The organism is Kineococcus sp. AC630 (assembly GCF_979255925.1).
The window spans coordinates 112,358-223,538 of the sequence record NZ_CEEDMJ010000003.1 but is presented as its reverse complement, the minus strand read 5'-3'; the positions used below and the strand labels follow the sequence as shown (position 1 = coordinate 223,538).

The 111,181-nt window shown below is 72.6% G+C and carries 117 protein-coding genes and 1 tRNA gene (2 of these 118 cut by a window edge); 58 read left to right on the top strand and 60 right to left on the bottom strand.

Annotation, left to right across the window (positions count from 1 at the left end; genetic code table 11):
• On the top strand, positions 1–4 hold the end of the coding sequence (locus AC0I8G_RS04785; protein ID WP_471728901.1) for a carbohydrate ABC transporter permease. The gene continues 953 nt to the left of window position 1, outside the view; only the last 4 of its 957 coding nucleotides appear in the window; the start codon falls outside the window, past its left edge; it ends in the stop codon at positions 2–4.
• Positions 1–906 (top strand): carbohydrate ABC transporter permease, encoded by a 906-nt coding sequence (locus tag AC0I8G_RS04780; RefSeq protein WP_471728900.1) that lies wholly within the window; start codon positions 1–3, stop codon positions 904–906. Before AC0I8G_RS04785 ends, AC0I8G_RS04780 begins: the two co-directional genes overlap by 4 nt.
• The gene (locus AC0I8G_RS04775; RefSeq protein WP_471728899.1) at positions 903–2,174 is read left to right on the top strand and encodes a 6-phospho-beta-glucosidase; all 1,272 of its coding nucleotides are present in this window, start codon (positions 903–905) and stop codon (positions 2,172–2,174) included. Before AC0I8G_RS04780 ends, AC0I8G_RS04775 begins: the two co-directional genes overlap by 4 nt.
• Positions 2,171–3,184, top strand: a complete 1,014-nt coding sequence (locus AC0I8G_RS04770; protein WP_471728898.1) for an N-acetylglucosamine kinase — start codon at positions 2,171–2,173, stop codon at positions 3,182–3,184. The genes AC0I8G_RS04775 and AC0I8G_RS04770 overlap by 4 nt, the downstream gene beginning before the upstream one ends.
• Positions 3,185–3,203: 19 nt before the next feature.
• On the opposite strand, the gene AC0I8G_RS04765 is transcribed toward AC0I8G_RS04770, so the two are convergent.
• The 3 genes from AC0I8G_RS04765 to AC0I8G_RS04755 form a co-directional block, all read right to left on the bottom strand.
• Entirely contained in the window at positions 3,204–4,244 is a 1,041-nt protein-coding gene (locus AC0I8G_RS04765; RefSeq protein ID WP_471728897.1) for a medium chain dehydrogenase/reductase family protein, read from the bottom strand.
• A gap of 71 nt (positions 4,245–4,315) precedes the next feature.
• A complete protein-coding gene (locus tag AC0I8G_RS04760; RefSeq protein WP_471728896.1) occupies positions 4,316–4,867 on the bottom strand; it encodes a TetR/AcrR family transcriptional regulator in 552 nt (183 codons plus the stop codon).
• A 47-nt stretch (positions 4,868–4,914) separates the two neighbouring features.
• Complete coding sequence (locus AC0I8G_RS04755; RefSeq protein WP_471728895.1) at positions 4,915–5,682, bottom strand: SDR family NAD(P)-dependent oxidoreductase; 768 nt, start codon at positions 5,680–5,682, stop codon at positions 4,915–4,917.
• A gap of 100 nt (positions 5,683–5,782) precedes the next feature.
• Here AC0I8G_RS04755 and AC0I8G_RS04750 point away from each other — a divergent pair, with 100 nt between their 5' ends.
• On the top strand, positions 5,783–6,628 hold the full coding sequence (locus AC0I8G_RS04750; RefSeq protein ID WP_471728894.1) for a helix-turn-helix transcriptional regulator: 846 nt from the start codon (positions 5,783–5,785) through the stop codon (positions 6,626–6,628).
• 34 nt (positions 6,629–6,662) lie between these two features.
• Here AC0I8G_RS04750 and AC0I8G_RS04745 read toward each other — a convergent pair whose 3' ends face one another.
• Both AC0I8G_RS04745 and AC0I8G_RS04740 read right to left on the bottom strand, forming a co-directional pair.
• Positions 6,663–7,223, bottom strand: coding sequence for a Clp protease N-terminal domain-containing protein (locus AC0I8G_RS04745; protein ID WP_471728893.1), 561 nt, complete (start codon positions 7,221–7,223; stop codon positions 6,663–6,665).
• Positions 7,224–7,239: 16 nt separating this feature from the next.
• Positions 7,240–7,461: a helix-turn-helix domain-containing protein gene (locus AC0I8G_RS04740; protein ID WP_471728892.1), complete on the bottom strand. Its 222-nt coding sequence runs from the start codon at positions 7,459–7,461 to the stop codon at positions 7,240–7,242.
• 207 nt (positions 7,462–7,668) lie between these two features.
• Here AC0I8G_RS04740 and AC0I8G_RS04735 point away from each other — a divergent pair, with 207 nt between their 5' ends.
• Complete coding sequence (locus tag AC0I8G_RS04735) at positions 7,669–7,836, top strand: hypothetical protein (RefSeq protein WP_471728891.1); 168 nt, start codon at positions 7,669–7,671, stop codon at positions 7,834–7,836.
• A 139-nt stretch (positions 7,837–7,975) separates the two neighbouring features.
• Positions 7,976–9,043 (top strand): undecaprenyl-diphosphate phosphatase, encoded by a 1,068-nt coding sequence (locus tag AC0I8G_RS04730; protein ID WP_471728890.1) that lies wholly within the window; start codon positions 7,976–7,978, stop codon positions 9,041–9,043.
• Between the two features lie 110 nt (positions 9,044–9,153).
• Here AC0I8G_RS04730 and AC0I8G_RS04725 read toward each other — a convergent pair whose 3' ends face one another.
• Both AC0I8G_RS04725 and AC0I8G_RS04720 read right to left on the bottom strand, forming a co-directional pair.
• On the bottom strand, positions 9,154–10,320 hold the full coding sequence (locus tag AC0I8G_RS04725) for a glycosyltransferase family 4 protein (protein ID WP_471728889.1): 1,167 nt from the start codon (positions 10,318–10,320) through the stop codon (positions 9,154–9,156).
• A complete protein-coding gene (locus AC0I8G_RS04720) occupies positions 10,317–11,426 on the bottom strand; it encodes a lysylphosphatidylglycerol synthase domain-containing protein (protein WP_471728971.1) in 1,110 nt (369 codons plus the stop codon). The genes AC0I8G_RS04725 and AC0I8G_RS04720 overlap by 4 nt, the downstream gene beginning before the upstream one ends.
• On the opposite strand from AC0I8G_RS04720, the gene AC0I8G_RS04715 reads away from it, so the two are divergent.
• Positions 11,376–11,609: a hypothetical protein gene (locus AC0I8G_RS04715; RefSeq protein ID WP_471728975.1), complete on the top strand. Its 234-nt coding sequence runs from the start codon at positions 11,376–11,378 to the stop codon at positions 11,607–11,609. The genes AC0I8G_RS04720 and AC0I8G_RS04715 overlap by 51 nt on opposite strands.
• A 229-nt stretch (positions 11,610–11,838) precedes the next feature.
• On the opposite strand, the gene AC0I8G_RS04710 is transcribed toward AC0I8G_RS04715, so the two are convergent.
• The gene (locus AC0I8G_RS04710; RefSeq protein ID WP_471728888.1) at positions 11,839–13,002 is read right to left on the bottom strand and encodes an epoxide hydrolase family protein; all 1,164 of its coding nucleotides are present in this window, start codon (positions 13,000–13,002) and stop codon (positions 11,839–11,841) included.
• Positions 13,003–13,093: 91 nt separating this feature from the next.
• On the opposite strand from AC0I8G_RS04710, the gene AC0I8G_RS04705 reads away from it, so the two are divergent.
• On the top strand, positions 13,094–13,690 hold the full coding sequence (locus tag AC0I8G_RS04705; RefSeq protein ID WP_471728887.1) for a TetR/AcrR family transcriptional regulator: 597 nt from the start codon (positions 13,094–13,096) through the stop codon (positions 13,688–13,690).
• A gap of 303 nt (positions 13,691–13,993) precedes the next feature.
• Here the strand turns inward: AC0I8G_RS04705 and AC0I8G_RS04700 are convergent, their stop codons facing one another.
• A complete protein-coding gene (locus tag AC0I8G_RS04700; protein WP_471728886.1) occupies positions 13,994–14,674 on the bottom strand; it encodes an NADPH-dependent F420 reductase in 681 nt (226 codons plus the stop codon).
• A 148-nt stretch (positions 14,675–14,822) separates the two neighbouring features.
• Between AC0I8G_RS04700 and AC0I8G_RS04695 the strand changes: the two genes are divergently transcribed.
• Entirely contained in the window at positions 14,823–16,469 is a 1,647-nt protein-coding gene (locus tag AC0I8G_RS04695; protein ID WP_471728885.1) for a methyl-accepting chemotaxis protein, read from the top strand.
• A gap of 61 nt (positions 16,470–16,530) precedes the next feature.
• On the top strand, positions 16,531–17,625 hold the full coding sequence (locus AC0I8G_RS04690) for a sugar ABC transporter substrate-binding protein (protein ID WP_471728884.1): 1,095 nt from the start codon (positions 16,531–16,533) through the stop codon (positions 17,623–17,625).
• A 36-nt stretch (positions 17,626–17,661) separates the two neighbouring features.
• Here the strand turns inward: AC0I8G_RS04690 and AC0I8G_RS04685 are convergent, their stop codons facing one another.
• Entirely contained in the window at positions 17,662–18,525 is an 864-nt protein-coding gene (locus AC0I8G_RS04685; protein ID WP_471728883.1) for a sugar phosphate isomerase/epimerase family protein, read from the bottom strand.
• 149 nt (positions 18,526–18,674) lie between these two features.
• Here AC0I8G_RS04685 and AC0I8G_RS04680 point away from each other — a divergent pair, with 149 nt between their 5' ends.
• From AC0I8G_RS04680 to AC0I8G_RS04665, 4 genes are all read left to right on the top strand, one after another.
• Positions 18,675–19,154: a Fur family transcriptional regulator gene (locus tag AC0I8G_RS04680; protein ID WP_471728882.1), complete on the top strand. Its 480-nt coding sequence runs from the start codon at positions 18,675–18,677 to the stop codon at positions 19,152–19,154.
• Positions 19,151–21,367 (top strand): catalase/peroxidase HPI, encoded by a 2,217-nt coding sequence (gene katG / locus AC0I8G_RS04675; protein ID WP_471728881.1) that lies wholly within the window; start codon positions 19,151–19,153, stop codon positions 21,365–21,367. The genes AC0I8G_RS04680 and katG overlap by 4 nt, the downstream gene beginning before the upstream one ends.
• A 146-nt stretch (positions 21,368–21,513) precedes the next feature.
• Positions 21,514–22,731: an NAD(P)/FAD-dependent oxidoreductase gene (locus AC0I8G_RS04670; RefSeq protein WP_471728880.1), complete on the top strand. Its 1,218-nt coding sequence runs from the start codon at positions 21,514–21,516 to the stop codon at positions 22,729–22,731.
• Between the two features lie 154 nt (positions 22,732–22,885).
• Positions 22,886–24,274, top strand: coding sequence for an NtaA/DmoA family FMN-dependent monooxygenase (locus AC0I8G_RS04665; RefSeq protein ID WP_471728970.1), 1,389 nt, complete (start codon positions 22,886–22,888; stop codon positions 24,272–24,274).
• Here AC0I8G_RS04665 and AC0I8G_RS04660 read toward each other — a convergent pair.
• Entirely contained in the window at positions 24,259–24,759 is a 501-nt protein-coding gene (locus AC0I8G_RS04660; protein WP_471728879.1) for a DUF4383 domain-containing protein, read from the bottom strand. The genes AC0I8G_RS04665 and AC0I8G_RS04660 overlap by 16 nt on opposite strands.
• Positions 24,760–24,904: 145 nt before the next feature.
• Here AC0I8G_RS04660 and AC0I8G_RS04655 point away from each other — a divergent pair, with 145 nt between their 5' ends.
• Positions 24,905–25,981: a hemerythrin domain-containing protein gene (locus tag AC0I8G_RS04655; RefSeq protein WP_471728878.1), complete on the top strand. Its 1,077-nt coding sequence runs from the start codon at positions 24,905–24,907 to the stop codon at positions 25,979–25,981.
• A gap of 177 nt (positions 25,982–26,158) precedes the next feature.
• The gene (locus AC0I8G_RS04650) at positions 26,159–27,205 is read left to right on the top strand and encodes an SDR family oxidoreductase (RefSeq protein WP_471728877.1); all 1,047 of its coding nucleotides are present in this window, start codon (positions 26,159–26,161) and stop codon (positions 27,203–27,205) included.
• A 52-nt stretch (positions 27,206–27,257) separates the two neighbouring features.
• Here the strand turns inward: AC0I8G_RS04650 and AC0I8G_RS04645 are convergent, their stop codons facing one another.
• The gene (locus AC0I8G_RS04645) at positions 27,258–27,944 is read right to left on the bottom strand and encodes a type 1 glutamine amidotransferase domain-containing protein (protein ID WP_471728876.1); all 687 of its coding nucleotides are present in this window, start codon (positions 27,942–27,944) and stop codon (positions 27,258–27,260) included.
• Between the two features lie 97 nt (positions 27,945–28,041).
• On the opposite strand from AC0I8G_RS04645, the gene AC0I8G_RS04640 reads away from it, so the two are divergent.
• From AC0I8G_RS04640 to AC0I8G_RS04615, 6 genes are read left to right on the top strand one after another with little or no spacing between them, the layout of a single operon-like run.
• The gene (locus AC0I8G_RS04640; RefSeq protein WP_471728875.1) at positions 28,042–29,253 is read left to right on the top strand and encodes an MFS transporter; all 1,212 of its coding nucleotides are present in this window, start codon (positions 28,042–28,044) and stop codon (positions 29,251–29,253) included.
• A 14-nt stretch (positions 29,254–29,267) separates the two neighbouring features.
• Positions 29,268–29,870, top strand: coding sequence for a class I SAM-dependent DNA methyltransferase (locus AC0I8G_RS04635; RefSeq protein WP_471728874.1), 603 nt, complete (start codon positions 29,268–29,270; stop codon positions 29,868–29,870).
• A 2-nt stretch (positions 29,871–29,872) separates the two neighbouring features.
• The gene (locus tag AC0I8G_RS04630; protein WP_471728873.1) at positions 29,873–30,787 is read left to right on the top strand and encodes an aminoglycoside phosphotransferase family protein; all 915 of its coding nucleotides are present in this window, start codon (positions 29,873–29,875) and stop codon (positions 30,785–30,787) included.
• A complete protein-coding gene (locus AC0I8G_RS04625; RefSeq protein ID WP_471728872.1) occupies positions 30,784–31,293 on the top strand; it encodes a YcxB family protein in 510 nt (169 codons plus the stop codon). The genes AC0I8G_RS04630 and AC0I8G_RS04625 overlap by 4 nt, the downstream gene beginning before the upstream one ends.
• A 32-nt stretch (positions 31,294–31,325) precedes the next feature.
• Positions 31,326–31,751, top strand: a complete 426-nt coding sequence (locus AC0I8G_RS04620; RefSeq protein WP_471728871.1) for a hypothetical protein — start codon at positions 31,326–31,328, stop codon at positions 31,749–31,751.
• Between the two features lie 19 nt (positions 31,752–31,770).
• Positions 31,771–32,130, top strand: a complete 360-nt coding sequence (locus AC0I8G_RS04615) for an HIT domain-containing protein (RefSeq protein WP_471728870.1) — start codon at positions 31,771–31,773, stop codon at positions 32,128–32,130.
• A gap of 3 nt (positions 32,131–32,133) precedes the next feature.
• On the opposite strand, the gene AC0I8G_RS04610 is transcribed toward AC0I8G_RS04615, so the two are convergent.
• The 4 genes from AC0I8G_RS04610 to AC0I8G_RS04595 all read right to left on the bottom strand — a co-directional run bounded on the left by AC0I8G_RS04610 (position 32,134) and on the right by AC0I8G_RS04595 (position 36,108).
• Positions 32,134–34,278 carry a RecQ family ATP-dependent DNA helicase gene (locus AC0I8G_RS04610; protein ID WP_471728869.1) on the bottom strand — a complete coding sequence of 715 codons (2,145 nt, stop codon included), beginning with the start codon at positions 34,276–34,278 and terminating at the stop codon, positions 32,134–32,136.
• Between the two features lie 71 nt (positions 34,279–34,349).
• Positions 34,350–34,955, bottom strand: coding sequence for a DJ-1/PfpI family protein (locus tag AC0I8G_RS04605; RefSeq protein ID WP_471728868.1), 606 nt, complete (start codon positions 34,953–34,955; stop codon positions 34,350–34,352).
• Entirely contained in the window at positions 34,952–35,434 is a 483-nt protein-coding gene (locus AC0I8G_RS04600) for an SRPBCC family protein (protein WP_471728867.1), read from the bottom strand. Before AC0I8G_RS04600 ends, AC0I8G_RS04605 begins: the two co-directional genes overlap by 4 nt.
• A gap of 14 nt (positions 35,435–35,448) precedes the next feature.
• Entirely contained in the window at positions 35,449–36,108 is a 660-nt protein-coding gene (locus tag AC0I8G_RS04595; RefSeq protein ID WP_471728866.1) for a class I SAM-dependent methyltransferase, read from the bottom strand.
• Positions 36,109–36,546: 438 nt separating this feature from the next.
• Here AC0I8G_RS04595 and AC0I8G_RS04590 point away from each other — a divergent pair, with 438 nt between their 5' ends.
• From AC0I8G_RS04590 to cls, 3 genes are read left to right on the top strand one after another with little or no spacing between them, the layout of a single operon-like run.
• Positions 36,547–37,578 carry a ketopantoate reductase family protein gene (locus AC0I8G_RS04590; protein ID WP_471728865.1) on the top strand — a complete coding sequence of 344 codons (1,032 nt, stop codon included), beginning with the start codon at positions 36,547–36,549 and terminating at the stop codon, positions 37,576–37,578.
• Positions 37,579–37,583: 5 nt separating this feature from the next.
• Positions 37,584–38,234, top strand: a complete 651-nt coding sequence (locus AC0I8G_RS04585) for a VOC family protein (RefSeq protein WP_328293387.1) — start codon at positions 37,584–37,586, stop codon at positions 38,232–38,234.
• Positions 38,234–39,709, top strand: coding sequence for a cardiolipin synthase (gene cls, locus AC0I8G_RS04580; protein WP_471728864.1), 1,476 nt, complete (start codon positions 38,234–38,236; stop codon positions 39,707–39,709). The genes AC0I8G_RS04585 and cls overlap by 1 nt, the downstream gene beginning before the upstream one ends.
• Here the strand turns inward: cls and AC0I8G_RS04575 are convergent.
• The 8 genes from AC0I8G_RS04575 to AC0I8G_RS04540 form a co-directional block, all read right to left on the bottom strand.
• Positions 39,669–40,307, bottom strand: coding sequence for a hypothetical protein (locus tag AC0I8G_RS04575; RefSeq protein WP_471728863.1), 639 nt, complete (start codon positions 40,305–40,307; stop codon positions 39,669–39,671). The two genes, cls and AC0I8G_RS04575, sit on opposite strands and share 41 nt — an antisense overlap.
• 88 nt (positions 40,308–40,395) lie before the next feature.
• Positions 40,396–40,602, bottom strand: coding sequence for a hypothetical protein (locus tag AC0I8G_RS04570; protein ID WP_471728862.1), 207 nt, complete (start codon positions 40,600–40,602; stop codon positions 40,396–40,398).
• A 215-nt stretch (positions 40,603–40,817) separates the two neighbouring features.
• A complete protein-coding gene (locus AC0I8G_RS04565) occupies positions 40,818–42,698 on the bottom strand; it encodes a cation:proton antiporter domain-containing protein (RefSeq protein ID WP_471728861.1) in 1,881 nt (626 codons plus the stop codon).
• A 45-nt stretch (positions 42,699–42,743) separates the two neighbouring features.
• Positions 42,744–43,769, bottom strand: coding sequence for a zinc-binding dehydrogenase (locus AC0I8G_RS04560; RefSeq protein WP_471728860.1), 1,026 nt, complete (start codon positions 43,767–43,769; stop codon positions 42,744–42,746).
• A gap of 1 nt (position 43,770) precedes the next feature.
• Complete coding sequence (gene purB / locus AC0I8G_RS04555; RefSeq protein WP_471728859.1) at positions 43,771–45,183, bottom strand: adenylosuccinate lyase; 1,413 nt, start codon at positions 45,181–45,183, stop codon at positions 43,771–43,773.
• Positions 45,184–45,213: 30 nt separating this feature from the next.
• On the bottom strand, positions 45,214–45,414 hold the full coding sequence (locus AC0I8G_RS04550) for a hypervirulence associated TUDOR domain-containing protein (protein WP_328293377.1): 201 nt from the start codon (positions 45,412–45,414) through the stop codon (positions 45,214–45,216).
• Positions 45,415–45,450: 36 nt separating this feature from the next.
• Complete coding sequence (locus AC0I8G_RS04545) at positions 45,451–46,017, bottom strand: molybdenum cofactor biosysynthesis protein (protein WP_471728858.1); 567 nt, start codon at positions 46,015–46,017, stop codon at positions 45,451–45,453.
• On the bottom strand, positions 46,014–46,814 hold the full coding sequence (locus AC0I8G_RS04540; protein WP_471728857.1) for a fructosamine kinase family protein: 801 nt from the start codon (positions 46,812–46,814) through the stop codon (positions 46,014–46,016). Before AC0I8G_RS04540 ends, AC0I8G_RS04545 begins: the two co-directional genes overlap by 4 nt.
• Before the next feature lie 134 nt (positions 46,815–46,948).
• Between AC0I8G_RS04540 and AC0I8G_RS04535 the strand changes: the two genes are divergently transcribed.
• Positions 46,949–47,188, top strand: a complete 240-nt coding sequence (locus AC0I8G_RS04535) for a hypothetical protein (protein WP_471728856.1) — start codon at positions 46,949–46,951, stop codon at positions 47,186–47,188.
• Positions 47,185–48,777 (top strand): hypothetical protein, encoded by a 1,593-nt coding sequence (locus tag AC0I8G_RS04530; RefSeq protein ID WP_471728855.1) that lies wholly within the window; start codon positions 47,185–47,187, stop codon positions 48,775–48,777. The genes AC0I8G_RS04535 and AC0I8G_RS04530 overlap by 4 nt, the downstream gene beginning before the upstream one ends.
• Here AC0I8G_RS04530 and AC0I8G_RS04525 read toward each other — a convergent pair.
• A complete protein-coding gene (locus AC0I8G_RS04525; RefSeq protein WP_471728854.1) occupies positions 48,711–49,238 on the bottom strand; it encodes an NADPH-dependent FMN reductase in 528 nt (175 codons plus the stop codon). The two genes, AC0I8G_RS04530 and AC0I8G_RS04525, sit on opposite strands and share 67 nt — an antisense overlap.
• Positions 49,238–49,738 carry a flavin reductase family protein gene (locus tag AC0I8G_RS04520; RefSeq protein ID WP_471728969.1) on the bottom strand — a complete coding sequence of 167 codons (501 nt, stop codon included), beginning with the start codon at positions 49,736–49,738 and terminating at the stop codon, positions 49,238–49,240. The genes AC0I8G_RS04525 and AC0I8G_RS04520 overlap by 1 nt, the downstream gene beginning before the upstream one ends.
• 220 nt (positions 49,739–49,958) lie before the next feature.
• On the opposite strand from AC0I8G_RS04520, the gene AC0I8G_RS04515 reads away from it, so the two are divergent.
• The 10 genes from AC0I8G_RS04515 (at position 49,959) to AC0I8G_RS04470 (ending at position 62,041) form a co-directional block, all read left to right on the top strand.
• Positions 49,959–51,017 carry a LacI family DNA-binding transcriptional regulator gene (locus tag AC0I8G_RS04515; RefSeq protein WP_471728853.1) on the top strand — a complete coding sequence of 353 codons (1,059 nt, stop codon included), beginning with the start codon at positions 49,959–49,961 and terminating at the stop codon, positions 51,015–51,017.
• A 131-nt stretch (positions 51,018–51,148) separates the two neighbouring features.
• The gene (gene rutA / locus AC0I8G_RS04510; RefSeq protein ID WP_471728852.1) at positions 51,149–52,237 is read left to right on the top strand and encodes a pyrimidine utilization protein A; all 1,089 of its coding nucleotides are present in this window, start codon (positions 51,149–51,151) and stop codon (positions 52,235–52,237) included.
• Between the two features lie 94 nt (positions 52,238–52,331).
• A complete protein-coding gene (locus tag AC0I8G_RS04505) occupies positions 52,332–53,936 on the top strand; it encodes an amidase (RefSeq protein ID WP_471728851.1) in 1,605 nt (534 codons plus the stop codon).
• The gene (locus tag AC0I8G_RS04500) at positions 53,933–55,393 is read left to right on the top strand and encodes an MFS transporter (protein WP_471728850.1); all 1,461 of its coding nucleotides are present in this window, start codon (positions 53,933–53,935) and stop codon (positions 55,391–55,393) included. The genes AC0I8G_RS04505 and AC0I8G_RS04500 overlap by 4 nt, the downstream gene beginning before the upstream one ends.
• A gap of 3 nt (positions 55,394–55,396) precedes the next feature.
• Positions 55,397–56,041: an isochorismatase family protein gene (locus AC0I8G_RS04495; RefSeq protein WP_471728849.1), complete on the top strand. Its 645-nt coding sequence runs from the start codon at positions 55,397–55,399 to the stop codon at positions 56,039–56,041.
• 5 nt (positions 56,042–56,046) lie between these two features.
• Complete coding sequence (gene hisC, locus AC0I8G_RS04490; RefSeq protein ID WP_471728848.1) at positions 56,047–57,144, top strand: histidinol-phosphate transaminase; 1,098 nt, start codon at positions 56,047–56,049, stop codon at positions 57,142–57,144.
• A 174-nt stretch (positions 57,145–57,318) separates the two neighbouring features.
• Positions 57,319–58,488, top strand: coding sequence for a pyruvate dehydrogenase (acetyl-transferring) E1 component subunit alpha (gene pdhA, locus AC0I8G_RS04485; RefSeq protein ID WP_471728847.1), 1,170 nt, complete (start codon positions 57,319–57,321; stop codon positions 58,486–58,488).
• Entirely contained in the window at positions 58,488–59,471 is a 984-nt protein-coding gene (locus tag AC0I8G_RS04480) for an alpha-ketoacid dehydrogenase subunit beta (protein WP_471728846.1), read from the top strand. The genes pdhA and AC0I8G_RS04480 overlap by 1 nt, the downstream gene beginning before the upstream one ends.
• 58 nt (positions 59,472–59,529) lie before the next feature.
• Positions 59,530–60,852: a dihydrolipoamide acetyltransferase family protein gene (locus AC0I8G_RS04475; RefSeq protein ID WP_471728845.1), complete on the top strand. Its 1,323-nt coding sequence runs from the start codon at positions 59,530–59,532 to the stop codon at positions 60,850–60,852.
• Positions 60,853–60,967: 115 nt separating this feature from the next.
• The gene (locus AC0I8G_RS04470; protein ID WP_471728844.1) at positions 60,968–62,041 is read left to right on the top strand and encodes a ScyD/ScyE family protein; all 1,074 of its coding nucleotides are present in this window, start codon (positions 60,968–60,970) and stop codon (positions 62,039–62,041) included.
• Positions 62,042–62,052: 11 nt separating this feature from the next.
• Here the strand turns inward: AC0I8G_RS04470 and AC0I8G_RS04465 are convergent, their stop codons facing one another.
• The 4 genes from AC0I8G_RS04465 to AC0I8G_RS04450 all read right to left on the bottom strand — a co-directional run bounded on the left by AC0I8G_RS04465 (position 62,053) and on the right by AC0I8G_RS04450 (position 65,772).
• Complete coding sequence (locus tag AC0I8G_RS04465) at positions 62,053–62,991, bottom strand: hypothetical protein (RefSeq protein WP_471728843.1); 939 nt, start codon at positions 62,989–62,991, stop codon at positions 62,053–62,055.
• 122 nt (positions 62,992–63,113) lie between these two features.
• Complete coding sequence (locus AC0I8G_RS04460; protein ID WP_471728842.1) at positions 63,114–64,187, bottom strand: hypothetical protein; 1,074 nt, start codon at positions 64,185–64,187, stop codon at positions 63,114–63,116.
• Between the two features lie 117 nt (positions 64,188–64,304).
• Complete coding sequence (locus AC0I8G_RS04455) at positions 64,305–65,147, bottom strand: HpcH/HpaI aldolase/citrate lyase family protein (RefSeq protein ID WP_380261690.1); 843 nt, start codon at positions 65,145–65,147, stop codon at positions 64,305–64,307.
• Between the two features lie 64 nt (positions 65,148–65,211).
• On the bottom strand, positions 65,212–65,772 hold the full coding sequence (locus tag AC0I8G_RS04450) for a TetR/AcrR family transcriptional regulator (RefSeq protein ID WP_471728841.1): 561 nt from the start codon (positions 65,770–65,772) through the stop codon (positions 65,212–65,214).
• Positions 65,773–65,855: 83 nt separating this feature from the next.
• Here AC0I8G_RS04450 and AC0I8G_RS04445 point away from each other — a divergent pair, with 83 nt between their 5' ends.
• A complete protein-coding gene (locus tag AC0I8G_RS04445) occupies positions 65,856–67,151 on the top strand; it encodes an MFS transporter (protein ID WP_471728840.1) in 1,296 nt (431 codons plus the stop codon).
• Here the strand turns inward: AC0I8G_RS04445 and AC0I8G_RS04440 are convergent.
• The 5 genes from AC0I8G_RS04440 to AC0I8G_RS04420 form a co-directional block, all read right to left on the bottom strand.
• Positions 67,138–68,493, bottom strand: a complete 1,356-nt coding sequence (locus tag AC0I8G_RS04440; protein ID WP_471728839.1) for an 8-oxoguanine deaminase — start codon at positions 68,491–68,493, stop codon at positions 67,138–67,140. The two genes, AC0I8G_RS04445 and AC0I8G_RS04440, sit on opposite strands and share 14 nt — an antisense overlap.
• Before the next feature lie 66 nt (positions 68,494–68,559).
• Positions 68,560–69,075: a Dps family protein gene (locus tag AC0I8G_RS04435; protein ID WP_471728838.1), complete on the bottom strand. Its 516-nt coding sequence runs from the start codon at positions 69,073–69,075 to the stop codon at positions 68,560–68,562.
• 25 nt (positions 69,076–69,100) lie between these two features.
• The gene (locus AC0I8G_RS04430; RefSeq protein ID WP_471728837.1) at positions 69,101–69,553 is read right to left on the bottom strand and encodes a Fur family transcriptional regulator; all 453 of its coding nucleotides are present in this window, start codon (positions 69,551–69,553) and stop codon (positions 69,101–69,103) included.
• Positions 69,554–69,715: 162 nt separating this feature from the next.
• The gene (locus tag AC0I8G_RS04425) at positions 69,716–71,758 is read right to left on the bottom strand and encodes an MDR family MFS transporter (RefSeq protein WP_471728836.1); all 2,043 of its coding nucleotides are present in this window, start codon (positions 71,756–71,758) and stop codon (positions 69,716–69,718) included.
• Entirely contained in the window at positions 71,755–72,303 is a 549-nt protein-coding gene (locus AC0I8G_RS04420) for a MarR family winged helix-turn-helix transcriptional regulator (RefSeq protein WP_471728835.1), read from the bottom strand. Before AC0I8G_RS04420 ends, AC0I8G_RS04425 begins: the two co-directional genes overlap by 4 nt.
• 371 nt (positions 72,304–72,674) lie before the next feature.
• On the opposite strand from AC0I8G_RS04420, the gene AC0I8G_RS04415 reads away from it, so the two are divergent.
• The 3 genes from AC0I8G_RS04415 (at position 72,675) to AC0I8G_RS04405 (ending at position 76,667) form a co-directional block, all read left to right on the top strand.
• Positions 72,675–73,085, top strand: a complete 411-nt coding sequence (locus tag AC0I8G_RS04415) for an ATP-binding protein (RefSeq protein ID WP_380261676.1) — start codon at positions 72,675–72,677, stop codon at positions 73,083–73,085.
• Between the two features lie 98 nt (positions 73,086–73,183).
• Positions 73,184–75,199, top strand: a complete 2,016-nt coding sequence (locus tag AC0I8G_RS04410) for a bifunctional copper resistance protein CopD/cytochrome c oxidase assembly protein (protein ID WP_471728834.1) — start codon at positions 73,184–73,186, stop codon at positions 75,197–75,199.
• An 82-nt stretch (positions 75,200–75,281) separates the two neighbouring features.
• Positions 75,282–76,667 (top strand): ATP-dependent 6-phosphofructokinase, encoded by a 1,386-nt coding sequence (locus AC0I8G_RS04405; protein ID WP_328293348.1) that lies wholly within the window; start codon positions 75,282–75,284, stop codon positions 76,665–76,667.
• Between the two features lie 33 nt (positions 76,668–76,700).
• Here AC0I8G_RS04405 and AC0I8G_RS04400 read toward each other — a convergent pair whose 3' ends face one another.
• Positions 76,701–78,440, bottom strand: a complete 1,740-nt coding sequence (locus AC0I8G_RS04400; RefSeq protein WP_471728833.1) for a DNA polymerase — start codon at positions 78,438–78,440, stop codon at positions 76,701–76,703.
• Between the two features lie 47 nt (positions 78,441–78,487).
• Entirely contained in the window at positions 78,488–78,910 is a 423-nt protein-coding gene (locus AC0I8G_RS04395) for a VOC family protein (RefSeq protein ID WP_471728832.1), read from the bottom strand.
• Positions 78,911–78,976: 66 nt separating this feature from the next.
• Here AC0I8G_RS04395 and AC0I8G_RS04390 point away from each other — a divergent pair, with 66 nt between their 5' ends.
• The gene (locus AC0I8G_RS04390; protein ID WP_471728831.1) at positions 78,977–81,058 is read left to right on the top strand and encodes a S9 family peptidase; all 2,082 of its coding nucleotides are present in this window, start codon (positions 78,977–78,979) and stop codon (positions 81,056–81,058) included.
• Between the two features lie 144 nt (positions 81,059–81,202).
• The gene (locus tag AC0I8G_RS04385) at positions 81,203–82,066 is read left to right on the top strand and encodes an aldo/keto reductase (RefSeq protein ID WP_328293340.1); all 864 of its coding nucleotides are present in this window, start codon (positions 81,203–81,205) and stop codon (positions 82,064–82,066) included.
• Between the two features lie 47 nt (positions 82,067–82,113).
• Here AC0I8G_RS04385 and AC0I8G_RS04380 read toward each other — a convergent pair whose 3' ends face one another.
• Positions 82,114–82,806 carry a response regulator transcription factor gene (locus tag AC0I8G_RS04380; protein ID WP_328293339.1) on the bottom strand — a complete coding sequence of 231 codons (693 nt, stop codon included), beginning with the start codon at positions 82,804–82,806 and terminating at the stop codon, positions 82,114–82,116.
• Positions 82,807–82,846: 40 nt separating this feature from the next.
• Positions 82,847–84,184, bottom strand: a complete 1,338-nt coding sequence (locus tag AC0I8G_RS04375; RefSeq protein WP_471728830.1) for a sensor histidine kinase — start codon at positions 84,182–84,184, stop codon at positions 82,847–82,849.
• 136 nt (positions 84,185–84,320) lie between these two features.
• Here AC0I8G_RS04375 and AC0I8G_RS04370 point away from each other — a divergent pair, with 136 nt between their 5' ends.
• Positions 84,321–85,190, top strand: coding sequence for an NAD(P)-dependent oxidoreductase (locus AC0I8G_RS04370; protein WP_471728829.1), 870 nt, complete (start codon positions 84,321–84,323; stop codon positions 85,188–85,190).
• Here the strand turns inward: AC0I8G_RS04370 and AC0I8G_RS04365 are convergent.
• Positions 85,165–86,019 (bottom strand): helix-turn-helix transcriptional regulator, encoded by an 855-nt coding sequence (locus AC0I8G_RS04365; RefSeq protein ID WP_471728828.1) that lies wholly within the window; start codon positions 86,017–86,019, stop codon positions 85,165–85,167. The genes AC0I8G_RS04370 and AC0I8G_RS04365 overlap by 26 nt on opposite strands.
• 85 nt (positions 86,020–86,104) lie before the next feature.
• On the opposite strand from AC0I8G_RS04365, the gene AC0I8G_RS04360 reads away from it, so the two are divergent.
• Positions 86,105–86,860 (top strand): SDR family NAD(P)-dependent oxidoreductase, encoded by a 756-nt coding sequence (locus AC0I8G_RS04360; RefSeq protein ID WP_471728827.1) that lies wholly within the window; start codon positions 86,105–86,107, stop codon positions 86,858–86,860.
• Positions 86,861–86,877: 17 nt separating this feature from the next.
• Here the strand turns inward: AC0I8G_RS04360 and AC0I8G_RS04355 are convergent, their stop codons facing one another.
• Both AC0I8G_RS04355 and AC0I8G_RS04350 read right to left on the bottom strand, forming a co-directional pair.
• Positions 86,878–88,464 carry a methyl-accepting chemotaxis protein gene (locus AC0I8G_RS04355; RefSeq protein WP_471728826.1) on the bottom strand — a complete coding sequence of 529 codons (1,587 nt, stop codon included), beginning with the start codon at positions 88,462–88,464 and terminating at the stop codon, positions 86,878–86,880.
• Between the two features lie 141 nt (positions 88,465–88,605).
• Positions 88,606–89,328 (bottom strand): hypothetical protein, encoded by a 723-nt coding sequence (locus AC0I8G_RS04350; protein WP_471728825.1) that lies wholly within the window; start codon positions 89,326–89,328, stop codon positions 88,606–88,608.
• A 77-nt stretch (positions 89,329–89,405) separates the two neighbouring features.
• Here AC0I8G_RS04350 and AC0I8G_RS04345 point away from each other — a divergent pair, with 77 nt between their 5' ends.
• From AC0I8G_RS04345 to AC0I8G_RS04330, 4 genes are all read left to right on the top strand, one after another.
• The gene (locus AC0I8G_RS04345; RefSeq protein WP_471728824.1) at positions 89,406–90,215 is read left to right on the top strand and encodes a hypothetical protein; all 810 of its coding nucleotides are present in this window, start codon (positions 89,406–89,408) and stop codon (positions 90,213–90,215) included.
• A 2-nt stretch (positions 90,216–90,217) separates the two neighbouring features.
• Complete coding sequence (locus AC0I8G_RS04340; protein WP_471728823.1) at positions 90,218–90,718, top strand: SigE family RNA polymerase sigma factor; 501 nt, start codon at positions 90,218–90,220, stop codon at positions 90,716–90,718.
• Positions 90,719–90,798: 80 nt separating this feature from the next.
• Positions 90,799–92,352 (top strand): GAF domain-containing protein, encoded by a 1,554-nt coding sequence (locus AC0I8G_RS04335; protein ID WP_471728822.1) that lies wholly within the window; start codon positions 90,799–90,801, stop codon positions 92,350–92,352.
• Between the two features lie 106 nt (positions 92,353–92,458).
• Positions 92,459–92,815 (top strand): helix-turn-helix domain-containing protein, encoded by a 357-nt coding sequence (locus AC0I8G_RS04330; RefSeq protein WP_471728821.1) that lies wholly within the window; start codon positions 92,459–92,461, stop codon positions 92,813–92,815.
• 10 nt (positions 92,816–92,825) lie between these two features.
• On the opposite strand, the gene AC0I8G_RS04325 is transcribed toward AC0I8G_RS04330, so the two are convergent.
• Both AC0I8G_RS04325 and AC0I8G_RS04320 read right to left on the bottom strand, forming a co-directional pair.
• Complete coding sequence (locus AC0I8G_RS04325; RefSeq protein ID WP_380262015.1) at positions 92,826–93,425, bottom strand: ATP-dependent Clp protease proteolytic subunit; 600 nt, start codon at positions 93,423–93,425, stop codon at positions 92,826–92,828.
• 13 nt (positions 93,426–93,438) lie between these two features.
• Positions 93,439–94,041, bottom strand: coding sequence for a ClpP family protease (locus AC0I8G_RS04320; RefSeq protein ID WP_328293327.1), 603 nt, complete (start codon positions 94,039–94,041; stop codon positions 93,439–93,441).
• A 181-nt stretch (positions 94,042–94,222) separates the two neighbouring features.
• Here AC0I8G_RS04320 and AC0I8G_RS04315 point away from each other — a divergent pair, with 181 nt between their 5' ends.
• On the top strand, positions 94,223–94,717 hold the full coding sequence (locus tag AC0I8G_RS04315; RefSeq protein ID WP_471728820.1) for a pyridoxamine 5'-phosphate oxidase family protein: 495 nt from the start codon (positions 94,223–94,225) through the stop codon (positions 94,715–94,717).
• Between the two features lie 10 nt (positions 94,718–94,727).
• Here AC0I8G_RS04315 and AC0I8G_RS04310 read toward each other — a convergent pair whose 3' ends face one another.
• Positions 94,728–96,296 (bottom strand): MFS transporter, encoded by a 1,569-nt coding sequence (locus AC0I8G_RS04310; protein WP_471728819.1) that lies wholly within the window; start codon positions 96,294–96,296, stop codon positions 94,728–94,730.
• Between the two features lie 101 nt (positions 96,297–96,397).
• Here AC0I8G_RS04310 and AC0I8G_RS04305 point away from each other — a divergent pair, with 101 nt between their 5' ends.
• Positions 96,398–97,057 (top strand): TetR/AcrR family transcriptional regulator, encoded by a 660-nt coding sequence (locus AC0I8G_RS04305; protein ID WP_471728818.1) that lies wholly within the window; start codon positions 96,398–96,400, stop codon positions 97,055–97,057.
• 9 nt (positions 97,058–97,066) lie between these two features.
• On the opposite strand, the gene AC0I8G_RS04300 is transcribed toward AC0I8G_RS04305, so the two are convergent.
• Together AC0I8G_RS04300 and AC0I8G_RS04295 are read right to left on the bottom strand one after the other, a co-directional pair.
• Positions 97,067–97,825 carry an SDR family oxidoreductase gene (locus tag AC0I8G_RS04300; protein WP_471728817.1) on the bottom strand — a complete coding sequence of 253 codons (759 nt, stop codon included), beginning with the start codon at positions 97,823–97,825 and terminating at the stop codon, positions 97,067–97,069.
• Positions 97,826–97,878: 53 nt separating this feature from the next.
• Positions 97,879–98,124, bottom strand: coding sequence for a DUF2630 family protein (locus AC0I8G_RS04295; RefSeq protein WP_328293322.1), 246 nt, complete (start codon positions 98,122–98,124; stop codon positions 97,879–97,881).
• A gap of 163 nt (positions 98,125–98,287) precedes the next feature.
• On the opposite strand from AC0I8G_RS04295, the gene AC0I8G_RS04290 reads away from it, so the two are divergent.
• On the top strand, positions 98,288–98,767 hold the full coding sequence (locus AC0I8G_RS04290) for a MarR family winged helix-turn-helix transcriptional regulator (RefSeq protein WP_380160341.1): 480 nt from the start codon (positions 98,288–98,290) through the stop codon (positions 98,765–98,767).
• Here AC0I8G_RS04290 and AC0I8G_RS04285 read toward each other — a convergent pair.
• The 3 genes from AC0I8G_RS04285 to AC0I8G_RS04275 all read right to left on the bottom strand — a co-directional run bounded on the left by AC0I8G_RS04285 (position 98,755) and on the right by AC0I8G_RS04275 (position 101,213).
• Entirely contained in the window at positions 98,755–99,432 is a 678-nt protein-coding gene (locus tag AC0I8G_RS04285) for a thymidine kinase (RefSeq protein WP_380261636.1), read from the bottom strand. The genes AC0I8G_RS04290 and AC0I8G_RS04285 overlap by 13 nt on opposite strands.
• A gap of 72 nt (positions 99,433–99,504) precedes the next feature.
• Positions 99,505–100,743, bottom strand: a complete 1,239-nt coding sequence (locus AC0I8G_RS04280) for an MFS transporter (protein ID WP_471728816.1) — start codon at positions 100,741–100,743, stop codon at positions 99,505–99,507.
• A 20-nt stretch (positions 100,744–100,763) separates the two neighbouring features.
• Positions 100,764–101,213: a MarR family winged helix-turn-helix transcriptional regulator gene (locus AC0I8G_RS04275; RefSeq protein ID WP_471728815.1), complete on the bottom strand. Its 450-nt coding sequence runs from the start codon at positions 101,211–101,213 to the stop codon at positions 100,764–100,766.
• 92 nt (positions 101,214–101,305) lie between these two features.
• Here AC0I8G_RS04275 and AC0I8G_RS04270 point away from each other — a divergent pair, with 92 nt between their 5' ends.
• Positions 101,306–101,491: a hypothetical protein gene (locus AC0I8G_RS04270; protein ID WP_471728814.1), complete on the top strand. Its 186-nt coding sequence runs from the start codon at positions 101,306–101,308 to the stop codon at positions 101,489–101,491.
• Here the strand turns inward: AC0I8G_RS04270 and AC0I8G_RS04265 are convergent.
• The 6 genes from AC0I8G_RS04265 to dcd form a co-directional block, all read right to left on the bottom strand.
• Positions 101,474–102,154, bottom strand: a complete 681-nt coding sequence (locus AC0I8G_RS04265) for a potassium channel family protein (protein ID WP_380261628.1) — start codon at positions 102,152–102,154, stop codon at positions 101,474–101,476. The two genes, AC0I8G_RS04270 and AC0I8G_RS04265, sit on opposite strands and share 18 nt — an antisense overlap.
• Positions 102,147–103,529, bottom strand: coding sequence for a TrkH family potassium uptake protein (locus AC0I8G_RS04260; RefSeq protein WP_471728813.1), 1,383 nt, complete (start codon positions 103,527–103,529; stop codon positions 102,147–102,149). Before AC0I8G_RS04260 ends, AC0I8G_RS04265 begins: the two co-directional genes overlap by 8 nt.
• A gap of 37 nt (positions 103,530–103,566) precedes the next feature.
• Positions 103,567–104,025, bottom strand: coding sequence for an ankyrin repeat domain-containing protein (locus tag AC0I8G_RS04255; protein WP_380261624.1), 459 nt, complete (start codon positions 104,023–104,025; stop codon positions 103,567–103,569).
• A 55-nt stretch (positions 104,026–104,080) separates the two neighbouring features.
• Positions 104,081–105,370 (bottom strand): EAL and HDOD domain-containing protein, encoded by a 1,290-nt coding sequence (locus AC0I8G_RS04250; protein WP_471728812.1) that lies wholly within the window; start codon positions 105,368–105,370, stop codon positions 104,081–104,083.
• A gap of 110 nt (positions 105,371–105,480) precedes the next feature.
• The gene (locus AC0I8G_RS04245) at positions 105,481–106,560 is read right to left on the bottom strand and encodes a cell wall-binding repeat-containing protein (RefSeq protein ID WP_471728811.1); all 1,080 of its coding nucleotides are present in this window, start codon (positions 106,558–106,560) and stop codon (positions 105,481–105,483) included.
• A 77-nt stretch (positions 106,561–106,637) separates the two neighbouring features.
• Complete coding sequence (dcd, locus tag AC0I8G_RS04240; RefSeq protein WP_328293311.1) at positions 106,638–107,213, bottom strand: dCTP deaminase; 576 nt, start codon at positions 107,211–107,213, stop codon at positions 106,638–106,640.
• Positions 107,214–107,290: 77 nt separating this feature from the next.
• Between dcd and AC0I8G_RS04235 the strand changes: the two genes are divergently transcribed.
• Positions 107,291–107,364, top strand: a tRNA-Gly gene (locus tag AC0I8G_RS04235).
• 370 nt (positions 107,365–107,734) lie between these two features.
• A complete protein-coding gene (locus tag AC0I8G_RS04230) occupies positions 107,735–108,019 on the top strand; it encodes a hypothetical protein (RefSeq protein ID WP_471728810.1) in 285 nt (94 codons plus the stop codon).
• Between the two features lie 22 nt (positions 108,020–108,041).
• Here AC0I8G_RS04230 and AC0I8G_RS04225 read toward each other — a convergent pair whose 3' ends face one another.
• On the bottom strand, positions 108,042–108,518 hold the full coding sequence (locus tag AC0I8G_RS04225; protein ID WP_471728809.1) for an ATP-binding protein: 477 nt from the start codon (positions 108,516–108,518) through the stop codon (positions 108,042–108,044).
• A gap of 79 nt (positions 108,519–108,597) precedes the next feature.
• Here AC0I8G_RS04225 and AC0I8G_RS04220 point away from each other — a divergent pair, with 79 nt between their 5' ends.
• Entirely contained in the window at positions 108,598–109,131 is a 534-nt protein-coding gene (locus AC0I8G_RS04220) for a GNAT family N-acetyltransferase (RefSeq protein ID WP_471728808.1), read from the top strand.
• On the opposite strand, the gene AC0I8G_RS04215 is transcribed toward AC0I8G_RS04220, so the two are convergent.
• Positions 109,104–109,613 carry a GNAT family N-acetyltransferase gene (locus tag AC0I8G_RS04215; RefSeq protein WP_471728807.1) on the bottom strand — a complete coding sequence of 170 codons (510 nt, stop codon included), beginning with the start codon at positions 109,611–109,613 and terminating at the stop codon, positions 109,104–109,106. The genes AC0I8G_RS04220 and AC0I8G_RS04215 overlap by 28 nt on opposite strands.
• 78 nt (positions 109,614–109,691) lie before the next feature.
• On the opposite strand from AC0I8G_RS04215, the gene AC0I8G_RS04210 reads away from it, so the two are divergent.
• Positions 109,692–110,675: an NAD-dependent epimerase/dehydratase family protein gene (locus AC0I8G_RS04210; RefSeq protein WP_471728806.1), complete on the top strand. Its 984-nt coding sequence runs from the start codon at positions 109,692–109,694 to the stop codon at positions 110,673–110,675.
• A gap of 3 nt (positions 110,676–110,678) precedes the next feature.
• Here AC0I8G_RS04210 and AC0I8G_RS04205 read toward each other — a convergent pair whose 3' ends face one another.
• Both AC0I8G_RS04205 and AC0I8G_RS04200 read right to left on the bottom strand, forming a co-directional pair.
• A complete protein-coding gene (locus tag AC0I8G_RS04205) occupies positions 110,679–110,852 on the bottom strand; it encodes a CsbD family protein (RefSeq protein ID WP_328293308.1) in 174 nt (57 codons plus the stop codon).
• A 108-nt stretch (positions 110,853–110,960) separates the two neighbouring features.
• On the bottom strand, positions 110,961–111,181 hold the 3' portion of the coding sequence (locus AC0I8G_RS04200; protein ID WP_380261614.1) for a DUF4235 domain-containing protein. Its footprint extends 82 nt past the window's final position; 221 of the gene's 303 nt are visible here — the last part of the coding sequence; the start codon falls outside the window, past its right edge; it ends in the stop codon at positions 110,961–110,963.

Here is a 111,181-nt window from a genome sequence, read left to right as displayed (position 1 = left end):
ATGAGCACCGGAGTCCTCACGAAGCCAGGGCCCGTCGAGGTCGTCGCGACCGACCGCGGGTGGCGCCGGCTGGGCCGCACCCGGACCCAGGTCCTGCTGTGGATCGCGACGCACGCCGTCGCGGTCGGCCTGGCCGTCCTGTTCCTGGCCCCCATCGCGTTCCTGCTGCTCACCTCGGTGATGTCCGACCGGCAGGCGTTGTCGGGGTCGTTGTGGCCGGACACCTGGCAGTGGTCGAACTACCGCCGGGTCTGGGACACCCCGAACTTCCTGCTCTGGTGGCGCAACTCCCTGGTCTACGCCGGGGTGGGCACGCTGCTCGCGATCACCTCCAGCGTGTTCCCCGCCTACGCGCTGGCCAAGTTCCGCTTCCGCGGTTCCAACGCCCTGATGGTCGTCGTGGTGGCGGCCATGATGCTGCCGCCGCAGGTCGTCGTCGTCCCGATGTACGTCGTGTGGTCGCAGTACTTCGGGCTGACCGGGTCGTTGTGGCCGCTCATCATCCCGCTCGCCTTCGGGGACGCCTTCTCGATCTTCCTGCTGCGCCAGTTCATGCTGACGTTGCCGGACGAGGTCGTGGACGCTGCCAAGGTCGACGGCTGCGGGGAACTGCGGACGTTGTGGCACGTCGTGCTGCCGATGTGCAAACCGGCCGTCGTGGCGACCTCGCTGTTCCAGTTCTTCGCCCTCTGGAACGACTACTTCGGTCCGCAGATCTACGCCAGCGACGACCCGCGCGCCTGGACGTTGTCCTACGGGCTGCAGACGTTCAAGGGTGCGCACTCCACCGACTGGAACGTGACGATGGCGGCCACCGCCCTCGTCGTGCTGCCGGTGGTCGTCGTGTTCTTCCTCGCCCAGCGCGCCTTCGTCGAAGGCGTCACCCTGACAGGAGTCAAAGGATGAAGATCGTCGTCGTGGGTGGAGGCTCCACCTACACACCGGAACTCGTCGACGGGGTCGCCCGCCTGCAGCACGAGCTGCCGATCTCGGAGATCGTGCTCGTCGACCCCGACGTCGGGCGCCGCGACCTGCTGGCGGGGGTGTCCCAGCGCATCCTCGACGCGCAGGGTGCGCCCGTCCGGGTGCGGGCGAGCGCCGACGTCGCCGAGGCGGCCGACGGGGCCGTGGCCGTCCTGCTGCAACTGCGGGTCGGCGGGCAGGCCGCGCGGGCCCGGGACGAGAGCTGGCCGCTGGAGTGCGGCTGCCTGGGCCAGGAGACCACCGGGGCCGGGGGCCTCGCGAAGGCGCTGCGGACGGTGCCCGTCGTCCTCGACATCGCCGAGCAGGTCCGGCGGGTGAACCCTGACGCCTGGATCGTCGACTTCACCAACCCGGTCGGGATCGTCACGCGGGCGCTGCTGACGCAGGGCCACAAGGCGCTCGGGTTGTGCAACGTCGCCGTGGGGTTGCAGCGGTTCTTCGCCGCTCGCCTCGACGTCGCCCCGGAACGGATCTCGCTGGACCACGTGGGGTTGAACCACCTCACCTGGGAACGTGCCGTCCGGGTCCTCGACGAGGACGGTGGCCCGGGGGAGGACGTGCTGCCGCGCCTGCTCGCCGAAGACGGGGAGACCATCGCCAAGCACCTGCACCACCCGCTGGAACTCGTCCGGGCCGTGCGGGCGCTGCCGTCGTACTACCTGCGCTACTTCTACGAGCACGACACCGTCGTCCGCGAGCAGACCGGGGTCCCCTCCCGCGCCGAGCAGGTCGCGGGGATGGAGGCGGAACTGCTGGAGATGTACGCCGACCCCGCCCTGCACGAGAAACCCGAACTGCTGCAGCACCGCGGGGGCGCGTTCTACTCCGAGGCCGCGATCGCCCTGGTCGCCTCCCTGGTGAACGACCGCCGTGACGTCCAGGTCGTCAACACGTTCAACCGCGGCACCTACGGGTTCCTCCCCGACGACATGGTCGTCGAGATCCCCGCCGTGGTGGGAGCACACGGTGCGACCCCCGTCGTCCCCGAGCCGCTGGACCCGGCCAAGGCGGGGCTGGTCGCGCACGTCGCGGCCTACGAGCAGCTCGCGCTGGAGGCCGCGCTGCACGGGGGACGGGACCGGGTCGTCGAGGCGTTGCTGGCGCACCCGCTGATCGGGCAGTGGGACCAGGCCACCTGGCTCGCCGACCGGTTGCTCGCCGAGAACGCCCGGTTCCTGGCGTGGGCGTGAACGGTGACGACCCGGTGGTGGTGGCGCTCGACGCCGGGAACTCCAAGACGGACACGGTGGTCGTCGACGCGGAGGGGACGGTCCTCGCGAGCGCCCGGACGGGCGGGTTCCGGCCCAGCGCGGTCGGGCTGGCCACGGCGTTCACCGAACTCACCGACGGGATCGAGCTCGCGTTGCGGCGCGCGGGTGACCCGCCGGTGGAACTGCTGGCGGCCTACCTCGCCAACGCCGACCTCCCGGCCGAGGAGGAGCGCTACGCAGCCGACCTGACGGCCCGCGGCTACGCCCGGCGCGTCGTCGTGGGCAACGACACGTTCGCGTTGCTGCGGTCCGGGGTCGTGGCCGGATCGAGCGCCCCGCAGGGGGTCGCGGTCGTGTGCGGGGCGGGGATCAACTGCGTCGGGCTGGCTCCGGACGGTTCCACCGCGAGGTTCCTCGCCCTCGGCCCGACGACGGGGGACTGGGGCGGGGGTGGCGCCCTCGTCAACGAGGTCATGTACGCCGCGACCCGGGCCGAGGACGGCCGGGGTCCCGAGACCGCCCTGCGCCCGGCCGTGGCGGACCTCTTCGGCCTGCCGACCGCCCTGGCCGTCGCCCTCGCCGTGCACCTGGGCAGGATTCCCGCCCCGGACCTGCACGCGCTGGTCCCGGTGCTGTTCGACGTCGCCGCGGCGGGGGACGCGGTGGCCCGTGCCATCGCACGGCGGCAGGCCGAGGAGGTCGTCGCGATGGCCCGGGTCGCGTTGCAGCGGTTGGGGTTGGATGCCGCTCCGGTCGACGTCGTGCTCGGCGGCGGAGTCCTGGCGGGGGGTCACCGCGTGCTGCTCGACGCCGTCCGGGAGGGGGTTCTCGCGGTCGCGCCCGGCGCCCGGTTCGTCGTCCCGGACGCACCGCCGGTGCTCGGGGCGGCGTTGCTGGCCCTCGACGGACTGGGGTTGGGGAGCGAGGCCCGGGCCCGGGCCGAGCGGCGGTTGCGTTCCGGGGCGGTCGCGGCGGCGCAACCGGTCTGAGCGGTTGGTCCTCCGGGACCTACCGGCCGGCGGATCCCCCTCCTCGCGGGAGCAGGACGACCTTGCCGACGACCGTCCGCGACTCGGCCAGGCGCATCGCCTCGGCGACCTCGCCCAGCGGGAACGTCGCGGCGACGTGGGTGCTCAACCGACCCTGGGCGAGGAGTGCGAAGACGCTGCCGAGGTCCTCGCGGATCCTCGCCTGGAACCGTGCGGGGTTCCGGCGGCCGGCCCAGACGTTGAAGAACGTCGCGCGTCGGCCGTCGGGCCGGACGTTCCACCAGGCGAGTCGGGCCACGAGCCTCAGGACGGGCCAGGTCGGGTTCCCGCTGTCGTCGCGGGTGGCGGCGCTCCCGTAGGAGACGAGGGCGCCGCCACGTCGCAGCAACCGGTGGGAGGCGGACAGGCCGGCCCCGCCGACGTGGTCGAAGACGGCGTCGACCCCGTCGGGGGCGAGGGCCCGGACCTGCGCCTCGACGTCGCCGCGGTAGTCCACGGGTTCGACCCCGAGGTCGCGCAGCGCGTCGTGGTGGCGTGGTGAGGCGGTGCCGATCACCCGGGCACCCGCGTCGCGGGCGAGTTGGGCGAGCACCGTCCCGACGCCGCCGTTCGCACCGTGCACGAGGACCGTCTGACCGGCCCGGACCTTCGCGGACCGGTGCAGCATCGACCACGCGGTGATCCCGTTCACGACCAGGGTCGAGGCGTCGGCGGGGTCCACGCCGGCCGGCACCGGCACCAGGTCCCCGGCCGCGACGAGGGCGTGGGTGGCCCAGCCGCCGGTCTTCGTCATGGCCGCCACGCGCTGTCCGAGGAGTCCGGCGGGGGTACCGGGTCCGAGGTCGGCGACGGTCCCCACGAGGTCGTAGCCGGGGGTGAAGGGGAACGCGGGCTGGTCGTAGTAGCGGCCCCGGCGCATCTGCTGCTCGGCGTAGGAGATGCCGCTGGCTTCGACGGCCACCAGCACCTGGCCGGTGGTGGGCGCGGGGAGGTCGACCTGCTCGAGGCGCAGGCCCTCGGGTTCGACGACGCCGGGGAGGACGACTCGGGTGGTGGTCATGGTGGTCTCCTTGTGTGTGATTGGTCAGTCACTTCGTGGAGCACGCCGAAGAGCACTGCGGTGCAGCGCTCTCAGGGGTGGCGGATGCCGTGGGTGAGGGTGCTCGCCCACGCGTGCGGCAGGTCGTGGAGGTCGGCCGTCACGACGAGGTGGCACAGCTGGCCGTAGGCCAGGAAGCGCTGGACGGCGTCGGGGTCCGCGCCGGAGAGGTCGGTGGCCGTCTGCGTCACCAGGGCGAGACCGCGGCGCACCGCGTCGCGGATCTCGGGGACGTCGCAGGAACTCTGCGCGTGGACCTGCAGCATCAGCAGGTCGCGGTCGGCGATCAGTTGCGCGTAGGCGCCGCCCATCGCGTCGAGGACCCCCGCGGGGGAGGGGTCGGCAGCCTGTTCGGCCCCTTCGTGCAGGGCCCGTGCGACCAGCGAGTAGCAGTGGTCGAGGGCCGCCGTGAAGAGGCCGAGCTTGCCGTCGAAGAGCCGGAACACGTAGGCGGGGGAGATCCCCGCCTCCGTCGCGACGGCCGCCACCGGGGTCGCGTGGTAGCCGCTGCGCGCGAAGACCCGGACCGCGCTGGCGACGGCCAGTGCGCGCTGGGCCTGCGCCGTCGACCTCGTCGCTGTCATGTATGTGATTGAACAGTCACAACAGCTCGACGTCAACCCCCGTCACGTCACCAGCTCAGGCGGGTCGCCGTCAGTCCGCCGTCCACGTCCAGCGTGATCCCCTGCACCATCCGGGCCGCGTCCGAGACGAGGAAAGCCACGGCGTCCGCGACGTCCTGCGGCGCAGCAGGTGCCCCGGCCGGAGTCGCCGCCGCCTGGGCCAGCACCACCTCACGGGCGTAGTCGTTGCCGGGCGTCAGGGTGATGCCCGGGGCGACGGTGTTCACCCGCACCCCGCTGGGGCCGAACTCGGCGGCCCAGGTCCGGGTCATCTGCTCCACCGCGGCCTTCGTCGCCGTGTACATGGCCCCGAACGGCACCCCCGTCCGCGACATCCACGACCCGATGTTGACGATCGCACCGCCACCGTGGGCGACCATCGCCGGAGCGATCTGCCCCACGAGGACGTGCGGGGCGCGGACGTTCACCGCGAGCATCGCGTCGAGGTCCTCGTCGGAGGCGCTCGCGGTCGGGCCGACGGGGTAGATGCCGGCGTTGTTCACCAGCACGTCGATGCGACCCCCGAGCAGCTGCGTCGCGGTCTCGACGAGGGCACGGAGTTCGGTGGCGGGGCGGGAGAGGTCGGCGGCGAGGAAGTCGGCCTTCGCGCCGGCGGCGCGCAGTTCCTCGACCAGGCGTTCGCCGCGGGTCGCGTCCCGCCCGCTCACCAGGACGTGGGTGCCGGCGGCGGCGAGGGTGCGGGCGATGGCCTCGCCGATCCCGCTGGTGGATCCGGTGACCAGGGCGGTTCGGTTCAGGGTCTCGTTCGTCGTCATGACCACAGTTGAGCCGGGTTCGCGGAACCGGACCAGAGCCTGTCCAACCTGGTCACGGCAGGACCAGGTCGATCCTGGTGGCGGGTCGTACCGTGGAGCCGTGCCTGCCGACCGTTCCGCCCTGGGGGCCTTCCTGCGTTCGCGCCGTGACCGGCTCACCCCCGCCCAGGCCGGGATGACCCCGTTCCCCGGCCCGCGGCGGGTTCCCGGTCTGCGCAAGGAGGAACTCGCGGTCCTCGCCGGACTCAGCCCCGACTACTACAGCCGGCTGGAACAGGGTCGCCAGGCGAACGTCTCGGTGGGGATCCTCGACGAACTCGCCCGCGCGCTCCGCCTCGACGACGTGGAACGGCAGCACCTGCACGACCTGGCCGCCCCCGCAGGACGACCCGGCACGGTCCGGGAACCGCCGCAGGTCGCCGACCCGGGGTTGTTGCGGGTGATGACGACCCTCGACCACGTTCCCGTGCTGCTGCTGGGCGACCGCTCGCAGGTCCTGGCCCGCAACGCGTTGCTCCGCGAGATGCTGGGGGACCCGATGGAACCGGGGCGGGTGTTCTCCGACTGGTTGCTGACCGATCCCGTGGCCCGCGAACGCATCCTGAACTGGGTCGAGTTCGCCCAGTACGCCGTCGCGGCGCTGCGCCGGGAATCGGCCCGCCGCCCGCACGACCGCCGCCTGCACGCCGAGATCGCCAGGTTGCGCACCGACCCGGACGTCGACCGCTGGTGGGAGGACCACCGGGTGCGGGACTACGCCTCGATGACGAAGCGCATCCAGCACCCCGCCGCGGGCACCCTGACGTTCGGGGTGGAAGTGCTCGTCGGTCCGCTGGACCCCGGGCAGCGCTTGATCGTCTACACCTGCGAACCGGGTTCGGCGACGGCCCTCGCCCTCCCCCTGCTGACGTCGTGGGCACTGGACCCGGTTCCGCCTCGAGGATGAAGTGCGGTCCGCCCGGAGCGTGAGGCGTGTCCGTTCAGGCCGAGCGGCGGATCTCCGCGAGGACGAGACCGGTCGCGGTCTCGCGGTCCAGGTCGACCCCCGCCGCGCGGAGCGCGCGAACGGCCGGCCCCTCCGGGTGGTCGAGGATCGCGAGCAGGAGGTGCTCCGTGCCGATGTAGCCGTGCCGCAGCGAGATCGCCACCCGCAGCGCGTCGGTGAGGGTTTCCCGGCCCGTGCTGTCGAACGGCAGGTGGCCGGGACCCGTTCCGCCGAAGAACCTGCGTCGGCGGGGTTCCCCGTCGAGCGCACCGGGCCCGAAGGACTCCTCCGCCCGGCGTCGCACCTCGTCCACGTCGATCCCGAGTTCCCGCAGCGCGGCCGCGTCCGCGGCGGGCCCGGCGGAGTCGCGGACGACGGGAGCGAGGGTGGCGGCGTCGGCGCCCGCGCCGACGAGGACCCGCTGCGCCACCGAGGGGGTGGCGAGCAGGGACAGCAGGAGGTGCTGGGACCCGATGCCGGCGTGGCGGAACTCCCGCCCGACGGTCTGGGCGTGCGCGACGGCCTCGCGGGCCGGTCGGGTGAACCGTTCGAACACAGGTTTCTCCTCCGGGTCAGAGTTTCCGGGAGTGCTTCTTGTGGACGGCCTGCTTGCTGACGCCGAGGGCCAGGGCGATGTCCGCCCACGACCACCCGAGATCACGGGCCCGGGCGACCTGGAGGTCCTCGAGCCGTTCGAGCAGGCGTCGGAGGGCGGCGACGGCGCGCAGGCCCACCGCCGGGTCGGGATCCGTCCCGCGGGTGACCAGCAGGTCGGTGCTGTCCGGTTCGCTCATGCGTCAACTGTGGTTGACGATGGTGGGATTGTCAACTTTTGTTGACGGATTGTCTGCAGTTTCCCGTCAGACCTCTCGTCCTACGGCCCTCGCCACGGGTGCGCGACGGGTCGCTTCGCGCGGTGCGGACCCAGCGCTGTCGGCGGCGCGCAGGGTGACGATGGGACTGCGCAGTTCCTGGCGCGCGTCGATGACGAACTGCCGGCCGTGGTCTTCCCGAACGAGTTCAGCGGGCTCGCCGGGGTCCGGCTGACGTCCGCCGGTCCACGGGACGGGAACGTCGCTGACGCCCGGAAGAAAGGCGTCACGGCCTGCACCACCGGCAGTGTCGAGCAGGTCATGAGCACCTACCCGACCGGTTTCGTCGTGCAGTGACGTCGGACCCGTCGTGCGGTGATCTCTCGTGGTGGCACCTCAGGTGGCGTTCAGGACCCGACTGCCATGGTCGTCCCCAACGACCGGTGGCCACCTCGAGGCTGCCGGTCCGACCACGCGCCGACCACCCGGAGATCTCGTGTCCACTTCCACCGCCGTCGTGGGGTTCGACACCACCACGAACGGCACTGCGGGGCTGAGCGGGATCACCGGGTTGTTCGCGGACCCGTCGACGCTGCGGGGGGGAGGTCGGCGTCGGCCTGCTCGCCCTCCACGCCGTCGTGCGCCCTCGGGCGCTGCAGCGCTCCCGCTGAACCGCCGCTACGAGATCGCCGAACCAACCGAACCAGAGTCAGGAAGCACCGTGCAGTTGTGGCAGGCCGTCGTCCTCGGCATCGTCGAGGGACTCACCGAGTTCCTCCCCGTGTCCAGCACCGGACACCTCACCATCGTCGAGAAGCTCCTCGGGTTGCGGGTCGATGACGCCGGGACCACGGCGTTCACCGCGATCATCCAGTTCGGCGCGATCATCGCGGTCATCGGGTACTTCCGCCGCGACATCGCCCGGCTGCTGCTGGCCTGGATCCGGGGACTGCGGAACCCCGCCGCACGCGAGACCGACTACCGGCTGGCGTGGTGCGTCATCGTGGGGTCGGTCCCGGTGGGGCTGGTGGGCTTCCTGGCCAAGGACGTCGTCTCCGGCCCGTTGCGCAGCTTGTGGGTCGTGGCCGTGGCGCTCATCGGCTGGAGCTTCGTCATGATCGCGGCCGAGAGCTTCGCTGCCCGCCGTGCCGTGCAGCACGGTGAGTCCCAGGTCGACCTCCAGGACGCGGTCGCCATCGGGCTGCTCCAGTGCCTCGCCCTGGTTCCGGGGGTTTCGCGGTCCGGAGCCACCATCAGCGCCGGCCTGTTCCGCGGTCTGGACCGGGTGACCGCGACCCGGCTGTCGTTCTTCATGTCGATCCCGGCGCTGACCGCGGCCGGTCTCTACGAGGGGGTCTCGGCAGGGTCCGACGTCTCGGCCACCGTCGGGTGGGGTGCCACCGCCGTGGGGACCCTGGTGAGCCTCGTCGTGGCGTACGCCTCCATCGCGTGGTTGCTGCGTTTCGTCGCCCACCACCGCATCAGCGTCTTCGCAGGATACCGGGTCACCCTCGGCGTCGTGCTCCTCGCGCTGCTGGGCACGGGAACCCTCGCCGCGGTGTGACACACGCACGACCACCGTCGAAGAGGCACGGTCATGTGGATCCTCGGAGCGGATTCCGTCGTCGTCCTGGTTCCCCGAGGGTGCTGTGACGTCTCCGCCCCCTCACGGCCTCACGCGGAGGTGTGCTCCAGAGCGACCCCGGCGGACCCGGTCCCGGGCTCGATCCCCCAGGACTCCGCGCTCACCCCGGCCGCCTGCGCGGCACGCCGGTACTGCGCCAGCGTGCTCGCCAGGGTCCGGGGCCAGGTCGCCGCCGGTGTCGTGACGCGGTTGTGCTCCCGGATCCGACCGCGTCGGCCCTGGTTGATGGCCAGGTCGTGCAGGTGCCGGACGGCGTCGGCGTCGTCGAGGGCCAGCAGACCTTCCACGTCGTGGCGGACGAACTCGCGGACCCCGCTGGAGGCCATCGCGACGACGGGCAGGCCGACGCAGCGGGCTTCCAGTGCAGCCAGGCCGAAGGACTCCAAGCGGGCCGGCGCGAGGTAGACGTCGGCCGCGGACAGGATCTCGCGCACCTGAGGTCGCTCGACACGGCCTGGCAGGTGGACCCGCTCGGCGAGGCCGGCCTGCTCGAGCCTGCGTCGGGTCGCGGGCACCAGGGGGCCGTCGCCGACGAGAACCGCGTGCAGGTCCACGTCCGCGGGTAGCGCGCGGTGCAGGTCCCGAAGCATCCGGACGAGGGCGAAGGGGCGTTTGCGGGGGGCGAAGCGCAGTGCGCTGACGACGGTGAAGGTTCCCGGGTTCGGCGATTCCGGGTTCAGCGGCTCCGGGTTGGGCCCGGTGCGCCAGGGCTCGGGGTCGATGCCGTTGTGCAGCACCTGGACAGGGCGTCCCACCGTGCGACTCACCGGCGCCGCCACGGCCTCGCTGACCGCCGTCCACTGCAGGCCCCTGGTGGTGGCGGTACGCAGGGCCAGTGCCATCGGGACGGCCGCGCCGTGCGGAACCATCGAGTGCACCGTGAGCAGTGCGGGAACACCGAACTCGCGGGCCGTCGCAGCGGCGCGCCAGGCCAGGGGGGAGAACACGGAGGAGTGGGCGTGGACGACGTCGGCACCGCTGAGGAACTCGGCGAGGTCGCGCTGCGGGCGCGTGACCCTGTGCACCCGGACGCCGCAACCGGCCCCGGCGGACGCGGCCGCTCCGCCCTCGGGCGTGCGGGTGACGATGTCGACGCTGTGCCCGCGGCCCGCCAGGCGAGTGGCCAGGTCGCGCACGTGCAGTTCGATCCCACCGAGCACGGGCAGGTAGCTGTCGGAGACGAGCGCGATCCTCACGCGGTGGTCCTCCGGGTGCGACGGAACCCCCACCAGCCCGCCAGGGCCAGGCTCCCGACGGGGACCTCCAGGACGACGACGAAGAGGCGGTACAGGAGCACCCCGGCCAGCGCGGGACCCGCGGTGACCCCGCCGGCGAGCAGGACGGCGGTGGCTCCGGCTTCGGCGAACCCGACCCCCGCCGGCGTGACCGGCAGGGTGCTCGCGAGACGGTCGACGACGAAGGCGACGACGACGACGGACGGCGTCGTCTGCGCGGCGGCCCCCGTCATCGACAGGCAGACCCCGAGGAGGACTCCCTGCAGCAGCACGTACCCGACGACTCCGGCGGACAGGTGGCGCCAGCGCCCGCCGACGGTCTGGCGCACCTGTCGGCGCAGTGCCACGACCTCGACTCGCGCCCTGGCCACCCGCCGTCGCGTGCGTTCCCGCCCGAGCCTGCCGACGCCGATCCGTGCGAGGACGTCAGCGCACCGCAGCACGACCCGCGCCGCCGCCGCCGAGCCTGTCCGCGAGGAGAGCGCCACGGCGATCCCGACGAGGAGCGCCACCGCGACGGTCACGGCGACGGTCGGCACCAGCACCTGGCCGGGCAGCGAACCGACCGCGGCCGTGAGGACGACGGCGGACACGCACACCGCCAGCTTGCCGACGACGTCGAAGAGGTTGCTCGTGACCGTGAAGTCCGCGATGTGGCGGGCGGAGAACCCCCAACGACGCAGCATCGTCGAGTTCAGCCACATCCCGGCCACGCCACCGGCGGGTAGGACGTTGGACAGTGCGCTGCCCGAGAGGTTCAACAGGAGCGCCCGCCGCCGGGTCAACCCGGGCAGCGCCCCCGTCAGCGTCTGCGCGTAGACGACCAACCCCGCCCACCAGAGCGCCGCGAGCACCGCCATCCCGGCCACCGGAACGGCGACCACGACGGACCGCACCGCCGTCCACGTCGTACCCAGCACGGAAGGCAGGAAGGCGAGGAGCACCACGGCGACCGCGGAGGAGACCAGTCCGAGGGCGAGCTGAAGGCCCGAGGCGCGCGGGCCCCGGCGTGGTCCGTGATCCCGACGGTGCTGATCCCCGTCGTCGAACCCTCGACCGTCCGGCACGAGGACGCCGCCCTGCGACGCAGGCGGTGGAACCGGTTCCGCTTCGGGCTGGTCACCGCTCACGGGTCCACCGTGGCGAGCCTCGGTGGTCGTCTCACGTCGGGTCGAGTCGTGGCCCACGAGCGTGGTCCACGCCGGGGACGGTTGCGCCTGCACGCGTTCACCATGAACCAGTCCCGCTGAGAGTGAGCTGAACGGACGGCTCCCGTGGGCTCGTTCCGGCAGCCCCGGGTCCCCCTCGATGCGGCCCGCGATCACGCGTGCCGTGAGGGCTGCGCTCGTCCGGGCGGGCCGTTCAACGGCCGGGGAGGTCGACGATCGGAGCCGAGTGCGCGCCGGAGCGACCGCCTGGCCCTCCGGTCGATGACCGGCTCACGGGAACGAGCACCGACTGAGAGCGTGTCCGGGTGGCTCAGGACCGGAGGCTCCTGAGCCCGCTGCGGATCTCACGAACCAGGATGTCGGGTTGCTCGAAGGCGGCGAAGTGCCCGCCTCGCTCCGCCTCGCCGTAGTGGATCAGGTCGGTGCAGGTGTCCTCGATCCAGCTGCGGGGGAGCCGCGGGATGTCGCCCGGGAACACCGTCACGGCCACCGGTAGTTCGAGTTTCGGACCGGCGAAGCTGCCGGTGGAGTTCTCCCAGTAGGTGCGACCCGATGAGGCGGCGCTGTTCGTGTACCAGTACAGCGAGATCGCGTCGAGGATGTCGTCGGTGTCGAGGACGTCCTCGGCGAGACCTTCGTTGTCCGTCTTGGACTGGAACTTCTCGTAGATCCAGGCAGCCTGGCCCGCCGGGGAGTCCGCGAGGGCGGACCCGACGGTCTGGGGCTTCGTGCTCTGCACGTGGTTCGACCCGCCGAGCACCCCGGTGTACAGCGCCAGTGAGTCGACGGCGTGACGTTCGTCGGGGGAGAGCGTGTCGGGGACCTCTGCGGGGAAGGCGTACTGCGTGTTCAGGTGGATGCCGAGGAGACCGGTGGGCCGCATCGCCCCCAGGGCCGTCGTCACGACCGCCCCCCAGTCACCACCCTGCGCGGTCCACTCTGCGTACCCCAGGCGTCCCATCAGCTGTACCCAGGCGTCGGCGACCCGACGCACGTCCCACCCGGTCCCGTTCGGCTTCGCGGAGAAACCGAACCCGGGCAGCGACGGGATGACGACGTCGAAGGAGTCCGCGACGTTCCCTCCGAAGCTCACGGGATCGGTCAGCGGGCCGATCAGGCGCAGGAACTCCACGATCGACCCCGGCCACCCGTGCGTCAGGAGGAGCGGCATCGCGTTCGGGTTCTGGGAGCGGACGTGGAGGAAGTGGATGTCCAGCCCGTCGATCTCGGTCAGGAAGTTCGGGAGGCGGTTCAGCTCGGACTCGAACCGACGCCAGTCGTACTCCCGCCTCCAGTGCTCGACCAGCGCCCTGAGGTTCTCCGAGCGGACGCCCTGCGACCAGTCGCCGACCGTCTCCGGGTCCGGCCACCGCGTCCTCGCCAGGCGCTGCTCGAGGTCCTCGATCGCGGAGTCCGGGACCGCGACGGTGAACGGGCGGACGAGTGTCCGGGGAGCGGAGTGTGTCGCGGTCATGGCGGGTCTCCTCAGGTGGTTGCACATGCCTGTGCACTGCACGTGGGTGTGCAAGCTACGCCACTGCACACCCGTGTGCAAGAGTGTCGACGTGCAGAACGATCCGGTGCGGACCCGATCCGTCGGTGAGACGCGGGACCACATCCTCGACGTCGCTCGCGAAGTCCTCGGACAGGACCCGGGTGCGGGGATGGGGGACATCGCCGCAGCCGCCGGTGTGGTGCGCCGCACCGTCTACGGCCACTTCCCCACGCGCAACGACCTGGTGCGCGACCTCACCCGGGGTGCTGTCGACGAGATCGTCGCCGTGCTCGCCGCGGTGGATCAGCCCGACCGGGCCGCAGACGCGGTGTGGACCGACTTCGTCGCCCGCCTGTGGCCCCTGGCGCACCGCTACCGCGTGCTCCTGGCCCTGCGGCGCGGCGAGCACGGCGAGGAGATCCACGTGCTCCTGAGACCGGTCGACGAGGTTCTCGCCGGCCTCGTTCGGCGAGGCCAGGACAGCGGGACCTTCGGGGGACACCTGCCGGCCGAGGTCCTCAGCCAGATCGCCTACACCACCGTGTTCACCCTGGCCGGACACGAGGAGGACGGCACCCTCGGCGTCCGCGCGGCGATGATCACCAGTCTGTTCGTCCTGGGCGTCCCCGAGGCGCGGGCCAGGACGCTCGCCGCTGGAGACGGGTGACGTCCAGCCCTCGGGAGGGCTCGTCGCAGGACCGCGGCTGGGCGCCATCGGGTTCTCCTCGTCTCGCGCACGGTCGACCCACGGCCGAGAGGAGGCGTTCGGTTCCACCTCGTGCGGTGGGGGGACGGCGTGCTCCGGTGACGGAAGGCTCGGATCCCCGGCGTCGCTGCTCGAGCTGCTGCTCGTCCACCGTGCGGGTCCGTGTCGTCCACGAGGGAGCGGGACGGGACACCGCGTCCGCACGCCCCTGGAGGAGTCGGCGACGACTCCTCCAGGGGTGTCGGGGAACGCGGGGTGGATCGTTCAGCGGATGGAGCGGTCCGCCTGGTCGAGCCGGGCTCGCAGCTCCTCGCGGGTCCGGCGCCGCGGCTCGGCGGGATCCCCGCTCTCGGTGTAGACCCCGGCGTAGGCGGGCTGGTCGCGCTGGAAGCGCCAGCTCTCGGCCAGGGGGCCGGTGTCGAAGACGTCGTAGCCGACGGCCTCGATGAACTCGGTGACGACGCGTTCGGCCGCCTCGTCGTCCCCGGCGATCGTGAGCGTCGCGCGGTCGGGTGCCCCGGCGGGGCGCTGCAGCTCCCCGAGGTTCTGCGCGAAGATGTTGTTGAAGGCCTTGACGACGCGGGCGCCCGCGAAGTGGCGCTGCACGAACTCGCTGGTGGTCAGCTCGTGGCTGTCCAGGACGGCGATGTCGCCGTCGCGTTCGGGGTAGTAGTTGCAGGTGTCGATGACGACCTTGCCGTCCAGGGACTGCGCCGGGAGCTCCGGGACGCGACCCAGCGGGATGGTGACCACCACGAGGTCCCCCGCCGCGGCGGCCTCCGCGGTCGTCGCGGCGCGCGCCCGGGGCCCCAGCTCCTCCACGAGGCCGGCCAGCGACTCCGGACCGCGGGAGTTGGCGATGACGACGTCGTACCCGGCGTCCACCGCCAGACGGGCGAGGACGCTGCCGATGTTCCCACTGCCGATGATGCCGATGATGCTCATGTCCCGTGCAAGGCGCCCCGGGAGGCGAGCATTCCGCTGCGTCCGGCGGACCGTCGGGGTCGTCGACCGTGCTCAGGTGACCGGTCCGAGGTGCCGATGGTCCCCCGGGAGCGGCCCGACGGCCGCCAGGAGCACAGGAGACATCCGCATGACTGAGGGGATCGTCGGTCCCGACGCCGCCGGCCGGGCTGACCGCCGGCGGCATTTCGCCGACCAGCCGGTGGCCACCAAGCTCGCCGCACTCGTGGTGGCCGTGTCGGTGATGGCCGGCGGTCTGCTCGCGGTCGGGCTCACCGGTGCGTCAGGCGTGAACGACCGGGCGCACGCCATCTACTCCGAGGGTCTGGTCCCCGAGACCCAGCTCGCCGGGGTCCGCGCCAGTGCGCTCCAGGCCCAGCGCGACCTCGCCAACCTGGCACTGGCCTCCGACGACGCCGCCCGCACGGACCTGCAGGCACGGCTGAAGACGGACGACACGCGGCTGGACGATCTCGTCGCGAAGTTCGAGACGGCCGCGTCCACGCCGCAGCAGCGCGCCCAGCTGAAGGAGTTCACCGTCTGGTGGAACTCCTACCGCGCCACCCGCGACAACTTCCTGACGCCGCTGGCGACGTCGACCGACCCCGCGGACCGCGCGAAGTTCCAGTCCCTGTACCTCGGGAACGTGTCCATCCTCGCCGGTCACGCCCAGGACGCGCTCGACGCGCTCGCGACCTCCAGCGATCGCACCGCCGTCGCCTCAGTCACGGCGGCCTCCTCCAGCTACTCCCGGGCACGCCTGACGATGATCGCCGTCGCCGTCGGGGGTCTGCTGCTGATCGCGGTGCTCGCCAGGTGGATCACCCGCATGGTGGTCCGGCCCCTGCGCCGGGTCGTCGAGGTGCTCGACCGGGTCGCCACCGGCGACCTCACCGCCGCCGCCGACGTCCCCCAGCGCGACGAGGTCGGCCGGATGGCCCAGGCCCTGGGGGCCGCGACCGGCAGCATGCGGCGCACCGTGTCCAGCCTGCACGGTGAGGCCGTGGCCCTGGCCTCGGCCACCGAGGAACTGCACGCCAACAGCCGCCTCATCGCCGGCGGCGTCGACGACGTGTCGGCCCGCGCCTCTGAGGTCGCCCACGCCGCCAACGAGGTCACCGCCCACATCGCCGGTGCCGCGGCCGGTGCCGAGGAGATGGGTTCCTCCATCCGGGAGATCTCCTCCAACGCCTCGCGCGCCGCGGGCGTCGCCGGTGACGCGGTCCGCATCGCGGAGGAGACCGGCCGGACGATGGCCCAGCTCGGCCGGTCCTCGGCCGAGATCGGTGACGTGGTCAAGACCATCACCACCATCGCCGAGCAGACGAACCTGCTCGCCCTCAACGCGACCATCGAGGCGGCCCGGGCCGGCGAGGCCGGTCGTGGTTTCGCCGTCGTCGCCGGCGAGGTGAAGGAACTCAGCGGCCAGACCGCGCGCGCCACCGAGGACATCACCCAGCGCATCGAGGCGATCCAGCGCGACGTGGACCAGGCCGTCACGGCCATCGGCAGCATCGGGCTCGTCGTCGCCGAGATCAGCGACTACCAGGGCACCATCGCCGCCGCCGTGGAGGAGCAGGCCGCCACGACCCAGGAGATGGGCCGCAGCGTCAGCGACGCAGCCGGTGGCGCGGGGCAGATCGCCGTCACCGTCGACACCGTCGCCGCGGCGGCCCGGACCGCCGGCTCCGGCGCCTCCGACACCGAGCGCGCCGTGGGCGAGCTCGCGGAGATGGCTGCGCGGATGCGCACCACCGTCTCGCACTTCACCTACTGACCCATCGCTGACCCACCGCTGACCCACCGCTGACCACCACGCCCAGGCCGGGAGCCCCACGATGAGAACGACCACCCGCCGCACCGCCGGCACCCTCCTCGCCGGTGCCGCCCTCCTCGGCGCTCTCGCCGGGTGCGGCGCCGACGCCCCCGGGACGACGGCCGCCGCGGCCCCGGCCGACGGACCCCACGTCGCGTTCCTCGTCCCGTCCACCTCCCTGCGGTCGATGGCTTACGACGTCCCGAACTTCTCGGTGGAACTGGCCGAGAAGTGCCCCACGTGCGTCGTCGACGTCCAGACCGCCCCCGACCAGGCGACCCAGAACACCCAGGCGCAGCAGGCGATCGCCGCCGGCGCCAAGGCCCTCGTCGTCGTGGCGCTCGACGGGGCGAAGGCCGGAGACCTGGTGAACGCGGCCAGGTCCGCGAGCGTGCCCGTCGTCGCCTACGACCGCCTCGTCAAGGGCGCGCCCATCGACTACTACGTCTCCTTCGACGGCAACGCCGTCGGGAAGCTCGGTGGCCAGGCGATCCTGGACTCCGTCGGCGAGGACACTGCCGGCGGGGCGATCGTGATGCTCGAGGGTGACCCCGCGGACAACAACGCCGGGTTGTTCGCCGCCGGGGCGCACTCCGTCCTGGACGGCAAGGTCGACATCGCCACCGAACGCTACGTGACCGGGTGGAGTTCGGACGAGGCCGCCGTGCAGATGCGGTCGGCGCTGCAGGACCTCGGGAACCGTCGTCTCCTGGGCGTGTACACCGCCTACGACGGGCTGGCCGCCGGTGCGCTCCAGGCGCTCGGTGACGCGGGTCTGAGCGGGGTTCCGATCACCGGTCAGGACGCCGAGACCGCTGCGCTGCAGCGGATCCTGGGCGGTACTCAGACCATGACGATCTACAAGGACCTCCCCGCCCAGGCGCGGACGACGGCCGACCTCGTCGACGACGTCCTGAAGGGGCGCACCCCCGAGACGACCGGCACCACCGACAACGGCGCGGGTGCGGTTCCCACCGTCCTGCTCCAACCGCAGGCGGTCGGGAAGGCCGAGGTGCAGAGCAAGGTGCTCGCCGACGGGTACACCACCGTCGACGCGTTGTGCGCCGGTGCGGCCAGCGCCGCGTGTGCGTCGGCGGGGATCTCCGCGGCGAACTGACCCGACCGGAGTTCCGACCCGACGCCCACCCCGTCGTCAGGGGGAGGTGCTGCGTGCCCGGTCGAAGCAGGCGGTCGTCGTGGCGCGGGCCCGCTCCAGACCCAGGGTCAACCCGTTCCGCCGATGCTCGTCGGACAGGATCTCCACCCCCCACGGACCGTTCCACCCGAGATCCTCGAGGAGGCGGATGAACCCCGTGACGTCCTGCGCGCCCTCCCCGCAGTAGCGCCGTCGATCGCGGGTGTCCTCGAACAGGTCGCCGACCGGGTCGGCGTCCGCGTCGTCCAGTTCGACGGCCGCCACCTGTTCCAGGGTCAGGCTCCGTCCCAGTTCCGCCAGCGAGGTGCCCGCGCGGAACACGTGCCAGAAGTCGACGGCGAGGCCGGCCGCGGGGTGGTCGACCGCACGGACCAGGTCCGCGCCGGCCGGCAGGGAACCCACCCTCGAGAACGGCAGGGGTTCGAGAGCCACCCGGGTGCCCACGCCGGCCGCCTCGACCGCCAGACGCCGCAACGGGTCGACGAGCGGGGACATGTCGCTCCAGGGTTCGCCGAACGCGGTTCCCGCCTTGACGAAGGGCGAGCCGAACGCGCTCGCGGCCTCGAGCAGGAGGTCCCAGCGCTCGCGCCAGGCCTCCTCCGGCAGCCACCAGTCTGCGATCAGTTCGACCTCCAGGTGACGCAGCCCCCGTTCCCGGGCGTACTGCGCGACCTGGTCGAAACCTGTCGTCGACCTCATGAGTTCGAGGTCCTCGTGGGCGAAGCCGAGTCCGGCCCACCCGCCGGCGGCGACGGCGTCGATGCGTTCGAACGGGGTGAGGGGGGAGACCTCGGAGGGGTCGAGAGGACGCGCGGTCCCAGCGGTCGTCCAGCACGTGGCGACCAGCTCGGGTGCGGCCATGTCGGTTCCGTTCGCCGTGGGAGGGATGCCGTGGGAGGGGTGACGGCGCCGGGCGAGCGTACCCGGGGGTTGGCGATCTCGGCGGTCCTCGGGGGACTCCCAGCCCTCCCGTTCTTGACCCGTTCAAGCTGGGCGGGCAGGATGGCCGTGTGCCCACCACCGATGAGCTCGAGCGCGTGCTGCGTGGCGCGGGCCTGCGGGTGACGCAGCCGCGCCTCGCCGTCCTCGACGCGGTGCACGCCCTGCCCCACGCGGACACGGAGGCCCTCATCGGCGCCGCCCGGTCCCGCGTGGACGGGGTCTCGCACCAGGCGGTGTACGACGTGCTGCGGGTCCTGACCGACAACGGCCTGGTGCGACGCATCCAGCCGCAGGGTTCCGTGGCCCGCTACGAGGCACGGGTGCACGACAACCACCACCACCTCGTGTGCCGGGTGTGCGGGGACATCACCGACGTCGACTGCGCCACCGAGCAGGCGCCGTGCGTCACACCACCTTTAGTCGACGGTTTCGACGTCGACGAGGCCGAGGTCATCTACTGGGGCCGGTGCCGGTCCTGTGCGACGACCCCGGCCCCCTCCGCCGACCCCTCCGAACCCGTTCCTCCAGCAGAGAGAAGCACTTCGTGACCGAACTCGACAAGGCCCAGTCCCAGTCCACCAGCGAGAGTGAGAACCCGGCGATCAAGTCGCCGACGCCGGCCACGAACGGCCGGCCCCGCACCGCGCAGGACTGGTGGCCGAACCAGATCGACCTGTCCGTGCTGAACAAGCCGTCGCGCGACTCCGACCCGCTGGGGGAGGACTTCGACTACGCCGCCGAGTTCGCCAAGCTCGACGTCGCGGAACTCAAGCGCGACCTCGTCGAGGTCATGCACACCTCGCAGGACTGGTGGCCGGCGGACTGGGGCCACTACGGCCCCCTGTTCATCCGGATGTCCTGGCACGCCGCGGGTACCTACCGCATCGCCGACGGCCGTGGTGGTGGCGGTGAGGGCGGGCAGCGCTTCGCGCCGCTGAACAGCTGGCCCGACAACGCCAACCTCGACAAGGCGCGTCGCCTCCTGCTGCCGATCAAGCAGAAGTACGGCCGCAAGATCTCCTGGGCCGACCTGCTGGTCCTGGCCGGGAACGTGGCCCACGACGACATGGGCCTGAAGACCTTCGGGTTCGCCTTCGGCCGCGCCGACAACTGGCAGCCCGGTGAGGTCTTCTGGGGTCCCGAGGACACCTGGCTCGGCGACGAGCGCTACCAGGACGACGCCCCGCTGGACCTCGAGGAGGGTCACCTGGCGGCGGTCACCATGGGCCTCATCTACGTGAACCCCGAGGGCCCGAAGGGACAGCCGGACCCGCTGGGCTCGGCCCACGACATCCGCGTGACGTTCGGGCGCATGGGGATGAACGACGAGGAGACCGTCGCGCTCGTCGCGGGCGGCCACACGTTCGGCAAGACCCACGGCGCCGGGAACCCCGAACTGGTCGGTGTGGAACCCGAGGGCTGCCCCGTCCACGGCAACGGCCTGGGCTGGAAGAGCGAGTTCGGCACCGGCAAGGGTGCGGACGCCATCACCAGCGGCCTCGAAGGGGCGTGGACCCCCACGCCGACCCAGTGGGACAACACCTACTTCGAGACGATGTTCTCCCACGAGTGGGAGCTCACGACGAGCCCCGCCGGGGCCAAGCAGTGGAAGCCCAAGGACCCCGCGGCGGGCGACCTCGTGCCGGACGCGCACATCGAGGGCAAGCGCAACGCCCCGATGATGCTCACCAGCGACCTCGCGCTCATGGCGGACCCCGTCTACCACGAGATCTCCAAGCGCTTCTACGAGAACCCCGAACACTTCGCCGACCAGTACGCCCGCGCCTGGTTCAAGCTGCTGCACCGCGACATGGGCCCGCGCAGCCGTTACCTCGGGCCGGACGTCCCGGCCGAGGAACTGGTCTGGCAGGACCCGACCCCCGCCGTCGACCACGAGCTCGTGGGTGACGCGGAGGTCGCCGACCTCAAGCAGCGCCTGCTCGCCGCGGGGCTGAGCGTCTCGCAACTGGTCCACACCGCCTGGTCCGCGGCGGCGTCCTTCCGCGGCACCGACAAGCGGGGCGGCGCCAACGGCGCACGCCTGCGCCTGGAGCCGCAGCTCGGCTGGGCCGTCAACGCGGGCGTCGCCGACGTCCTGCCGGTCCTCGAGCGCGTCAAGGGCGAGTTCGAGACGGCGACGGGGAAGAAGGTCTCCCTCGCCGACCTGATCGTCCTCGGCGGTACGGCCGCCGTGGAGAAGGCCGCGCTCGACGCGGGCGTCTCCATCACGGTGCCGTTCTCGCCCGGCCGCACGGACGCCACCCAGGAGCAGACGGACGTCGAGAACTACCGCTGGCTCGAGCCGCGGGCCGACGGGTTCCGCAACTGGATCGACCCGTCGAGCAAGCTGCACCCCGAGACGCTGCTGCTGGACCGCGCCGGGATGCTCGAGCTGACCGCCCGCGAGATGACCGTCCTCATCGGCGGTCTGCGGGTGCTGGGCGCGAACACCGGCGGCGTGCAGCACGGGGTGTTCACCGAGACCCCGGGCGTCCTGTCCCAGGACTTCTTCCGCAACCTCCTGGACCTGGGCGTGCAGTGGCGGACGGCCACCGACACCGAGGGCGTCTACGAGGGCCTGAACGCCGCCGGCGACGTCGTCCGCACGGCCACCGCCGTCGACCTGGTGTTCAACTCGAACTCCATCCTGCGCGGCATCGTGGAGGTCTACTCCGCCGACGACGCGCAGGAACTGTTCGTGCGGCACTTCGCCGCGGCGTGGCAGAAGGTCATGGAGCTCGACCGCTTCGACCTGCGCTGACCACCACCCCGGAGTTCTGAACCAGGGCACCGGAAATCGGGGACGCCCCGGCCCGCGCACCGCGGGCCGGGGCGTTCCGCTGCCCGGCGGACCCTGGCCACGACCCACGACTGGCGGGCTCACCGTCTGGCGCGGAAGGTGGCCCCGTGACCACCCCCCGTCGAGCTCCCCGCCCCACCGATCCGGTCACCCACGCGGAGGTCCTCGTCGTCGGCGGTGGCAACGCGGGCATCTCGCTGGCCGCCAAGCTGCTGCGTGACGGTGCGCAGGACGTCGTGGTCCTCGAGCCGTCCCCGGTGCACCGCTACCGACCGCTGCTGAACTACGTCGGGTCGGGTCAGGCCACCCCGGCCGACGTGGAACGGCCCATGGCCTCGGTGGTCCCGGACGGCTGCCGGTGGGTGCAGGACGCCGTCGCGTCGGTCGACGCCGAGACCCGCACGGTGCGGACCCGGCGGGGGGCGAGCATCGGCTACACCACGCTCGTGCTCTGCCCGGGCATGCGTGAGGACTGGGCGGCCACCCCGGGGCTGCAGGACGCCTACAGCTCCGGCTGGGCGGGCTCGACGTACGTCCCGAGTTCCGCCCCTCTCGTGTGGCCGGCGCTGACGGGGACCACGTCCGGCCCGGTCGTCTTCTCGATGCCGCCGGAACCCGCGCCCTGCGCGCCGACGGCGTTGAAACCCCTCTTCATGGCCTGCGACCACTGGCGCCGCCGCGGGGTGCTGGCCGATCTCGACGTCACCCTGGTGATCCCCGAAGACCAGGCGCTGGGGGTGGCCGGGGCCGACGAGCACCTCGAGGTGGCCTTCGCGTCCTACGGCATCACGGTGCTGCGGCGCTCGCGGGTGCAGGCCGTGGACCCGGTGCTGCGTGCGGTGGACATCGCCACCCCGGCCGGGACGCGGCGGGTGGACGACGTCGCCTACGCCCACCTCGTGCCCCACTACCGCGCTCCGGAGTGGATCACCGAGAGCGGCCTCGCCGACGCGGGCCCGGCCGGACTCGTCGACGTCGACCCCACGACCCTGCGGCACGAGCGCTTCGGGGACGTCTGGGGCATCGGGGACGCCGCCTCGATCGGCACCCGGTCCTCGGGCGGGGCCCTGCGCAAGCAGGTCCCGGTCGTGGCCCACAACATCGCCGCGGCCGCCCGGGGACGCCGGTTGCGTTCCTACGACGGGTACACCGTCATGCCGGTGACGACCGCCCGGGACCGGCTGATGCTGGTGCAGGCCGACCGGAAGGGCCCGCGCCCGTTGAAGCTCCCGGACCCGTTCGCGCCGCGCCGGGCCGCGTGGTTGCTCGACCGCTACGTGCTCCCGCAGACGTACTGGCACCGTCTGCTGCGCGGCAAGGTCTGACCGGCCCACCCCACCGGGGGGAATCTTGCCCGGTCGGGGTCCGGTGTGTTCCACTCACCCCGCTCCACCTCACGACCCACCGACCGGCGGGTGCACGGCCTGCGCGGCGCAGGTGAGACGTCTCTCCCGAAAGCGCAGTCGTGTCGTGAAGCAGATGCACCTCGGAGTCTTCGAAGTCCTCGGTCCTCAGGTCGGCGGGACGCTCAGCTGGCCCCATCCCCGCTCGGCTGGTGCGAACTTCACCTCGCTCGAGCACTGGGTGCACCTCGCCCAGGTCATCGACCGGGCGGGTTTCACCTTCCTGTTCCTGGCCGACACCTTCGGCTACCCGACCGCCGACGGCGAACTGGCGGAGACGGCGGCGGCCCGGGGCATCAACTTCCCGACGTTGGACCCGGCGGTGGTCGTGACGGCGTTGGCGCGGGCGACGGAACGCCTCGGGTTCGTCGTCACCTCCCCGACCGGCCTCGACCACCCCGTGCAGACCGCGCGGCGTTTCGCCACGCTCGACCACTTCACCGAGGGCCGCATCGGCTGGAACATCGTCACGGGGTCGGCGCAGGACGTCGTCGCCGAACTCTTCGGGCACGACGAGATGATCCTGCACGACGAGCGGTACGCGATGGCCGACGAGTACGTCGACACCGCCCTGAACCTCTGGGAGGGCAGCTGGGAGGACGACGCCCTGGTCGTGGACCGTGCGGCCGGGTTCTACGCCGACCCGGCCAAGATCCACCGGGTGTCGTTCGAGGGCCGCTGGTTCCGGTCCTCCGGCTACTTCGCCTCCCCGCCGTCACCCCAGCGGACACCCGTGCTGTTCCAGGCGGGGACGTCGGAGCGCGGACGGACCTTCGCGGCCCGCAACGCCGAGGCGGTGTTCGTGCAGGCCACCACGATGGACGCCACCGCGCAGGCCGTCGCCGACATCCGGGCCAAGGTCGCCGCCCACGGGCGGGATCCGCGGTCGGTCACCACGATCATCGGGGTCACCGTCGTGGTCGCCCCCACCCACGCGGAGGCGGTCGCCCGACGCCGCGAGTTCGAGGCGTTGCAGTCGGACGAGATCGTCGCCGCGCTCTACTCGCACAACACCGGCATCGACCTGCTCTCGCTGGACCCGGACGGAACCCTCGAGCAGGTCCTCGGCCGGGGAGCGGCGGGCCAGACCGGGCAGACGAACATCACCCGGTTCACCGGTGGCGACGGTGAACCCGCGAAGACCGTCCGCGAGGTGCTCGACGCCCTGCGCGGCCGCGGGACGCGGGGTTTCGCGATCACGGGGGACCCCGTGGAGGTCGCCGACGGGCTCGAGCGGATCCTGGACGCCACCGACCTCGACGGTTTCATGCTGGAGCCGGTCTTCGCGCCGGGCGACGTCGAGGACTTCGTGGAACTCGTGGTGCCGGTCCTGCGCGAGCGCGGTCGCCTGCCCCAGGCCCCCACGACGGGAACCCTGCGGGAACAGTTGTCCGGCCAGGGTTCTGCCCGTCTCCCCGCTGACCACCCCGGAGCGTCCCGTCGCCGGTCTCAGAACGCACCGTGATCCCGGATCTCCCGACGCCGGGACAGGTTGCCCCCGATGAGGAAGAACACGCCCAGTCCGAGGTAGAGGCAGTTGCTGGCCGCGTCGGTCGGCAGGACCGGATCGGGTGAGTTGGCGACGATGCCGATCCCGGCGAAACCCATGCCGATGAGGACGAGAGCGTGCAGGACGACGTTCTTGTGCGCCTGGCGCACCGAGCCGGCGAACACCAGCACGGTGATCCCGTAGAAGAACAGCAGCACCGAGCTCACCACCGAGACGGTGAACACGCCGAACAACTGCGCGCCACTGCGGAAGAACCCCATCTCGTCGTAGTACGTGGTGATCCCGGGGACGAGCCCGAGCACGCCGAGCAGGCCCAGCAGGAGACCGATGGCCTGGGCGTGCCGCCGGACGGGGCCGCCCCTGGTCTTCGTGATCTCGACGGCTGAGCTGCCGAGGGCGCGGACGTCGTCGGTCGTGGAGGTGGGTCGGTGGGAGCTCACGGCGTTCCCTTCGAAGGCTGGTGGGCCTGGTGTCGAGGAGGTCGCGCCGCTGGGTTGGACGGTTCGACCACGGTGACGCGCCGCGCGCCGACGCGCATCTCGGGATCCACGGTGTGCGCTGCTGTCCGGTGGGTAGCACCAGGACATGACGAACCCACGCCGCAACGGCCTGACGTCCGTCGCCGACCAGAGCGAAGGAGAACGCGGTGGCCCGGGCAGCATCCTGTCGCGGCAGAGCGCGGACCACGCAGAACTCGACGCTCTGATGGCGGCCTACGCCGCGGAACCCGACGTCGACGCCAGAGGACGCGTCGTTGCCGAGTTGGCGGAGCGTGCCCTGCGGCACGCCTTCGCCGAGGAGACGGTGCTGTTCCCCGCCTACCGCAGGCACCTGCCCGGTGACCGGGACGAGCTGACCGCCCACATCGAGGCCGACCACCAGCAGGTCAACGACCTGCTGAAGGACCTGCAGCGCGCCGACCCGCGCTCACCCGGGTACGACGACGAGGTCCGCCGCGTCTTCGAGGTGATCCGCCACGACGCCCACGGCGAGGAGGACGACCTGCTGCCCCGGCTGCAACAGGTGGCCGGCCCCGAGGAGTTGCGGGTCATCGGCGCCGCGTGGGAGGCGGCCCGACGTGGTTCGCCCACCCGTCCCCACCCGAAGGTGTCCCGTCACCCACCGGGCAACGTCGTCGCCGGGGTCGGGTTGGCGGTGTCCGACCGGGTGAAGGACGTCGTCGACCACCGGGCACCGATCGGCACCGCTCGCCGTGCCGCGGGTCAGGGAGCTCTGGCCGGTCTGGTCGGAACGGCGGTGATGACGGGCGGCGAGAAGCTGGAGCAGGCCCTGACCGGGCGGCCGAACTCCTTCGTGCCCGGGCACACCCTCCGGCGCCTGCTCGGCCGCCACGAACCGCACGACAGCGTCGGCTGGAACCTGGCCATGCACTGGGGGACCGGGGTGTTCCTGGGGGTGGCCGCCGGGCTCGCGGGCCGGGCCGGGCTCCGGGGAGTTCCCGGGATCCTCACGTCGGTCGGTGTGCGTGTCGGCTTCGACCACGTCCTTGAGACCGCCACGGGGGTCGAGCGTTCTCCGCTGGCCTGGCCGGCTCGGCTGCTGGCCGTGGACACCCTGCACAAGAGCGTGTACGGGCTCGTCACCTCGGTCGTCGTCGACCGGCTGCGCGCGCGAACCCAGCACCCCGCCCGGGGTGACTGACGCCCGCTGGGTCCGCCGCCGCACGAGGTCGCGTGCACGACGAGGACACCGGAGTGGTGGTGAAACCCGTCCCGGTCAGGAGTGAGCGGTGTCGGGGTGGGTAGGTGAACGGGACGACCCCGGCCGAGGCCGGGAAACCGGAGGTGAGGAGAGAGCACGTCCCTGCAGTTGCTCCCCGTGGAGGAGCAGGTCGTCGTCATCACGGGCGCGTCCAGCGGCATCGGCCTGGTGACCGCCCGGACGGCGGCTCGGCGTGGCGCCGCCGTCGTGCTGGCTGCTCGCAACGAGCAGGCGCTGGCGCAGGTGGCGCAGGAGATCCGCGACGCGGGCGGTCGCGCCGTGCACGTGGTCGCCGACGTGGGGAAGGAGGACGACGTCGCCCGCATCGCGGCCGCCGCGGTCGCGGAGTTCGGCCGCTTCGACACCTGGGTCAACAACGCCGGGGTCTCGATCTTCGGACAGGTGGACCAGGTCTCCACCGCGGACGTGCACCGCATGTTCGACACCGTGTGCTGGGGCGTCGTCCACGGTTCGCGGGCCGCGATCGAGCACTTCCGCGACCGCCGCGGACCCGCGGGGGCCATCGTCAACGTCGGCAGCTTCTTCGGCGACCGGGCTCCGTCGTTGCAATCCACCTGCTCCAGCGCGAAGTTCGCCGTTCACGGTTTCACCGAGGCGATGCGGGTGGAGATGGCGACCGAGGGGGTGTCGGTGTCGGTGACCCTGCTGCACCCCGGCCGCATCGACACCTCGTACAACGAGCACGCGCAGGCAGGCACCGGCCACCAGCCCGCCCACCGCGGGATGATCTACCCGCCGGAGGCCGTGGCCGAGGCGGTCCTGCACGCCGCGGCCCACCCGGTGTGGGACCTGTTCATCGGGGGACAGTCCAAGGCGCTCGTCCTCCTCTCGCGGGCGGCGCCGCGGCTGGTCGACCGGGTGATGCGGACGGACGGCTACAGCTCCCAGGTCGCCGAGCGTCCGTCCGGCGACAACGAGGCGAGTGCTCTGCACCACGCCGGGTACGGCCTGCACGAACGCGGAACCCACCAGGGCCGCTGGTACCACCGCCGCAGCTACTACCTGGAACTGGAGAAGCACCGCACCGCGGCGGTGGCGGCGTTGGTCGGCGCCGGAACCGCTCTGGTCGGGTGGTCCTCGGCCCGTTGGGCCGTGCGGAACCCCCGGTCCCAGAGCGTGTTCGCCGGCAGGGCCCGGACCTGACGACGCAGGGCGTCGTCACCGCGGTCCCCGTGCACCGCAGAGCGGATCGGCCTCAGGACCGTCGCGTCAGCGCCTGCACCAGCAGGTCGGCCGCAGCGGCCGAGGACCCCGGGTTCTGGCCGGTGATCAGGACCCCGTCCTCGAGCACGTAGGAGCCCCAGTCGGCGCCCTTGGAGTAGTCGCCACCGAGGGCGACGAGTTCGTCCTCGACCAGGAACGGCACGACGTCGGTGAGGCCGACGCCCTCTTCCTCCGAGTTGGTGAAACCGGTGACCCGCTTGCCCTTCACGACCGGGGTCCCATCCTCGTCCACCACGTGGCGCAGCACGCCCGGGGCGTGGCAGACCAGTGCGGTGGGCTTGCCGGCCCGCAGGAAGTCCTGGATCAGGCTGATCGAGTGCTGGTCCTCCGCGAGGTCCCACAGCGGTCCGTGGCCGCCGGGGTAGAACACGGCGTCGAAGTCGGCCGCGTCGACGGTGGACAGGACCTCGGTGGAGGCGAGCGCGGCGAGCGCCTCGGGGTCGTTCTCGAAGCGGCGGGTCAGCTCGGTCTGGGAGTCCGGTTCGTTGCTCTTGGGGTCCAGCGGGGGCTGGCCGCCCTTGGGGGAGGCGAGCGTGAGTTCCGCGCCGGCTTCCTTCAGCCCGTAGTACGGCGCGGCCAGTTCCTCCAGCCAGAAGCCCGTCGTGCGGCCGGTGTCGCCGAGCTGGTCGTGGGAGGTTAGGACGATCAGGACCTTCATGGGGAGTGCGCCTCGCTGGGGTTGGTCGGTACGGCCGGGGGTCCGGCGGTGGTGGGAACACTAGACGACCGGTCTAGTCGCGTCTAGTCTCGTCGTCGTGACCCTCGACACGCCCGGTTCCTCGACCTCCGTCCAGCCGCTCGAGCGGGGTGCCTGGCGACGCCCCGCGTTCGGGGCGCTGGTCGTCGCCTGGGGCGCGAACATGTTCGCCTCCCTGCTCCAGACCTACCGGGGCGATCTGAGCCAGGTGCAGGTGACCACGCTGTACGGCGCCTACGCGCTGGGGCTGATCCCGGCGCTGCTGGTGCTGGCCCGACTCTCCGACCGGTGGGGACGACGGGCCGTGCTGGGTTCCGGACTCGTCCTGTCCGCCGCGGGAACCCTGGTGATCCTCCTGTCCGGCAACGACTTCGCCGGCATCCTCGGCGGCCGGGTGCTGGTCGGGGTCAGCGCCGGTGCCGCACTGGCCCCGGCCACCGCCTGGATCCGACGGCTCTCCGACGACGCGGGCTCCGGGGCCGCCGGTGCCCGCCGGGCCGCGAGCGCGCTCACCGGTGGGTTCGCCCTGGGGCCACTCGTCTCGGGGATCGTCGTCCAGTGGTCCCCGGCGCCCCGCCCCGTGGCCTACCTGCTCCACGTGGTGCTCGTCGGAGCGGCCCTGCTGGCACTGCGCGGAACGCCGGAACCGCCGGCCGCCCGACCGAGCGCCGGCACGCTCCCCGGACCCGGTCTGCGCACCGTGCTGGGCGGGCGGCTGTTCTTGTTCGCCATCGTCACCACCGCACCGTGGGTGTTCGGGGCCGCGACCACGGCCCTGGCGGCGCTCCCCGTCCTGGTGCCGCTCGGTGGCTACGGTGCGGTCGGCAGCGGGGTGATCGCCGCCACGACGCTCGGCGCGGGCATCCTCGTCCAGCCGCTGGCGCAACGTCTCGAGCGACGATCCCCCGCCACGCCGTTCCGGGTCGGCGTCCTCGCGGTGGTCGTGGGCATGCTGGTCGCCACCCTCACGGTCGCGACCGGGTCGGTGGCCTTGCTGGTCGTCACGGCGGTGGTCCTCGGCTCCGCCTACGGCCTGCTCCTGGTCAGCGGGCTCCGACTGGTCCAGGCCCTCGCGCCGGACCAGCACGCGGCGGTCGCGACGGCCGTGTTCTACGCCCTGACCTACGTGGGGTTCGCGGCCCCCGTGGTGATCCAGACCCTCGCGCAGGTCTGGAACCCCGAAGCGGTGCTCGTGGGCGTCGCCGCGCTGGCCGTCCTGAGCCTGGTGTCCACCTCGCTCGCGTGGCCCCGCCACCGCGCCGAGGTCTGAGTAGGCTCCGCCCGGTGAACTCCGGCGACGTCCAGCGCGCGTACTCGGCGCTCGCCGACCGCTACGTCGAGACCCTGGGAACCATGGACGTCGTGCACCCCGACGACCTCCGGCTGATCGAGCGGCACCTGGGGTGTCGCCGCGGGCCGGTGCTCGACCTCGGATGCGGCCCGGGGCACCTGACCGCCCACCTGCACGCGGCTGGTGCTGACGTGACCGGGATCGACCTGGTGCCGGAGTTCATCGCCCACGCCCGCGCGACCTACCCCGGGGTTCCGTTCGAGGTGGGTTCGCTGACCGGACTCGACCGGCCCGACGGAACGGTCGCCGGCGTCCTCGCCTGGTACTCGTTGATCCACGTCGACCCCGCCGACCTCGACGCGGTCCTCGCCGGTCTCCGCCGGATGCTGACGCCGGGAGGTTCGCTGGTCGTCGGGTTCTTCGACGGCGAGGTGTGCGAACCGTTCGCGCACACGGTGATCACCGCCCACCGGTGGCCGGTTCACGAGTTCGTCCGCCGGCTCGCCGCCGCCGGGTTCGAGGAGGTGGAGCGGGCGCAGCGGGGCCAGGAGGGCAGGCGGCGTCCGCACGCCGTCGTCGCCGCGCGGGCGGTCTGACCGTGGACGTCGCCGCGGGCCTCCTCGGGAGTCCGTTGTTCGCCGGTGGAGCGGGCGCACGCTGGTTGTCCGGGTTGCCGTCCCTGCTGTCCGGGGTGAGCGAACGCTGGCACCTCACCGTCGAGGACGGGGAACCGGTGCGCCACGGAGCCCACGCGGTGGTCGTCCCCGTCCGACGGGGTGGGGAACGGATGGCGCTGCGGCTCGCCCCGCCGGAACCAGGGGTCGTGGCGGCCCTCGAGGCCTGGGGTGGTGACGGTGCGGTGCGGCTGGTCGCGGCCGACGAGGACCGGGGGGCGCTGCTGCTCGAACGCCTCGACCCCGCGCGGTCACTGCTCGACCTGCCGCCGGTGGAGGCCGCCCGCGTGGTGGGCCGGCTCGTCCGTCGGCTCGCCGTCCGTCCACCGCCCGGGTTGCCCACGACTTCCGGGCAGGCACGGGCCATCGCGACGGAGTGCCGGGGTGCGCCGGACGAGTCGATCCCGGGCGTGTGGCGGGACGAGGCCGCGAGGTGCGCCGGGGAACTGGCGCGCGGGTACGGGGAACCCGTTCTCGTGCACGCCGACCTCACCCCGGAGAACGTCCTGCACCGACCCGGCGGGGGTTTCGTCGCGGTGGACCCCCGGCCGGTGGCGGGAGACCCGGAACGCTCCCTCCCGGAGTTCCTGCTGCGCAGCGTCGACGGGTGCCCCGGTGAGGGGGAGTTGCCGGAGGTGTTCGCCGCCTTCGTGACCGCCGGTGATCTCGACCCGGGACGAGCGCGCCGCTGGCTGGTCGCGCGCACCGTGCAGTACTGGGCGTGGGCACTGGGAGCGGGTCTGACCGAGGACCCGGTCCGGTGCCGCCGGCTCCTCACCGAGTTCGCGCAGGCGCAGCCCGGTGGTGGACCCACCGGAGCGCCTACCGTGGGTCCGTGAGTTCTTCCCCGGTCCTGCCCGTCCTCCTCGACTGGGTTCCCGAGCGGCACGAACTGGACGAGGCGTTCCGGGCCGCGTTCGCGGCCAGTGCCGGTCGTCGTTTCCTGGTGTCGCTCATCGGCCTGGTCCTCGTGCTCGCCGGAGGCGCCCTGCTGCGGACGCCGTTCCTGGCGCTGGTCGGGTTCGGCGGTGCCGCGGGTCTGCTCGCCTGGCGGTCGTTCGGGTGGCGGCTGGCGGCCCGCCGGGCGTGGCGACTGCCCATCGCGCGGGCCCGCCGCGAGCTGGTCGTGGCCGAGGACGGTGTGCACGTGCGGACCGCGAGCGGCTCGACCTCGCACACCGTCTGGGCCGACGTCCGCGGGATCGCGGAGCGACCGCACGTCCTCGTCCTGGAGCTCGGTACCAGGCTGTTCCTGGCCGTCCCGCGGCGGGCGTTCCCCTCCCCGGAGGTCGTGGAGTTCGTGCGCCGGACCGTCGCCGAGCGTGCGTCGGGACCCACGCGCTGACCGATCGCCGTCACCGGAGGTAGCGTCCGGGGGTGGAGACGATCGAGTTCCGGATCCTCGAGGAGCAGTTCCCGACGGGTCTGCACCCCTCGATCGCCCCCTTCCTCAGCGGTGTTCCCCTCGCGGACCTGCTGCGCGAGGTCGAACTCCCGGCCGCCCGACGACGGGGGGACCTCTCCCTGGCCGGCTGGTACGCCGGGCTGACCGGGACCGGGATCCGCTGGCCCTCCCGGCACTACCTCGGGGAACCCGCCGCGGGCTCGGGGACCGTCCTGCTGGGCTGCACCTGCGGCGAGGCGGGGTGCTGGCCCTTCTCCGCCGTCGTGCGGGTCGAGGACGACACGGTCACCTGGTCCGACTACCACCACGGGTTCCTGGACGCCGACTACCGCGAACTGCGACCGTTCACCTTCGACCGGCGGCAGTACGAGGACGCCGTCCGGGCGACGGCCGACTGACCCGCCCCGAGGAGGACCCGTGCCGACCAGCCCGGGCACGGACTACACCGGCGGCGACTTCTACTGCGACGTCGCCCTGCCGGACCCGCAGGCCCTCCGGGTCGTGCACGAGGACGACGAGGTCCTCGCCTTCCACCACACGAGACCGTTCTGGCCGACCCACGTCGTGATCGTCCCGAAACGGCACATCGCGTCCTTCGCGACGGTCACGGCCGCCGACGAGTCGACGGTCCGTGCGCTCCTGCGCGTCGTGCAGCGGATCGCCCGGGAGGTGGAGGTCCGCGAGGGCGCCGCAGCGGTCCTCACCAACCTCGGCACCTACCAGGACTCCAAGCACCTGCACGTGCACGTCCACTCCGGACGGCAGCTGCGGGACTGACCCCTACTCGCCGTCGCCGAGGACGAACGGGTACACCGCGTCCGCGCCCGCACGACGCACCTGCCGGGCGGCGACCGTCAACGTCCACCCGCTGCGGGTGCGGTCGTCGACGAGCAGGACGCGCTTGCCGGCGACGGGGGCGTCGTCGGGGAGTTCGATCCGTCGCGCGACCTGGGACAAGCGGTGGGCGGAGTTCACGTCGCTGCGGGTCGGGGAGTCGTCCAGCAGGCGGAACGTCGCGAGGACCGGGAGACCGGTGTAGCGCGACAGACCGTCGGCGAGGTGAGCCACGAGCTGGGGCCTCGACGCCGAACACAGCGCCACGATGCCGTCGAGGGCCAGGTCGCGGGCCCAGTCGTCCAGGACCGCAGCGGCCGCGTGCCGCAGCGGGACGGGGGTCTCGCCGTCGGGGACACCGGTGGCGAAGAGCTCGCGGACGGCGTTGCCCCAGCCGAGGTCCGTCGTGCGGGCGACCGCGCGTCCGGTGCCGGGCTGTTCGGCCGGTGCGATCTTCCCCGACACGGCGACGTCGAGGGTCTTCATGCCCGAGGGCCACATCTTCTTCGGTTCCAGCGGAACCCCCGGCCGGTCGAGGTCGGCCCCGGCCCGGGTGACGGCGCTCTCGTCGACGTCGCGGGACACCTGGAACCCACCGCAGTTGTCGCAGCGTCCGCAGGGAGCGGCGTCCGGGTCGTCGAGGGCACGGCGCAGGAACTCCAACCGGCACCCCGTCGTGGCGACGTAGTCGATCATCGACTGCTGCTCGACCTCACGGGTCTGCGCGACCCGGGCGTAGCGCTCGGTGTCGTAGTTCCACTCCGCGCCCGTCGCCTGCCACCCACCGCGGACCCGCTTGACCGCGCCGTCCACGTCGAGGACCTTGAGCATCATCTCCAACCGGTTGCGGCGCAGCGTGACCCGCGCCTCGAGGGCCGGAGTGGACATCGGTGCCCCGGCGTCACCGAGGACGCTCAGCGCGAGCCGCACGTCGTCCTCGGCGGGGAAGCCGATGGAGGCGAAGTAACGCCAGATGTCGCGGTCCTCGGCGCCCGGCAGCAGGACGACCTCGGCGTTGTCGATGCCACGACCCGCACGCCCGACCTGCTGGTAGTAGGCGATCGGGGAACTCGGCGCCCCGAGGTGCACGACGAACCCGAGGTCCGGCTTGTCGAAACCCATCCCCAGGGCGCTCGTCGCGACCAGCACCTTGATGCGGTCGTTCACCAGGTCGTCCTCGGCCTGCAACCGCTCGGCCGGGTCCGTCTGCCCCGTGTAGGGCACGGCCTCGATCCCGTGCCCGCGCAGGTGCGCCGCGACGTCCGCGGCCGCCGACACCGTGAGCACGTAGATGATCCCGGAACCCGGGAGTTCCGGCAGGTGCTGGACCAGCCACGCGAGGCGGTGGGCGTGCGTGGGCATCGACACCACGGCCAGCCGCAGCGACTCGCGGTCGAGGGAGCCCCGCAGGACCAGGACGTCCTCGAGGGTTCGCGTCCCCGTCACCGACAACTGCTCGGCGACGTCGGCCGTCACGCGCTCGTTCGCCGTCGCCGTCGTCGCCAGGACCGGGATGCCTTCGGGCAGGTCCGCCAGCAACGTCCGGATCCGCCGGTAGTCCGGCCGGAAGTCGTGGCCCCAGTCGGAGACGCAGTGCGCCTCGTCCACGACGAGCAGGCCCGTCGTGGCGGCCAGCGGCGGGAGGACCTCGTCGCGGAACCCGGGGTTGTTGAGGCGCTCGGGGGAGACGAGCAGGACGTCGACCGACCCGTTGCGCACGTCCTCGTAGACCCGGCCCCAGTCCTCGCCGTTCGTGGAGTTCACCGTCACCGCGTGCACCCCGGCCCGTTCGGCGGCCGCGATCTGGTTGCGCATCAGGGCCAGCAGGGGGGAGACGATGACCGTCGGACCGGCCCCGCGGGCGCGCAGCAGCGCCGTCGCGACGAAGTACACCGCCGACTTCCCCCAACCGGTGCGCTGCACGACGAGCGCGCGGCGACGGTCCGCCACCAGGGCCTCGATCGCCGTCCACTGGTCCTCGCGCAGCCGCGCGTCGGGGCTGCCGACGAGCCGCTGCAGCACCTGCTCCGCCTCGGCGCGCAGGGCGGTGCGGTCGAGGGTCGTCGCGGAGGGGACGGTGGCGGCGGGCATGGGCAGGACTCTGCCACCGACGTCCGACACGGGCCCACCGCCGTCCACAGGTCCCCGGGACCGGGCGGGGCTCAGACCGGCGGCTGCGGGTCGTACTGGATCCCGCGCCGCACCTCGCGCGCCCGCTCGACCCCGGCCAACCGCGACACCAGGTGCAGCGCCATGTCGATGCCCGCCGAGACCCCCGCGGAGGTGATCACGTCACCGTCGTCGACGAAGCGGTCGTCGGGGCGCACCTCGATGCTCGGGTCGAGCTCCGCCAGCACGTCCAGGGAACCCCAGTGCGTCGTGGCGGGGCGGCCGCGCAGCAGACCCGCCGCCGCGTAGACCAGCGACCCCGTGCAGACGCTCGTCATCAGCGGGACGGCCTCGCGCTGCGCGCGGACCCAGTCCAGGTGCTCGGGGTCGACGAGCTGGGGGCGGGTACCGCGACCTCCGGGGTGGAGCAGGACGTCCAGGGGTGGGGCGCCGGCGAAGGAGTGGTCCGCCCCCACGAGCAGGCCCTTCGCGCACCGCACGGGTTCCCCCGTCCGCGACAGGCAACTCACCGACCAGCCGTCGTCGGGGAAACCGCGCGCCCAGAAGGCGAGCACCTCCCAGGGACCGACGGCGTCGAGTTCCTCGACACCGTCGAAGAGGACGATGCCGATGTTCCGCGTCTCTGCAGCAGTGGTCACGGCGCCAGTCTGCCGCTCGGCGCGACGGGACCCGCCGCGAGGAGCGCGACCGCGCGACCCCGCCGCCGCAGGAGCCGTCGGAGGTACGGCGCGAGGACGACCCGGGCGACGACGGAACCGGCTGCGCCGCAGGGGAGTATCACGTCCATCCGGTCGTGCATCAGGGTTCTTCCCGGCCCCACGCGCACGAACAGGTGCTCGTGCCGCATCCGGGCGAACGGGCCGTCGACCTGTTCGTCGACGAAGAACCCCGGGCGTTCGTGGGTGGTGATCCGGCTCGTCATCGTCCACCACGCCCCGAGGTGGTGCGCGGAGAACGTCACGTCGTCGCCCAGCTCCAGGACCCGTCGACCGGAACTCGTCGAGGCGGTCTCGGAACTCCCGGCCAGCGACGCCGCGTGCACGTCGACGTCGAGCTCCAGGTCGAAGACGACGCCGGGTTCCGCCTCGACGACGGTGACCACCTCGATCCGGGCCACCCGGCCCTCCCGCCTCACGCGGGCGCCGAGAACACCAGGGAGTACCGCCAGAACAGGTGTCGACGGATCGCCGCCCCGGGGGTCTGACGAGCGGCCGCAGCCCGCACCTGCGTGAGGGTCGACACCGCAGGAGCCGTCGGGGCGGAACCCGCCACTCGACGCTGCCTCAGGTTCTTCACCCAGCCCACCACGAGGTTCGCCGGCACGGCGAGCAGGCTGAGGGCGACGTCGCTGCGGGACTCCTCCCGGTACACGCCGAGGACGACGAGGGTTCCGCCGGGGGCCAGCAGTTCGCGCAACCGGCGCAGCGCGGGTTCGAAGGGGACGTGGTGCAGCACGGCGAGGGCGGTGACGACGTCGTAACCGGGTTCCAGGGGCGCGTCCCCGAGGTCCGCGACGCGGTAGTGGACGCGGTGGTCGACGGGGAGGCCGGAGGTGAGTGCGCGGGCCGTCGCGACGACCCCTGCGTCGCGGTCGACGGCGTCGACGTGGCGGGCGGTGCCCGCGAGCCGACGGGCGAACTCGCCCGTCCCGCACCCCACGTCGAGGGCGCGGTCCACCGGCCCGGGCAGACGGCGCAGGACCCAGCGGTGGTGGTGGGCGTTGTGGTCCCAGGGGTGCTCGCGCATCCATGCGTCGCACCCGCGCAGGACGATCCCTCCGAAACCCCGCACCGGACCTCCCTCGTGAGGAGGCAGTCAAGCACGCCCGCACCCGTCGAAGCGCGAGTCGCGTCCGAGCACGGGTCGACGACCCGCCGTCGCGCTGCTGCTGCTGGCCGCGCGGGACAGCAGCGAGGCCGGCCCCGGCGACCTCGGGGGCGCGGCGTTCGTCGCTCGCACCTGCGCTCGTTCGCCGCGGCCGCCCCCCTCCGCCTCGCCGTCACCGAGCGCCTCGAGGCCCCGGCCGACCTCGCCTCCCACCCCACCACGGGCCACCTCCGGCTGCCGCCGCGACGTTCCTCGGGCTGGTCCCTGCTGCTGCGCGGCGCCGTCGCGGCCGGCGCTCCGGTCGAGGAGGTCCGTGGCGTGAACGCCCCCACCGGCTCCCTCCGGTGGGCGAGCTCCCGGGGTGGGGGAGCCGGTGCCGGAAGTCGGTGCTTCACTGCCTGGGTGCGCTACGTCGTGATCGGGGCAGGAGCGATCGGCGGGACGATCGGTGGACGACTCGGGCAACACGGTCACGAGGTCGTCCTGGTCGCCCGCGGATCTCACGCGGACAGGTTGCGGGAGAAGGGGTTGCGACTCCTCACCCCCACGGGTCCGGTGGAGCTCAACGCCCCCGTGGCCAACTCCCCGGCCGACGTCGTCCTCACCCCCGACGACGTGCTGGTGCTGGCCGTCAAGGTCCAGGACGCCGCCGGTCTGCTCGCCGACTGGGCGGCCGCCCCGGTCGGTGACTCCACCGCCGGGCACGAGCTGCCGATCGTCTGCGCGCAGAACGGCGTCGAGGGGGAACGGCTGGCCCTGCGGTGGTTCCGCCGGGTCGTCGGCGTCTGCGTGTTCCTGCCCGCGACGCACCTCGAACCGGGCGTCGTCAGCTCCGAGGGGGCACCGGTGTCCGGTGGTTTCGTCCTCGGTCGCTACCCCCGCGGTCGGGACGAGCTCGTCGAGCAGATCGCCGCCGACCTGGCCGGCGCCGGGTTCGCGACGATCGTCAGCGACGACGTGATGGCCGCCAAGCGCGGCAAGCTCATCGACAACACCGGCAACGCCCTCGACGCCGTCTGCCGTCCCGAGGCCGGTAGCGACGCGTTGCGGGAGGAGGCCCGGGCGGAAGGGCTCCGGGTCCTGGAGGCCGCGGGAACGCCACCGCTGGGCCGGGCCGAGGCCCTGCCGGAACTCGCCGAGATCGGCTTCCACACCGCCCCCGTCGCGGGCAGCGAACGACTCGGGTCCTCCAGCTGGCAGAGCCTGCACCGCGGGGGCTCCGTCGAGACCGACTGGCTCAACGGCGAGGTCGTCCGGCTCGGTCGCGAGCACGGGGTGGCGACACCGGTCAACGAGGCGTTGCAGGTCCTGGCTGACGCCTCGGTGCGGGGAGGCCTCGGGCCCAGAGCCTTCGGGGTGCAGGACGTCCGGGCGCTCGTGGCGAGCGTCGGGGGGGACCAGGCGGCCGCCACCGGGACCGACCTGAGAGGGTGAGCCCCATGCGCGTCGACCACGTCGGCTTCGCCGCGGGCCCCGAGGGGCTGCAGGAGACCGCCAGGTCCCTGGCGGCGCGACTCGGCGTGCGCGTCGTCGACGGGGGTCCCCACCCCCGCTTCGGTACCCGCAACGTCGTCCTGCCGCTGTCCGGGGGCAGCTACGTCGAGGTCGTCGAGGTCCTCGACCACCCCGTCGCCGAGAAGGCGCTCTTCGGGCGGGCCGTGCGCGAACGGACGCTGCAGGGCGGGGGCTGGTTCAACTGGTCGGTCGTGGTCGAGGACCTGGCCTCCTTCGCGGAACGCCTGGGCGAGACCGCCGAGGAGGGTGTCCGGCGCCGCCCCGACGGGGTCGAGCTGCGCTGGCACCAGATCGGTGCGCCCGCGCTCAGCGAGGAACCGCAACTGCCGCTGCTCATCGAGTGGGACGGGCCGGACACCCAGCACCCCTCGGCCATCGCGCTCGCGGGCGGCAGTCGTCTGGCGGGGCTCACCATCGCCGGCCAGCGCGAACGGGTCCGCGGCTGGCTCGGCCTGCCGCCGGACTTCAGCGCCGACCGCATCGACTTCACCTGGCTCGACGTCGTCGGAGGACCGCGCAGCACGGGACTGCGCTCGGTCCGCTTCGAGACCCCGCGCGGAACCGTCGAGATCTGATGGACTGGTTGCCCGGCTGGATCCCCTCGATCACGGCCTCGGCCATCGCGCTGCTCGTCGTCGACCTCGTGGTGCGCCTCACCGCGATCGCCGTGGTCCCCGTCAACCGGCGCCCGAGTTCCGCCCTGGCCTGGTTGCTGACCATCTTCTTCATCCCCTACATCGGGGTCGTGGCGTTCCTGATCATCGGGAACCCGAAGCTGCCCCGCAAGCGCCGCCGCAAGCAGCGGGAGATCAACGAACTCATCCTGTCCTCGACCAAGGGGATGGACCTCGTCTCCTCCGACCACCCGTGGCCGCCGTGGCTGACCGGGATCGTCGAGCTGAACCGCAACCTCGGGGCGATGCCGCTGGTCGGCGGCAACCACGCCCAGCTCGAGGGGGAGTACGACGAGGCGATCCGGGCGATGGCGCGCTCGATCGACGGCGCCCGCGACTACGTGCACGTCGAGTTCTACATCATGACCAAGGACCCCACGAGCGAACCGTTCTTCACCGCGCTCGAACGCGCCGTCGAGCGCGGGGTCAAGGTCCGGTTGCTGCTCGACCACGTGGGGTCGCTGCGCTACCCCGGCTACCGCCGCACGATCCGCTTCCTCGAGGACGTCGGCGTCGAGTGGCACCCGATGCTCCCCGTCCAGCTGCACAAGCTGAAGTACCAGCGTCCCGACCTGCGCAACCACCGGAAGCTCCTCGTCATCGACGGCGACGTCGCGTGGATGGGGTCGCAGAACGTGCTGGACCGCAGCTACAACAAGCGCGGGAACCTCAAGCGCGGACTCCAGTGGCAGGACCTCATGGTGCGCCTCGAAGGGCCGATCGTCGCCGGGGTCGAGGCCATGTTCATCACCGACTGGTACTCCGAGACCGACGAACTCCTGGAGACCGAACGACCCGAGGTCTCCCCGGTCGGATCACCCGGGCGCCTCGAGTGCCAGGTCGTCCCCAGCGGCCCCGGGTTCGACGGCGAGAACAACCTGAAGCTCTTCAACGCGCTGCTGTACTCCGCACAGCGCACCATCTCGATCACCAGTCCGTACTTCGTGCCGGACGAGTCCATGCTCTCCGCCATCACGACGGCCGCCGAACGCGGGGTCGACGTCGAACTGTTCGTCTCCGAACTCGGCGACCAGGCCCTCGTCCACTACGCCGAGTGCTCCTACTACGAGAACCTGCTGCGCGCGGGGGTCCGCATCCACCGCTACCCCGCGCCGTACGTGCTGCACGCCAAGCACATGACCGTCGACGAGGAGGTCGCCGTCATCGGTTCCTCGAACATGGACATGCGCTCGTTCCTGCTCGACCTGGAACTCACGCTGATGGTGTGCGGGCGGGAGTTCTCCGACGACCTGCGCCGGGTCCAGGACGAGTACCGGGCGAAGTGCACGGAACTCACCCTCGAGCAGTGGCTCGCCCGGCCGCGCTGGAACGTCATCAAGGAGAACCTGTCCCGCCTGACGTCGGCGTTGCAGTAGGCCGGTCCAGTCCCAGCCGCGCCAGTTCGAGGTCGGCCAGCGCCCGCACCACCGACGGGTCCTGGTCCTGCCAGGCGGCGGCCGGATCCGCGTGCACGGCGAACAACCGGTCCGGCGGGCTCGACGTCAGAGCGCGCAGAGCCAGGACGCGGTCGCCGCCACGGGTGCCGGCGAGTCGCCCGGCCTCGCGCGCACGTCGCGCCCACCGGAGGCGTCGAGCGAGGTGGATCGCGGTGACGAACAGGATCGGCAGCAGGGCGGTCAGCACACCGAGCAGCGTCGCCACGTGCAGGACGGACTCGATCTGCGCATCGGCGGCACCGGCGAGCGAGGTGGCGCTGTCGGCCGAGCGGTCCAGGACCCCGGCGAGGTCGTCGCCGATCAGCGGGGTCCGCGCGGCGGTCCGTCCGGCGGCGGTGAGACGGTCGGCGAGGTCGCTCGAACCCGCGGAGAACTGCCGCGCGGGGTCGACGGCACCGGCGATGACCCCGTGCACGGTGGTTCCGGCGAGGACGCTCGCCAGCACGGCCAGCAACCACAGCAGGTCCGCCGTGAGCTGCTGGTTCCGGCGGGCGCGCCGGTCGGCGTAGAACTTCACCCGGCGCGCTCCACGACGACGGCCCGGTTGTCGGGGAACAGGGTGGAGGAGGTGGTGTTCCTGGTCGGCCGGTCCATCGCGGGGACGTTCAGCGGAGGTCGTCGCGCACGGTCCGGCGTCGGGCGCTGCGCACGACGAGGACCAACCCGACGATCGCGATGATCGGGCCGAGCACCGCCCAGAGCGTCCTGCCGCTCATCCCCGATCCACCGAGCACGTCCAGACCCTGCAGGGTGAAGAGGACGCCGGCGGCGGTGATGACGATCCCCGCGATGATCCCCACGATTCGGCTCATCTCCGCGACGCTACAGCATTCAACAAAGTGGGACGGGTCCCCGTCACGACGCCGTCGGAGCGGGTGCACCGTGGCTCGCCGGGAGAACCGGGGCGGCGGAACCCGTGCCGTCCGACCGGGAAGGCATGCCGGTAGGTCGCCGGATCGGACCGGGACTGCTCGTCCCGCACCCACCTCGCGACCACTGACACCTGTCGCCCGACCCTGGCCTCGCGTCAGCCGAGGAGTTCGTCCACCCAGCACCACCGCCACGCCTCGCCCGGTTCGGCGCTGACCATGGCGGGGTGCGCGGTCTCGCCGAAGTGGGCCCGGGCGTGCCGCAGCTCGGAGGAGTCGCAGCACCCGGTGTAGCCGCAGGCCAGGCAGGTCCGCAGGTGGACCCAGGCCACCCCGGCCGCGACGCACTCCGCGCACTCGGTCGGCGGCTCGCCGTAGCGCTCGGTCGCCTCGTCGCGCGAGCACGCGGTGCGCAGGTGGGCGCAGCCGCCGTCACCGCGCGGGGCGAGCCGGCGGTCGAGGGCGAGGGGTTCGAGGTCCTCGAGGCGGTCCAGCAGGGCCTCTTCGAAGTCGACGTCCGCGAGCGCCCGCTGCAGCACCTCGGGTTCCGCGGTACCGCGGTCGCGGGCGGTGACGACGACGGTGCGCTCGGCGGCGAGCATCTCCAGGCGGAGGCGGTGGTAGACCGCCGACGGGGTCATCGAGTCGGACAACGGCCGGCCGAGGCGTTCCCAGGCGGCGTGCGAGCGCGACTTCGAGCGGCCGCGCAGCTGCATCACCACGTGCCGGGGTTCCTCCCCGGTGAGCAGTTCGTCCAGCCGTCGCATGCCGGCCTGGGCGGCCGCGTCGCCCAGGGCCGCGGCCTGCAGGGCGTCCTCCGCCGGGTCCGGTGCGGGCAGCCCGACGCGGCGCACCACCCAGGGCAGGCTGAGGCCCTGTACCAGCAGGGTTCCGACGACGACGGCGAACGCGGCGAGGAGCAGGACGTCGCGCCCTTCGACGTCCTCGGGGATGAGCTGCGCGGCGGCGAGGGTGACGACCCCGCGCATGCCGGCCCAGGACAGCAGCAGCGAGATCCCCGGCGACCAGGCCTTCGGGCGCAGGTGCGGCACGGCGTGGAAGACCCCGGCGGAGGCGAAGACGAACACGAACCGGGCCGCGATGGTCGCGACGAGCACACCGAGGCAGACCAGCAGGATGCGGCCACCGGAGAACCCGCTGTCGGCGGCCCCGCGCAGCAGCAGCGGAAACTGCAGACCGATGAGCACGAAGACCGCGTTCTCCAGCAGGAACGCCACCGTCCGCCAGTTCAGCGTCTCCGCGACCCGGGACGCGGCCGTCTGGACCTTGGGGGAGACGTGCGCCATCGCGAGCCCCGTCACCACGACGGAGAGGACCCCCGACACGTGCAGCGCCTCGGCGGGCAGGAAGGCGAGGTAGGGCGCGACGAAGGAGACCGCGGTGTCCAGGACGGGGTTGCGGATCCGGGTCCGCACCAGGGCCAGGACGGCGGCGACGACCCCGCCGATGAGCACCGCGCCGACGACGGCGAGCAGGAACTCGCCCCCGATGTGCAGCGGGGAGAGCTCGGTGGTGAGGGCCGACGTCGCCGCGGCGAGGGCGATGAGGGCGGAGGCGTCGTTGAGGAGGCTCTCCTCCTCGAGGAGAGTGGCGACCCGGCGGGGCAACCCCAGGCGGCGGCCGATGGCGCTCGCGGCGACGGCGTCCGGCGGGGCGACGACGGCCCCGAGCGCCATGCACGCCGCGAGGGCGACCCCCGGCAGCAGCAGCGACGTCGTCCACCCCACCGCGAGGGTGGTGAACACGACGAGCACCACCGACAGCAGGACCGTCGCCGTCTTGTTGCGGGTGAAGTCGACCAGCGACGTGCTGGCCGTCGCCGCGTAGAGCAGCGGGGGCAGCAACCCGTTGAGGACGACCTCGGAGCCGAGGCTGAAGTCCGGGACGGCCGGCACCAGCGAGACGACGGCGCCGACCACGACGAGGACGAGGGGGGTCGGCCAGCCGAAGCGGTCGCAGACCGCCGACACCAGGCACACCCCGACGGTCAGCGCCACGAGCGCGATCGCGATCTCCACGAGCGGACCCTACGACGCCCCGACCGGTGGGTGGTGGGCCTGCGTTCAGGGGCGCAGGACGGTGATCCCCGCGGTGGTCGCGGCGCCGACCTCGGCGAGGGCGCGCGGTCCCGCCTCGAGGGGGAGTTCGCGGGTGACGAGGTCGGCGAGGGGGAACCGCCCGGAACCCACCAGGGCGAGCAGCCGGGGGTAGTCGTGGGCGGCCATGCCGTGGCTGCCGAGGACCTGCAGCTCGCCGGCGATGACGAGGTCCATCGGGACCGACGGCTTCCCGGCGGCGGCCGGGAGCAGGCCGACCTGCACGTGCCGGCCGCGTCGGCGCAGGGACCGGACGGAGTTCTCGCACGTCACGGGCAGGCCGACGGCGTCGATCGAGACGTGGGCCCCGCCGTCGGTCAGGTCGCGAACGGTCCGCACCACGTCGTCCGCGACGGCGTGCTCGGCACCGAACGCGATCGCCAGCTCCCGTGCGGCGGGGGAGGGGTCGACGGCGACGACCCGGGCGCCCGCCGCGGCGGCGATCGCGACGGCCGACAGGCCGACCCCGCCCGCGCCGTGGACGGCGACGAACTCGCCCGGCCGCACCCGTGCGACGTCGCTGACGGCGCGGAAGGCCGTCGCGACCCGGCAGCCCAGGGCGGCGGCGGTCGCGGCGGAGAACCCCTCGGGCAGCGCGACGAGGTTCACGTCGGCGTGGTCGAGGGCGACGAGTTCGGCGAAGGACCCCCAGCCGGTGAACCCCGGCTGGGTCTGCTCGCGGCACACCTGCTGGTGCCCGGCCGCACACTCCGGGCAGCGCCCGCAGGCGGTGACGAACGGCGTGGTCACCCGGTCGTCGACCTCCCAGTTCCGCACGTCCGCGCCCACGGCGACGATCCGGCCGGCGAGCTCGTGACCGGGGACGTGCGGCAGCGTGACGTCGTCGTCGTGGCCCTGCCAGGCGTGCCAGTCGCTGCGGCACACCCCGGTCGCCTCGACGGCGACGACCACCCCGTGCGGCGCGGGGGTGGGGTCGTCGACGTCGGCGAGACGGGGGGTCCCGCCGAACTCCTCGATCAGGACCGCGCGCACGTCACGCCTCGTCGAGCACGCTGACGAGGGCCGACGCGTCGCCGGTGTAGTCGCCGGGGGTCAGCAGCGACAACCGGGCCGCTTCGCCTTCGGGCAGGCCGAGACCCGCGACGAACTCCCGCAGCTTGGCCTGGTCGACCTTGCGGCCGCGGGTGAGTTCCTTGAGGCGCTCGTAGGGTTCGGGCAGCCCGTGCACGCGCATGACGGACTGGACGGCCTCGCCGAGGACCTCCCAGTTCCCGTCGAGGTCGGCGGCCAGGGCGGCCGGGGCGGCGTCGAGCCCGGCGAGGCCGCGCTGGGCGTTCTCGATGGCCAGCAGCGAGTGCCCGAACGCGACGCCGATGTTGCGCTGCATCGAGGAGTCGGTGAGGTCGCGCTGCATGCGCGACGTCGTGAGCGTCTCCTCCAGCACCCGGAACAACCCGCCCGACACCTCGAGGTTGGCCTCGGCGTTCTCGAAGCGGATCGGGTTCACCTTGTGCGGCATCGTCGAGGACCCCACGGTGCCCTGCCCGCGGACCTGCGCGAAGTAGCCGAGGGAGATGTAGGTCCACACGTCGGTGCAGAGGTTGTGCAGCACCCGGCCGAAGCGGGAGACGTCGGCGTAGAGCTCGGCCTGCCAGTCGTGGGACTCGATCTGCGTCGTCAGCGGGTTCCAGGTCAGGCCGAGACCGGTGACGAACTCGTTGGAGGCGGCCGGCCAGTCCGTCGTGGGGACGGCGGCCTTGTGCGCGGCGTAGGTCCCCGTCGCGCCGTTGAACTTGCCGAGGTACTCCGCACCGGCGATGCGCGTGAGCTGGCGGCGCAGGCGGTGGGCGAGGACGGCGAGTTCCTTGCCCAGCGTCGTCGGCGTCGCGGGCTGGCCGTGGGTGCGCGACAGCATCGGCAGGTCGCGCAGGTCGTGGGCCATCGTGACGACGTCGTCGACGAGGCTCGTCGCGGCCGGCAACCAGACCCGGGCGACGGCGTCACGGACCATCAGCGCGTAGGAGAGGTTGTTGATGTCCTCGCTCGTCGCGAAGAGGTGGGTCAGCTCGGCGATGTCGACCAGCGAGGTGCCTTCGAGGCGACGCTTGATCCAGTACTCCACGGCCTTGACGTCGTGCACGGTGACCCGCTCGATCTCGCCGAGTTCGGTGACGGCTGCGGCGTCGAAGCGCAGCGGCAGTTCGCGCAGGAAGGCGATCTCGTCGGCGGTGAGCCGGCGCACGCCCGGGACCACGTCGTGGGTGCCGAGGAAGACCAGCCACTCGACCTCGACGTGGATGCGGCGACGGTTCAGCGCGGCTTCGGAGAGGTGTTCCGCGAGCGGCGCGACGGAGCGGCGGTAGCGGCCGTCGAGCGGGCCGAGCGCGGGCTCGCCCAGGCTGGCGGGGGCGTCGGACGGGGAGGCGGCAACGGCCGAGTCGGTCACGTGCCTCATGGTCCCACGCCCCCGCGGGAGTCAGGTCTCGTCGACGGAGGACTCCTTGTGGGCGGCCTCCTTGCCGGACTTGCCGCTCTTGACGATCACCTGCGGGTCGTCCTCGGAGGCCTTGCGGTGCTTGCCGTAGAGCTCGAAGTCGTCGGTCTTCTCCTCGACGACCTCTCCTTCGGTCCTGCCCTGCGGGGTGTTCCAGCTGACCTCGTCGCCCTTCTTCACCATGGTTCCACCGTGGGGTCGACCCGGTCCGCGCGCACCTCAGGGCAGCGGGGTCCGCCGCAGCACGGCCTCACCGGCCCGACCCGGGTCGAGCTCGACGGGGGAGTGCAGCACCCCCGGCCCGCGGGCGATCCTGCCGTCGGTCAGCGGGGTGCAGCGCAACCCGCCGCGGCCGCGCAACGCGGCGTGGGCGCCGTCGGCGACCATCCGGTCCATCCACGCGCACGGGGCGGCCGGACGTCCGCCGTGGACGGTCACCGACCCCGCGGCCGTCACCAGGTCGAAGTCGTGCCCCCGCAGCGGGTCCAGCTCGACGCCGCGGACCACGACGTTGCGCCGGGCCAGCAGCGGGTCCGGGACCGCGGCCAGTCCGAGGTCGTGGGCGACCGCCTCCCACGCCTCGACGGCCAGGAACGTGATCGCGGCGTCCATGTGCGCGGCCTTGCCGAAGAACCGGTCGCCGCGGATCCCCTTGCCCGCCACGACCTCCACCGCGTCGAGGTCGTGGGTCTCGACGTCGGCGGCGCCCTCGCGGGGACGGCCGAAGTAGGCGTGCTCGGGGGAGACGAGCAGGTGCAGGACCTCGACGGGGTAGCTGTGCGTCACAGGGCCGACGTCCTCTGCGCCGCCTCGAGCGCCTGAGCGGCGTACGCGCCACCGAAGAGGACGGCGTGCACCAGCAACGGGTGCAGCTGGTGCAGCGGGACGCGCTCCCGCCGGCCGTCCGGGGTGCCGGCCGCCTCCCCGTAGGCGTCGAGGACGCGTGCCAGGTGCGGCAGCCCGAACAGCTCCAGCATCGCGAGGTCGGTCTCGAGGTGCCCGCCGTGGGCGGCGGGGTCGATGAGGACGGCGCCGTCGGCGGACCACAGGACGTTGCCCGACCAGAGGTCGCCGTGCAGGCGCGCGGGCCCGTCCGCCCCGGCGACCAGGGCCGGGTCCTCGGCCGTGAGCCGTTCGCAGACCCGTTCCACGACAGCCACCCCGGCGGCGTCGAACGTGCCCGCGTCCCGCGCCAGGCGGAGGTAGGGCTGCACGCGCTGCTCGGCGTAGAACGTCCCCCAGCCCGCGTCGTCCCCGGTCACGAGCCCGGTCGTCCGCTCGGTCATCGGCAGCGGGAGGGTCGCGATCCAGGTGTCGCCGTCCACGCCGGGAGGTGGAGCTCCGAAGCGCGGCGCCCCGGCGGCGTGGGTGCGGGCGAGGTCACGTCCGAACCGCTCGGCCGCCCGCGCGTCGGGACGCTGCTCGCGGACCCGCTCCAGGACCAGGGCGTCGGAGCGCACCTCGAGCACCGGGCAGACGGCGACCCCACCGGCGTCCGCGAGCCAGCGCAGCCCCGCGGCCTCGGCGGCGAAGGCGGCGGCGGGTACCCCGGTCTGCTGCTTCACGAAGGCGGTGGACGGCACCGGTCCATGGTCACCGCGGTCTCCACAGCGGGCACGTCGGGCCGGGCGTCCACAGACCGCCGCCGATCCCCGGCGACGCCACCCTCGCCTGCCTACCGTCCACGGGCTGGGGTTCCACGGAGGGAGAAGCACGGATGGATCTGGGGCAGGTGGCGTTGACGCGCCGGGTGGAGGAGGTGGCCGAACGGGTGCGGTCGGTGCACCGACAGCTGGGTGCGGTGGACACGGGCGACTGGACGGGGCTGGCGGCGGCCCGGTTCCGGGCACGGCTGGGCGACGCGGTCCAGGAGGTCGCCGGGGTCGCCGAGACGTGCGACCGGTTGTCGGGGCGGGTGACCGAGCACGTCCGCGCGCTCGAGCTGGTGGCGTCGTGAGCGCGGACCTCACCGTCGACACCGGGTACGCGGTGGACCCCGATGCCCTGGACGCGGCGGCCGCTCGCCTGGCCGCGCTCGCCGCCGACCTCGGCGCGGTGGGACTGGACCTCGTCTCGATCGCCGTCGACCCGGCGTTCGCGGCGAGCGTCGCGTTCGCCCCGGTCAGTGCGGCGCGGGTTGCCACGGCGATCGGGGACCTCCTGGTCGGGCGTCGGACCCCCGTCGCGGCGGCCGCGACGCTGGCCGCGCTGGCGGTCGAGGTCGAGACCGCCGCCCTGCGCTACCGCGTCGGTGACGAGGTCGCCGACGCGGTCGTCGCCGTCGCCCGACGGGCCGTGGCGCAGGCCGTCGTGGAGTGGGCTCCCGAGATCGCCGGCGCCACGGCCGTCCTCGTCGGCGCGGACGTGCTGCGGCACGCGGGGATCGCGGAGTACCGGGTCCTGGCCGGGGCGGTGGCGCAGGTCCTGCGGACCGGGACCGTCGACCTGGCGGAACTCGGCGCGGACGCGGGCGAGGAGTTCGCCGGCGTCGACGACGCGGTGGCGGACGACCTCCGCGGGGTCGGCCGGTTCCTCGCGGCGCACCCGGAGGTCGCCCAGGAGGTCGTGGCCACGACCCCGTACCTGCTGGAGGCGGCGGGGCTCCCCCGGGTGGACGGGGTCGCGGGCGTCGCCGGGGCGCTGACCGCCCTGGGCGCGGTCGCCCCGGTGTTCCGGGAGACCAGCGTCGCGGTCCGTCCCGCGACCACGGCCCGGGCGACGCCCGGCCGGCCGCCGCGCGGGATCGCCGAGGTGCTCGACGGCGTCGCACACCAGTCGACGGGGTACCAGGGGCAGGCCTCCGTCGGGGGCCGCCTCGCACCCGCCGGACCACCCGCGCCGGGCGGGATCCGGCTGGAACGGATCACCCAGGCCGAAGGCGGCGTCGCGTGGGTCGTCGAGATCCCCGGGACCCAGACCTGGACACCGGTCCCGGCGGCGGGCAGGACCCCGATGGACCTGACCACGAACCTGCGCGCGGTCGCCGGGGAACCGACGGCGACGGCCGACGCCGTCGTGCAGGCCATGCGGCAGGCGGGGGTCGGCGCGGACGAACCGGTGATGTTCGCCGGGCACAGCCAGGGTGGGTTGACCGCGGCGGCGTTGGCCGCCGACCCTGCGGTGCGGGCGGAGTTCGACGTCACCCACGTCGTGACGGCGGGTTCCCCGATCGACGGGATCGACGTCCCGGACTCGGTGGAGGTGCTCTCGCTGGAGCACACGGGCGACCTCGTACCGGCTCTCGACGGCGAGGCCGCCGCGGGTTCGGCGCACCGCACCGTCGTCGCCCGCGACGTGAGCGACGACCCCCGCTTCGCCGCCGACATCGCGCAGGACCCGCTGAAGGCCCACGGCTGGTCGGCCTACATCGCGACGGCGCAGCTCGTCGACGGGTCGGGAGATCCTGCGCTGCAGGGTTTCCGCGACTCCGGGAGCGCCTTCTTCGACGCCCCCGGAGCCCGGGTGGAGACCTTCGACTACTACGCCGAGAGGGTCGACCCCGCACCGGCGGTCGCGAGCAGGGTGGAACCCCAGCGCTCGACGTAGGCGGTCAGGGCGGGCGTCTCGGCGCCCTTCTCCTCCGCCTCCCGGTCGATCAGGTAGAGCCCGGGGGCGGGGCACGCCGCGCCCAGCTCGGACAGCACCGGCTTGAGCAGGAGCTCGGGAGCCAGCGCGTGCGTGGGGGCGGCACCCAGCATCAGGGGGACCGCGGTGACCCCGCGCAGGCCTTCGCCGCCCGCGAACTGGTCGAGGAACAGCTTCAGCAGCCCGCTGTAGGTCGCCTTGAAGGTGGGCGAGGCGACGACGAGCAGGTCGGCGGAGGCGACGTCGGTCACGGCCTGCGCCACCGTCGGGTCGCCCCAGCCGAGCAGGCCGGGGCCGAGGGTGGCCACGTCGACGACCTGGTCCACCTCGTCAGCTCCCGAGAGCAGCCGCGCCGTGGTGATCGCGGCGGTCAGGGTGCGGGAGGCGACCTTCGGGTTCCCGCAGACGACGACGGTCCGCATCAGACGGTGGCCTTCGGGGTGAGCGTGCGGAAGGCGGAGGAGTGCCACACCAGGGGCTCGGTGTCGGGGGCGTTGCCCATCGCGTGGACCTGCAGGAGGACCACGTCGTGGTCACCGGCGGGGACCTCGGAGTAGATCGAGCACTCGAGCCAGACGGGAGCACCGTGGACGAAGTTCGCACCGGAGTCCAGCGTCGTGGTGTCGATGCCGGCGAAGCGGTCGGCGGCCTTGGAGGCCAGCTGGCGGGCCGCGAGGTCGTGGGCCTCGCCGAGGACGGAGACGCCGATGCGGCCACCGGCGGTGGCGCCCGCCTTCAGCTTGGGCCAGCTGGTGGAGGTGTGCTGCACGGCGAAGAGGACCAGGGGTGGGTCGAGCGAGATGCCGACCTGGAAGGAGGAGGCCACCAGCACGACGGGTTCGGGTCCGTCGCCGGTGTCGACGATGGCGGAGAGGGCGGCGACGCCGGAGGGGAAGAGCGCGAAGGTGGTGCGCAGGGCCATCGGGTCGTCCTCGAAGGCGACCAGTTCGAGGGGAGTCGTTCCAGGGGCGTCGGACACGGGCGGTACCTCTCCAGCGTGGGTCGAGTGGTGATGACGTGACGTTGACAGAGTCAACCGCAATTGTTTCCCGGGCGTTTCGCCGGAGTGATCGAACTCGTTGCGCCGCGCGGTCGCGGTCCTGGAGCGGTGTTCGGGGGAGGTCGCTGGTTGGATCCGTACCGTGAGCGACTCCGCAGTCACCCCGGCCGAGACCGCCCGCAGCGGCCCCGTGACCGGCTACGACGTCGCGCGGGCCGCGGGCGTCTCCCAGTCCACGGTCTCCCGCGCCCTGCGGGGGGACGCCCGCGTCGTCCCGCAGACGCGCGAGCGCGTCCGGCAGGTGGCCCGCGAGCTCGGCTACGTCGTGAACCTCTCGGCCCGCAGCCTGATCACCCGCCGGACGGCGACGATCGCGATCGTCTCCGGGGATCTGCGCAACCCCTCCTTCCCGCTGCTCGTGCAGACGCTGCAGGAGCAGTTCCACGCGCGGGCGCACCGGGTGCTGCTGTTCGCCGACCACGACGAGGAGTCCGGACGCTTCGAGGAGGACCTCCACTCCCTGCGGGGTGGACTGGTCGACGGCATCGTCTACCTGTCGGCGCGCACGGACGCCGCGGCCGTCGCCGAGCTCGTCGACGTGGGCTTGCCGCTCGTCGTGCTGAACCGCGACGTCGACGGCGAGCTCGGCGAACGGGTGGACCGCATCACCTCCGACAACGTCGGGGGTGGGCGACTCGTCGCGCGGCACCTGTGGGAGCGGGGGGCGCGCCGGATCGCAGTCGTGGCCGGTCCGCAGGACAACCCCAGCTTGACCCGGCGGGCGGCCGGGTTCGCCGAGGAACTGGGCCGGCACGGGGTGTCCGTGGACCCGGCGCACGTCCGGCGCGGGCCCGTCAGCCCCGCCTCCGGGCTCACCGCCGCCCTCGAGCTGCTCGACGTGCCCGCCGACGTGCGCCCGGACGCGGTGTTCGGCCACACCGACTACATCGCCCTCGGGGTCCTCGACGCCGCGGGGCGTCTGGGGCTGCGGGTTCCGCAGGACCTCTTGGTCGTGGGCTACAACGACCTCGACTGGGCCGGCTGGTCGATGATCGACCTCACCACGGTGCGCCAGCCCCTGGTCGAGATGGCCCGGGTCGCGGCCGATGCGCTGTTCGCCCGGATGGCCGATCCCGACGCCCCGCACCTCGTCCGCGAGTTCGGCGTCGAGCTCGTCGAGCGCGGTTCGACGCGCCGCTGACGTGCCGCTGACGCGCCCGAGGGGACGGGGACGACGGCGAAACACAGCGTTCACCTGAGCGAGACGAGCGAGCAACACCTCCCTCGTACATTCGCAGTCACGGCTGCAGCAGACGACCCAGGAGGTTCCTCGTGGACATCGGCGTGTTCATCCCCATCGCCAACAACGGGTGGCTGATCTCCAAGTCCTCCCCGCAGTACATGCCCACGTTCGACCTGAACAAGCAGGTGGTGCAGAAGGCCGAGGCGTACGGTTTCGACTTCGCGCTGTCGATGATCAAACTGCGCGGGTTCGGCGGCGAGACGGAGTACTGGGACCACGCGCTGGAGTCGTTCACGTTGATGGCCGGCCTGGCCGCCGTCACCGAGAAGATCAAGCTCTACGCCTCGACCGCGATCCTCACCCTGCCGCCGGCGCTGGTCGCCCGCATGGTGTCCACGATCGACTCGATCGCCCCCGGCCGCATCGGGGTGAACATCGTGACGGGGTGGGCTCCGGGTGAGTACACGCAGATGGGCGTCTGGCCGGGGGACGAGCACTTCCAGAACCGCTACGCGCGGGCCCGGGAGTACGTCCAGGTCCTGCGGGACCTCACCGAGACGGGTCGCAGCGACCTCGAGGGCGAGTTCTACCGGATGGACGACTGCGTCCTGTCGCCGAGACCCGGACACATCGACATCGTCGCGGCCGGGCAGTCCGACACCGGCATGCAGTTCTCCGCCGAGCACGCCGACTACGACTTCCTGCTCGGAACCGGCGTGAACACGCCGCAGGCCATGCGCGACACCGCCGAACGCTACGTCAAGGCCGTCGCGGCCTCGGGTCGCGACTCCGGTGCGCTGGCCCTGTTCATGGTCATCGCCGACGAGACCGACGAACTCGCGATGGCGAAGTGGCACGACTACCACGACAACGCCGACCTGGCGGCGCTGAACTACCAGGCCGACGAGGCCGGTGCCGACGCCACCGCCGGCGAGGGTTCCACCGCGAAGACCATCGCCCTGCCCGAGGGGGCCGTGAACTTCAACATGGGCACCCTCGTGGGTTCCTACGCATCCGTCGCGCGCATGCTGGACGAGGTCGCGCAGGTCCCGGGGGTCAAGGGCATCATGCTCACCTTCGACGACTTCCTCGGGGGCATGGACGCCTTCGGCGAACGCATCCAGCCCCTCATGCGGAGCCGGGCGCAGATCCCGTCCCCCTCACCGGCCACGGCCTGACGCGGAACACCGGCACGAGGAACAGCACGAGGAACCAGCACGAGGAACCAGCACGAGGAACCAGCACGTCTGATCGATCGAACGGGGTAGGGCGTTGCTCGAGCAGTTGAGGACCGAGGCGGCGTCCGACGTCGAGTTCCAGGCGTTGTTGGCCGGTCGCCGGGCCCGCCCGCACCCCGCGTCACCCTCGGCGGAGGTCCCCGAACCGGCTGCGGCGCAGGAGTTCCTGCGCACGGCTCCCCGCCCCGAACCCGCCACCGGTCCGGTACCGGAGCCCCCCGAGGGGACGCTGGGCGCCGCCGGGTTGCTGCGCGCCTACGCCGCCGGCAGTGCCGACCCGGTCGTCGTGGTCGAGGACGTCCTGGCCGCGACCGGTCCGGACGGTCCCGCCCCCACGGCGTTCCTCGCCGTCTGCGCCGGGGCCCGCGAGGCGGCGCGGGAGAGTTCCCGGCGCTGGGCGAGCGGGCAGGCCCGCCCGCTGGAGGGGATCCCCTTCGGGGTCAAGGACATCGTGGACGTCGCCGGAACGGTCGTGACCTGCGGTTCGCACCAGACCGGCGACCGCGTCGCCACGAGCGACGCGACCGTCGTGGCCCGGTTGCGGGCCGCGGGGGCGATCCCCGTCGTCATGACGGCGACCACCGAGTTCGCGTGCGGGCTCGCGGTCAACGCCCGCTACGGCGCGGTCGAGAACCCGTGGCGGGCGGGCCGCTGGACCGGGGGTTCCTCGACGGGTTCCGCCGCGGCCGTCGCCGCCCGCGTCCTGCCCTTCGCCCTCGGCACCGACACCGGGGGTTCCGTGCGCGTCCCCAGCGCGCTGTGCGGGATCACCGGCCTGAAACCCACCCACGGTCTGGTCCCCCGCACCGGGGTGGCGGCGTTGTCGTGGACGCTCGACCACGTGGGGCCGATGACCCGCAGCGCGGCCGACGCCGCCCTGGTGCTGTCCGTCGTGACCGGCCCGGACGGGTCGGACCCGACCGCCGCCCACGACGTGCCCCGCGTCGGACCGGCCCAGGTCTGGGCGCAGAGCGGGTTGGTGGGCCGCCGGATCGGCCGGGTCCGCGGCTGGTTCGAGGAACGCTGCGACGCGGCCGTCGTCGCCGCGGTGGACGCCGCCGTCGAGGTCCTGCGCGCGCACGGGGCACTCGTCGTGGACGTCGACCTCCCCACCGCCGCCGACGCGTACGCCGACGCGCTGGTCGTCCTCTCGGGGGAGCTCACGGCCACCCAGGAGGAGAACGTCGAGCGCCTGGAACTCTTCGACGCGGGAACCCGGAAACGCCTCGGCCGCGGTGCGGCCGCCAGCGCGGCGGACTACCTGCGGGCGCTGCGCGGACGGGCCGTGGCCCAGCGCGAGCAGCTCGCGGTCATGGACGCCGCGGGGGTGGACGTCCTGCTCACCCCGGGCGTCGGGACGACCGCGCCGCACCTCGACGACCTCACCACCGACGTCGACGGCGAGCGCGTCCCGCTGCAGGAGATCGTCCCCCGCAACACCTCACCGTTCAACCTCACGGGTTTCCCCGCCCTCGTGGTCCCCGCCGGCCGTGGCCGCGACGACCTGCCCGTGGCGGTGCAGTTCGTCGCGCGCCCCTTCGCGGAGGCGGTGCTGCTCGGGGTGGGGGTGGGTTTCCAGTCGGTCACCGAACACCACCTCGCCGCCCCGCCCGGCCTCGTGGCGGTCGTGCCGGCGTGAGTCCGCGCAACCCCTGGACGGTCTTCTCGGCCACCAGCACCGGAGTCGTCGCCGTGTTCCTGAACATCTCCGGGGTGAACGTCGCGCTGCCGACGATCGCCCGAGAACTCGGGGCGAGCGCGGCGCAGTCGAGCTGGGTCCTGCTATCCTACATGCTCGTCACCACGGCCCTGATCCTCGCGATCGGCCGGCTCGCGGACATCGTCGGGCGCCGACCGCTCTACCTCGCGGGCTACGTGGTGTTCACCCTCGCCACCGCGGCCTGCGCGCTGGCGTCCGGTCCGGAACTCCTCATCACCGCACGGACGGTCCAGGCCGTGGGCGCGGCCGCGCTGGTCACGAACACGACGGCGCTGCTGACCGACACCTTCCCCGCCGCGTCGCTGGGGAAGGGGCTGGGGCTGAACGCGACCGTCGCGGCGGTGACCCAGGCGATCGGCCCGCTGGCCGGGGGTGCCGCGACGACCCTGCTCGGCTGGCGCGGCACGTTCCTGGTGACGTTGCCGATCTGCCTGGTGGGCCTCGTCTGGTCCGCCGCGGTCCTCCCGCGGACCGCCCGCAGCACCGCCCCGCGGGAACGCTTCGACGGGGTCGGGGCGGTGCTGTCCGCGCTCGCCCTGGCCGCGACGCTGCTGACGCTGTCACCCGACGTCCTCGCGGCGACGGGTTTCGCCGGGGTCGGCCCGGCCGTGGTCTGCGGCGTCGTGGCGGCCCTGCTGTGGGTGCTCTTCGTGGCCCGGCAACGGCGGCGCCCCTCGCCCCTGGTGGACCTCGGCGTCCTGGTGCACCGCATGCGGGGCCCGCTCTACGCGGCGGTCCTGTTGAACGCGGCGGCGCAGTACGCCGTCGTCGTCCTGGCCTCCCTCGTCCTGCAGTCCACCGGCCGCCACGACGCCCTCGCCGCGGGCCTGCTCGTGAGCCCGCTCGCCCTCGGGACGACCGTCGCGGCGGTCGTGGCGGGGAACCTCGTCGGGCGGGTGGCGGCTCGGACGATGGTCACCGCCGGCAGTGCGGTCGTCCTGGTCGGGACGTTGCTGCTCGCCGTCGTGCTGACCCCGGACGGGGCCTACACCGGCGTCTTCGTCGGGCTGTTCGCCGTCGGGGCCGGCACCGGGCTGTTCATGACCCCCGGGACGAGTCTGCTGATGCTCACCGTCCCCGCCGCCCAGCGCGGCATCGCGAACGGTGTCCGCTCGGCTCTGCAGAACGTCGGGTTCCTGCTGAGCACGGCGGTGGCGCTCGGCATCGCCACCGGGGGGCTGTCCGGCGCCGACCGCGCCGACGCCTACTCCGGTGCGCTGTCGGCGGCGCCCTCGGCGCTGGGCAGCTTCGGTGACGGGGTGCGGGCGGCCCTCGTCGTGCTGTCCGTCCTCGCCTTCCTGGCCCTGGCCGCCTGCGTGGCCCTCCCCGTCCGGCGCAGCACCCGCGTCGCGTCCACCACCCCCGAGGAGACCTGAGACATGAGCGTCGACGACTACGCCGGGGCCGGGTTCGGTGCCGGGCTCACCCCGGGAGCGCGCCCCGCCCTGCTGCTGGTGGATCCCGCCTGCGCCTACACCGACCCCGGCTGCCACGTCTACGCCGGTCCGCCGGCGCTCGCGGCGGCCGAGGCCATGCGCAGCCTGCTGGCGAGCGCCCGGGCGGCCGGCGTCCCCGTCGTGATCACCCGGGTCGCGATCGCGGCCGACGGCAGCGACGCGGGGGTCTTCTTCCGCAAGGTGCCGGGGCTGCGCGCGTTCGGGCCGGGCAGTCCCTTCGCCGCCTACGTCGACGGGCTGGCCCCGGAGGCGAGGGAGGTTGAGATCGTCAAGCAGTACCCCAGCGCCTACTTCGGGACCGACCTGGCCGCGCGGCTGCACGCCCTCGAGGTGGACACCGTCCTGATCGGGGGGTTCAGCACGTCGGGCTGCGTGCGGGCGAGCACGCTCGACACCCTGCAGCACGGGTTCACGCCCTTCGTCGTCACCGACGCCTGCGGGGACCGGGACGCCTCGGTCCAGGCGGCGAACCTCTTCGACATGGGCCAGAAGATGGCCGAGCTGTGGGACCTGGGCACGGCACAGGCCTACCTGGAGCGGGTGGGGGGCGGGGTCTCCGTACCCTGACGCCCATGACGACGATCCCCGGCACCTCTGCGGCTCCGCGGTTGCGGGCGAACATGGCGGGAGTCCCGGCCTACGTCGCCGGGAAGCCGGCCGTGGCCCGTGCGGGGCTGGAGGTCTTCAAGCTCTCCTCCAACGAGAACCCGTACCCGCCGCTGCCGAGCGTGCTGACGGCGATCTCACGGGCCGCGGCCGACGTGAACCGCTACCCCGATCCGGCGGCCACGGCGATGCTCGCGGCCGTCGCGACGCGCTGGGGTGTCGCGGTGGAGAACCTCGCGGCGGCGACCGGCAGCGTGCGGTTGCTGGCCCAGCTGGCCGAGATCACGTGCGCCCCGGGCGACGAGATCGTCTACGCGTGGCGGGCGTTCGAGTCGTACCCGATCGTCGCGGCCATCTCCGACGCCACGACGGTCGAGGTGCCGCTGACCGCGGACGCCCGGCACGACCTGCCCGCGATGCTCGCGGCGATCACCGAGCGGACCCGGTTGGTGATCCTGTGCTCGCCGAACAACCCGACGGGACCGGCGCTGCGCCGGGGTGAGCTCGGCGGGTTCCTGGCCCAGGTGCCGGCCGACGTGCTGGTCGTCCTGGACGAGGCCTACCGCGAGTTCGTCGACGACCCGGACGTGCCGGACGGTGTCGAGGTGTTCCGCGAGCACCCGAACGTCGTCGTGCTGCGGACCTTCTCCAAGGCCTACGGGCTGGCGGGCCTGCGCATCGGGGTCGCGCTCGCGCACCCGGACGTCGCGTCGACGTTGCGCCGGTCCTCCACGCCGTTCGGGGTGTCCGCGATCGCGCAGGCCGCGGTCGTCGCCTCCTTGCAGACCGCGGCCGAGGCGGAGCTGATGGAGCGGGTGGGGGCTCTGGTCGCGGAGCGGAACCGCGTCGTGGCCGGGCTGCGGGAGCAGGGCTGGGACGTCCCCGAGGCGCAGGGCAACTTCCTCTGGCTGCCGGTGGGCGAGCGGGCGCTCGAGCTCGCGGACGCCTTCGCCGCCGAGGGGCTCGTCGTGCGGGCCTTCGCGGGGGCCGGTGTGCGCGTGACGGTGGCCGAGACCGCCGCCAACGAGCGCTTCCTCGAGGTGGCCGCCACCCTCGTGTCCTGACCCTCGGAGCGTCCCCCCGGTCGGTGGGGGAGGGTTCGTGTTCGGCCCCGTGTGGCGGTTCCCAAGCTACGGACCCGTAACGTACGCTCCCGTAACGTACGGAACCGTAGGTTCGCCGCGGGGACGTGCACCACAGGCAGCACCGAACGACCCCCCGACACGCGGAGGACGCACGTGAGCGACGCAGCGGAAGGCCCGGACCGGGCCGAGCACGAGGTACCCGGACGGCACGACGACATGGTCCAGCTGCTGGACCAGCACGGCGTCCGCCACGACCACCCCGAGCACGAGGTCGACCTCGAACCGGAGGAACTCCTGGGGCTGCTGCGCGACATGGTCGTGCTGCGCCGACTCGACACCGAGGGCGAGGCGCTCCAGCGCCAGGGCCAGCTGGGTCTGTGGGTCGGGACCCGCGGCCAGGAAGGCGCGCAGGTCGGTTCCGCGCAGGCCACCCGCCGCCAGGACCACGTCTTCCCCACCTACCGCGACCACGGTGCCGCGTTGGCCCGGGGCATCGACCCGGTGCACGTCCTCAGCCTCTTCCGCGGTGTCGACCACGGCGGCTGGGACCCGGTCGAGCACGGCGTCCACCCCTACACCCTCGTGATCGCCGCGCAGCTGCTGCCGGCCGTCGGCTACGGGATGGGCGTCCAGCGCGACGGGGCCGTCGGCACCGGCGACCCCGCGCGCGACACCGCCGTCGTCGCCTACCTCGGTGACGGCGCCACCTCGCAGGGCGAGGCGTCCGAGGCGCTCAACTGGGCCGCGGTCTTCCAGGCCCCCGTCGTCTTCTTCTGCCAGAACAACCAGTGGGCGATCTCCGAACCCGTCGCCCGCCAGTCGACCGTCCCGCTGCACCGCCGCGCCGAAGGGGCCGGCATGCCCGGGGTCCTCGTCGACGGCAACGACGTCCTCGCCGTGCTCGCCGTGACCCGGGCCGCGCTCGAACGCGCCCGCAGCGGCGGTGGCCCCACGTTCATCGAGGCCTACACCTACCGCATGGGCGCGCACACCACCGCCGACGACCCGACCCGCTACCGCCTCTCCGCCGAGACCGAGGCCTGGCGCGAGAAGGACCCGATCGACCGGTTCCGGACGTACCTGCGCTCCGAGGGCATCCTCGACGACGACTACGAGGCGGCCCTGAACGCCGAGGCCGACGAGTTCGCCGCCCGACTGCGCGCGGGGGTCATCGCCCTCGTCGACCCCGAACCGGTGTCGATGTTCGACCACGCCTACGCCGAACCGCACCCGCAGGTCCTCGCCGAACGCGACGAGTTCCTCGCGGCCTGGGAACAGCACGACCGCGAAGCTCACGGAGAACTCGTCGGAGGGGCGTCCTGATGGAGACCATGCCGATCGGCAAGGCGATCAACGCCGGCCTGCGGGCCGCGATGGACCGCGACCCGCGCGTGCTGCTCATGGGGGAGGACATCGGCCCCCTCGGCGGCGTCTTCCGCGTGACCGACGGTCTGCAGAAGGACTTCGGCGAGCACCGCGTCATCGACACCCCGCTCGCCGAGGCCGGCATCGTCGGCAGCGCGATCGGGATGGCGCTGCGCGGGTACCGGCCCGTCTGCGAGATCCAGTTCAACGGTTTCGTCTTCCCCGCGTTCAACCAGATCACCACCCAGCTGGCGAAGCTCCGGGCCCGGTCCCACGGCAAGCTGTCGGTGCCCGTCGTCCTGCGCATCCCCAGCGGCGGCGGCATCGGTTCCGTGGAGCACCACTCCGAGAGCCCCGAGGTGCTGTTCGCCCACACCGCGGGTCTGCGGGTCGTGATGCCGAGTTCCGCGCACGACGCGTACTGGATGATCCAGCAGTCCATCGCCTCGGCCGACCCGGTCGTCTTCCTCGAACCCGAACGCCGGTACTGGGAGAAGGGCGACGTGGACGTCGACCTCGGCCCGGGTGAGGTCACCCCGCTGCACAAGGCGCGGGTCCTGCGCGCCGGGACCGACGCGACGCTCGTCTGCTACGGCCCCACGGTGAAGCTCGCCCTCGACGCGGCCACCGCCGCGGCCGAGGACGGCACCAGCCTCGAGGTCGTCGACCTGCGCTCGATCTCCCCGCTCGACGTCGACACGGTGGCGGAATCGGTGCGTCGCACCGGACGGCTCGTCGTCGTCACCGAGGCGCCGGTGTTCCACGGCCCGGGGGCCGAGGTCGCAGCCCGGATCCAGGAGTCGTGCTTCTACTCCCTCGAGGCGCCGGTCAAGCGGGTCGGCGGGTACCACCTGCCCTACCCCGCGGCCCGGATCGAGGAGCACTACCTGCCGAGCGTGGACCGCGTCCTCGACGCCGTCGAGCAGTCCCTCGCCGCCTGAACCTCCTGCACCCCGACTCCCAGAACTCCCAGAACTTCGAGACCCCCGAAGGACTCCGTTGAACCAGCGGTTCGCCTTGCCCGACGTCGGTGAAGGACTCACCGAGGCCGAGATCGTGATGTGGAAGGTCAAACCCGGTGACACCGTCGCCGTGAACGACGTCCTCCTCGAGATCGAGACCGCGAAGTCCCTCGTCGAACTGCCGAGCCCCTACGCCGGGGTGGTGGCGGAACTGCTGGTCGCCGAGGGTGACACCGTCGAGGTGGGTCGGGACATCGTCGTGGTCGACGACGGGACGGCGTCCGCGACGGCAGCGCCCGCGACGCCCGCCCCCGAGGCGACCGCTCCGGCGGCGGCCGGGGCGCAGGACAGCGGATCGGGGGCGACCCTCGTCGGCTACGGCACCCGGGAGACCGTGGGCCGGCGCCGCCGCGGCGCCGTCCCGAGTGTGGAAGCGCTTGCCCCGCAGGCGGTCCCGGCAGTTCCGGTGGCCCCAGTGACCCGCGACGTCGTCCCGCACGTCCTCGCGAAACCCCCGGTCCGCAAGCTGGCCCGCGACCTCGGCGTGCTGCTGGCCGACGCGACCCCGACGGGCCCCGGCGGCACGGTGACCCGGGCCGACGTCCTGGCGCTCGTCCCCACCGCACCCCCCGAACCCGAGCGACGGGTCGAGCAGCACGCCCGGGAACGGCACGTCCCGATCCGCGGCGTGCGCAAGGCGACCGCGGCCGCCATGGTGGAGAGCGCGTTCTCCGCCCCGCACGTCACGGTGTTCACGACCGTCGACGCGACCCGGACGATGAAGCTCGTCCAGCGGTTGAAGCTCGACCCCGAGTACGCCGGGATCAAGGTCTCGCCGCTGCTGCTCGTCGCGAAGGCCCTGATCGTCGCCGTGCAGCGCAACCCCGACATCAACTCGACCTGGGACGAGAAGAACCAGGTCATCGTGGTGAAGAACTACGTCAACCTCGGGATCGCCGTCGCGACGCCGCGGGGGTTGCTCGTCCCCAACATCAAGGACGCGGACGAACTGTCGCTCAAGGACCTCGCCGTGCGCCTCAACGGCCTCGCGGGGACGGCGCGGGAGGGCAAGGCCTCGCCGAAGGACCTCGCCGAGGGGACGATCACGATCAGCAACGTCGGGACGTTCGGCATCGACACCGGCACGCCGATCCTCAACCCGGGGGAGGCCGCCATCCTGGCGGTCGGCAAGATCCAGCAGCGGCCGTGGGTGCACAAGGGGAAGGTCAAACCCCGCTACCTCGCGACGCTCGGCCTCTCCTTCGACCACCGGATGCTCGATGGCGAGAGCGGTTCGCGGGCGCTCGCGGACATCGCCGCCATCCTCGAGGACCCGGCGCGGGCGCTCACCTGGAGTTGATCCGGCACCCCATCCGATGATCACTCCGAGTGAGGTCTTCTCACCGGGGTGTTCGGAGGTCTACCTTCGTCGCTCAGGGGAGCCTGTGAGGTTCCCGTGACCGAGGAGAAGTGCAATGGTGCAACGCCTCCGTTCTGCAGCAGTGTTCCTCGTGGCCGCCACCGCCTCGGTGGTCCTGGCCACCCCCGTCCACGCCGCGCCGGCCCCCGCGCCGGTGACGGTCGTCGCGACCGGTTTCGACGACCCGACGGGCCTGTCGAACTGGGCGGGGAAGTTCTACGTCTCCGAGAGCTCGACCGGTGAGATCAGCGGTTTCGCTCCCGGGACGCGTCCCTACACCCGGCTGAACAAGATCCCCGGACCGTCGGGGGTCGACCGGAAGTTCGACACGTTCTACTTCGTCACCGGCGAGGCGGGCACCCCCGGCGCGTCGACGCTGTACTCGACGGTCACCGGGAAGCCCCGGCACAGGATCGCCGACCTCGCGGCCTACGAACTGGCCAACAACCCCGACGGGCAGCAGCAGTTCGGGCCCGACGGGGCCCCGCTGGACGCCCTGAGCAACCCGTTCGCCGTCCTCGCCGGCCGTGGTTTCGACAACCGCGTCTTCGTCGCCGACGCCGGGGCGAACGCGGTGCTCGTGGCCGCCCCGGACGGGAAGGTGAGCACGTTCTTCGTGCCGCCGGTCGTCACGACGGGTGCCTGCAAGGGACGCCCCAACAACGACCCGCAGCACACCGGCTGCGACCCGGTCCCCACCGGTCTGGCGTGGGGCCCGGACGGGAACCTCTACGTCTCGACCCTCTCGGGAGAGGCACCCGGACAGGGCCGGGTCTACGTGCTCGATCCCTTCGGCGGGAAGGTCCTCGGGACCATCTCCGGGTTCAGCGCCCCGACGGGGGTGGCGGTCGGGGACTCCGGTGCGGTCTACGTCTCCGAACTCCTGGAGGGACTGCCCGCGGGCGACGGGCCGCCGCCGGCCGGTTTCGACCCGAGCACCGTCGGCCGGATCGTCCGCGTCGACCGCGCGGGTGTGCGCACCGCGGCGCAGGTGACGATGCCGCTGTCGCTGAAGGTCGTGGACGGTCAGCTCTACTCCACGGCGTGGAGCACGGCCGGGATCTTCGGGTTCGGCGCGCACCTCGGCCAGGTCGTCCGGGTGGACGGTTCGGCGTTCGTCCGCAGTTGAGGGGCTCCCGGTCAGCGTGCGGTGACGGAGAGCTTCACCGGGCCGCCGCTGACCGGGACGCTGTCCTGGTCGGCGTCCCAGCCGTAGTAGAGGCCGATGAGGTAGGTCGTGCCCTGCTGCAGGGTGACCGGGGTGTCGCAGTCCCACGGGTCGTCGTTGGTGACGAGCCGGGTCCCACCGTCGGGCAGCACCTCGAGGATCCCGGCCTGCTGCGCCCAGCTCCCGTGGGTGTCCGCGTCGGCCCAGCCGGTGGCGGGGGAGACGGAGATCGCCGGGGCCGGGCCCGTGACGGTCGCGCGGTAGCTGTACCAGACGGTGTTCCCCTGGGTCGGGGACCAGTTCGAGAGTTCGCAGTGCTCGTAGTCCTTCAGCGCCGGGCCGTCGGCGTCGGCGGCTGAGGTGTCGGCGGTGGTCGTGAACGGCAGCGCGGAGATGGGGTGCGCGTTCTCCAGCCGGTCGTTCGACGGCGCGGTCGCGGACGGTCCGGCGATCGTGACGTCGAAGTGGGAGCCACCGGCCGGGGCGCTGAAGTAGGCGACGACGTCGACGGGGCGGCTGGCGCGCGCCACCGTCCCGCCGGTGCAGGCGAGGACCGCGCCGCTCCAGTGGTCGATGACCGCGGTGCCCGTGCCGCTACCGGTGACCGTGGCGACGAGGGACCCACCGGCCTTCTTGCCGACGGCGAACCACTGCGGGGCGCTGAGGGCCCGGCCGTCGTTGCAGGCCGCGGCCACCGCGCGGTTCGCCCGGACCGTGCCGTGCCCGCCGGTGCCGGTGCCGTCCGCGCTGCCGCTCCCGCTGAACGGGAGGGTGCGCACGTTCGCCGCCGTCGAGCTCGAGGTGGCGGCCTGCGCCGGCGCCGCGGCGACGACGGCACCGGCGAGGGCGGCCCCGACGACGATTCCCGACCACCGCAGGCGGCCGGCGGCGACGGACGGACGTGCGTTCATGAGATCCCCCTGATTTGACCCTCTGTCACTCCCCAGGAGGAAGTTACGGCTTCAAGGTGATCGCTCGGGTACTTTCCGTGACATTGCTGCCGAAGATCATGGAAAGACGGCCCGGGCGCACCTCAGCGAGCGGACACCGAGACGTCGATCGGTCCGCCCGTGAGGGGGATCGAGTCGCTGTACTCGTCCCAGGTGTAGGCGACGCCGATCAGGTAGGTCTTGCCCTTGGTGAGCCGCACGGGGGTGTCGCAGTCCCAGGGGTCGTCGTTCGTGACGAGCCGGGTGCTGCCGTCGGTGCGCAGTTCGAGGATCCCCGTCCGCAGACCCACCCCGCCGTCGGTGTTGCCCGCGGTCCAGTTCGTCGACGGGGACACGGAGACGACGGGCGCCGGACCGGTCTTCGTCGGGCGGTACCGGTACCAGGCCGTGCCGGCCTTGACGGGGTTGATCGCCGAGAGCAGGCAGTGCTCGTAGTCGACCAGGTCGGGACCGTCCGCGTCGGCGAGGGAGGTGTCCACGCGGGACGTGAACGGCAGCGCCGGGATGGGCTGGGCGTCGATCACCTCGTCGTTGACCGGTGGCGCGGAGGCCGCCGGGACGATGGTCGTGACGAGGTCGAACGGGCTGTAGGGCGAGTAGCTGTAGGGCACGGTGGTGAAGCCCACCACGTCCACGGGACGGCTGGCCCGGGGCAGCGTCTGCCCCGTGCAGGCCAGCACCTCCCCGCTCCAGTGGTCGACGACGGCGGAGCCGGTGGGGAACTGGTCGATGCCGCGCGGGTACCAGACCCCGTCGACCACGACCCGCAGCGAACCGGTCGGCTGCTTCCCGAGGGTGTACCACTGCGGCGCGGAGATCGGGTTCCCGCCGTTGCAGGCCGCGCTCACGGCGGCGTTCGCCCGGACCGTCCCCCGACCGCCGTCCCCGTTGCCGTACTCGTCGCCGTGACCGGTGAAGGGCAGGGACCGCACCGTCTTCAGGGTGGGTCGGGCGCCCGCGTCCAGGGCGTTCGCGGAGGTGGCGAGCGCGGTCGTCGAGCCCGCGACGAGCGCGAGGGTGGCGAGGCCGTAGGCCGTGCGTCGCAGCACGGTGGCGGTGGCGGTGGCCCGTCCTCGGGCGGCGCCCGAGCGTCCGAGCGTCCGTACCGTCCCCGCGAGCACCGCCCGCCCGGAGCGCCGCTTCCGTCCGTGCGTCATCGTTGTGACCATCTGTTCTCCCTGGACGACGCTCAGTAGTATCCAGGGTAGAAACTACGCCGTCCGGGTGGAGCTCGCGCTAGTTCGTTCAGATTCCCCGTGCACCTGCCGACGGGCTCAGAGCGGCTGGATCCCGAAGGCGTCGGCCAGTTCCTGGATGCGCCGGGCGCGGCCGAGGCGCGGGAGGTCGGACCCGTCGCGGACGACCCCGCCGCTCTTCTCGAAGTTCTCGATGAAGTCGCGGGCCCAGGTGGCGTCGGAGACGTTGGGGCTCATGACCTCGTTGATGACGTTGGACTGCTCGGCGTCGAGGCAGAGCTTGCCCATCATCCCCATCGCGACCCCGACCGAGGAGGCCTCGCGCAGCTCGGGGTGGCCGCCGCCCGTGGTCGGGCCGTCGATCGGCCCGGGGAGCTTGCCGATCGCGCTGGCGATGACGAGACGGCTGCGGGGGTAGGCCATCGCGAGGTCCTCGGCGCTGGCGCCGGTGTCGCGGCGGTAGTCCCCGGAGCCGAAGGCGAGGCGGAAGGTCCCCCGGGCGCAGGCGATCTCGCGGGCCTCCTCGATGCCGAGGGCCGATTCGCACAGCGCGACGACGGGAGTCTGACCGCCCAGGGCGTGGTAGGTCGCCTCGACCTGCTCACCGGCCTCGGTCTTGGCCAGCATCACGCCCAGCAGGTTGGGGACACCCTTGAGGGCGTCGACGTCGTCGCGCCAGTGCGGCGTCGTCACGTCGTTGATCCGGACGAAGGCCTCTCCGCCGTCGCTCAGCCAGCGGACGGCGTCGTCCCGGGCGGAGTCCTTGTGGCTCGGGTCGACGGCGTCCTCGAGGTCGAGCACGACCTGGTCGGCCCGGGAGGCGGCGGCCACGTCGAACAGCTCGGTCCGGGTGGCGTTGACGAGCAACCACGTGCGCGCGTAGCGGGGCTCGACGATGTGCACCTTGCGTTCAGCGGTCATGGGCACCGACGGTAGCGCTGACGCGCCGCCCGGTCCGTCCCCACGCCCGTTCGAGTGGCCAGTCTCACGCCCAGGCGGCGAGGAGGTGCGTCGTGAGGGCGTCGAGGTCGGGGCCGCGGCCGGTGGTGAGGACGGAGTAGACGAGCGGACCGACCAGTTCGGCGACGTGGAGGTCGTCGGTGAGGCGGTCCCGTCCCAGGTGCGTGCCGACCCGTTCCAGGCAGGCCCGGGCGCTCGGGGCCAGGATGTCGGCGCGCGCGACGAGGTCGCGGACCCTCGTGTCGTGCTGCGTCTCCCCGAGCAGGACGCGGTAGCAGGCGCCGGCGTGGGAGTGCAGCAGGAACGCCTCCAGCAGCCGCAGGTACCCGTGCACCTCGCGGTGGGCGTCGGGTTGCGGGGCCGTCGCCAGTTCCTCGCGGGCGTCGTCCACGCAGGCCTCGAGGAGGATCTCGGCCGTCGTCGACCACCACCGGTACACCGTCTGGCGCCCGACGCCCGCCCGTTCGGCGATCCCCTTCATCGTCACCCCGGCGTAGCCGACCTCGACGAGGAGGTCGTCGACGGCGCGCAGGACGGCGTGGCGCGCGGACTCGCTGCGGGGGCGGCCGACGGGTCCGGTGGTCATCCCCCGACCATACCGGTACACCGTGTCTCGGAACGGTGGTAGTTTGCCGAGGCACTGACCCACCGTCGAGAGGAGGGCCCGCCGTGTGCGCCGGCTGCGGAAACCCCACCCACGTCCCGGAACCCGTCGCCGCCGGGCCCTCGCCCGTCCGGCGGTTCGCCGCCCTGCGCAACCGGGACTGCGGCCCCTACCTCGTCGGCGGGATGCTGTCGATGATGGCCGACAACGTCGAGCACGTCATCACCTACTGGGTGCTCTGGCAGCAGTTCCACTCCCCGGCGCTGACGGGTTTCCAGGTCATCAGCCACTGGACGCCGTTCCTGCTGCTCTCGGTGTGGTTCGGTGGACTGGCCGACCGCTACGACTGCCGGCGGGTGATCCAGGTCGCCCAGCTGCTGTTCATGGCCGTCTCGATCTCCTGGGGCGTCCTGTTCGTGACCGACCACCTCAGCATTCCCGCCGCCTGCGTCCTGCTGGTGCTGCACGGGACGGCGGGTTCGCTCTGGCGACCGGCGGAGCAGATGATGCTGCAGGACTTCGTCGGGCGCGACGAACTCCCCAGCGCCGTGCGGATGAACTCGACGTTCCAGGGGCTCGGTGTGCTGCTGGGCCCGGTCGCAGGGTCGGCGCTGCTCGTCGGGTTCGGACCCGAGACGGGGATCTTCGTCAACGCCCTGGTCTACCTGCCGCTCACGGTCTTCCTGCTGCGCACGAGGTTCACCGGCCACACCCGTTCGGGGATCGTCGCCCGCGAACGCATCGGTGCGCTCGGTGCCCTGCGCTCGGCCCGGCAGGTGATGCGCGACCCGGAGATCGCCGGCGCGATCGCCGTCGCCGGCCTGACCTCGCTGTTCATCGGCTCCGCGCTGCAGACGGTCATGCCCGAGTTCGCCGAGCAGTTCGGGACGGGAACCGCGGACACCGCCTACGGGGTGCTGCTGTTCGCCAACGGCCTCGGTGGGGTCGTGGGCGGGATCGTCCTGGAGGCCACCGGCTGGGTCCGCCCCAACCTCGCGGCGGCCGTCGTCTCGACGTTCCTGTTCGGTGCTGCCGTCGCGGCGTTCGCGGTCAGCGGGAACCTCCCGCTCGCCGTGGGGGTCCTGGTCGTCGGCGGCCTGGCCAACATCGTGTCGGTCTCGGTGACCCAGACGATCGTCCAGCTCAAGGCCGATCCGGCGGTGCGGGGCCGGACCATCGGCGTCTACTCGATGGCGTCGGGTGGGTTGCGGGTCGGGGGCGGTTTCACCGTCGGACTGCTCGGCGCGGTCGTCGGCGTGCACACCTCGGTGTTCGCCAGCGGGGCGGCGCTCGCCCTCGGGGCGGTGGCCGCCGGTCTCCTGGTGGCGCGGAGCCGGCGGCCGGTGGTCAACGCCGGCTGAGGACGCGGCGGCGGGCGGCGACGAGGTCGGTGACGGCCTGCTCCTGCGAGGTGGTGCGCAGTTCGCCGTCCTCGACGACGACCCGGCCCTCCACGGTCGACAACGCCAACGGCGGGGTCGGGCCGATGACGAGCGCGACGACGGCGTCGTCGAGGTCGGCGTGACCGAGGCCGCGCAGGTCCCAGAGAGCGAGGTCGGCGCGCTTGCCGACCTCGAGGGAACCGATCTCCTCCTGCCGTCCGAGGCAGGTGGCGCCCCCGATCGTGGCGGCGCGCAACGCGTCCCGGGCGCTCATGGTGTCGGGACCGCCGCGCAGGCGGGCGGTGTAGACCATCTGGCGCAACTCGTCGGCGAGGCTGCCCTGCTCGCTGGACGCGGCGCCGTCGACGCCCAGGCCGACGGTCACCCCGGCGGCGAGGAGGTCGCGGGTGCGGGCCATCCCCGCGCCGAGACGGGCGTTGGAACTCGGGCAGTGCGCCACCGAACTCCCCGTCCGGGCCAGCGTCGCGATGTCGGAGTCGGAGAGGTGGACGCAGTGCGCGAGCCAGACGTCCGGCCCGAGCCACCCGAGGTCCTCGAGCACCTCGACCGGGCGGGCGCCGAAGGTGCGGGCGCAGAACTCCTCCTCGTCGTCGGTCTCGGCGAGGTGCGTGTGCCGGCGGATGCCGAGTTCCGCCGCCTGCGCGGCCGTCTGCCGCAGCAGGTCCGGGGTGACCGAGAACGGCGAGCACGGAGCCGCCCCGATGCGGACCATCGATCCCGCCGAGGTGTCGTGGTGGCGCGCCACCGCGTCGGCCGTCGCGGTCAGCACGGTGTCGATCGTCTCGACGACGGAGTCGGGCGGCAGACCGCCGGCGGAGTTCCCCAGGTCCATCGACCCGCGGGTGGGGGAGAAGCGCAGCCCCACCGTGCGGGCGGCCTCGATGCTCGCGGCGAGCTGGTCGCCGCCGTCGTGGGGGTGCAGGTAGTGGTGGTCCATCGACGTGGTGCAGCCGGTGAGGGCCAACCGCGCGAGGCCGGCACGCGCTGCGGCCTCGACGTCGGTCGCGTCCAGGCGCGCCCAGATCGGGTAGAGCGTCGTGAGCCAGTCGAAGAGCCCGCTGTCGACGGCGAAACCCCGTGTCGCCCACTGGTAGAGGTGGTGGTGGGTGTTGACGAAGCCCGGGGTCACGAGGTGGCCCCGGGCGTCCACGACGCGGTCGGCGGTCGTCCCGACCGGAGGCTCACCCGCACCGACCTCGGCGATCACCCCGTCGCGGACGAGGACGTACCCCTGGGGGTGTTCGGTCCCGGCGGCGTCCACCGTCACGACGGCGGCCCCGGTGATGAGCAGGCTCGGCATGGTGCCGATCCTGCCCCACCGGGGCTGTGTCGTCTCAGCCCACCGGGGCTGCGGCGTGGACGGAGGTCAGCGGCGACGCGGCGCCCGGTTCTCCGAACCGATCAGCCAGGCCTGCTTCTCCAGGCCGAGGATGAAACCGTGCAGCAGGTCGGCGGTCGAGGGGTCCTCGGCGTCGATCGGGTCGTGCACGCGGCGGATGGTGTCGATGGTGCGTCGCGTCATCGCGACGATGGCCTCGACGGCGGCGGAGGTGGAGATCTCGTCGGCGCCGAAGTCGCCGATGCTGGTGGTGCTCGCGACGGTGCCCGGGCGGGCGTCGGGGATGCCGCCGACGGCGCGCATGCGCTCGGCTGCGTCGTCCGCGTAGGTGCGGGCGGCGTCGATCAGCTCGTCGAGCTGCAGGTGCAGGTCGCGGAAGTTCGCGCCGACGATGTTCCAGTGGGCCTGCTTGCCCTGCAGGTGCAGTGCCGTGAGGTCGACGAGGACCTCCTGCAGGCCGCTGTTCAGACGCGAGCTGGCGTTGAAGCCCGCGACCTTCTCCTGGGTGAGGCCGGCGGTCTTGACGTCGTCGAGGGTGGTCACGGTGTCCTCCTGGGTTTCGGTGGGGTCAGCGGGTCGGGCGGGTCAGCGTGGTGGGAGCGCAGTTCACGCACAACCCCCACCAGGTGATGTCGGCGTGCTCGACGACCGGGAAGTCCGGGGTCGACGCCGGGGTCAGGCAGGCGGCTCGCCCCGTCGCGCAGGCGACGTCGGAGACGGCACCGCACTCGCGGCAGACGATGTGGTGGTGGTTGTCGTCCACCTCCGTCTCGTAGCGCGGGGCGGATCCGACGGGCTGGATGCTGCGGAGGACTCCCGTGCGGGTCAGGTCCTCCAGCACGTTGTGGAGGCTCTGGCGGGACATGCCGGCTCCCGCCTCCCCGAGCAGTTCCGCGACACCCGCGGCGGTCTGGTGCGGGTGGTCCTCCAGGACCTGCAGGACGGCGCGACGGGGTGCGGTGCTGCGCAGTCCTGCGGTGCGCAGCAGCTCCTCGGTCGCGGTGTCGTCCAGCGGGCTCACGACGACGAACCTACCTCTTCTTTTGCTTTTGTCAAAATAAGGTGAGCCTACGCATGGCAAGGGAAGGCTGTCTTCCGTGACGACGGGGAACGCAGGACGGCCCCGGAACGCGGGTGCGTTCCGGGGCCGTCCTGCGTCGGGTCGGCGTGTCAGGTCAGCGCGTCAGCTCTGCGCACCCAGCTGTTCGCGCGCCGGCTCGGCTGCCTCCTCGGGGGCACCCGCGTGGCGACCCCGGGGAGCCGAGGCCTCCTCGCCGAGGGCGGCCTCGATCGAGGACTCGTCGAGTCCGAGTTCGCGGAGGTTCTCCACGGCGGTGTCGAACGCGGCCTCGCGGCGTCCCGCCTCGAGAGCGAGTTCCTCCATGGCGAGCTGCGCGGCCTTCGCCTGCTGCACACCGCTGCGGATGCGTTCGGCCAGTTCTCCCGGTGCCATCCCGTCCACGGCAGCGACCGTACCGGCGGAGGAGGGAGAGCCGCCAGTGGACGGCGCCTTCCCCTGCGCGGTGAGGGCCATCGCCTCGGTGGGGGCGCCGGCTGCCTCGACGGGGGCCGCGGCGGCACCCTCCGGGCCGGGGCCGGCCGGAGCCGCACCGGGTGCGCCCCGCAGCGGGAGCGCCGGCAGGAAGAGCACGGTGATGAAGCCGAGCAGCATGACGCACGCCGCGACGAGGTAGATGAGGCTCGTCGAGTCGGTGAAACCGACCTTGAACGGGTGGGTCACCGCGTCGGGCAGCGTCGAGAGGATCGACGTGTTGTCCGTCGCCTTGGCCAGCGTCGCCTGCAGTCCGGGCTGGTCGAGCTTCGCCTGCGCGAGCCCGGCCTGGAAGGCCGGCGTCGGGCCGGCCTTGGCGTACTCGTCGGCGATGTGGCCGCCGAGCGAGGAGAACAGGATCGACAGGAACACCGCGGTACCGAGGGTCCCGCCCATCTGGCGGAAGAACGTCACGGAACTCGTGGCGACACCGATCTCCGTGCGGGCGGCGGCGTTCTGCACGGCCAGGATGATCGGCTGCATGTTGCCGCCGAGGCCCCAGCCCATGAGCAGCATGCAGATCATGGTCTGCCAGATCGGGGTGTCCGCGTTGACGCGGGAGAACCCGAACAGCGCGATGACCATGAGGCCCGTGCCGATGACCGGCAGGAACTTGTACTTCCCGGTCCGGGCGATGACCTTCCCGGAGATCATGCTGGCCGACATGATGCCCAGGACGATCGGCAGCATCTGCAGACCGCCCTCCGTCGGCGTGGAGCCCTTGACGACCTGCAGGTACTGCGGCAGGACGGCGAAACCACCGAACATGCCCATGCCGAGGATCAGGCTGCTGAGGCTGCCCACGAAGAACGTGCGACCGCGGAACATGCGCAGCGGGAGCAGCGCCTCCTCGCCGTAGGCGCGTTCGGCGAGGATGAAACCGATGAGACCGACGAGGCCGACGGCGTAGCAGGCGATGGAACCGGCGCTGAACCAGCCCCAGGTGCGGCCCTGCTCGGCCACGAGCAGCAGCGGCACGAGGCACATGATCAGGGTGAGCGCACCCGGCCAGTCGATGCGGTGCTTGGTGGAACGCTTGGGCAGCTTGAGGTTCTTCAGGACCACGGTCAGGGCCAGGGCGCCCAGCGGTACGTTGATCCAGAAGATCCAGCGCCATCCGGTGAGGCCGAGGATCGTCGACTGACCGGAGAGGAAACCGCCGGCGATGGGGCCCAGCACGCTCGAGGTGCCGAAGACCATCATGAAGTAGGCCTGGTAGCGCGCACGCTCACGGGCCGGGACGATGTCGGCGATGATCGTCAGCGCCAGCGACATCAGACCGCCGGCGCCGAGACCCTGCAGGGCGCGGAACCCGGCGAGCTCGTACATCGAGGTCGAGATGCCGCAGAGCGCGGAACCCACGACGAAGATGACGATGGCGGCGATGAAGAACGGCCGCCGTCCGTACATGTCCGACAACTTGCCGTAGAGCGGCGTGGAGATCGTCGACGTGATGAGGAACGCCGTCGTGGCCCAGGCCTGCAGCGAGAACCCGTCGAGATCGTCGGCGATGGTGCGGATCGCGGTCGAGACGATCGTCTGGTCGAGCGCACCGAGGAACATGCCCAGCAGCAACCCGTAGAGGATCGCCAGGATCTGCCGGTGCGTCAGCACGGGCATCTCCGGAGCCGAGGGGGAGTGCGCCGGTGACGAACCGGCGGTCGTGTTGCTCATGCGTTCTCCTGGGCGGCGGGGGTGGAGGTGGGGCGGAGGCATTCGGGGTGGGCCCCTTCGAGGCCGTCCACGAACCGGGCGAGCAGGCTGGTGAACACCGTGAGCTCGTGGGCGTCGAAACCGTCGACGGCCGCCGCGAGCTGTTCGTGGCGGCGCTGCTTCATGGTCACGACGACGTCGTGGCCGGCGTCGGTGACCGCGAGCAGGCTGGCGCGACGGTCGTCGGGGTCGGGGAGCTTGCGGAGCAGGTCGCGCTTGACCAGCTCGCCGGTCTGGCGGCTCGTCGTGGACGGGTCCGTGCCGAGGCGTTCGGCGAGGGCGCTGACCCGCAGGGGTCCGGCGTCGGCGAGCACGAAGAGGACGACGTGCATGGCACGTTCCACCTCCGACTGCCCGCGCGCCATCCGGGCCTTGAGGGAGTGCAGGGCACGCACCTGGCGGCTGACCTCGTCGGAGAGCGCGGCGAGCTGCTGCTCGTGCGTGGGCACCGGCGTCGCGGGGGTCGGCTGCGCCGCGGTGCGGGGAGGCTCGGTGGTCGTGGTCACCGCCGTGCGCTCCGGGTGGGAGAGGTCATGCGTGGACTCCAGGGAGGTGGGCTGACGTTGCCGGTGCGTCCCGCCGCTCACCGGGTGTAACGGTGAGTGCGGGCGGGACGAAGTACCACCCGGGAGATGACCGCCCAGACGGTGTCTGTGAGGTCATCGGACGCGGTGGTCGGATCCTTGACTGCTACATGCAACTACAAACAAGTTACCAGCCGCAAGCACGTATCGGGGGGTACAGCGTGGTGATGGATCAACAGGCCCGGTCCGGGTCCTCGCGCGGGCTCCCGCACGCACCGACGCGACGGACTACGCCGTTCGAGCGACGCTGCGCTACGGTGCTTTGTAACCCTACGTATCGGGAGAGTCACGGAGTGTCGTTCACGGACTGGTCGCACGAGACGACGCTGGCGCCCGTCCCGATGTCCTCGCGCGCGGCCCGGCACTTCGTCGCCGACTGGTGCATCGCCGAGGGGATCTTCGGGGACGTCGTCGACACGCTGCTGCTGCTGACCGCGGAACTCGTCACCAACGCCGTCCTGCACGGCCGCAGCGAGGTCGTCCTGCGCGTCGGGCACGCCGGGTCGCACGTCCGCGTCGGCGTCGGCGACGAGAACACCCGTCTCCCGCAGCGCCGCGACGTCGACCCCGAAGCCCTCAACGGCCGCGGCATGGCCCTGGTCGAAGCGCTCTCCGACGCCCACGGCGTCGACGTCGAGAGCTACGGCAAGACCGTCTGGTTCGACGTCGCGACCGCTGTCGCCCCCGTCCGCGCCAGCGCCTGACCCTCCGGGCCCTCCTGGCGAGCCACCCGTCGGCCGGTGTGACCGAGGACGCCCCGGACGGGGCGGCGATCCCCAGGGTGACGACCTACCCTGGCCACGTGGCCGCACCTACCCGCCCGGCCCGCAGCGCAACCCCGATCACCGGCGCCCTGCTGACCTCGGCAGCCGTCCTCCTCGCCGCGCTCGCGGTCCTGCTCACCGCCCTCGCCCTCGGCGGCGGACTCGCCGTCCCCGCCCTCGGTGACCCGGGAGCCCTCGTCCGCTACGGGCTGCCGATCGCGCGCACCGTCCACGACCTGTCCGCGGCGCTCGCCGTCGGCGGGTTCGCGGTGGCGACGTTCCTGCTCCCCCAACCCAGCGACGCCTTCACCCGCGCCGTGCGGATCGGCGGGGTCGCCGCCGGGGTGTGGGCCGTGGCCGCGCTCCTCGTCCTGGTCCTCACGGCCATGGACATCATCGGCGCGGCCCCCGGGGGCTCGGACTTCGGCGCGCAGTTCGCGCAGTTCGCCCAGTCGATCGACCTCGGACGCGCCCTGCTGGTCACGACCGTCCTCGCCGCCGTCGCCGCGACGATCGGAGCCGCCGCGACCGGGCCCACCGGCGCCGCCTGGGGGACGGCGGTGAGCGTGATCGCGCTCCTCCCGCTCTCCCTGTCCGGGCACGCGTCGGGGTCGTCCTCGCACGAGACCGCCGTCAGCTCACTGGCCATGCACCTCATCGGCGTGACCCTCTGGGTGGGGGGACTGGGGGCCGTGCTCCTCGTCGCACCCCTGACCGGTCGTTCCGCCGGGCCCGCGAAGGGGCGCCGTGCCGTCGACCTGACCACCCTCGCCACCCGGTACTCCACCGTCGCCCTGTGGTGCTTCGCGGCCGTCGCCCTGTCCGGGGTCCTCAACGCCTCCGTCCGCCTCGGCGGCTGGTCCGGACTGGACTCGGCCTACGGCGCGCTCGTCGTCGGCAAGGTCGTCGCCCTCGTCGGGCTCGGCGCGTTCGGGGTCTGGCACCGCCGCCGCACGATCCCGCTGCTCGCCGAGCGGCCCCGGGCCTTCCTCCGCATCGCCGCCGGCGAACTCGTCCTGATGGGCGCCGCGACGGGCCTCGGCGTCGCGCTGAGCCGCAGCCCCACCCCCGTCCCGGACAGCGACCCCAGCTCCTCGGCGGCCGCGACGCTGCTCGGTGAACCGGTCCCGCCGGCGTTCACCATCGTGCGCTGGTTCACCCGGACCAGCCCGGACCTGCTGTGGCTGACCATCGGCAGCCTGCTGCTGGTCGGCTACCTCGTCGGGGTCCGACGGCTGCGCCGGCGCGGCGACGGCTGGCCCGTGGGCCGGACGATCTGGTGGGTCATCGGCTGCCTCGCGCTGCTCTTCGTCACCAACGGGGGCCCGGCCGCCTACGGCCGGATCAGCTTCAGCACGCACATGATGCAGCACATGCTGCTGACGATGGCGGTGCCGCCGATGCTCGTCCTCGGAGCCCCCGTCACGCTCGCGATGCGGGTGCTGCCCGCCCGTCGCGACCACTCCCGCGGCGCACGCGAGTGGCTGCTCGTGGTCGTCCACTCGCGCTACTTCGCGATCCTGGGGCACCCGCTGGTGGCGGCCGTGCTCTTCGCCGGGTCGATCATCGTCTTCTACTTCTCGCCGCTCTTCGAGCTCGCGCTGCGCACCCACGTCGGGCACGAGCTGATGATGGTGCACTTCCTGAGCACGGGGTACCTCTTCGCCTCCGTGCTCATCGGCGTCGACCCCGGCCCGCAGCGGCCCGCGTACCCGCTGCGGCTCATCCTGCTGCTGGCGACCATGGCCTTCCACGCCTTCTTCGGCGTCTCGCTGATGGTGGGCACGACGCTGCTCGCACCGGAATGGTTCGCCCACATCACCCCGACCGCGAACCTGCTCGCCAAGCAGCAGGAGGGCGGCGACATCGCCTGGGGCATCGGCGAGTTCCCGACCCTGCTGCTGGTGCTCGGGGTGGCCATCGGCTGGTCCCGCTCGGACACCCGCGAGAACCGCCGCAGCGACCGCAAGGCCGCCCGAGACGGTGACGCCGAGCTCAACGACTACAACGCGATGCTGCAGCGCCTCGCCGACCGGAAGGAACCGCACTCCTGAGGGACCCCGCCGTGACGGGAGTCACGACGGGTGCCCGATGATGGAACCTCGACGTCGTCGCCAGGAAAGGACCAGCGCAGCCATGGCTGAGCCCATCGACAGTCCCGCGCGTCGTGAGCCGATCGACTTCACCGTCGAGGCGCTCGGACCGCGCACCGTCGACTCCCCGCTCGCCCCCCGCCTCCAGGCCCGGCGCACGACGCACCACTACATCGAGGAGACCGACCGCGTCCTCTTCGACGACACCCTCTCCAAGGTGTCCCGTCGCGACGGGGACCTCGAGGACCTGCCCAGCCTCGAACCCACCGGGCCGCGGAAGAAGATCTTCTTCGACCCCTCCAAGACCCGCGTCGGGATCGTCACCTGCGGTGGGCTCTGCCCGGGCATCAACAACGTCATCCGCGGCCTGGTCTCCGAACTCACCACCCACTACGGCGTCCGCCGGATCCACGGGTTCAAGAACGGCTACCAGGGCTTCATCCCCCGCTACGGCCACGACGTCGTCGACCTGACGCCCGAGTCGGTGGGCAACATCGACGGCGAGGGCGGCACGATCCTCGGGACCTCCCGCGGCCAGCAGGACGCCGTCGAGGTCGTCGACTGCCTCGAGCGCATGGGCATCTCGATCCTCTTCGTCATCGGCGGCGACGGCACCATGCGCGGCGCCCAGAAGATCTCCGCCGAGATCAAGGAACGCGACCTCAAGATCGCGATCGTCGGCATCCCGAAGACGATCGACAACGACATCCCCTTCATCGACCAGAGCTTCGGCTTCCAGTCGGCCTTCAGCGAGGCCACCCGGTCGATCCGCTCGGCGAAGGTCGAGGCGCGGACGGCGCCCAACGGCGTCAGCATCGTCAAGCTCATGGGGCGCCACTCGGGCTTCATCGCCTGCTACGCCGCCCTCGCCCAGAACGACGCCGACTTCGTGCTGATCCCCGAGGTGCCGTTCAGCCTCGAGGGCCCCGGCGGGTTCCTCGAGAAGCTCCGCGAGAAGGTCGCGACCCAGGGCCACGCCCTCGTCGTCGCCGCGGAGGGTGCCGGGCAGGAGCTCTTCGACGACGACGGCCTCAAGGACGCGTCGGGCAACAAGAAGCTCCAGGACGTCGGCCGACTGCTGCGCCAGGCCATCACCGACGACTTCGCCAAGCACGACCTCGAGCTCAACATGCGCTACATCGACCCGAGCTACGTCATCCGCAGCGTCCCCGCGAACCCCTACGACAGCGTCTACTGCATCCGCCTCGCGCACGCCGCGGTCCACGCCGCGATGGCCGGCCGGACGAACATGGTGGTCGGCCGCTGGCGCCGGCGTTTCGTGCACATCCCGATCGCCCTCGCCGTCTCGGCCCGCAACCAGGTCGACCCGCACGGCGACCTGTGGTGGTCGGTGCTGGAGGCGACGGGTCAGCCGTGGTCCTTCGGTGAGTTCGCCGCCGAGCACGTCAGCGCCTTCGGCGGCCAGTGACCGCACCCCGGTCCCGGGCGGGGTCGGGGTGTCCTACTTCGCCTCCGACCACCGCCTGACGATCGAGACGTCGGCGACGAAGCGCACCCCGCTGCCCGCCGACCAGCGGGCGGCGGTCTGGTCCAGGGCGGCGGTCAGGAGCTCCGCGGCCTGCTGGGCCTCGGCCTCCGGGACGTGCAGCAGCAGTTCGTCGTGCAGGCACAGCACGATCCCTCCCCCGGTGCCGGACAACCCGGCCCGGACCGTCGCCGCCCACGCCTTGAACAGTTCCGCGGCGGCACCCTGGACGACGGCGTTGCGGGCGAACCGCCCCCGGGCGGCGATCGCGGCCCCCGCGTCGCCGCCGTCGGCGATCTCGTACATCCGCACCCGCCGCCCGCCGTAGGTCCTGACGTCCTGCCCCTGGCGGCCGGCCTCCTCCGCCGCGCGCAGGTAACCCAGCGCGCTCGGGTAGGCGCGGTCCATCCGCTTCAGGGCCTCGCCCGCGGCCCCGGAGGTCTGCCCGTACATCGCGGCCAGGACGGCGACCTTGGCCGTGGGGCGGTCCACGGCGAGCGCGGTGGCGACGGGGGCGTAGAGGTCGTCGGCCTGCGTCGCGGCGACGAAGCCCGGGTCGTGCGAGACGGCCGCGAGGACCCGGGGTTCCACCTGCCCGAGGTCCGCCCGGACGAGGACGTGTCCCCGCTCGGCCGCGACGGCGGGGCGGAGTTCCGCCGGCAGGTTGTGCAGACCGGCCTGTGCCGTCATCCGCCCGGCCGCCGCGTCGGCCGAGGACCACTCGCCCCGCAACCGGCCGTCCGGGCCGACGTGCTCGTCCAGCCAGCGGTAGCCGTACGTCGTCGCCAGCCGCTCGCCCTTGCGCCAGGACAGGAGGGCCGCGATCCCCGGGTGCGCGTCACGCAGCCGTTCCAGGCGCCAGGCCCGGGTGTCGCTCACGTCGAAGCCCAGACCGCGCAGCCCCGACAGCACCTGGGCGGGGTTGCGCAGGTCGATCTCCCCGAGGTGTTCGCGGACCGGTGCGTCGCGCAGGGCGCGCAACCGCTGCTCGTCACCCGGGGAGGAGGGACGTGGACCCACGGCGTCCGCGACGATCGCCTCGGCGGTGCTCCGGTCCAGCGGCAACCCGGTCCGCGACAGTTCCACGGCCAGCACGGCCGACGCCGACTCCGCGAACCCCGTCTGGACCGCCAGGGGTGGCCCACCGGGGGTGACCCGCCCGTCGGGCAGGGTGGCGAGGACCCGGGACTGCGCTGACGCGACGGCCAGCGCCAGCTCGGCCCAGCGCGCGGCCCGTTCCAGCCGCAGCGGCAGGTCGACGTCGAAGGCCGACCCCTCGGCCCAGGTGGGCGACACCTGGCCGTCCTCGCGGACGGGTTCGTCGTCGGCTCCCGCCCCGTCGAGGTCGAGGAGACCGGTGCCGTGGGCGGCGAGGGGCCGCCGCGAGGGTGGTGGGGGAGCGGGACGGTCGTGCGCGCCCGCCCAGACGGCGCCCGCGTCCTCGCGCGAGCCGCCGAACGCCAGCCGGTGCACCGCGGCGAGGTCGTGGCACCGGGCCAGGTGCACGGGAGCGACCCGGCCCAGCGCGGCGGACGCCGACCACCAGGTCCAGCGGGGTGCGAACTCCGCCTCCAGCACGCGCAGCAGGTCGGCGGGCTCGGTGGTGGCCACGGCCCAGCGGTGGCCGCCCGCGGCCAGCCCGAGACCGCCGGGCACGACGACGAGTCCCAGCTCCGGCACCCGGCCCAGAGCGCGAAGGTCAGTCGTCACGTCCACCCGGACAGTCTGTCCGTCCCCTCCGACACCGCCGGAGGGGGCGGGGGTCAGGGTTTCGGCGCCGCCAGCTCCAGCGCGATCCCGTCGGGGTCGCGGAACTCCAGCAGGAACATCGACCCGATGTCCTTCACCTCACCGTGCGGCGCGCCGAGGGAGTCGAGCACCTCGACCGCCGCGTCGAGGTCGGCCCGGGAGGCCACCGACAGCGACAGGTGGTCCAGTCCGACCCGGTCCGGGGAGAACCCATCGGTCCCGGGGGCGACGGGACGCAACCCGAAGAGCCCGCTCGGGGAGCTGTAGATGATCCCGCCGAAGAGGAACCAGAGCTGCTCGCGGGTCGCCTCGTCGGCGTCCGCGGGCATCTCCACCGCGACGTCCCAGCCGAAGAGGGTGTCGTAGAAGTGCCGCGACGCGGCGAGGTCGCGGACGGTGAGGCGGAGGTGGCTGATGCCGGTGGTGGTGATGGTCACGCGCGAACTGTCGCACCGTCGGAGCCGCCCGGCAGTTCGGACCGGCGGGGGAGTAGGACTGTCGTCGTGCCCCGTGCCACCGATCCCGTCACCGGTCCTGCCGCCGGACCCTTCGCCGACCTCGACGCCTTCCTCGCCCTGCCCCGCCTCAGCGGGCTGACCCTCTCCCCGGACGGCTCGCGGCTGGTGACGACGGTCGCCACGCTCGACCGCGAACGCACCCGGTGGCGCGGGGCGCTCTGGGAGGTCGATCCCACGGGAGGGCGACCGGCCCACCGGTTGACCCGCGGTTCCGCCGCGGAGGGGTCACCGGCGTTCGTCGCCGACGGCACGTTGCTGTTCACCTCCGCACGCCCGGATCCGGACGCCGAGTCGAAGGACGACGCCCCGGCGGCGTTGTGGGCCCTGCCGGTCAGCGGAGAGGCCCGGGCCGTCGGGTCGCGCCCGGGAGGCGTCGCGACCCCGCTCACCGCCCGCCGGGGGGACCGCGTGGTGGTCACGTCGTCGACGCTGCCGGGGTCCGACGACGCGACCGAGGGTCCGACGTCGGACGCCGCCCGGCGCACGGCCCGCAAGGACGCCGGCGTCAACGCCATCCTGCACGCGGGCTACCCCGTGCGGTACTGGGACAGCGACCTCGGACCGGACGAACCGCGCTACCTCGTGGCCGACGTCCCGTCTGAACCCTCTGCGGGAGAACGGGATTCGTGCCGTTGGCAGGACCTCACGCCGACGCCGGGACGCCGCTACGACGAGGCCTCGGCCGCGCTGACCCCCGACGGCCGGGAACTCCTCACCACCGAGACGGTGTTCAGCGGGCACGGGGCGCAGCACGTCCGCGTCGTGGCGATCGCCACCGACGACGGTTCCGTCCGCGTCGTCGCCGAGGACCCCGAACGGGAGTTCGGTGCGCTGTCGGTGTCCCCGGACGGTCGCTGGGTCGCCGCGGTCGCGGAGTCCGTCTCGACGCCGACGCTGCCGCCCCGCCTGCGGCTGGTCGTCGTGCCCGTCGACGGTTCGGCCCCGGCCCGTGACGTCGTCGCCGACTGGGACGTGTGGGGTGCCGCGCCGCAGTGGGGGCCGGGCTCCGACGAACTCTTCCTCGCCGTGGACGACCACGGCGCCGCACCGGTGTTCCGGGTGGCGCTCGCCGACGGGTCCAGGACCCGGCTGAGCGGTGACGCGGGCGCCTACGGGTCGTTGCAGGTCTCCCCCGACGGCGCGCACGTCTTCGCGGTGCGCTCCGCCGTCGACGCCCCGCCCGCGGTCGTGCGCCTCGACGCGCGGGTGGCCGGTCAGGAACCGGTCGTCCTCCGCGGGCCGACCACGGTGCCCGACCTGCCCGGATCGCTCACCGAGGTCACCGCGACCGCGCTCGACGGCAGCCCGCTGCGGGCGTGGCTCGCGCTCCCGGCCGGGGCCAGCGACGCCGCACCGGCGCCGTTGCTGCTGTGGATCCACGGCGGTCCGCTCGGGTCGTGGAACGCGTGGTCGTGGCGGTGGAACCCGTGGCTGGCCGTCGCCCGCGGGTACGCGGTCCTGCTGCCCGACCCCGGGTTGTCGACGGGCTACGGCGCGGAGTTCCTGGCCCGCGGGTGGGGAGCCTGGGGTGATCAGCCCTACACCGACCTGATGGCGGTGACGGACGCGGCGCTGGAGCGTCCCGACCTCGACGCCGCCCGGACGGCCGCGATGGGCGGGTCCTTCGGCGGCTACATGGCGAACTGGATCGCCGGTCACACCGACCGGTTCCGCGCGATCGTCACCCACGCCAGCCTGTTCGCGCTCGACCAGTTCGGGCCGACCACGGACGCGGCCTGGTACTGGTCGCGGGAGATGACGCAGCAGATGCAGGCGGCCAACGACCCCGCCGCGCACGCCGCGAAGATCGTGACGCCGATGCTCGTCATCCACGGGGACAAGGACTACCGCGTCCCCATCGGCGAGGGGCTGCGGTTGTGGTGGACGCTGAACCAGCAGGGGAGCGGCGACCCGGCCGAGCTGCCGCACCGGTTCCTCTACTTCCCCGACGAGAACCACTGGGTGCTCACCCCGGGCCACACGGCGCTCTGGTACGAGACGGTGTTCGCGTTCCTCGCGACCCACGTGCACGGGGTGCCGTTCCGGACGCCGGAGCTGTTGCGCTGAGGTCTCCTCGAACCGCCCACCTCCCCATCCGTGATCTTGCTGGGTTTCCCAGCAAGATCACGGGTGGGGTTCCCGGATGCGGGGCCGGGGCGCGCGACCTACCGTTCCGGGGCCAGCTCTCGTGAACTCCCCGCAGGAGGACCAGTGCCCGTCTCCGCCAGTGGAACCATCGACCTCGGCGGCAAGACCGTCCACCGACTCGGCTACGGCGCCATGCGCATCACCGGCCCCGGTGTCTGGGGTCCGCCGAAGGACCACGACGAAGCCGTCCGTGTCCTGCGCCGGGCCGTCGAACTCGGCGTCACCTTCATCGACACCGCCGACTCCTACGGCCCCTACTACTCCGAGGACCTCATCAAGGAGGCCCTCCACGACGGTTCGGGGTACGGCGACGTCGTCATCGCCACCAAGGGCGGTCTGACCCGTTCCGGCCCCGACGTCTGGCCGCCGCTCGGTCGCCCCGAGTACCTGCGCCAGTGCCTCCTCATGTCGCTGCGCCGCCTCGGCGTCGAGCGGATCGACCTGTGGCAGTTGCACCGCATCGACGCGAAGGTGCCGGCGGAGGAGCAGTTCGGCGAGATCAAGTCCTTCGTCGACGAGGGCCTCGCGCTGCAGGTCGGGTTGTCCGAGGTCGGCGTGGACGAGGTGAAGGCCGCGCAGGCCGCCGGGTTGTCGATCGCCTCGGTCCAGAACCGCTACAACCTGGGCGACCGTCGTGCCGAGGACCTGCTCGAGTTCTGCGAGGAGCAGGGGATCGCCTTCATCCCGTGGGCCCCGGTCGACGCCGGGACCCTCGCCCGACCGGGTGGGCCGCTCGACGAAATCGCGAAGCAGCACCGCGAGGCGTCCACCTCGCAGCTCGCGCTCGCCTGGCTGCTGCGGCGCTCGCCCGTCATCGTCCCGATCCCCGGGACCTCGACCGTCGCCCACCTCGAGGAGAACCTCGCCGCGGCCGACGTCGAACTCACCGACGAGGAGTTCGAGACCCTCGCCACCGCCGGCCGCTGACCCCCGACCGTGATCCCGCTGGGTTCCCCCAGCGGGATCACGGGTGGTCAGACGTCGAGGAGGCCCGCGTCGTGGGCGACGATCGCGACCTGCACCCGGTTGTGGGCCTCGAGCTTCGTCAGCAGGCGCGACACGTGGGTCTTCACGGTCGCCTCGCTCATGAACAGTTCCTTGCCGACCTCGGCGTTCGACATCCCCTGACCGACGCAGGCGAGGACCTCGCGTTCGCGTTCGGTCAGCAGGGTCAGCCGTTCGGTCGCCTCGCGGCGACGGGGGTTCACGGCGTCCGCGGCGTAGTGCCCGACGAGGCGACGGGTCACGGTGGGGGAGAGCATCGCCTCGCCGGCGGCGACGATCCGCACCGCGGCGACGAGTTCGCGCGGCGGGGTGTCCTTCAGCAGGAAACCCGTCGCCCCGGCCTGCAGGGCCTGGAACACGTACTCGTCGAGGTCGAACGTCGTGAGCATCACGACGCTCGGGGCCTGCGGGCGTTCGGTGATGGCCTTCGCCGCGGTCAGCCCGTCCATCACGGGCATCCGCACGTCCATCAGCACGACGTCCGGGCGGTGCGCCGCGACCCCCTCGACGGCCTGGGCCCCGTTCTCGGCCTCGCCGACGACCTCGATGTCGGTGGCGCTGGACAGGATCATCCGCAGCCCCGCCCGCACCAGGGCGTCGTCGTCGACCAGCAGCACCCGGGTGGGCCTGCCGTCCTGCTGCGACCCGTCGGGTCCGCTCACCGGGTTCTCCTCGTCGTTCTGCTCTGCTCGGTCACGTCGTTCACGGTTCCTCGGCCCGACCGGTCCCGGCCGGGGTCCGGACGATCCTCGCATCCGGCGGCGTCCAGGCCGCGGATCCCGGCCGACGGGGACGGCCGTCCGCGGCGGCCCACGGCAACCGGGCCCGCACCGCGAAACCGCCCCCGGGCTCCGGACCGGAGGTGATCGTCCCGTCCGCCAGCCCCACCCGCTCCGAGAGCCCGACGAGACCGGAACCGGCCCCGGGCAGGCCCGTCGCCTGGCCGCTGGGCCGCGCGTTGACCACCGACACCAGCATCTCGCGGCCGACCTCACCGGAGATCGTCACCACGGTCTGCGCCGACGGCGCGTGCTTGTGGACGTTCGTCAGCCCCTCCTGCACGACCCGGTACACGGTGCGCCCGAGTTCGGCCGGGACGTCGGCGTGCACGGGGACGTCGGTGCGGAACTCCGCCGCCACCCCCGCCTCGCGGGTCGACTCGACGAGCCGGCGGACGTCGACCAGCGTCGGTTGCGGGGTGAGTTCGGCGGCGGACGTCGCGGCCGACGACGTCCCGGGAGCCCGCAGGACACCCAAGACCCGGCGCAGGTCCTCCAGGGCCGAGCGCGCCGTCTCGCGGATCGTCGCGGCCGTCGACTCGACCTGGTCCGGCCCGACGTCGGGACGCACCTCCAACCCGCCCGCGTGCAGCGCCACCAGCGAGATCCGGTGCGCCAGGACGTCGTGCATCTCCCGCGCGATCCGGGTGCGTTCGGCCAACCGGGCCTGCTCGGCCCGCAGCACCTGTTCGTGCTCGGCCCGTTCGGCACGTTCGCGCAGCGACCGGACGAGATCACGACGGGCACCCACGAACGCCCCGACGAACGTGCCCAGGGACACCCCGATGAGCGACCAGGTGATCGCGAGCGTCCACCCGTCGGCGGAGGTCCGCAGGCTCGAGGAGGTCACCGCCACCCCGGCCACGACCGCCGCCAGCACGAGCAACCGGTCCCGGCGCCGGACCGCCAGGGTCAGGAGCGCGAGGAAGAGCGCACCGTCGAAGGCGAACAGGAACGCCACGGCGAAGGTCACGATGCACAGCAGGACCGGGTGGCTGCGCCGCCACCACAGCGCCAGGCACGTCGCCACGACGACGACGGCCATGCCCACCTGGACCGGGGTGACCGAGCCCCACGGGATCCCGTGCGAGACGAACGCGGGCGGGCCGCCGGCCTGGCTGCGCTCCGGGCCGACGACGACGGCGTGGAACCAGGCGAACGCGAAGAACAACGACATGAGGATGGCCAGCACGTCCCGCACCCGCGGCGCGAAGCGCCAGCGGGTGACCCACGGGTCGACGGGAGTGACGAGGGCGCTCACCGGGTCAGCCTAGGGACGTGGCCCGGTGTCCGACGTCCGTCGATCGTCCCTCGTCGTCTCCCGCCTCCGTCGCTCGCCAGCGCACCGCGGCGAACCGTGGGGTGCCGCGGGGGAGACCCGCCCGTAGCATCCGGCCGTGCCCACGCAACCGCCCACCGATCAGCCCCGCCGGATCGCCTTCCTCGGTCTCGGCCGCATGGGGCGCGTCCTCGCCGGCCACCTCGTCACCGCCGGACACGACATCCACGTCTGGAACCGGACCCCCGGATCCGACGCGGAACTCATCGCCGCCGGGGCGAGCGCCGCGCGCGACGCCCAGGACGCCGTGACCGGGTCCGAGGTCGTGGTCACCGCCCTGTTCGGGCCCGCCGCCGTGCGCCAGGTCGTGCTCGACGGGCTCGACCTGGCCGCCGGGACGTTGTGGATCGACGTCACCACGATCTCGCCCGCCGACGCCGCCGAGCACGCCGCCTGGGCGCACGACCGTGGCGTCCGCCACGTCCACTCCCCGGTCGTCGGATCGCTGGGACCGGCCGCGAACCGGTCCCTCGGCGTCCTCGTCGGCGGTCCGGACGCGGACGCGGCGCTCCCCTTCGTGTCGCTGTGGGCCGACCCCGAACGCCTGCAGGTGCTGCCCGAGGCGGCCGCCGCCGCGACCGGCAAGCTCGTGGCGAACCTGGCGCTCGCGGTCTCCTTCCAGGGCCTCGTCGAGGCCGTCCGGCTCGGCACGTCCGGCGGTCTGGACCTCGAGCAGGTCCTCACGACCCTCAAGGGCACCGGGCTGGGCCTCATCGCGGGGATGAAGGGGGACAACCTGCGCAGCGGGGAGTTCGGGAACACGCAGTTCTCCGCGGACCTGCTGCTCAAGGACGCCGGGCTGATGCTGGACACCTCGACGCTGCCGCTGCCGTCGCTGACGGCGGCGGCCCAGGCCCTGCTCGAGGCCCAGCGCGCCGGTCACGGTGACGACGACTTCTCCGTCATCGCCCGGCACGAGCCCCGCTGAACTGGTTCCCCACCACCCCGAGCAGTTCCAGGACCTCCGCGGCCGCGGAGCCCTGCGGCGCGGTGAAGAGCACGACCTCCTGGTCCCGGTCGGGGACCAGGAGGACGCTGCAGTCGAGGTCGAGGCGTCCCACGACGGGGTGGTCCACCGCCTTGGTGAGGTGCCGGGTGACGACGACCTCGTCGTCGCGTTCCCAGCGTTCGACGAACTCCGGGCTACCGGACCGCAACTCCCGCAACAGGACCCGCAGACGGCGGTCGCCGGGGTAGCGGGCCAGGGCCGAGCGCAACCGGGCCACGGCGTAGCGGGCGAAGTCCTCACCGTGCGACAGGCCGTAGTGCCGGGTCGCGGGGTCCAGACCCAGGAAGTAGCGGTGCAGCAGGTTCCGCTCCTTCGGCGCGACCGCCGAGAAGTCCTCCAGCAGAGCGGCGGCCAGCGGGTTCCAGGCGATGACGTCGAACCGCGCGTCGAACACCAGCACGGCGGTCCCGGGCAGCCGGTCGAGGAGCTCCCGCACGTGCGGGGGGACGTCGGTGGAGATCTCGTCCGGACGGTCCAGCGGTTCCCCGGCGAGGTCGAAGAGGTGCCCGCGTTCGGCGTCGGACAACCGCAGCGCCCGGGCCAGTTCCGTCAGCACCTGCCGCGAGGGCCGCGAGCCCCGCGCCTGCTCCAGGCGGGTGTAGTGCTCCGGCGAGACGTGCGCGAGCGCGGCGACCTCCTCCCGACGCAGGCCCGGGGTCCGGCGACGGCCCACCGGGAAACCGGCGTCGTGCGGGGCGATCCGTTCCCGCCTGCTGCGCAGGAAGTCGGCGAGTGCTCTGCGGTCCACGCCCCCAGGGTGCGCCCCGGACGCCGACCCAGCCAGGTACGCGGTGTACCTGGCTGTCCCCGTCCGGCCCGCGCACGGTGGGGACATGACCGAGAAGATGTTGCAGGACAAAGTGACCCTCATCAACGGGGCGAGCCGGGGGATCGGTGCCGCCGCGGCCCGGCTGTTCGCCCGGGAGGGCGCGACGCTCGTCCTCGCCGCCCGCAGCGACATGACCGCCCTCGTCGAGGAGCTGCGCGAGCACGGCTCCACCGTCTCGAGCGTGACCGCTGACCTCGGCGACGTCGCGGACGTGCAGCGGGTCGTCGACGTCGTCCTCGAACGGCACGGCCGCCTCGACGCGGCCTTCAACAACGCGGGGATGAACGTCCCCCCGCAGGGCATCGCGGAGTTCTCCGAGGAGGACTTCGACCGGGTCCAGCGGCTGAACCACAAGGGGGTGTTCTTCGCCGTCGCCGCCCAGGTCCGGGCCATGCGCGCCGGCGGTGGCGGCGCCATCGTCAACACCTCCAGCATCGGCGCGCTGCACGCCAACCCCATGTTGCCCGCGTACGGGACGGCGAAGCGGGCCGTGAACTCCCTCACCGCGAGCGCCGCGGTGACCTACGGGCCCGACGGGATCCGGGTGAACGCCATCGCGCCGGGCCTCACGTTGACGGACATGGTGCGGGACTGGGAGGTCGTGAGCCCCGGCATCATCGAGGCCGGGACCGCGGCGATCCCGTTGGGGCGCATCGCCCAGCCGGAGGAGATGGCCGAGGCGGCCTGCTGGCTGCTCAGCGACCGGGCGTCGTTCGTCTCCGGGGCGGTCCTGCCGGTGACGGGTGGTCAGGGCGCCTGACCCGGGAGGGCGGGAGGTCAGAGGGTGAAGGCGCCGGTGAGCTGCTTCAGGCGGGTCGCGGCCCGGGAGACCTCCGAGGCCGTGGTGGCGGTCTGCCGGGCACCACTGGTGGTCTGCTCGGCAGCGGCTGCGACACCGGAGATGTTCAGCGCGATCTCCTGACTGCCGGTGGACACCTCGCTGACGTTGCGGACCATCTCGTTCGTGGTGGCGGACTGTTCCTCGACGGCGGCGGCGATGGTGGACTGCAGGGCGTCGATGCGGGCGATGACCTCGGTGATCTGGCCGATGGCACCGGCCACCTGGTCGACGTCGTTCTGGGTGGTGGCGACGCGGGCGGTGATGGATTCGGTGGCGCGCGCGGTCTGCTGGGCCAGCTCCTTGACCTCACCGGCGACGACGGCGAAGCCCTTGCCCATCTCCCCGGCGCGGGCCGCTTCGATGGTGGCGTTGAGGGCGAGGAGGTTGGTCTGCTGGGCGATCGAGGTGATGAGCTTGACGACGTCGCCGATCTCCTGGCTGGACGTCGAGAGGCGCTGCAGGGTCTGGACGGCACCGTCGACGGCGCCGACGGCGGAGGCCGCCGTGGTCGAGGCGTCGGCGGTGGAGGTGGCGATCTCACCGATGGCCGCGGTCATCTGCTCACCGGCAGCGGCCACGGTCCCGATGTTGGCGCTGATCTCCTCGGCGGCCGCGGAGACGACCTGGGTCTGGGCGGCGGACTCCTCGGCGCCGGAGGAGAGCTGGGTGGCCACGGCGGAGAGTTCCTCGCTGGAGCCGGCCAGGACGTCGGCGGTGGCGGTGATCTCGGTGAGGGTCGCGGTCAGCTTGTCCATGGTCGTGTCGACGGCGTGGGCGAGCTGGCCGATCTCGTCGGCGGCGGGGTGAGCCACGCGCTGGTCCAGGCGACCTTCGGCCAGCCCCCGGACGACGGCCGCCGTCCGCGCCAGCGGGCGGGTGATGGAGCGGGCCACGACGACGGCGATGACCGCGGCCACCAGCAGCGCCACCACACCGAGCCCGACGAGGAGCAGGAACGACTGGCGGTAGCGCGCGGCTCCCAGGGCCGAGGTGGCCTTGGCGTTGTCGACCTCGGCCTTCTGGATGCGGTCCAGCGTGGTGTTGATCCGGGTGGCCAGGGGCAGGATCTCGCTGTCGCGCGCCGCCTTGAAGGCGTCGAGGTTTCCGGCGGTCGCGGCGGCCACGAGGTCCTTGCGGGCCTCGCGGAACGCCGCCAGGTCCGCGGCGAAGGAGTCGCGGTCGGCCTGGGTGGAGACGGGCGAGGTGTCGAGGTAGCCCTTCCACGCCGTGTCGAGCGTGGCGTCGTCGGAGGCCAGCGCCGACTGCGCCGTGCCCAGCGCGGCCGGGTCGGAGGCCAGCGCGGTGGAGGTCAGGTCCAGCCGCGTCTGGGCGAAGGCGTACTTCACGGTCCCGCTGTACTGCACGCCGGGGACGACGACGTCCGACATCGCCGCGATGGTGGACTGCGAGGTGTGCAGGGTCTGCACGCCCAGGCCGACCGCCGCGATCAGGAGGAGGCAGACGGCCCCGAAGCCGAGAGCGAGCTTGCCGGCGATCTTCAGGTCACCCAGTCGTTTGCGCATGTGCATCAGTTCGACGTACCGCACTAGTTGCTTGAGGGTTCAACTGGTGTGACGAGGTCCTGTCACCCGGACGAACCAGCGGACGGCCGTCTGGCCGTGCGCGCCGCCGGGTGAGTGCTCACGGCCACCGCGGTGTCGCCGTCACGGGGTTCTCGTGGCCTCGGGGTCCGGGGCGGGGGAGCGGGTGAACCAGCTCTTCCCGGCGCCCTCCTCGTAGCGCCAGTAGGTCACCGCCACCGGACCGCCCCCCTGCACACGGGTCACGAAGGTGAACCCCTCGTCGAAGACGGGGTTGTGCGCGTACACGTCGTCCTCGACGGCGATCCCGTCCCCGCTCTGTCCCTCCAGCGGGACGAACCGCCACGAGCCGTCGGTCTCGTGGCGGGCGATGACGGCGTCGACGCCGCCGCTCATCGAGCCGCCCTGCAGGTAGACGACGGCGTCGGGGTAGAGACCGCCGGTCAGGTAGTGCCACTCCGGCGAGCGTCGGGGCAGCAGGGGTTCGTCGGCGGTGACGCTCCCCGCCGGCTGGAAGGCCGACCCGTCCCAGGCCCAGAACGAGATCGAGGTGCTGATGTCGTCGGTCGTGCTCGCCAGCACCGCGAGGTCGGGGGAGTCCTGACCCACGGCGGGCGCGAGCGCCGACGTCTGCGCACCCTGCTGCCGGGCCAGCTGCGGCAGGGCCTCCTGCGCTGCCGGATCGGCGACCGGTGCCGTCGTCGTGGGGCTGCTCGCGCTGCTGAGACGGGGGCTGGTACTGGAGGGCTGGACAGCGGGCGAGTCGCCCGACCCGGCGCTGCACGCCCCGAGGGCCACGGTCATCGTCGCGACGGTCAGGATCTGGGTGATTCTCCTGGAGCTCACGTGCAACAGACGCACGGAGCAGCGCGTCTGTTGCACGGAGACGCCGGACAGTCCGGCTCTCGCAGAGGGGGACCGGCATGAGCGAGCACAGGAGGGGAGTCGACGAGGCGGACGTCGTCCGCGCGTTGCAGCGCGCCGGGGCGGCGGAGACCGGGGTCGACGTGAACGCTCTCGCGGCGGGTGCGCGGGGGCGCGCCCGCACGATCCGACGGCGTCGGCAGGGGATGGCCGGCGTCGTCGCGGTCCTCGCCCTCGGGGTGCCGATCGGGATCTCCCAGTGGCCCGGCACGCCGCCGACGAACGTGCCGGTCGCGACGGCGACGAGTGTCGCGTCGATCCCGGACGGTGCGCTGCTGACGGACGCGGACGTCGCGGCGGTGATCACCGGGCTCGAGCCCCTCGACCCGAACGTGGCCCCGAACTACGGCCTGTGCGCCGACGAGACCTACGCCGACACCGCGTCGGTCGTCGACGTCCGGTCGAAGGGCTGGGGGGCGCCGGCGAACGTCATGGTCGCCCCGATCCCGCCCTCGGCCCAGGTGGACGTGCTGCTCTTCCGCGGCCAGGCGGCCCAGGACTGGATGGCCCAGACCCAGACCCAGGCCGACTCCTGCCGGACGGAGGCGTCCGAGTCCGGCCCCTGGACGTTGACGTCGGACCTGGGTCTGGAGGCCGACCAGGTCGTCGCCGGGTCCGCGCAGACGGTCAGCACCGGCGCGGAGTGGACGGCGGCCGTCGTCGCTCGTCGCGGACAGCTCGTCGTCCGGGTGAACATCACCACCCCGGTCTCCACGTCCTCCGAGGCCCTCACGCAGGCCACCGAACTGGCGAAGACCGCCCTCGACAGGGCCGCGGCGCTGCAGGACGCGGGCGGTGCGCCACGATGACCGTGAGCACCCGCAGTGACCAGGAGGTCGCCAGGTTGACCTTCGAGGAGTTCGTCGAGGCCCGTGGTCCCGCGCTGGTCCGCCTGGCGCGCGGGTTGTTGCGCGACCCGCACACGGCCGAGGACGTCGTGCAGGACGTGCTGGCGAAGGCCCTGCTGAAGTGGGGCCGGGTCAGCACGGCCGACGACCCGGTCGCCTACGTCAACCGCATGGTCGTCAACGCCTCGACGTCGTTCTGGCGGCGGGCGGCCCGCCGGGAGCACGCGACGGAGGTCCTCCCCGACGCCGGTCTCGCGGACTCCACGAACCAGATCGCCGACCGGGACGCGCTGCTCGAGGCGCTGCGCAAGCTGCCGACCAAGCAGCGGACGGTCCTCGTGCTGCGCCACTTCGAGGACTACTCCGACGAGCGGATCGCCGACCTGCTCGACGTCACCACGGGCACCGTGCGCAGCAACGCCCACCGCGGGCTCGCGGCGCTGCGCGAACACCTGTCCCGGTGACTCCCCTCAAGCCCTGCGACGGTCCCGCCGATGAGAGGGGAGCAATGCTTCTAGAAGCTTCGTGACTCGGGGGGACCGACGTGTTCGGACGCAAGAAGGGCTCGGCCTCGGCCGGCGGCGCGGCCTTCACCGGCCCCATGCCCCGCGACGTCGAGGCGCTGGAGGCCGTCCTGTCGGCCCTCGACTCCGGCATCACCACCGAGCTCGAGGCGCAGCTGGCCTGCGTCCGGGCGCTCGTCGAGGCGCTGGACCTCTGCTACGGGGCGATCTGGGTCCCGGGTCCCGACGGCCGGTTCCGCCTCGCCGGGGAGGTGGGTTCGCTGGCCCCCGCCCTCGCCGGGTCCCGATCCACGTTGATCACGCCCGGGGAGGGCTGCGGCGGTCGCGCCATCTCGACCCGCGAACCGGTGCAGTGCGACGACACCCCGGACGCCGTGAACTCCCCACGCTGGCACCAGGCCCACGCGGCCGGGGCCGGCAGCGGCGCCAAGGTCCCCATCGTCGAGGACGGCCGAGTCATCGGCCTGCAGGAGTACTACTCCTACAACGAGCTGCCGTTCTTCGGCGGTCGCTCCGAGAAGTGGCGGGCCATCGCCCGCGTCGCCGCGCACGCCCGTCGGCGCGCGCTCGACACCGCGGGCCTGCAGGAGACCCTCAACGACCGGGCCGCCGTGACGTCCGTCGTCTCCAGCGTGGGTGAGGCCCGCAACCAGGAGGGTGCCCTGCGCCGGGCGCTGGAGACGGTGCGCGAGGCCTTCGGCTGGGCCTACGGGTCCTACTGGGCGCTCGACCCCGCCAGCAACACCCTCAAGTTCCAGGTGGAGTCGGGTTCGGCCGGTGAGGAGTTCCGCCGGGTCACCCTCGCCGCGAGCTTCGCCGAGGGGGTCGGCCTCTCCGGTCGCGCCTGGCGGGCCCGTGACCTCGTCTTCGTCCACGACCTCGCCGAGATGACCGACTGCGTGCGGGCTCCCGCGGCGCAGCGTGCCGGGGTGAAGTCCGGGGTCTGCTTCCCGATCGTGTCCGAGGGGCAGGTCGTGGGGACGATGGACTTCTTCACCACCGACGTCATCGACCTCTCCGAGTCCCGCGCCTCGGCGCTGCGCAACGTCCAGCAGCTGGTGTCCCAGCGCCTCGACGTCCTGCGCCGTTCGGAGAACGACGCGGCGTCCTCGGCGGCGCTGCTCGACACCGTCTCCCGGTTGCGCGAGGCCGTCACCGACGCGGGCCGGGTCGCCGACGCCGCCGTCGGGCAGGCCTCGAACATGACCGGCGAGGTCGACGCCCTCACCCAGGCCTCGGCCGCGGTCGGTGAGGTCATCAAGATCATCTCCGCCATCGCCGACCAGACGAACCTCCTCGCGCTCAACGCGACCATCGAGGCCGCCCGTGCCGGTGAACTCGGCCGTGGTTTCGCCGTCGTCGCCAGTGAGGTCAAGGACCTGGCGCGGGAGACGGCGGACGCCACCCAGCGGGTCGCGCAGCAGATCGCCGGGATCCAGGCCTCGAGCAACGCGGTGTCCAGCGGCATCAACGAGACCGCGGCGATCATCCGCGAGCTCGACACCGTGCAGGCCCGCATCTCCGACGTCATCGACGAGCAGGTCGAGATGGCGACGGTCCACGGGCGCAGCTGACGCCCCCCAGAACCCGCCGCGCTGCTGTCCGCCCTGAGCGGACAGCAGCGCGGCGGTCCCAACTCCGGGCGTAGCTTCACGAGGGTTCCCTCGCCTGGAGGTTCCCGTGCCGAAGCTGACCCTCGTCCCGACCCGCGCCTCCCGCGACCGGGTCCGTCGCCGCCCGGATCCGTTGCTGCGCCACGCGATCGGCGCGGTCCTGCGCACCGAACGCCTCGAGCAGCACCGCACGCTCTCCGACGTCGCGGTCGGGGCCAGGGTGTCGCTGCCGTACCTCTCCGAGGTGGAGCGGGGGCGCAAGGAACCTTCCTCGGAGGTGCTGGCCGCGATCTGCTCTGCCCTGGAACTCCCGCTCGCGGAACTGCTGCAGCGCACCGGTTCCTACGTCACCGACGTGACGAGCACGACGGCCTTCGCCCCCGCGTCCGCCGCGCCCACGGTCTCCCTCTCCCTCGTCGCCTGACGACCCGCTCTCACGCGGGGAGCGCCGGGGACGGGGTGATCACCCGGTCGGCGACGCCGTAGGCGACGGCTGCGGCGCCCGGCAGGACGAGGTCGCGGTCGAGGTCGGCGCGCAGCCGCTCGACCGGGTGACCGGTGTGCCGCGCGAGGACCTCCTCGATCTCCGAGCGGATCCGCAGCACCTCCTTCGCCTGGATCTGCAGGTCCGCGGCCGTTCCCTGCGCGCCGCCCGACGGTTGGTGCAGCAGGACCCGTGAGTGCTCCAGCACCGAGCGCTTCCCCGGGGCGCCCGCGGCCAGCAGCACCGCGGCCGCCGACGCCGCCTGCCCGACGCAGAACGTCGCCACGTCCGGCTGGACGAACTGCACGGTGTCGTAGATCGCCATCAACGCCGTCGCGGAACCGCCGGGGGAGTTGATGTAGAGGTTGATCTCCGCCGTCGGCGACTCCGAGGCGAGGTGGACCAGCTGGGCGATGACGACGTTCGCGACCCCGTCGTCGATCTCGCCGTGCAGGAACACGATCCGGTCCGACAGCAACCGGCTGAACACGTCGGAGGTGCGTTCCCCGCGGGCGGTGGTCTCGACGACGTAGGGGATCGGGTAGCTCATCTGCGCAGCCACGTCACAGCCCCACCTTCCGGGCGCTGCCCAGCCGGACGTCGGTGACCCCCGTGACGACGTGGTCGACCATCCCGTACCGCCGGGCCTCCTCGGCGGTGAACCACCGGTCGCGCTGGGAGTCGAGCTCGATCGTCTCGACGTCCTGACCGGTGTGCTCGGCGATGAGGCGCTGCATCGTCGCCTTGGTGTGGGCGAGGTTCTCCGCCTGGATCGCGATGTCGGCCGCGGTGCCGCCGATCCCGCCCGAGGGCTGGTGCATCATGACCCGCGCGTGCGGCAGGGCGTAGCGCTTGCCGGCGGTCCCCGCGCAGAGCAGGAACTGCCCCATGCTGGCGGCCATCCCCATCACCAGCGTCGAGACGTCGTTGGGGATCAACCGCATGGTGTCGTAGATCGCGAGCCCGGCGCTGATCGAGCCCCCGGGGGAGTTGACGTACAGCGCGATGTCGCTCTTCGGGTCGTCGGCCGACAGCAGAAGGAGCTGCGCGGCGACGCGGTTCGCGATCGCGTCGTCGACCTCCTGACCCAGGACCACGATGCGTTGGAACAGCAGGCGTTGGGACAACTGGTCGTCGAACGGGCCGGCCAGGGTGGTCGTGCTCATCGGTGCCTCCCTCGGTGAGTGGATGACTCCACCGTCGGCCCGCCCCGGGCGTGCGGGAAGGGGTTTCTGCCGGTAGGAGATCCACCACCGGCGAACGCGGTGGGGGTGGTGCGGGTGCCGTTCGGCGTGCGGGGTGAGCGCCGGTGGAGGACGGTGGGGCCCTTCGACCTGGAGGTCCACCGTGTCCGATCAGCCGTCCGTCCCGCAGGACGTCAGCACCGTCGCGAAGCTGCTCAAGGGCAGCCGCACCGCCTTCCTCACCACGAGCGACCTGGACGGGAGGCCGATCAGCCGTCCCATGGCCGTCCAGCAGGTCGACTTCGACGGGGACCTGTGGTTCTTCGCCGAGCGCACGTCCCGGAAGTTCGAGCAGTTGGCCCGCAACCCCCTGGTGAACGTCACCGTCGCCACCGACAGCAGCTGGGTGTCGCTGACCGGGAAGGGCATGCTGGTGGTCGACCCCGCCCGCAAGGCCGACCTGTGGAACGCGGTCGTCGAGGCGTGGTTCCCCGACGGGAAGGACGACGTGGACGTCGTCCTCCTCCACGTCACGGGGGAGTCGGCCGAGTACTGGGACACGCCCGGTGGTCGCATCGCCTCGCTCGTCAGCTTCGCCAAGGCGAAGGTGACCGGTCAGCCGTACTCCGGTGGGGAGAACGAGACCGTCGAGCTCTGAGCGATCAGGGTCAGTGGGCGATGACCGGTGCCGCGTCGGGATCGATCGAGGGAGCCCCGCGGCGCAGCAGCAGCACCGTCACGACGGCGCCGACGGCGAAGAAGCCCGCTGACCACCAGAACGCCGTGTGGTAGCTCGCGACGGCGGCGTGCGCCGCGTCCGCCGCCGTCGGGGCACCGGTGACGTTCTCGCCCAACCAGTTCGACGCGGCGCTGCCGGCGAAGGCGGACAGCAGGGCGGTCCCGATCGAGCCGCCGATCTGCTGGGACGTGTTCGCCATCGCCGAGCCGACGCCCGCGTCGGAGGCCTGGATGCCCAGGGTCGCCGTCGCCATGGCCGAGGCGAACACGAAACCCAGACCGAGCCCGGTCACCAGCAACCCGGGCAGGATCGCCGAGGCGTAGGCGGAGTCCACGTCGATGCCGGTCAGCCAGACCATCCCGAGCGCGGCGAGGAGCAACCCCGTCGGGGTCAGGGGTTTCGGCCCGAAGCGCGGCATCAGCACCGAACCCACGACGCCGGCGGCGACGGAGATGGCCGCGATCATCGGCAGGAACCCGAGGCCGGTCTGGACCGGGGAGTACCCCAGCGTCGAGGTCATGTAGTAGGTCAGGAACAGGAAGATGCCGAACATCCCTGCGCCGACGACGGCGATCCCGATGAGCGCCCCGCCGCGGTCGCGGTCGAGGACGACGCGCAACGGCAGCAGCGGGTGTTCCGCGCGGGACTGCCACCAGCAGAACACGGCGAGCAGCACGACCCCGGCGGTGAGGAAGCCCCAGGTGGACGGCGCGGCCCAGCCGTTCGACTCCGCACCGGCCAGGCCGTAGACGACCCCGACGAGGCCCAGGATCGCGAGAACCGTTCCGGCCCAGTCCAGCACGGGACGGTCGGGGGACTTCTCGTGCGTGAGCAGCAGCGCGCCCGCGATCACCGCGACGACGGCGAGGACGACGTTGATGTAGAGGCACCAGCGCCAGGACAGGTGCTCGGTGAGGATCCCGCCGAGGAGCAGGCCGATGCCGCCGCCGGCGCCGGAGACGCCGCCGAAGATGCCGAACGCCTTGGTGCGGGCGGCGGGATCGGTGAAGGTGGTCGTCAGCAGCGACAGGGCCGCGGGGGCGAGCATCGCCCCGAACGCACCCTGCAGCGCGCGGGCCACGATGAGCAGGCCGAAACCCTGGGCGGCACCGCCGAGGGCCGAGGCGAGACCGAACCCGACGAGCCCGACGAGGAACATGGGTTTGCGCCCGACGAGGTCGGACAGCCGACCGCCCAGCAGGAGGAGGCTGCCGAACGCCAGCGCGTAGGAGGTCACCACCCACTGGCGGTTCTCGTCGGAGAACCCGAGGGCCTGCTGCGCGGTCGGGAGCGCGATGTTCACGATGGTCGCGTCGAGGACGACCATCAGCTGGGCGAGCGACAGGACCGCCAGCACGATCCACTGCGCCTTGCCGGGGGCCGCGGTCACGGCCACGTGCGCGCCGTCGCCGGGCGTGCGGGGACGGGGTGTCCGGGCTCCGTCCGCGGTCGTCGCGTCCGGTCGCGCGAGGTGGCGACCCTGCTCGGTACTGCTCATCCTGGGGTTCCTCCAACTCAGCGGAGACGACTTCTCCGCTTCACGTCGAGGGTACCAGCGAAAAGGGAGAACACACCTCCGCTTCGGCGTAGGATGTGACCGTGGACACCGACGACACGCTCCAGCGACCGCTGCGCCGCGACGCCGAACGCAACCTCCGGCGCGTGCTCGAAGCGGCCGTCGAGGTCTTCGCCGAGCGGGGCCTCGCCGCCACCCTCGACGACGTCGCCCACCACGCGGGTCTCGGGGTGGCCACCGTGTACCGGCGCTTCGCCGACAAGGACGCCCTGGTCGAGGCGCTGTTCGAGGACCGCATTCGCGCGCTCGTCGGTCTGGCCGAGACCGCCTGTGCCGCAGAGGATCCGTGGGACGGTCTGGTCGCCTACCTGGAGGCGGCGAGTTCCCGGATGGCCGCCGACCGGGGCCTGCGCGACGCGGTCCTCTCACCCGCGCACGGTCAGGTCGGGGTCGCCCTCGCCCGCGCCGAGCTCGGGCCGCTGGTCGACCGGCTGACCGCGCGCTGCCGCGAGGCCGGGGTCCTGCGACCGGACGTCGCGGGGACCGACGTCGCCACCCTGCTGCACGCCGTCCAGGCGGCGGCCCAGATCGGCGGCACCGTGAGCCCCGAGCACTGGCGACGGACCCTGGGCGTCCTGCTCGACGGACTCGCCCCCGCCCGCGACCGCCCCCACCGGCTGCCCGGAGCGCCCCTGTCGGAGGAGGAGTTCCACGAGGCGATGACCCTGCGGCCGCGACGCTAGACCGTGCGCTCAGGCCTTCCAGCCGCCGTCGGAGAACAGCAGCTGCGCGTTCATCCACCCGCCCTGCTCGGAGAGCAGGAACGACACGAGGTTGGCGGTGTCCCGCGGGGTACCGCCGCGGCCCAGCGGGTTCCGGTCGAGGACGCTCGCCCGCAACCCGTCGTCCATCCAGCCGGTGTCGACGGGGCCGGGGTTCACGACGTTCGCCGTGATCCGCAGCTCCTGCAGTTCCCGGGCGGCGGCGAGCACGATCCGGTCGAGCGCACCCTTGCTCGCGCCGTAGGGCAGGTTGTGCACGGTGTGGTCGCTGGTGAGGGCCACGATCCGGCCCGCGCCGGGCTCTCCCCGGTAGCGGCGGGCGAACTCCGCGACGAGCAACCACACGGCGCGCGCGTTCACGGCGACGTGCCGGTCGAAGCTCTCCACGGTGGTGTCGAGGATCGAGGAGTCCACCGATTCGCAGTGCGCCATCACGATGGCCGTCACCGGCCCCAGCGCGGACTCGACCGCGTCGAAGAGTTCCGCGGGAGCCTCGGGCCGGCTCAGGTCGGCTTCGACGGCCACCGTCGTGGCACCGTGCGCACGCAGCTGCGCGTGGACCTCGTCGGGATCGTCCTCCTGGCGGCCCCAGGGCATCCGGTCGTCGTAGGCGGTCCAGTGGCTGGTCGCCACGTCCCACCCGTCCGCGGCGAGGCGTGCCGCGATCCCCGCCCCGATGCCCACCCGTCGTCCGACACCCGTCACGAGAACCACCGGTCGCTGGGCCACCCGGTCACTGTGGCGGAAACCCCCCACCCGCGGGCAAGGGGTTTCCGCGCGAGTCACTGCTGGTAGTGCTCGACCTCGCTGACCGGCCGGGCCTCGGCCGCGTCGGGGCTCTCCCCGGCGTGGCGACGGGCGTCACGCTGGCGCAGCAGGTCCCAGCACTGGTCGAGGGCCTCCTCGGCGGCCTTCAGCTGCGCGTGCTCCTCGGCGGCGGTCAGTTCCCCGGACTGCAGCGCCTGCCGCAACCGGTGCTCCTCGGCCACGAGGTCGTTGATCTTGACGTGGATGTCGTGCTCGTTCACAAGGGTCTCCTCTCGGTCGGAGGAGATCATCCCGCCTCGGCGTCGCGATCGCGAGCCCCGCACGCGGACGAGCACGGGGTCAGCCCCGGTCCACGCGAGTGGACCGCGGACCAGCTGGGCCAACTCCCCCCGCGTGGACGTGCAGAACTACTAGCATCCACGCGTGCAGTCACCTGATCAGCTGGTCGACGAGGACGTCGACGCCGTGCTCGCGGGGTCCCGGGCGGTCGTGAGCATCAGCGTGCGTTCGCTGGCCGACGCCCTCGAGTCCCTGACGCTGCAGCAGTACCGCGTGCTGGTGCTCATCTGCAGCCGCGGGCCGTTGCGCAGCGGCGCGCTCGCGGCCGCGATCGGCGTGCACCCCTCGACGTTCACCCGCGCCGTCGATCGGCTGGTCACGGCCGGCTGGGTGACCCGCGAGGACAACCCGGACACCCGCCGCGAGGTCCTGGTCGCGCCGACGGACAAGGCGCGCGTGCTCGTGGGGCAGGTGCTGGACCGGCGGCGCACGGAGTTCGAGGAGGTCCTGGGCCGTCTCGGCGCGGAGGACCGGGCCGTCGTGCGCGACGGGTTCGCCCGGTTCGCGGCGGCCGCCGGCGACGTCGACGTCCCCGACGCCACGGCGCTCGGCTACGAGGGCTGAGGCTGCGTCTCCCGCACGTCCACCGTCACCGGACGGTGCGCCTTCGTCTGACGTCGGCCGTGGTGGCGGCGGCAGAGGACCTCGTACTCGACGGTTCCCACGTCGCCCACGTCGAGGGTCCCCTCGGGGTGCCCCCCGTTGACGACGTCGCCCACGACGACCTGCTCACCGGCCACGACCATGACCCCGTCGACCGTCCGTGCGTTGTGGGTGGCCCGTCGCCCGCACCAGCACAGCGCTTCCACCTGCGGGACCTGCACCCGGTCGGCGAGCTCGATGAAGCGGGCCGAGCCGGGGAAGAGCCTGGTGCGGAAGTCGGCGGTGATCCCGAACGCGAAGACCTCGATGTCGAGGTCGTCGACGAGGCGCGCGAGCTGCTCGACCTGCTCCGGGTCGTAGAACTGGGCCTCGTCGCAGACCACGTAGTCGAGGGGTTCCTCGGCGTGCCGGCGGCTCACCTCGGCCCAGAGGTCGGTGGTGTCCCCGACCTCGAGAGCCGGCCGCGCGAGACCGATCCGGCTGGAGATCGTCGCCGTGCCCGCCCGGTCGAAGCGCGTGAAGAGCAGTCCCCGACGTCCCTGGACGCGGTGGTTGTGATCCGTCTGCAACGCCAGCGTCGACTTCCCGCAGTCCATCGTTCCCGAGAAGAACACCAGTTCAGCCACGAGGGGCCATCTTGCCGCACCACCACGCCCCACCCGCTCCGCTGGGACGGGTGGGGCGCGTGAGGTGGGGCGTCAGGCGTCGCCGGCGGTGACGGCCTGGGCCTCGGCGGGGGTGTGCGGGGCGGGGTCGTCGTGCACGACGACGAGGTGGCGACGCCCGCTCTGCAGCACGACCAGCCCGACGAGGACGCCGACGCCGCCGAGGACGAAGGGGGACCAGTCGGTGAAGACCTCGCCGAGCTCACCCGCGGCCCAGGCGGCGATGGCGCCGCCGATGAACCGGACGAAGGAGTAGGCGGCCGACGCCGTCGAGCGCTGGACCGGCGAGACCTCCATGACCAGCTCGGTGACGATGGTGTTGTTCACGCCGAGGAAGAGCCCCGCGACGATCGTCCCGATCACCAGGACGGCCTTGTCGTGGACGAACACGGCCTCGAGCAGCAGGACGACCGCGAACAGTGCGAGCATCGCCGTCACCACGGGGACCGTTCCGAACCGGCGCTGCAAGCGTGGGGCGATGGCCACCGAGGCGATCGCCAGGCAGAGGCCCCACCCGAAGAACACCAGCCCCAGCCGGATCGGTGAGGAGATCTCGAGGGCGAACGGGGTGTAGGCGAGCAGGGTGAAGAAGCCGAAGTTGTAGAGGAACGCCATCGCCGCGACCGTCCGCAGGCCCTTGTGGCCGAGCGCCCGGATCGGGTCGGTGATCGACACCTTGACGGCGGGTTTCGGGGTGGCGGGGAGCAGGGTGACGATGGCGACGAAGGCGATGGCCATCAGGACGGCGGTGCCGAAGAACGGTCCGCGCCAGGACACCTCGCCGAGCAGGCCACCGACCAGCGGACCGGTCGCGATGCCGAGCCCGAGCGCCGCCTCGTAGAGGATGATCGCGTTCGCCATCCCGCCGCTGGCGGCACCGACGATGGTGGCCAGGGCGGTCGCGATGAACAGCGAGTTCCCCAGTCCCCAGCCCGCACGGAACCCGACGATCTCGCCGATGGAACCGGAAGACCCTGCGAGAGCTGCGAAGACGACGATGAGGACGAGGCCGGTCATGAGGGTCTTCTTGGCCCCGAACCGGCTGGAGACCCACCCGGTGAGCAGCATCGCGAGGCCGGTGATGCCCAGGTAGGACGTGAACAGCAGCAGCGTCTGGGCCTTGGTGGCGCCGAGTTGTCCGGCGATGGCCGGCAGGATCGGGTCGACGAGACCGATGCCCATGAACGAGACGACGGCGGCGAAGGCGACGGCCCAGACCGCGATGGGCTGCTTCAGCAGTCCGGGTTTCACATCGGTGTCGGAGGACGACACGGGAATCCTTCCAGGTGGTGTCAGCGGGGTGCGGGGACGCCTGCGCGGACCGACCTCGAGAGCCCCTCGACGAGTTCGGTGACGCGGGCGAGTTCGGTGAGGTCGTCGGGGCCGAGGTCCCCGACGGCGCGGACGAGGGGTTCGCGGAGCAGGACCCGGTGCCGCGCGAGTTCGTCGCGGCCGGCGGGGGTCACGGCGACGAGCACCGCCCGGGCGTCGTCGGGGTCGGTGCTGCGGCTCGCGAGGCCCGCGGTAGCGAGGCGACCGACGAGGCCGGTCATGCTCGGCTGGGCGCAGTGCTCGAGCTCGGCGAGGCGGCTGACGCGCAGCGGGCCGTGCCGGTCGAGGTTGCCGAGGACCCGGGCCTGGGTGAGGGAGAGGCGGGTGTCGTCGGCGGCCGCGGTCACCGCGCGGGTCAGGTCCGCGCAGGCGAGGAGCAGGCGCTGGGCCAGGTCCTCACGTACTTGCATAGGGACACTATATGTCGTTCTCGGTGGGTCGTCGAGCCGGGAACGAGACGGGTGAGGTGACACGCGAGCACGCAGCGTGGTGAGCTTGTCCGGTGAGTGACGATCAGCCGGTCGAGCCGACCGACGAGGACGCCCAACGACGCCGTCGGGACGACCGGCGCAGTCTCATCGACCTGACCCGCGTCGAACGGGGCGAGCCCGAACGGCGCCGGCTACCCGGCGTCGAGCGCCGGGGACCCGACGAGGAGACCCCCGACGACTCAGCCGGAGAGGGCTGAGAACGCCTCCACGTCGCGGATCTGCCCGGAGACGATGATCACGTCCTCGGCGGCGAGGACGGTCTCCGGGGTGGCGTAGGTGAACCCCGTGCCGGGGGAGTGGTGCGCGACGACCGTCACGCGGTAGGTGCTGCGCAGCCGCACCTGCCCGAGGCTCTTGCCCACGATCGGGGCGGGCGGGGTCGTCTTGACCATGGCGAAGCCGTCGTCGAACTCGATGTAGTCGAGCATCCGGCCACGCACCAGGTGGGCGACCCGCAACCCCATCTCGTGCTCGGGGCGGATCACCTTGTGGGCCCCGAGCTGCGTGAGGATCCGGGCGTGGGACTCGCTGATCGCCTTCGCCCACACGTTCCGGATCCCGAACTGCAGCAGCAGCGACACGGTGAGGATGCTCGCCTCGAGGTTCGTCCCGATGCCCACGACGGCCCGGTCGAACTCCTGCACGGACAGCTGCCGCAGTGCCTCCTCCTTGGTGGAGTCCGCGACGACGGCGTGCGTCAGCGAACTCGCGAGCTCGTCGACGAGGGCCGGGTCGTTGTCGATGCCGAGCACGTCGACCTGACCGTCCTCCATGAGCTCCAGCGCGAGGGACCGTCCGAACCGGCCGAGGCCGATGACGACGACGGAACGGGGACTCGCCAGAGCCGAGCGCTTAGCCAATGATCGGTCTCCCTTCGGGGTACTCGTACATGCGGGTCCGTTCGCGCAGCGCGAGGGCTGCGCCGAGGGTGATCGGCCCGAGCCGGCCGATGAACATCAACAACGCCAGGATGACCTGCCCGGAGTCGGGCAGCTGCACCAGCAACCCCGAGGAGAGCCCGACGGTGGCGAACGCGGACACCACCTCGAAGACGACCATGTCCAGCGGCGCACGGGTCATCTCGACCAGGAGGGTGGTCGCGACGACGACCACCGCGACGGAGACCAGGGCCACGGTGAGGGCCTGGCGCACCACCCGGTCGGGGACGCGACGGGTGAAGATGCTGACCGTGGGCTCGCCGCGGGCCTCCGCGTACACCGCCACCGCGAGCAGCGCGAACGTCGTGACCTTGATGCCGCCCGCCGTGCTCGCGGACCCGCCGCCGATGAACATCAGGACGTCCATGACGAGCCACGAACCCCCGTTCAGCTGGGTGATGTCGACGGAGTTGAACCCCGAGCTGCGGGTCGCCGAGGCCTGGAACAACCCGGCCAGCGGGCGGGCCCACCAGTCCAGCGGGCCCAGCGTCGCGGGGTTGCGCCACTCGTTCACGGTGAGGAAGAGCGTCCCCAGGACCAGCAGCGGGACGGTGGTCGCGAGGGTCAGCTTCGTGTGCAGCGACCAGCGCCGCGGCAACCGGAACTGCCGTCTGAGCTCGAGCAGGACGGGGAAGCCGAGGCCGCCCAGGAACGAGGCGACGACCACCGGCAGGCACATCCACGGGTCGCTCACGAAGTCGGTCATGCTGTTCCCGCGCAGCACGAACCCCGCGTTGTTGAAGGACGAGATCGCCAGGAACGTCCCCTCCCACAACGCCGAGGAGAAGGGCCGCCCGTACCCGAGGAACAACCGGGCGGAGAGGACGACGGCGGTCAGGAGTTCCAGTGCCACCGAGACCCGCACGACGCCGAGCAGGACCGTCCGCACGTCGCCGAGGTCCAGCCCGCGCGACTCCGTCGCCGTCAGGAGGCGCGAGCGCAGCCCGAGGCGACGTGAGGCGAAGACGCCCAGCAGCGAGGCGGACGTCATGATGCCGAACCCACCGATCTGGGCGAGGGCGAGGATGACGACGAGCCCGAAGTTCGACCAGTGCTCCCGGGTGTCGACGACGACGTGGCCGGTCACGCAGAGCGCGCTGATGGCGGTGAACAGCGCCTCGACGAGCGTCGCGCCGCCCTCACCGCGCCGGGAGACGGGGATCAGCAGCAGGACCGTGCCGACCGAGGCGACGGCCGCGAAGGCGAGCGCCACGATCTGGGCCGGGTGGCGCATGATGCGCGGTCGACGCGGGGAACTGGCGTCCACCGGCAGGGCCTCCGCTTGCGTCGATCGCACGACGCGGGCGCGTCGACCGGGTCAGGCTACCCAGGTCCTAGTCCTCGCCGGGCACCTCGAGCAGTTCCAGGAGGTCCGCGCGGCCGAAGAACCGCGCCGCCTCGAGGGCGTTGGGCGTTCCGAGGTAGGGGTCGGCGTCGGCGGCCACGAGGGCGGCGACGACGTCGCGTTCGCCCTTGAAGACGGCGCCGGCCAGCGGGGTCTGGCCGCGGGCGTTCACCCGATCGGGGTCGGCGCCGCGTTCGAGCAGCGCGATCACGGTGCGCGGGTGCCCGTGGTAGGCGGCGAGCATGACGAGGGAGTTGCCCTCGCTGTCGGTCGAGTTCACGGGGATGCCGAGGTCGAGGTATCCGCACAGTTCCCGGGCCCGGCCGTTGCGGGCGTGCTCGAAGACGCGGTGTGCGAGTTCGAGGGCTCGTTCTTCGCCCTCGTCGGCCGGTCCGACCGGGTCGGTCCGGGGTGGCCCGGCGGGGGTCTCCTCACGGCGCTCCGTCACGCCACGAGGGTAGGACGGGGGCAGGTCGGAGTGCATCCCGGTCGCGTGTCCGGCGTCAGGATCGTTCGAGAACTGAACCGACAGTGACCATGGCGCCACTCAGTGCTGCCAAGTAGGCGCGGGACACCTCGTAGACGGCGTGTCCGGCGTCGGCGATGACGAACGGTTCGTCGTCCTCGTAGGCGAGCACGGCCCGCAGGGCCGAGCCGGCCGGCCCCCGACGCTCCACGAGGGCGTTGCGCACCGTCCGGGAGACGCCGGTCGTGTCGACGAGCTCGTCGTCGCGCATGCCCAGCACACCGGCGACCCCGGAGAGCAGCCCCACGGTGTAGGCGAGGTCCTCGTGGGCCGGGGAGAGCCGCGCGCAGGCCGAGGCCCGGGCGAGCACCATGGTCAGGGCCTCGGTGTCGACGCTGGTGACCCCGCCGAGGAGCATCAGCACGACCCAGGAGCAGAGCTGCTGGCGCCCGAGCAGGACGATCGCCTGGCGCAGCGAGGTGATCTCGCTCTTGGAACCGACGGCGGCCGACATGACGGTCTTGAGCACGCGCAGGCTCAGGGCCGGGTCGGAGGCGACGAGCTCCTCGATCTCGCGGATCGGGACCTCCGCACCGGTGAGGGCCCGCACCAGGCGGAGGCAGACCAGCTGCGACGGCGTGAGGCTCACGGCCTCCAACGTCACCGGCCGCTGCAGGCCGTAGCCCTGGAACAGGTCGACACCCGCCTCGCGGCACCGGGTGAACAGCGCGTCGTCCTCGATGCGCTCCACGACGACCAGGGCGGTCGGGGCGTGCTCGCGGGCGAGGGCCAGGACGTCGTCGAAGGTGTCGCCGGCGGCCTCGATGTCGATCTTCACGTAGTCGGCGAGGCCCAGGGCGGGCAGTCGGCCGACCTCGCCGATGAAGTCGTCGATGGCGATCCGGTAGCCCTGGTCCTTGACCCGCTGCAACCCGGCCATGACCTCGTCGTCGACCTCGACGTTCTCGAGGAGTTCGAGGACGACCTGGTGCGGGGAGCAGGGGATCGGGAGTTCACCCGTGAAGAAGCCGCGGGTGAGGTTGATGAAGAGCAGCTTGTCCCCGGCGATCTGCTCGACGCCGAAGTCGCCGAACGTGGCGCTGATGACCTGCGACGTGGCGTGGTCCTGCTCGGACCCCTCGGCCAGTTCGGCGCTCGCCCGACCGTGGTTGCGGAAGAGCAGCTCGTAGGCCACGAGCTGGCGGTCCCGGTCGTAGATCCCCTGGCGGCCGACGCGTACGGGCGCGACGGACCCCGGCAGGTCGTCTGCGTCTGCAGGCGGGGAGGGCCAGTGGCTGCTGGCGGCTTCCCCGTGCGTCGTCACCACGGGCTTCACCTGAGTGTCAACGGCTCGTGCGGCCCGCTCCTGAAGCCTTGGAGCGCGAACCTTGGGCCGAACGAGCGCGTGATCTTCGGCTCCTCGACCCGGTGGCGGGGTCAGCCCGCGATCTCGACCGCTCCCACGGCCGTCGTGCGCCCGGCGCCGTAGGTCTCGAACCAGGCCTCGACGACGTCGCGCGCGGACTGGTCGTCGCCGACCAGGAGGGTCGTGCGGCCCAGGGGGCCGGCGGCCAGGGCGTCGACGAGGTGACCGCTCAGGCCCGGCGCCAGCAGGAGGTCCTGCGCGGGCAGGCCGCGCTGGAGCGACTCGACGGCCACGGCGGCGGCCGTCCCGAAGCGGTCGGCGCCCGCGGCGCGGTGCGGCGTCGGCAGGGTGGCGAGAGCCTCCGGGAGGACGCCTTCGGGGCCGCCGACCACGGTCGTGGACGTGGCGCCGCGCTCCCGCAGGGCCGCACCGGCGGGGACCGGGTCGGCGTCGTCGACGAGGACCAGGGCCTCACCCAGTCGTGCCGCCGGGCCGGCCGCCGCGAGGGCGTCGACGAGGTGCGCGTCCTCGCCCGAGGCGGCCCAGGCGTGCGTCGCCGTGGGCATGAACGCGGCGACGGCTCGCGAGGTCGCGTACCGGTCGGCGCCGGCGATCCGCTGCACGTCGCCGATCCCCAGCGCCCGCAACCGGTCCGGGGTCGAGGCGGACAGGGCGTCCTCGCCCCCGACGAGCAGGACGGAACGCACCGCGTGCTCGCGCAGGTAGGCGGTCGTGGCGGCGGGGACCTCGTCGCGGGTGGCGAGCAGGACCGGCGCCGCGAGGCTGCGCGCCAGCGGCCCGGCGGACAACGCGTCGACGAGGTGGCGGTCCGCCCCGCTCACGAGGACGGCGACGTCGGCCTCGGGGAACCCGTGCTCGGCCACCGCGACGGCTGTCGCGAACCGGTCCGCGCCGGCGAGGCGGACGACCTCGTTGGGGATCCCGCTGGGCAGCGGGGCGCCCCGGTGGGCCGTGCCGCAGTCCGGGTGCTGCACCGGCGGAGCGGGGGAGCACAGCGGAGTGAGCGTCTCGGAACCGGCCTGGGGCGCCGCGGTGGCCGGAGCCGGTCCCACGGTCAGGGCGAGCGCCGCGAGCAGGGCGACCGGCAGGGCCCGTGCGGACCGGGAGCGGTGGATCGGCGTGCGGGTCACGGGGCTCTCCAGGGGTGCGGTCGCAGACCCGACCGCGGCGTCGTCCGGGTGTGACCAGTGTGGCAGTTGTGACTCGCTCAGATCGTGGTGCGGTGGAAGTTCTGCGCCGACCGGCTCGGCGTCGGACCGCGCTGACCCTGGTAGTGCGAGCCCGAGCTGCTGCTGCCGTACGGGGTCTCGGCGGGGGAGGACAACTGGAAGAAGCAGAGCTGCCCGATCTTCATGCCCGGCCACAACGTGATGGGCAGCGTCGCGACGTTGGAGAGCTCCAGCGTCACGTGCCCGGAGAACCCCGCGTCGATGAAGCCCGCCGTGGAGTGCGTCAGCAGCCCCAGCCGCCCGAGGCTGCTCTTGCCCTCCAGCCGGGCCGAGATGTCGTCGGGCAGCGACACGACCTCGTACGTCGAGCCGAGCACGAACTCGCCCGGGTGCAGGATGAACGGGTCCTCCGCGGGGACCTCGACCAGCCGGGTGAGGTCGGGCTGCTCCTGCGCCGGATCGATGACGGAGTACTTGTGGTTGTCGAAGAGCCGGAAGTAGCGGTCCAGGCGCACGTCGACGCTGCTCGGCTGGACCATCGAGGGTTCGGACGGTTCGAGGACCACGCGGCCGGAGGCGAGCTGGGCGCGGATGTCGCGGTCGGAGAGCAGCACGGCGTCACGGTACCGTCGGTTGGACCACCTCCCGGTGTCCGTTACGATGGCTGTGCCCGGTCCTCGTGACCGTGTTCGCGGGTGTAGTTCAATGGTAGAACTTCAGCTTCCCAAGCTGATAGTGCGAGTTCGATTCTCGTCACCCGCTCCACCGTGAAGGCCCAGGTCCGCGACGCGAGCGCCGACCTGGGCCTTCGTCGTTCTCCCGGATCGCAGTCGGAGGACGGTCCTGTCGTCGGCTCAGCGGGAACGCTCGGGACTCCTCGCGCCCCGCACCTCCTGCGCCACGAGGTCCCCGGACTCACCCGTTCGTGTGCGCAGTGGCCACCGGCCTGCCGAGCTGTCGGACACTCGGGGACGTGAACGGCGGTCCTCGATCGGTACGACGACAGCAGAGGCGTGCGGTCCTCGCGGCCTGGCGAGCGGTTCCCCTCCGCCGTCGTCTCGAGGTCACGAAGTGGGCGAAGGCGGGGAGGCGGCATCCGGACGAGGCGGCTGTCCGGGCGGCGCAGGAGTTCGCCGTGTTCTGCCTCCACCCCGCGGGAGACCGGACTCGCAGCCCTCGTGTCCGCCGCTGGGCCGTGTGGGCGGCGCTGCCCCTGGGGCTCGTGCTCGCGGCGGAGGCCTTGCTCCTCCGCCGACTCGACTCTCCGACGGTCGTCGTCGTGATCTTCGTCGGCTTGGCGATCGCGACCGTCGCCTACGGCATCTTCTGGATCGACCTGCTGCGCGAGAGCCGGCGGCTGCTGGCGCTTCCGGGTGCCGGTGCGGTCCCACCCGAGGATGCCGACGTCTTCAAGACCTGACCCTTCGGCCCGTCCTGAAGGTTCAGGGAACCTGCCCGCCGTCGGGGACGACGTTCTCCCGCGGCCCGGCGCCCGACGCCGCCGTGGCGAGCACTGCCCACGTCGTCTTCCCCGCACCGGTGGCGCCCCGGGACGTCACCGCGGTCACGCCCCACCGCAGGGACAACGCGTCGACCAGGGCCAGTCCGCGTCCGGAGGTCGCGTCGTCGGCCGCGTCGCGGGGGTGGGGTCGGGAGGAGCCCGCGTCGGTCACGGACACCGCGAGCACCGGCGCGGACGCGGGCCGGGTGTCACCCGTCAGCAACGACAGGAACGGGGTCGAGGCGTCGACCGTGAGGACGATCCCGCCGCGTCCGTGCCGGACGGCGTTGCCGACCATCTCGGCCGTCACGAGTTCGACCGCGTCCTGCGTGGAGGTGTCGAGACCGCGTCGCCCGCAGACGTCCACGACCCAGTGACGGGCCGTCGTCACCGCTCGGGGGTGCTGTTCGAGTGTCATGAACTCCACGCCTCGCTTCGGAGCGGGCGGGGGTGTGGATGGGTGGAAGGGGGACGGGACGTGTGCCATCGTCGCTCCCGTGGGAACGGACGATCCTCTGCGGCTGAGGTCCTTGACGACGGCGGACGCGGCCGCCCTGCACCGCATCTACGGCCATGACGAGACGGCCCGGTTCCTCAGCTTCGTGGCGAAGAGCCGGAGCGAGGTGGAGGACGTCCTGCGTGCCGTCGAGACGGATCACGCCACGCGACCGCGGACGGTCCACCACTACGCCGCCGAACTCGACGGTGACGTCGTCGGGGTGGGGCGTCTCGGTCAGGGGAAGGACTGGATCGGTCACCCGGCCCCCGACCACGTGACCCTCGGGTTCGCCCTGCGCCACGACCGGACCGGGCGGGGTCTCGGGCGTCTCCTCGTCGCCGCCCTGGAGGAACGGGCCTGGGCGATCGAGGACGCCGACGTCCTGTGGGGTGCGGTCGACCCCGACAACCACGCGTCGGCGCGGGTGCTGCTGGCCCGGGGTTTCGAGCACGTCGCGACGACCGACCACCAGGTCCGCCACGGCGTCCGGCGTCCCTCCGACGTCTACGTCACCCGGCGCCCGAGCAGCTGAGTGGTCTCGGCACCGAGGATCGTCCCCAGCTGGTCGTTCCCGGGTTCACCGAACCCCTCGTGCCCGAGGAACTGCCAGCCCCGCGCCAGGTAGTACCGGTGGGCGGCGGAGTCGTCGACGCAGCGCAGCCACACGGCCTGCGAACCGATCCCGTCGGCGAACCGTGCGACCACCTCCGTCAGGTCCGCCGCGATGCCCTGACGTCGGAACCCGGGCGCCACCGCGAGCCGGCAGAGCTCCACCGCGTGCGCGGGGAACGACTTCTCCACCGTCGGGGGACGGCGGGTCGCGCCCACCACGGCGACGACCTCGCCCTCGACCTCCGCGACCCACTGCGCGTCCAGCCTCTTCTTGGTGAACCACCGGTGCAGGGCCTCGACCGTCCGGTCCCAGGGCGGCAGGTACTCCGCGTCGCGGAGGGCCGAGGCGAGGAAGACCTCCAGGACGGCGGGCAGGTCCTCGGGACCGGCGGGGCGGATCACTCGAACACGCTAGCGCCGGACCGGGGGCGTAACCTCCCCGACGGACGAGGAAGTCGAGACACGGAGAGAGAACCCCCCATGGCGTTGCGCGTGTTGTTCATCGGCGGTACCGGCATCATCAGTTCGGCGTGCTCGACGCTCGCCGTCGAACGCGGGATCGACCTCACGATCCTCAACCGGGGCAGCGGCCGGCGGGAGGTCCCTGCCGACGCGAAGGTCCTCACGGCCGACGTCCGTGACCCGGCGGCCGTGCGGGAGGTGCTGGGGGACAGCGAGTTCGACGTCGTCGTCGACTTCGTCGCCTTCACCCCCGACCACGTCCGCGCCGACGTCGAGCAGTTCCGCGGCAAGACCGGGCAGTACGTCTTCATCTCCAGCGCGAGCGCCTACCAGAAACCCGTCGCCCACCTCCCGATCACGGAGTCGACGCCGCTGCACAACCCGTTCTGGCAGTACTCCCGCGACAAGATCGCCTGCGAGGAACTGCTGACCCGGGCCTACCGCGAGGACGGTTTCCCCGCGTTCGTCGTGCGCCCCAGCCACACCTACGACCGGGCGTCCATCCCCCTCGACGACGGCTGGACGGCCATCGACCGGATGCGTCGCGGGAAGCCCGTCGTCGTGCACGGGGACGGCACGTCGACGTGGGTGCTGACCCACCACACCGACCTCGCGAAAGGTCTCGTCCCGCTCCTCGGGGAACCCGCCGTCGTCGGCGACGCGGTGCACATCACCGGTGACGAGGTCCTCACCTGGGACGGGATCGCGCGCCGGCTGGCGACCGCGGCGGGCGTGCCCGAACCCCGGATCGTGCACGTGCCGAGCGACGTCATCGCACGGGAGGCACCGGAACGGGGTGCGGGTCTGCTGGGGGACAAGGCGCACTCGGTGGTCTTCGACAACACCAAGCTCAAGCGGCTCGTCCCGGGTTTCGCGGCGACGACGTCGTTCGCGGACGGAGCCCGCGAGATCATCGCCCACCACGACGCGAACCCGGCCCTGCGGGTCGTCGACGACACCGTCGAGACCCGGCAGGACCGGCTCGTGGAACTGTTCGGCTGAGGATCAGTCCTTGAAGGCGTCCTTGACGTGCTCGCCGCGCTGCTTCAGGTCGGCCGCAGCCTGGTCCTTCTGACCCTCGTGGCGCAGGGCGTCGTCGTCCTTCGCCCCGCCGACCGCTTCCTTCGCCTTGCCGGCGACGTCCTGGGCGGCGTTCTTGATCTTGTCCGCAGCGCTCACGGTTCCTCCTCCAGAACACCGGGGAGGTGACGGGTGGGACACCCGCTCAGGCCCGTTCCCGGTGCGGTCACATCGCAGCACGTGCGCGACGTGACCGCACCCGGGAGGTCAGGAGTTGGCCTTCACCGCTCCGTCGTCGCCCGGGCCGAGACCCGGGGGCAGCTCACCGAAGCTCTTGCGGTACCAGACCGCGGCCTGACGCTCCACGATCAGGCGGGTGACGCCGATGATCGCGCCGGAGGCCAGCGCCCAGATCAGCGCCTCCTTCCACGCGACGTCCGGGTCCTCCGGGTTGTCCGGCGGCGGCGACTTGGTCACCGCGACCCAGG

What these genes read in the sequence shown, in the direction of transcription:
- AC0I8G_RS04690 (WP_471728884.1), top strand. Translation starts at nt 16,531, where the DNA reads ATGAGAACGACCACCCGCCGCACCGCCGGCACCCTCCTCGCCGGTGCC.
- AC0I8G_RS04665 (WP_471728970.1), top strand. Translation starts at nt 22,886, where the DNA reads ATGCACCTCGGAGTCTTCGAAGTCCTCGGTCCTCAGGTCGGCGGGACG.
- AC0I8G_RS04585 (WP_328293387.1), top strand. Translation starts at nt 37,584, where the DNA reads ATGCGCGTCGACCACGTCGGCTTCGCCGCGGGCCCCGAGGGGCTGCAG.
- AC0I8G_RS04655 (WP_471728878.1), top strand. Translation starts at nt 24,905, where the DNA reads ATGACGAACCCACGCCGCAACGGCCTGACGTCCGTCGCCGACCAGAGC.
- AC0I8G_RS04460 (WP_471728842.1), bottom strand. Translation starts at nt 64,187, where the DNA reads ATGACGCACGGACGGAAGCGGCGCTCCGGGCGGGCGGTGCTCGCGGGG.
- AC0I8G_RS04355 (WP_471728826.1), bottom strand. Translation starts at nt 88,464, where the DNA reads ATGCGCAAACGACTGGGTGACCTGAAGATCGCCGGCAAGCTCGCTCTC.
- AC0I8G_RS04450 (WP_471728841.1), bottom strand. Translation starts at nt 65,772, where the DNA reads ATGACCACCGGACCCGTCGGCCGCCCCCGCAGCGAGTCCGCGCGCCAC.
- AC0I8G_RS04480 (WP_471728846.1), top strand. Translation starts at nt 58,488, where the DNA reads ATGGAGACCATGCCGATCGGCAAGGCGATCAACGCCGGCCTGCGGGCC.
- AC0I8G_RS04740 (WP_471728892.1), bottom strand. Translation starts at nt 7,461, where the DNA reads ATGAGCGAACCGGACAGCACCGACCTGCTGGTCACCCGCGGGACGGAT.
- hisC (WP_471728848.1), top strand. Translation starts at nt 56,047, where the DNA reads ATGACGACGATCCCCGGCACCTCTGCGGCTCCGCGGTTGCGGGCGAAC.
- AC0I8G_RS04470 (WP_471728844.1), top strand. Translation starts at nt 60,968, where the DNA reads ATGGTGCAACGCCTCCGTTCTGCAGCAGTGTTCCTCGTGGCCGCCACC.
- AC0I8G_RS04535 (WP_471728856.1), top strand. Translation starts at nt 46,949, where the DNA reads ATGGATCTGGGGCAGGTGGCGTTGACGCGCCGGGTGGAGGAGGTGGCC.
- AC0I8G_RS04465 (WP_471728843.1), bottom strand. Translation starts at nt 62,991, where the DNA reads ATGAACGCACGTCCGTCCGTCGCCGCCGGCCGCCTGCGGTGGTCGGGA.
- AC0I8G_RS04570 (WP_471728862.1), bottom strand. Translation starts at nt 40,602, where the DNA reads ATGAGCCGAATCGTGGGGATCATCGCGGGGATCGTCATCACCGCCGCC.
- AC0I8G_RS04495 (WP_471728849.1), top strand. Translation starts at nt 55,397, where the DNA reads ATGAGCGTCGACGACTACGCCGGGGCCGGGTTCGGTGCCGGGCTCACC.
- AC0I8G_RS04275 (WP_471728815.1), bottom strand. Translation starts at nt 101,213, where the DNA reads ATGCAAGTACGTGAGGACCTGGCCCAGCGCCTGCTCCTCGCCTGCGCG.
- AC0I8G_RS04645 (WP_471728876.1), bottom strand. Translation starts at nt 27,944, where the DNA reads ATGAAGGTCCTGATCGTCCTAACCTCCCACGACCAGCTCGGCGACACC.
- AC0I8G_RS04610 (WP_471728869.1), bottom strand. Translation starts at nt 34,278, where the DNA reads ATGCCCGCCGCCACCGTCCCCTCCGCGACGACCCTCGACCGCACCGCC.
- AC0I8G_RS04225 (WP_471728809.1), bottom strand. Translation starts at nt 108,518, where the DNA reads ATGACACTCGAACAGCACCCCCGAGCGGTGACGACGGCCCGTCACTGG.
- AC0I8G_RS04320 (WP_328293327.1), bottom strand. Translation starts at nt 94,041, where the DNA reads ATGAGCACGACCACCCTGGCCGGCCCGTTCGACGACCAGTTGTCCCAA.
- AC0I8G_RS04760 (WP_471728896.1), bottom strand. Translation starts at nt 4,867, where the DNA reads ATGACAGCGACGAGGTCGACGGCGCAGGCCCAGCGCGCACTGGCCGTC.
- AC0I8G_RS04325 (WP_380262015.1), bottom strand. Translation starts at nt 93,425, where the DNA reads ATGAGCTACCCGATCCCCTACGTCGTCGAGACCACCGCCCGCGGGGAA.
- AC0I8G_RS04520 (WP_471728969.1), bottom strand. Translation starts at nt 49,738, where the DNA reads ATGGCCCTGCGCACCACCTTCGCGCTCTTCCCCTCCGGCGTCGCCGCC.
- AC0I8G_RS04775 (WP_471728899.1), top strand. Translation starts at nt 903, where the DNA reads ATGAAGATCGTCGTCGTGGGTGGAGGCTCCACCTACACACCGGAACTC.
- AC0I8G_RS04360 (WP_471728827.1), top strand. Translation starts at nt 86,105, where the DNA reads ATGACCGAGAAGATGTTGCAGGACAAAGTGACCCTCATCAACGGGGCG.
- AC0I8G_RS04685 (WP_471728883.1), bottom strand. Translation starts at nt 18,525, where the DNA reads ATGGCCGCACCCGAGCTGGTCGCCACGTGCTGGACGACCGCTGGGACC.
- AC0I8G_RS04700 (WP_471728886.1), bottom strand. Translation starts at nt 14,674, where the DNA reads ATGAGCATCATCGGCATCATCGGCAGTGGGAACATCGGCAGCGTCCTC.
- AC0I8G_RS04525 (WP_471728854.1), bottom strand. Translation starts at nt 49,238, where the DNA reads ATGCGGACCGTCGTCGTCTGCGGGAACCCGAAGGTCGCCTCCCGCACC.
- AC0I8G_RS04765 (WP_471728897.1), bottom strand. Translation starts at nt 4,244, where the DNA reads ATGACCACCACCCGAGTCGTCCTCCCCGGCGTCGTCGAACCCGAGGGC.
- AC0I8G_RS04755 (WP_471728895.1), bottom strand. Translation starts at nt 5,682, where the DNA reads ATGACGACGAACGAGACCCTGAACCGAACCGCCCTGGTCACCGGATCC.
- AC0I8G_RS04210 (WP_471728806.1), top strand. Translation starts at nt 109,692, where the DNA reads ATGGCGTTGCGCGTGTTGTTCATCGGCGGTACCGGCATCATCAGTTCG.
- AC0I8G_RS04780 (WP_471728900.1), top strand. Translation starts at nt 1, where the DNA reads ATGAGCACCGGAGTCCTCACGAAGCCAGGGCCCGTCGAGGTCGTCGCG.
- AC0I8G_RS04405 (WP_328293348.1), top strand. Translation starts at nt 75,282, where the DNA reads ATGGCTGAGCCCATCGACAGTCCCGCGCGTCGTGAGCCGATCGACTTC.
- AC0I8G_RS04710 (WP_471728888.1), bottom strand. Translation starts at nt 13,002, where the DNA reads ATGACCGCGACACACTCCGCTCCCCGGACACTCGTCCGCCCGTTCACC.
- AC0I8G_RS04440 (WP_471728839.1), bottom strand. Translation starts at nt 68,493, where the DNA reads ATGCCGAGCCTGCTCATCACCGGGGCCGCCGTCGTGACGGTGGACGCC.
- AC0I8G_RS04455 (WP_380261690.1), bottom strand. Translation starts at nt 65,147, where the DNA reads ATGACCGCTGAACGCAAGGTGCACATCGTCGAGCCCCGCTACGCGCGC.
- AC0I8G_RS04310 (WP_471728819.1), bottom strand. Translation starts at nt 96,296, where the DNA reads ATGAGCAGTACCGAGCAGGGTCGCCACCTCGCGCGACCGGACGCGACG.
- AC0I8G_RS04695 (WP_471728885.1), top strand. Translation starts at nt 14,823, where the DNA reads ATGACTGAGGGGATCGTCGGTCCCGACGCCGCCGGCCGGGCTGACCGC.
- AC0I8G_RS04345 (WP_471728824.1), top strand. Translation starts at nt 89,406, where the DNA reads ATGAGCGAGCACAGGAGGGGAGTCGACGAGGCGGACGTCGTCCGCGCG.
- AC0I8G_RS04550 (WP_328293377.1), bottom strand. Translation starts at nt 45,414, where the DNA reads ATGGTGAAGAAGGGCGACGAGGTCAGCTGGAACACCCCGCAGGGCAGG.
- cls (WP_471728864.1), top strand. Translation starts at nt 38,234, where the DNA reads ATGGACTGGTTGCCCGGCTGGATCCCCTCGATCACGGCCTCGGCCATC.
- AC0I8G_RS04425 (WP_471728836.1), bottom strand. Translation starts at nt 71,758, where the DNA reads ATGAGCAACACGACCGCCGGTTCGTCACCGGCGCACTCCCCCTCGGCT.